The sequence below is a fragment of the Streptomyces sp. P17 genome (assembly GCF_032436805.1).
Taxonomy (GTDB): domain Bacteria; phylum Actinomycetota; class Actinomycetes; order Streptomycetales; family Streptomycetaceae; genus Streptomyces.
The window spans coordinates 1-115,343 of sequence record NZ_JAVRBF010000022.1; the positions used below are offsets into that span (position 1 = coordinate 1).

91 protein-coding genes, 10 tRNA genes, 1 other RNA gene and 1 riboswitch (1 of these 103 running past the window's edge) are annotated in these 115,343 nt (G+C 70.0%); of the genes, 51 read left to right on the top strand and 51 right to left on the bottom strand.

Features of this window, described 5'->3' with window-relative positions:
- The first annotated feature begins 13 nt into the window (after nucleotides 1-13).
- A complete protein-coding gene (locus tag RMT89_RS16165) occupies nucleotides 14-283 on the top strand; it encodes a type II toxin-antitoxin system RelE/ParE family toxin (protein WP_315884532.1) in 270 nt (89 codons plus the stop codon).
- Between the two features lie 552 nt (nucleotides 284-835).
- Here RMT89_RS16165 and RMT89_RS16170 read toward each other — a convergent pair.
- The 4 genes from RMT89_RS16170 to RMT89_RS16185 are packed head-to-tail and all read right to left on the bottom strand — an operon-like array spanning nucleotide 836 to nucleotide 8,394.
- A complete protein-coding gene (locus RMT89_RS16170) occupies nucleotides 836-1,876 on the bottom strand; it encodes a hypothetical protein (protein ID WP_315884452.1) in 1,041 nt (346 codons plus the stop codon).
- On the bottom strand, nucleotides 1,873-6,258 hold the full coding sequence (locus RMT89_RS16175; protein ID WP_315884453.1) for a hypothetical protein: 4,386 nt from the start codon (nucleotides 6,256-6,258) through the stop codon (nucleotides 1,873-1,875). The genes RMT89_RS16170 and RMT89_RS16175 overlap by 4 nt, the downstream gene beginning before the upstream one ends.
- Complete coding sequence (locus tag RMT89_RS16180) at nucleotides 6,258-7,037, bottom strand: hypothetical protein (protein ID WP_315884454.1); 780 nt, start codon at nucleotides 7,035-7,037, stop codon at nucleotides 6,258-6,260. The genes RMT89_RS16175 and RMT89_RS16180 overlap by 1 nt, the downstream gene beginning before the upstream one ends.
- On the bottom strand, nucleotides 7,024-8,394 hold the full coding sequence (locus RMT89_RS16185) for a hypothetical protein (RefSeq protein ID WP_315884455.1): 1,371 nt from the start codon (nucleotides 8,392-8,394) through the stop codon (nucleotides 7,024-7,026). The genes RMT89_RS16180 and RMT89_RS16185 overlap by 14 nt, the downstream gene beginning before the upstream one ends.
- 354 nt (nucleotides 8,395-8,748) lie before the next feature.
- On the opposite strand from RMT89_RS16185, the gene RMT89_RS16190 reads away from it, so the two are divergent.
- On the top strand, nucleotides 8,749-9,708 hold the full coding sequence (locus RMT89_RS16190) for a hypothetical protein (RefSeq protein ID WP_315884456.1): 960 nt from the start codon (nucleotides 8,749-8,751) through the stop codon (nucleotides 9,706-9,708).
- Nucleotides 9,709-9,967: 259 nt separating this feature from the next.
- Here RMT89_RS16190 and RMT89_RS16195 read toward each other — a convergent pair whose 3' ends face one another.
- On the bottom strand, nucleotides 9,968-10,876 hold the full coding sequence (locus tag RMT89_RS16195) for a DUF559 domain-containing protein (protein WP_315884457.1): 909 nt from the start codon (nucleotides 10,874-10,876) through the stop codon (nucleotides 9,968-9,970).
- Between the two features lie 370 nt (nucleotides 10,877-11,246).
- Here RMT89_RS16195 and RMT89_RS16200 point away from each other — a divergent pair, with 370 nt between their 5' ends.
- Entirely contained in the window at nucleotides 11,247-12,083 is an 837-nt protein-coding gene (locus tag RMT89_RS16200) for a site-specific DNA-methyltransferase (RefSeq protein WP_315884458.1), read from the top strand.
- Nucleotides 12,010-14,517, top strand: coding sequence for a DEAD/DEAH box helicase family protein (locus RMT89_RS16205; protein ID WP_315884459.1), 2,508 nt, complete (start codon nucleotides 12,010-12,012; stop codon nucleotides 14,515-14,517). Before RMT89_RS16200 ends, RMT89_RS16205 begins: the two co-directional genes overlap by 74 nt.
- Nucleotides 14,518-14,582: 65 nt before the next feature.
- On the opposite strand, the gene RMT89_RS16210 is transcribed toward RMT89_RS16205, so the two are convergent.
- From RMT89_RS16210 to RMT89_RS16220, 3 genes are all read right to left on the bottom strand, one after another.
- Nucleotides 14,583-16,358: a site-specific integrase gene (locus RMT89_RS16210; RefSeq protein WP_315884460.1), complete on the bottom strand. Its 1,776-nt coding sequence runs from the start codon at nucleotides 16,356-16,358 to the stop codon at nucleotides 14,583-14,585.
- Between the two features lie 11 nt (nucleotides 16,359-16,369).
- Nucleotides 16,370-16,666: a helix-turn-helix domain-containing protein gene (locus RMT89_RS16215; RefSeq protein WP_315884461.1), complete on the bottom strand. Its 297-nt coding sequence runs from the start codon at nucleotides 16,664-16,666 to the stop codon at nucleotides 16,370-16,372.
- Between the two features lie 159 nt (nucleotides 16,667-16,825).
- The gene (locus tag RMT89_RS16220; protein WP_315884462.1) at nucleotides 16,826-17,365 is read right to left on the bottom strand and encodes a helix-turn-helix transcriptional regulator; all 540 of its coding nucleotides are present in this window, start codon (nucleotides 17,363-17,365) and stop codon (nucleotides 16,826-16,828) included.
- Between the two features lie 281 nt (nucleotides 17,366-17,646).
- Here RMT89_RS16220 and RMT89_RS16225 point away from each other — a divergent pair, with 281 nt between their 5' ends.
- From RMT89_RS16225 to RMT89_RS16245, 5 genes are all read left to right on the top strand, one after another.
- A complete protein-coding gene (locus tag RMT89_RS16225; protein WP_315884463.1) occupies nucleotides 17,647-19,167 on the top strand; it encodes a DnaB-like helicase N-terminal domain-containing protein in 1,521 nt (506 codons plus the stop codon).
- 374 nt (nucleotides 19,168-19,541) lie between these two features.
- Complete coding sequence (locus RMT89_RS16230; protein ID WP_315884464.1) at nucleotides 19,542-20,525, top strand: DUF2637 domain-containing protein; 984 nt, start codon at nucleotides 19,542-19,544, stop codon at nucleotides 20,523-20,525.
- 124 nt (nucleotides 20,526-20,649) lie between these two features.
- Nucleotides 20,650-21,294, top strand: coding sequence for a MobC family plasmid mobilization relaxosome protein (locus tag RMT89_RS16235; protein WP_315884465.1), 645 nt, complete (start codon nucleotides 20,650-20,652; stop codon nucleotides 21,292-21,294).
- Nucleotides 21,291-23,012: a relaxase/mobilization nuclease domain-containing protein gene (locus RMT89_RS16240; RefSeq protein WP_315884466.1), complete on the top strand. Its 1,722-nt coding sequence runs from the start codon at nucleotides 21,291-21,293 to the stop codon at nucleotides 23,010-23,012. The genes RMT89_RS16235 and RMT89_RS16240 overlap by 4 nt, the downstream gene beginning before the upstream one ends.
- A 68-nt stretch (nucleotides 23,013-23,080) precedes the next feature.
- On the top strand, nucleotides 23,081-24,082 hold the full coding sequence (locus tag RMT89_RS16245) for a ParB/RepB/Spo0J family partition protein (protein ID WP_315884467.1): 1,002 nt from the start codon (nucleotides 23,081-23,083) through the stop codon (nucleotides 24,080-24,082).
- A gap of 198 nt (nucleotides 24,083-24,280) precedes the next feature.
- On the opposite strand, the gene RMT89_RS16250 is transcribed toward RMT89_RS16245, so the two are convergent.
- The 3 genes from RMT89_RS16250 to RMT89_RS16260 all read right to left on the bottom strand — a co-directional run bounded on the left by RMT89_RS16250 (nucleotide 24,281) and on the right by RMT89_RS16260 (nucleotide 26,399).
- On the bottom strand, nucleotides 24,281-24,988 hold the full coding sequence (locus RMT89_RS16250) for a hypothetical protein (protein ID WP_315884468.1): 708 nt from the start codon (nucleotides 24,986-24,988) through the stop codon (nucleotides 24,281-24,283).
- 93 nt (nucleotides 24,989-25,081) lie between these two features.
- The gene (locus RMT89_RS16255; protein ID WP_315884469.1) at nucleotides 25,082-25,528 is read right to left on the bottom strand and encodes a hypothetical protein; all 447 of its coding nucleotides are present in this window, start codon (nucleotides 25,526-25,528) and stop codon (nucleotides 25,082-25,084) included.
- Nucleotides 25,529-25,649: 121 nt separating this feature from the next.
- Nucleotides 25,650-26,399, bottom strand: coding sequence for a DUF317 domain-containing protein (locus RMT89_RS16260; protein ID WP_315884470.1), 750 nt, complete (start codon nucleotides 26,397-26,399; stop codon nucleotides 25,650-25,652).
- Nucleotides 26,400-26,929: 530 nt separating this feature from the next.
- On the opposite strand from RMT89_RS16260, the gene haaT reads away from it, so the two are divergent.
- The 4 genes from haaT to haaN all read left to right on the top strand — a co-directional run bounded on the left by haaT (nucleotide 26,930) and on the right by haaN (nucleotide 31,773).
- Complete coding sequence (gene haaT / locus RMT89_RS16265; protein ID WP_315884471.1) at nucleotides 26,930-29,695, top strand: cyclophane-containing RiPP biosynthesis TPR protein HaaT; 2,766 nt, start codon at nucleotides 26,930-26,932, stop codon at nucleotides 29,693-29,695.
- Nucleotides 29,696-29,823: 128 nt separating this feature from the next.
- Nucleotides 29,824-30,027 carry a HaaA family cyclophane-containing RiPP peptide gene (haaA, locus tag RMT89_RS16270; protein ID WP_315884472.1) on the top strand — a complete coding sequence of 68 codons (204 nt, stop codon included), beginning with the start codon at nucleotides 29,824-29,826 and terminating at the stop codon, nucleotides 30,025-30,027.
- Nucleotides 30,028-30,040: 13 nt separating this feature from the next.
- Nucleotides 30,041-31,201: an FxsB family cyclophane-forming radical SAM/SPASM peptide maturase gene (locus RMT89_RS16275; protein ID WP_315884473.1), complete on the top strand. Its 1,161-nt coding sequence runs from the start codon at nucleotides 30,041-30,043 to the stop codon at nucleotides 31,199-31,201.
- A 92-nt stretch (nucleotides 31,202-31,293) separates the two neighbouring features.
- Entirely contained in the window at nucleotides 31,294-31,773 is a 480-nt protein-coding gene (gene haaN, locus RMT89_RS16280) for a cyclophane-containing RiPP N-acetyltransferase HaaN (protein WP_315884474.1), read from the top strand.
- A gap of 460 nt (nucleotides 31,774-32,233) precedes the next feature.
- On the opposite strand, the gene fxlM is transcribed toward haaN, so the two are convergent.
- From fxlM to RMT89_RS16310, 6 genes are all read right to left on the bottom strand, one after another.
- Complete coding sequence (gene fxlM, locus RMT89_RS16285; protein ID WP_315884475.1) at nucleotides 32,234-33,463, bottom strand: methyltransferase, FxLD system; 1,230 nt, start codon at nucleotides 33,461-33,463, stop codon at nucleotides 32,234-32,236.
- An 87-nt stretch (nucleotides 33,464-33,550) separates the two neighbouring features.
- Nucleotides 33,551-34,726 carry a lanthionine synthetase C family protein gene (locus RMT89_RS16290; RefSeq protein WP_315884476.1) on the bottom strand — a complete coding sequence of 392 codons (1,176 nt, stop codon included), beginning with the start codon at nucleotides 34,724-34,726 and terminating at the stop codon, nucleotides 33,551-33,553.
- The gene (locus tag RMT89_RS16295) at nucleotides 34,726-37,785 is read right to left on the bottom strand and encodes a lantibiotic dehydratase (RefSeq protein ID WP_315884477.1); all 3,060 of its coding nucleotides are present in this window, start codon (nucleotides 37,783-37,785) and stop codon (nucleotides 34,726-34,728) included. The genes RMT89_RS16290 and RMT89_RS16295 overlap by 1 nt, the downstream gene beginning before the upstream one ends.
- A 78-nt stretch (nucleotides 37,786-37,863) precedes the next feature.
- Nucleotides 37,864-38,067: an FxLD family lanthipeptide gene (gene fxlA, locus RMT89_RS16300; RefSeq protein ID WP_315884478.1), complete on the bottom strand. Its 204-nt coding sequence runs from the start codon at nucleotides 38,065-38,067 to the stop codon at nucleotides 37,864-37,866.
- Nucleotides 38,068-38,251: 184 nt separating this feature from the next.
- Nucleotides 38,252-38,419 (bottom strand): hypothetical protein, encoded by a 168-nt coding sequence (locus tag RMT89_RS16305; RefSeq protein WP_315884479.1) that lies wholly within the window; start codon nucleotides 38,417-38,419, stop codon nucleotides 38,252-38,254.
- An 8-nt stretch (nucleotides 38,420-38,427) separates the two neighbouring features.
- Nucleotides 38,428-38,835 (bottom strand): hypothetical protein, encoded by a 408-nt coding sequence (locus tag RMT89_RS16310; protein ID WP_315884480.1) that lies wholly within the window; start codon nucleotides 38,833-38,835, stop codon nucleotides 38,428-38,430.
- Between the two features lie 212 nt (nucleotides 38,836-39,047).
- Here RMT89_RS16310 and RMT89_RS45955 point away from each other — a divergent pair, with 212 nt between their 5' ends.
- Complete coding sequence (locus tag RMT89_RS45955; RefSeq protein ID WP_399498248.1) at nucleotides 39,048-39,593, top strand: ATP-binding protein; 546 nt, start codon at nucleotides 39,048-39,050, stop codon at nucleotides 39,591-39,593.
- Here RMT89_RS45955 and RMT89_RS16315 read toward each other — a convergent pair.
- The gene (locus RMT89_RS16315) at nucleotides 39,489-40,193 is read right to left on the bottom strand and encodes a 2'-5' RNA ligase family protein (protein ID WP_315884481.1); all 705 of its coding nucleotides are present in this window, start codon (nucleotides 40,191-40,193) and stop codon (nucleotides 39,489-39,491) included. The two genes, RMT89_RS45955 and RMT89_RS16315, sit on opposite strands and share 105 nt — an antisense overlap.
- Nucleotides 40,194-40,248: 55 nt before the next feature.
- Nucleotides 40,249-41,586: a hypothetical protein gene (locus RMT89_RS16320; protein WP_315884482.1), complete on the bottom strand. Its 1,338-nt coding sequence runs from the start codon at nucleotides 41,584-41,586 to the stop codon at nucleotides 40,249-40,251.
- Between the two features lie 220 nt (nucleotides 41,587-41,806).
- Between RMT89_RS16320 and RMT89_RS16325 the strand changes: the two genes are divergently transcribed.
- Nucleotides 41,807-42,688 (top strand): Scr1 family TA system antitoxin-like transcriptional regulator, encoded by an 882-nt coding sequence (locus RMT89_RS16325; protein ID WP_315884483.1) that lies wholly within the window; start codon nucleotides 41,807-41,809, stop codon nucleotides 42,686-42,688.
- A complete protein-coding gene (locus RMT89_RS16330) occupies nucleotides 42,685-42,942 on the top strand; it encodes a DUF397 domain-containing protein (protein WP_315884484.1) in 258 nt (85 codons plus the stop codon). Before RMT89_RS16325 ends, RMT89_RS16330 begins: the two co-directional genes overlap by 4 nt.
- A gap of 141 nt (nucleotides 42,943-43,083) precedes the next feature.
- Here RMT89_RS16330 and RMT89_RS16335 read toward each other — a convergent pair whose 3' ends face one another.
- A complete protein-coding gene (locus tag RMT89_RS16335) occupies nucleotides 43,084-43,785 on the bottom strand; it encodes a restriction endonuclease (RefSeq protein ID WP_234312104.1) in 702 nt (233 codons plus the stop codon).
- A 255-nt stretch (nucleotides 43,786-44,040) separates the two neighbouring features.
- Between RMT89_RS16335 and RMT89_RS16340 the strand changes: the two genes are divergently transcribed.
- From RMT89_RS16340 to RMT89_RS16350, 3 genes are all read left to right on the top strand, one after another.
- Entirely contained in the window at nucleotides 44,041-45,336 is a 1,296-nt protein-coding gene (locus tag RMT89_RS16340) for a hypothetical protein (protein ID WP_399498252.1), read from the top strand.
- Nucleotides 45,337-45,473: 137 nt separating this feature from the next.
- The gene (locus tag RMT89_RS16345) at nucleotides 45,474-46,295 is read left to right on the top strand and encodes a hypothetical protein (protein WP_158973327.1); all 822 of its coding nucleotides are present in this window, start codon (nucleotides 45,474-45,476) and stop codon (nucleotides 46,293-46,295) included.
- A 370-nt stretch (nucleotides 46,296-46,665) separates the two neighbouring features.
- Nucleotides 46,666-46,827, top strand: coding sequence for a hypothetical protein (locus RMT89_RS16350; protein WP_315884486.1), 162 nt, complete (start codon nucleotides 46,666-46,668; stop codon nucleotides 46,825-46,827).
- 91 nt (nucleotides 46,828-46,918) lie between these two features.
- Here the strand turns inward: RMT89_RS16350 and RMT89_RS16355 are convergent.
- Nucleotides 46,919-47,003 (bottom strand) — tRNA-Ser (locus RMT89_RS16355).
- Between the two features lie 72 nt (nucleotides 47,004-47,075).
- On the opposite strand from RMT89_RS16355, the gene ffs reads away from it, so the two are divergent.
- From ffs to RMT89_RS16385, 6 genes are all read left to right on the top strand, one after another.
- Nucleotides 47,076-47,174, top strand: an RNA gene (gene ffs, locus RMT89_RS16360) — signal recognition particle sRNA small type.
- Between the two features lie 59 nt (nucleotides 47,175-47,233).
- Entirely contained in the window at nucleotides 47,234-49,450 is a 2,217-nt protein-coding gene (locus RMT89_RS16365) for a DNA polymerase III subunit gamma and tau (protein ID WP_315884487.1), read from the top strand.
- A 109-nt stretch (nucleotides 49,451-49,559) separates the two neighbouring features.
- Entirely contained in the window at nucleotides 49,560-50,810 is a 1,251-nt protein-coding gene (gene purD, locus RMT89_RS16370; RefSeq protein WP_315884488.1) for a phosphoribosylamine--glycine ligase, read from the top strand.
- Between the two features lie 314 nt (nucleotides 50,811-51,124).
- The gene (locus RMT89_RS16375; protein ID WP_315884533.1) at nucleotides 51,125-52,882 is read left to right on the top strand and encodes a hypothetical protein; all 1,758 of its coding nucleotides are present in this window, start codon (nucleotides 51,125-51,127) and stop codon (nucleotides 52,880-52,882) included.
- A gap of 233 nt (nucleotides 52,883-53,115) precedes the next feature.
- Nucleotides 53,116-54,630 (top strand): N,N-dimethylformamidase beta subunit family domain-containing protein, encoded by a 1,515-nt coding sequence (locus tag RMT89_RS16380; protein WP_315884489.1) that lies wholly within the window; start codon nucleotides 53,116-53,118, stop codon nucleotides 54,628-54,630.
- Between the two features lie 153 nt (nucleotides 54,631-54,783).
- On the top strand, nucleotides 54,784-55,683 hold the full coding sequence (locus RMT89_RS16385) for a phosphoribosylaminoimidazolesuccinocarboxamide synthase (RefSeq protein WP_315884490.1): 900 nt from the start codon (nucleotides 54,784-54,786) through the stop codon (nucleotides 55,681-55,683).
- Between the two features lie 42 nt (nucleotides 55,684-55,725).
- Here the strand turns inward: RMT89_RS16385 and RMT89_RS16390 are convergent.
- From RMT89_RS16390 to RMT89_RS16425, 8 genes are all read right to left on the bottom strand, one after another.
- Nucleotides 55,726-55,798, bottom strand: a tRNA-Gly gene (locus RMT89_RS16390).
- Nucleotides 55,799-55,821: 23 nt separating this feature from the next.
- Nucleotides 55,822-56,430, bottom strand: coding sequence for a response regulator transcription factor (locus RMT89_RS16395; RefSeq protein ID WP_315884491.1), 609 nt, complete (start codon nucleotides 56,428-56,430; stop codon nucleotides 55,822-55,824).
- Complete coding sequence (locus RMT89_RS16400; protein WP_315884492.1) at nucleotides 56,427-57,626, bottom strand: histidine kinase; 1,200 nt, start codon at nucleotides 57,624-57,626, stop codon at nucleotides 56,427-56,429. The genes RMT89_RS16395 and RMT89_RS16400 overlap by 4 nt, the downstream gene beginning before the upstream one ends.
- A 256-nt stretch (nucleotides 57,627-57,882) precedes the next feature.
- Complete coding sequence (locus RMT89_RS16405; RefSeq protein ID WP_315884493.1) at nucleotides 57,883-58,656, bottom strand: ABC transporter permease; 774 nt, start codon at nucleotides 58,654-58,656, stop codon at nucleotides 57,883-57,885.
- Complete coding sequence (locus RMT89_RS16410) at nucleotides 58,653-59,591, bottom strand: ABC transporter ATP-binding protein (RefSeq protein ID WP_315884494.1); 939 nt, start codon at nucleotides 59,589-59,591, stop codon at nucleotides 58,653-58,655. Before RMT89_RS16410 ends, RMT89_RS16405 begins: the two co-directional genes overlap by 4 nt.
- 138 nt (nucleotides 59,592-59,729) lie before the next feature.
- Nucleotides 59,730-59,802 (bottom strand) — tRNA-Gly (locus tag RMT89_RS16415).
- 80 nt (nucleotides 59,803-59,882) lie between these two features.
- A tRNA-Gly gene (locus RMT89_RS16420) sits at nucleotides 59,883-59,954 on the bottom strand.
- A gap of 134 nt (nucleotides 59,955-60,088) precedes the next feature.
- On the bottom strand, nucleotides 60,089-60,406 hold the full coding sequence (locus RMT89_RS16425) for an Lsr2 family protein (protein ID WP_315884495.1): 318 nt from the start codon (nucleotides 60,404-60,406) through the stop codon (nucleotides 60,089-60,091).
- Nucleotides 60,407-60,672: 266 nt separating this feature from the next.
- On the opposite strand from RMT89_RS16425, the gene purS reads away from it, so the two are divergent.
- The 3 genes from purS to purL are packed head-to-tail and all read left to right on the top strand — an operon-like array spanning nucleotide 60,673 to nucleotide 63,868.
- Nucleotides 60,673-60,936 carry a phosphoribosylformylglycinamidine synthase subunit PurS gene (gene purS, locus RMT89_RS16430; protein WP_003999970.1) on the top strand — a complete coding sequence of 88 codons (264 nt, stop codon included), beginning with the start codon at nucleotides 60,673-60,675 and terminating at the stop codon, nucleotides 60,934-60,936.
- Nucleotides 60,933-61,613: a phosphoribosylformylglycinamidine synthase subunit PurQ gene (purQ, locus tag RMT89_RS16435; protein WP_315884496.1), complete on the top strand. Its 681-nt coding sequence runs from the start codon at nucleotides 60,933-60,935 to the stop codon at nucleotides 61,611-61,613. Before purS ends, purQ begins: the two co-directional genes overlap by 4 nt.
- Nucleotides 61,610-63,868, top strand: a complete 2,259-nt coding sequence (gene purL, locus RMT89_RS16440; protein WP_315884497.1) for a phosphoribosylformylglycinamidine synthase subunit PurL — start codon at nucleotides 61,610-61,612, stop codon at nucleotides 63,866-63,868. The genes purQ and purL overlap by 4 nt, the downstream gene beginning before the upstream one ends.
- A 52-nt stretch (nucleotides 63,869-63,920) precedes the next feature.
- Here purL and RMT89_RS16445 read toward each other — a convergent pair whose 3' ends face one another.
- Nucleotides 63,921-64,505 (bottom strand): Uma2 family endonuclease, encoded by a 585-nt coding sequence (locus RMT89_RS16445; protein WP_315884534.1) that lies wholly within the window; start codon nucleotides 64,503-64,505, stop codon nucleotides 63,921-63,923.
- Between the two features lie 108 nt (nucleotides 64,506-64,613).
- Here RMT89_RS16445 and RMT89_RS16450 point away from each other — a divergent pair, with 108 nt between their 5' ends.
- The 4 genes from RMT89_RS16450 to purM are packed head-to-tail and all read left to right on the top strand — an operon-like array spanning nucleotide 64,614 to nucleotide 69,048.
- On the top strand, nucleotides 64,614-65,411 hold the full coding sequence (locus RMT89_RS16450; protein WP_315884498.1) for a sterol carrier family protein: 798 nt from the start codon (nucleotides 64,614-64,616) through the stop codon (nucleotides 65,409-65,411).
- Between the two features lie 59 nt (nucleotides 65,412-65,470).
- Nucleotides 65,471-66,367, top strand: coding sequence for an META domain-containing protein (locus RMT89_RS16455; protein WP_315884499.1), 897 nt, complete (start codon nucleotides 65,471-65,473; stop codon nucleotides 66,365-66,367).
- A 57-nt stretch (nucleotides 66,368-66,424) separates the two neighbouring features.
- Nucleotides 66,425-67,951 carry an amidophosphoribosyltransferase gene (gene purF, locus RMT89_RS16460; protein ID WP_315884500.1) on the top strand — a complete coding sequence of 509 codons (1,527 nt, stop codon included), beginning with the start codon at nucleotides 66,425-66,427 and terminating at the stop codon, nucleotides 67,949-67,951.
- Nucleotides 67,952-67,983: 32 nt separating this feature from the next.
- Nucleotides 67,984-69,048, top strand: coding sequence for a phosphoribosylformylglycinamidine cyclo-ligase (purM, locus tag RMT89_RS16465; protein ID WP_315884501.1), 1,065 nt, complete (start codon nucleotides 67,984-67,986; stop codon nucleotides 69,046-69,048).
- 83 nt (nucleotides 69,049-69,131) lie between these two features.
- On the opposite strand, the gene RMT89_RS16470 is transcribed toward purM, so the two are convergent.
- Nucleotides 69,132-69,386 (bottom strand): DUF3073 domain-containing protein, encoded by a 255-nt coding sequence (locus RMT89_RS16470; protein WP_186286507.1) that lies wholly within the window; start codon nucleotides 69,384-69,386, stop codon nucleotides 69,132-69,134.
- 299 nt (nucleotides 69,387-69,685) lie between these two features.
- On the bottom strand, nucleotides 69,686-70,789 hold the full coding sequence (locus RMT89_RS16475) for a Glu/Leu/Phe/Val dehydrogenase dimerization domain-containing protein (RefSeq protein ID WP_315884502.1): 1,104 nt from the start codon (nucleotides 70,787-70,789) through the stop codon (nucleotides 69,686-69,688).
- Between the two features lie 222 nt (nucleotides 70,790-71,011).
- On the opposite strand from RMT89_RS16475, the gene RMT89_RS16480 reads away from it, so the two are divergent.
- Entirely contained in the window at nucleotides 71,012-71,854 is an 843-nt protein-coding gene (locus tag RMT89_RS16480; RefSeq protein WP_315884503.1) for a hypothetical protein, read from the top strand.
- A 543-nt stretch (nucleotides 71,855-72,397) separates the two neighbouring features.
- On the top strand, nucleotides 72,398-72,604 hold the full coding sequence (gene bldC, locus RMT89_RS16485) for a developmental transcriptional regulator BldC (RefSeq protein WP_003949541.1): 207 nt from the start codon (nucleotides 72,398-72,400) through the stop codon (nucleotides 72,602-72,604).
- A 451-nt stretch (nucleotides 72,605-73,055) separates the two neighbouring features.
- Here the strand turns inward: bldC and RMT89_RS16490 are convergent, their stop codons facing one another.
- The 3 genes from RMT89_RS16490 to hrpA form a co-directional block, all read right to left on the bottom strand.
- Nucleotides 73,056-73,271 (bottom strand): DUF6274 family protein, encoded by a 216-nt coding sequence (locus tag RMT89_RS16490; protein ID WP_315884504.1) that lies wholly within the window; start codon nucleotides 73,269-73,271, stop codon nucleotides 73,056-73,058.
- A gap of 292 nt (nucleotides 73,272-73,563) precedes the next feature.
- A tRNA-Asp gene (locus RMT89_RS16495) sits at nucleotides 73,564-73,638 on the bottom strand.
- Between the two features lie 95 nt (nucleotides 73,639-73,733).
- Entirely contained in the window at nucleotides 73,734-77,678 is a 3,945-nt protein-coding gene (hrpA, locus tag RMT89_RS16500) for an ATP-dependent RNA helicase HrpA (protein WP_315884505.1), read from the bottom strand.
- A 155-nt stretch (nucleotides 77,679-77,833) separates the two neighbouring features.
- On the opposite strand from hrpA, the gene RMT89_RS16505 reads away from it, so the two are divergent.
- The gene (locus RMT89_RS16505) at nucleotides 77,834-78,145 is read left to right on the top strand and encodes an amphi-Trp domain-containing protein (RefSeq protein WP_315884506.1); all 312 of its coding nucleotides are present in this window, start codon (nucleotides 77,834-77,836) and stop codon (nucleotides 78,143-78,145) included.
- Nucleotides 78,146-78,190: 45 nt separating this feature from the next.
- Here RMT89_RS16505 and RMT89_RS16510 read toward each other — a convergent pair.
- From RMT89_RS16510 to RMT89_RS16525, 4 genes are all read right to left on the bottom strand, one after another.
- Nucleotides 78,191-78,264 (bottom strand) — tRNA-Phe (locus RMT89_RS16510).
- 24 nt (nucleotides 78,265-78,288) lie between these two features.
- Nucleotides 78,289-78,363: transfer RNA gene (locus RMT89_RS16515), tRNA-Asp, on the bottom strand.
- Nucleotides 78,364-78,401: 38 nt separating this feature from the next.
- Nucleotides 78,402-78,474: transfer RNA gene (locus RMT89_RS16520), tRNA-Glu, on the bottom strand.
- An 80-nt stretch (nucleotides 78,475-78,554) separates the two neighbouring features.
- A complete protein-coding gene (locus RMT89_RS16525) occupies nucleotides 78,555-80,105 on the bottom strand; it encodes a metallophosphoesterase (protein WP_315884507.1) in 1,551 nt (516 codons plus the stop codon).
- Between the two features lie 84 nt (nucleotides 80,106-80,189).
- On the opposite strand from RMT89_RS16525, the gene RMT89_RS16530 reads away from it, so the two are divergent.
- The 5 genes from RMT89_RS16530 to RMT89_RS16550 all read left to right on the top strand — a co-directional run bounded on the left by RMT89_RS16530 (nucleotide 80,190) and on the right by RMT89_RS16550 (nucleotide 85,326).
- On the top strand, nucleotides 80,190-80,540 hold the full coding sequence (locus tag RMT89_RS16530; protein ID WP_041819691.1) for a metallopeptidase family protein: 351 nt from the start codon (nucleotides 80,190-80,192) through the stop codon (nucleotides 80,538-80,540).
- A gap of 89 nt (nucleotides 80,541-80,629) precedes the next feature.
- On the top strand, nucleotides 80,630-81,175 hold the full coding sequence (locus RMT89_RS16535; protein ID WP_315884508.1) for a hypothetical protein: 546 nt from the start codon (nucleotides 80,630-80,632) through the stop codon (nucleotides 81,173-81,175).
- Nucleotides 81,176-81,384: 209 nt separating this feature from the next.
- Nucleotides 81,385-83,511: a DEAD/DEAH box helicase gene (locus RMT89_RS16540; protein ID WP_315884509.1), complete on the top strand. Its 2,127-nt coding sequence runs from the start codon at nucleotides 81,385-81,387 to the stop codon at nucleotides 83,509-83,511.
- Between the two features lie 103 nt (nucleotides 83,512-83,614).
- On the top strand, nucleotides 83,615-85,165 hold the full coding sequence (locus RMT89_RS16545; RefSeq protein WP_315884510.1) for an amino acid permease: 1,551 nt from the start codon (nucleotides 83,615-83,617) through the stop codon (nucleotides 85,163-85,165).
- An 88-nt stretch (nucleotides 85,166-85,253) separates the two neighbouring features.
- A tRNA-Lys gene (locus tag RMT89_RS16550) sits at nucleotides 85,254-85,326 on the top strand.
- A gap of 772 nt (nucleotides 85,327-86,098) precedes the next feature.
- Here RMT89_RS16550 and RMT89_RS16555 read toward each other — a convergent pair.
- The gene (locus RMT89_RS16555; RefSeq protein WP_315884511.1) at nucleotides 86,099-86,344 is read right to left on the bottom strand and encodes a hypothetical protein; all 246 of its coding nucleotides are present in this window, start codon (nucleotides 86,342-86,344) and stop codon (nucleotides 86,099-86,101) included.
- Nucleotides 86,345-86,974: 630 nt separating this feature from the next.
- Nucleotides 86,975-87,451: a DUF5994 family protein gene (locus tag RMT89_RS16560; protein WP_315884512.1), complete on the bottom strand. Its 477-nt coding sequence runs from the start codon at nucleotides 87,449-87,451 to the stop codon at nucleotides 86,975-86,977.
- Between the two features lie 144 nt (nucleotides 87,452-87,595).
- Between RMT89_RS16560 and RMT89_RS16565 the strand changes: the two genes are divergently transcribed.
- Nucleotides 87,596-87,847, top strand: coding sequence for a hypothetical protein (locus tag RMT89_RS16565; protein ID WP_315884513.1), 252 nt, complete (start codon nucleotides 87,596-87,598; stop codon nucleotides 87,845-87,847).
- A 19-nt stretch (nucleotides 87,848-87,866) separates the two neighbouring features.
- On the opposite strand, the gene RMT89_RS16570 is transcribed toward RMT89_RS16565, so the two are convergent.
- On the bottom strand, nucleotides 87,867-88,265 hold the full coding sequence (locus RMT89_RS16570; protein ID WP_315884514.1) for a DUF5994 family protein: 399 nt from the start codon (nucleotides 88,263-88,265) through the stop codon (nucleotides 87,867-87,869).
- 237 nt (nucleotides 88,266-88,502) lie between these two features.
- Here RMT89_RS16570 and RMT89_RS16575 point away from each other — a divergent pair, with 237 nt between their 5' ends.
- Nucleotides 88,503-88,847 (top strand): hypothetical protein, encoded by a 345-nt coding sequence (locus RMT89_RS16575; RefSeq protein WP_315884515.1) that lies wholly within the window; start codon nucleotides 88,503-88,505, stop codon nucleotides 88,845-88,847.
- An 11-nt stretch (nucleotides 88,848-88,858) separates the two neighbouring features.
- Here RMT89_RS16575 and RMT89_RS16580 read toward each other — a convergent pair whose 3' ends face one another.
- The 3 genes from RMT89_RS16580 to RMT89_RS16590 form a co-directional block, all read right to left on the bottom strand.
- Entirely contained in the window at nucleotides 88,859-90,586 is a 1,728-nt protein-coding gene (locus RMT89_RS16580; protein ID WP_315884516.1) for a hypothetical protein, read from the bottom strand.
- A gap of 88 nt (nucleotides 90,587-90,674) precedes the next feature.
- Complete coding sequence (ribA, locus tag RMT89_RS16585; RefSeq protein WP_315884517.1) at nucleotides 90,675-91,310, bottom strand: GTP cyclohydrolase II; 636 nt, start codon at nucleotides 91,308-91,310, stop codon at nucleotides 90,675-90,677.
- 109 nt (nucleotides 91,311-91,419) lie between these two features.
- Nucleotides 91,420-91,941, bottom strand: coding sequence for a MarR family transcriptional regulator (locus tag RMT89_RS16590; RefSeq protein WP_315884518.1), 522 nt, complete (start codon nucleotides 91,939-91,941; stop codon nucleotides 91,420-91,422).
- A 290-nt stretch (nucleotides 91,942-92,231) separates the two neighbouring features.
- Between RMT89_RS16590 and RMT89_RS16595 the strand changes: the two genes are divergently transcribed.
- The 5 genes from RMT89_RS16595 (at nucleotide 92,232) to RMT89_RS16615 (ending at nucleotide 97,570) form a co-directional block, all read left to right on the top strand.
- Nucleotides 92,232-93,359, top strand: coding sequence for a dihydrofolate reductase family protein (locus RMT89_RS16595; RefSeq protein ID WP_315884519.1), 1,128 nt, complete (start codon nucleotides 92,232-92,234; stop codon nucleotides 93,357-93,359).
- A gap of 199 nt (nucleotides 93,360-93,558) precedes the next feature.
- On the top strand, nucleotides 93,559-94,764 hold the full coding sequence (locus RMT89_RS16600; RefSeq protein WP_315884520.1) for an alginate lyase family protein: 1,206 nt from the start codon (nucleotides 93,559-93,561) through the stop codon (nucleotides 94,762-94,764).
- Nucleotides 94,765-94,815: 51 nt separating this feature from the next.
- Nucleotides 94,816-94,889, top strand: a tRNA-Met gene (locus RMT89_RS16605).
- 155 nt (nucleotides 94,890-95,044) lie between these two features.
- Entirely contained in the window at nucleotides 95,045-96,127 is a 1,083-nt protein-coding gene (locus RMT89_RS16610; RefSeq protein ID WP_315884521.1) for a PP2C family protein-serine/threonine phosphatase, read from the top strand.
- A 246-nt stretch (nucleotides 96,128-96,373) separates the two neighbouring features.
- Nucleotides 96,374-96,530, top strand: a riboswitch (cyclic di-AMP (ydaO/yuaA leader).
- Between the two features lie 11 nt (nucleotides 96,531-96,541).
- On the top strand, nucleotides 96,542-97,570 hold the full coding sequence (locus RMT89_RS16615; protein ID WP_315884522.1) for a M23 family metallopeptidase: 1,029 nt from the start codon (nucleotides 96,542-96,544) through the stop codon (nucleotides 97,568-97,570).
- A gap of 84 nt (nucleotides 97,571-97,654) precedes the next feature.
- On the opposite strand, the gene RMT89_RS16620 is transcribed toward RMT89_RS16615, so the two are convergent.
- The 4 genes from RMT89_RS16620 to RMT89_RS16635 all read right to left on the bottom strand — a co-directional run bounded on the left by RMT89_RS16620 (nucleotide 97,655) and on the right by RMT89_RS16635 (nucleotide 102,716).
- Nucleotides 97,655-99,019, bottom strand: a complete 1,365-nt coding sequence (locus tag RMT89_RS16620; RefSeq protein ID WP_315884523.1) for a PrsW family glutamic-type intramembrane protease — start codon at nucleotides 99,017-99,019, stop codon at nucleotides 97,655-97,657.
- A 52-nt stretch (nucleotides 99,020-99,071) separates the two neighbouring features.
- On the bottom strand, nucleotides 99,072-99,938 hold the full coding sequence (trmB, locus tag RMT89_RS16625) for a tRNA (guanosine(46)-N7)-methyltransferase TrmB (RefSeq protein WP_315884524.1): 867 nt from the start codon (nucleotides 99,936-99,938) through the stop codon (nucleotides 99,072-99,074).
- Nucleotides 99,939-100,005: 67 nt separating this feature from the next.
- Nucleotides 100,006-101,217, bottom strand: a complete 1,212-nt coding sequence (gene lhgO, locus RMT89_RS16630; protein WP_315884535.1) for an L-2-hydroxyglutarate oxidase — start codon at nucleotides 101,215-101,217, stop codon at nucleotides 100,006-100,008.
- A 74-nt stretch (nucleotides 101,218-101,291) separates the two neighbouring features.
- Nucleotides 101,292-102,716 carry an MFS transporter gene (locus tag RMT89_RS16635; protein WP_315884525.1) on the bottom strand — a complete coding sequence of 475 codons (1,425 nt, stop codon included), beginning with the start codon at nucleotides 102,714-102,716 and terminating at the stop codon, nucleotides 101,292-101,294.
- 692 nt (nucleotides 102,717-103,408) lie between these two features.
- On the opposite strand from RMT89_RS16635, the gene RMT89_RS16640 reads away from it, so the two are divergent.
- Together RMT89_RS16640 and RMT89_RS16645 are read left to right on the top strand one after the other, a co-directional pair.
- A complete protein-coding gene (locus tag RMT89_RS16640) occupies nucleotides 103,409-105,508 on the top strand; it encodes an asparagine synthase-related protein (protein WP_315884526.1) in 2,100 nt (699 codons plus the stop codon).
- A gap of 493 nt (nucleotides 105,509-106,001) precedes the next feature.
- The gene (locus tag RMT89_RS16645; RefSeq protein ID WP_315884527.1) at nucleotides 106,002-109,379 is read left to right on the top strand and encodes a BTAD domain-containing putative transcriptional regulator; all 3,378 of its coding nucleotides are present in this window, start codon (nucleotides 106,002-106,004) and stop codon (nucleotides 109,377-109,379) included.
- Here RMT89_RS16645 and RMT89_RS16650 read toward each other — a convergent pair.
- Nucleotides 109,366-111,303: a sigma-70 family RNA polymerase sigma factor gene (locus RMT89_RS16650; RefSeq protein ID WP_315884528.1), complete on the bottom strand. Its 1,938-nt coding sequence runs from the start codon at nucleotides 111,301-111,303 to the stop codon at nucleotides 109,366-109,368. The two genes, RMT89_RS16645 and RMT89_RS16650, sit on opposite strands and share 14 nt — an antisense overlap.
- Nucleotides 111,304-111,594: 291 nt before the next feature.
- On the bottom strand, nucleotides 111,595-112,392 hold the full coding sequence (locus RMT89_RS16655) for a helix-turn-helix domain-containing protein (RefSeq protein WP_315884529.1): 798 nt from the start codon (nucleotides 112,390-112,392) through the stop codon (nucleotides 111,595-111,597).
- 385 nt (nucleotides 112,393-112,777) lie between these two features.
- Between RMT89_RS16655 and RMT89_RS16660 the strand changes: the two genes are divergently transcribed.
- Both RMT89_RS16660 and RMT89_RS16665 read left to right on the top strand, forming a co-directional pair.
- Entirely contained in the window at nucleotides 112,778-114,157 is a 1,380-nt protein-coding gene (locus RMT89_RS16660) for an NAD(P)/FAD-dependent oxidoreductase (RefSeq protein WP_315884530.1), read from the top strand.
- A 211-nt stretch (nucleotides 114,158-114,368) separates the two neighbouring features.
- A protein-coding gene (locus RMT89_RS16665) for a SpoIIE family protein phosphatase (RefSeq protein WP_315884531.1) crosses the window boundary here: on the top strand, nucleotides 114,369-115,343 show its 5' portion. Its footprint extends 669 nt past the window's final position; 975 of the gene's 1,644 nt are visible here — the first part of the coding sequence; its start codon is at nucleotides 114,369-114,371; its stop codon lies beyond the right edge, outside the window.

Sequence of the window (115,343 nt, forward strand, 5' to 3'; positions counted from 1 at the left end):
GGGGGTGGTTCTCCTGTCGTGCCCTCTCAGGCTAACCCGACGAAGCGGGGCGTCTCACCCAAGGCTGACAGAGAGGGTTCTGCACCGCCTCACCGAACTCCAGAAGGCGATCGACGCAGGAGACGCCGCGTCGTTCGACATCAAGGCCCTCCAGGGGCACAGTGCCCGCTGGCGGCTCAGGGTCGGCGACTATCGCGTCGTCTACACCGTCGAGGAGGGTCAGTTGATCGTGTGGGTCCTGGCCGTTGGCAACCGTCGCGACAGCTACCGCCAAGTTCCGTAGGCCGGGGTGCAGATTGGTGCCGACTGTCCGCCGGGAGTTGCGGAGGCGTACGCCTGCCCGTTTGTCGAGATGTCCTGAATGTCGCCCATAAACGCAACCAAAACTGCAACCCACGCACACCGAAGAGCCGAGCCACAATTGCGGCTCGGCTCTTCGTTTCGCCTGGTCAGGCGGCTGCGGAGGATACGAGATTCGAACTCGTGAGGGGTTGCCCCCAACACGCTTTCCAAATGTACGTCCGGGGGTTCGGGGAGGGACGGGGGCGTTCTGACCTGCGACGGAGCGGTTCGCTGGACGGGCGGCGGACGGCGCTGGACGGGGGTGAATGCAACCAAAACTGCAACCAGAGGTGCACTTGTTCTGCCTGGCCAGAAGGGTTTGGTGTCGTGGGGATGCGGGTTGGCAGACCGGCTGCCCGCGTCCGTCTGTATCGGCCTGGCCTGGGAAAGACGGGGCAGGGAAGCCTGGGCGTGGCCGCGGGCAGCGGTGGTGAGGAGACGAGGCTACGCCACGCTCGACCGGGGCCACGGGCCAGAATCTCCGAGCCCCGGATCAATGTGCCAGCGGCACGTCACTGAGCACGTCGAAGCGAAGGGCCTCCTGCGGAATCGCTTGGCCGGTGACCAACAGGGCGCGAGCCTGATCGCGGACTGAGGCTGGGAGCCATGCGACCAGCTCCCGGGCCTTGGCCTCCGATGTGGGACGAGCCGGGCGCGGTGGCTGGATGACGAGCATGGCCCAGAGGCGTTCGGCCGGCCCTGCCGGGATACCGGCCCTCTCGGCCGTGGCGCAGGCCGTGGTGGCGATCTGGAGACCGGCGGCATCCAGGTCGCCGAGGTAGTCCAGACGTGTGACCGGGAAGGGCAACGCCGCAAGGGACTCCAGGGGCGCGGTGTTGCGGCCCTGGACCCAGGCGACGGCGGCCCAGGGTGGGACAGGGCGGGCACGCAGGACGCGGAGGAGCGTGCGGAAGGTGGCGTGGTTCTCGACGCAGACGACGGCGCTAGATTGGCCGATCTCCGAGGTGACCGGCTCCCAGACGAGAGGAGTCGGCAGCCGCTCGCAGCGCAACAGGTCGAAAGTCAGTCGGTCGGGCGCCCATAGGGTGCTTCCCCCGCGCGGAGGGTTGGCATCGAACGCCTTCTCGTCGAGGAGGAGTTCGTAGGCGCGTTCAGCGACGGAGACGACCGGGACCTTTCCGCCGTCGGTACGCCGCAGCCAGTCGTTGACGGCCAGGAGGAGCTGTCGCTGTGTCGCGGAGAGACGAAGCGTGGCTGCCCAGCCGGCGAGTTCACTGCGCAGGGGTACGCCGACCGGCAGCAGCTTGTCGGCGGGGCGGGTCGCCCCCAGCAGGGTTATGGCTTTGGGTAGGACCGTTCGTCCCCGGCGTACGGTCGTGGTCCGGCTCGCTGACCACAGTCCTTCCCGCTCCCCGCGCCTGATCGTGTCGTGGACGACTTCGGGCAGCGCGGACGCTTCGATCCCGGGGTTCTGCGCTCCAATAGCGGCGGCAAGGTCGTCGGCGTGGCGACGGCCCCCGCGCCCGTCAGGGTCAAGTGCGGCGATCAGATCGGTCAGGTTGACGGAACTCATTCTCCGAGCACCGCCCTGACGTCACGTTGTACGAGGACCAGGTCGGTCAACTCGTGGGATCCGTCGTCCACGACCACGACCTTCTCACCCGAGGACGGGCGGGAGCGCCGGCCGAGCATGATGGTGCGGTCGAACATCGACAGTGCCCCTTTGTCTTTGGGCGCCGCGGTGAACAGCAACTGCAGGCCGAGCTGGTCGGCGGCTCGTCGCATCGTCCGGACGAACTGGTCTGCGGATGCCTGGCCGAACGGGTTGTCCAGCCACAGCCAGCCGACCGAGGTGGTGTCCGAGAGAGCCCGGACTTTCGTCATCGTCGCGTACAGGAGGACGCCTGCGGTTACCCGTTGCCCACCGGAGAAGTTCTTCAGTTCGGCGACGTCGACGCGGTCGAGGGAGAGGTCGATGTGCGGTTTGAGCAGACGCACCCTGAAGGGCGCGTCGACCAGCGCCCGGGCGGCGGCGAACAGCAGCGACCGTGCGTCCGACCGGCCGGCGCCGGGTGTCAGGAGGGAGTGGACGACGCGAGCGACCCGGTCGATGGCGACGGATTCGTCGGCTGGAATCTTTTCGTGCTCGATGACGACGAAGCGTCGCTGGGACCACTCGCCCAGTCCGTCCGGGAGCCGTGACTGGTTCTGGTAGGCGCGTAGCCGGTCGAGCGCCCGCGACGCCTGCACGTGCAGCATGACCGCGCAGGTGTGGACGTCGCGGTCATGTCGGTCCAGGTCGTCCCGCAGCGAAACAGCTCGCTGTTCGAGCTCGCCCGCGATGCGTTCCGACTCCGCGGGAAGCTGCTCGTCGCCGCGCAACCGTGAGATCAGGTCGATGACGCGGGAATCCTCCGCGGCCTCGACCTTGCGCGCCTGTGAGCTGTTGGCGTGTGCGCGGACTGTGCTGGCCTCCCTCTGCCGGGCCTGCTCGCTGTCCGTCAGGTGCTTCCGTGACTCGCGGACGCGTTCGGAGACGGCCGAGATCCGGGTGGTGAGGGCGGCGATGTCATCCGCACGGCGACCGGTCAGTGCCGGGTCGGCGAGATAGCGCAGCCCGCTCACGCTTGCCTCGACCAGCTGGGCTGACTGGCGCGCCGCCGTCACAGCGGTCTCCGCGTTTCGGGCGAGTTGTTCCTCGGAGCGCTGGGTGAGCAGCGACTGGGACGCCAGTTCGTCGAGCTGGTCGGCGAACCCATCGGCTTCGTCCCCCTCGGCGACCAGATCCGCCGACGGAAACCCCTCGATGTCAGGGGAGGATCGGTCTGCCCGGTCCTCGGCCTGCCGCTGGAATTCCCGCTTGGCCGTATCAGCGGCCTGCCATGCCTTCGCGTACTCCTCGCGCGCTTCCGCCTCGCGAGCCTCGGCCTGACGGGTGGCGGTGCCGAGCGCGACAGGATGCCGCGCGTCATCGGTGCCGGCGAACCGCTCGGCCAGACGCCGCAGGTCGATGTCGGCGTCCAGTTTCGCGTCCAGGTCCGCGAGGTGTTGCCTGGTGTCAGTGATCCGCTGGCGCAGTTCAGGGTCGACCGCGGCATCTTCCAGGGCCGATGTGACGCTCTTCAGCCGCGCTCGGATGGTGGGCGCGTCATCGGTGGGGACAGGGCCGTCGATGGTGGCGGACAGCCCTGCGCTGCGTAGTTCGTCGGCCGCGTCGTCCCGGCGGCCTGCGAGGGTGCGTACAAGGTCGCGTGCCCGGTCGACAGCGACGGCGAGGGCAGGCATCTCCTCGCCGAGCTGGTTGACGCGGCGGCGGTGCTCGGCCTCGGCCGTGCGCAGCCCCGGCAGCTTCTCACGGGCGCTGGAGAGGGCGTCTGCAGCGCTGATCACAGGGATGAGGAGCCGCCGCATCTCGGTCGCGCGGTCGATGACTTCTTGCGCGGCAGCTCGCGCGGCCTCGTGCTCCTGCTTGAGCCGGGCGAGGTCCTGGAGCGCGTCCGCCGCGGCTTGTTCATCGCTACGGGCTGCTTCCACCCGTTCCTGAGCGGACCGGATCTTCTCCTGGACATCGGTACGCGGATCCCCAGGGAAGTCCTTCCAGAACTGGGTCAGGGCCGCGAGGGCGCCGCGGGCGTCGGTGGCACGCTGACCAGCTTCCTGGAGGCGAAGAGTCGCTGAGGTCAGCGCGCTCTCGGCGGCGGTGAGCATGTCACCCGCCGCCTCCCGGTCGTAGGTACCCGGGTGGGGGAGCAGGACTCGGGCGAGTGTTCCGTCGGAGTGGTCGGCCGCACTCGGTGATATGGCGGTCTCTGGGTCAAGGACGGCACCGACCCAGACCGCCGTGTCGGTGTCGAGATCACCGATGGCGTCGAGGGCACGATGGAAGTGGTTGGGGTGGGAGACCACCACGCCGGACGCGATGTCGGGACGTGCCGTCGCGAAGGATCGGGCGGCTTGAGAGGTCATCGTGTCTGCCAGCCACCGCCATCCCGGCCAGGCCGGCACATCGGCGTCCTGGCAGCGCCGGACGGCCTCTTCGACCAGCACGGATGCCGGAAGCAGACCGTCGGCGCCGACCGCGTCGAGGGTACGCCGGGCCTCAGCGGCCACGGTACGTGCCTCGTCGGCGTCCCGGTCAGCCGTCTCGGCGCGTTGGCTCAGCGCATCCGTGAGTGCTGTGCGGGCGGTCCACAGCTCGATGCCGCTGTCACCGACGGCGTCTCGTATACGTTCGTCATCCTCCAGCGCGCGGACCCTGTGGTTCACCTGCCGTAGCTGCCGCTCTGCGCTCTCCACGTCGTGCCGGGCGGCGACGATCGCGTTCTGGGCCTTCGACACGGCCTTCCGCTGGGCATCAGCCTGTTTGTCGACGGATTTGAGCGCTCCGCCAGCAGCCTCGCGGCCCCTCAGCGCCGAAGCGGCTTTCTCCGCCCACTCGGCTTCCACTGCTGCCGGATCGGCACCCTCACGGAGCAGGTCGACGGTGACCGCCTCGGAGAGGATCCTTTCGGACTCGGTGATCTGATCACTGACGTGCCGGATCTGCTCGGCGGCGGTCGCGTGTGCCGCCACGGCCTTCTGGCGTTGGTCCTGGGCTGTCGCCAGGGAAGTGAGGGCCTGTTCCCGTCGCTCCTCGGCGGCACGGAGGTCGGCGGCGGCACGGTCGCGTTGGTCGGTGAGGAGCCGGGCGAGGGCATGCAGGTGCTGCTGTTCCTCCTTACGAAGGTCCGCGGTCTGCTTCTCGGCAGCCTCAAGGCGGGCCGTGAGCCCGGCCAGCTGAGTCTTGGCCGTGCTGGCGTCGAGTACATCCTGGACGAGTCGCCAGGCGGCCAGTTCGCGAACTGCCCGGTCGCGGACCGCGCGGCGCTTGTCGGCGAGGGCTGCGGCGGCGTTGGCCCTGAGTTCGGCCCCTCTCAGCCGCATCCGCAACCGGTGCGCCTGCGCCCTGCGTGCGGTCGCGCCCGCCTCCCGGCGCAGGCGTTCGTGCTCCTCATGTTTCTCGCCGGCACTGGCGTCCTCGGCGGCCAGTTCGGCGAGCGTCGCCTCGGAGTCGGCCACAACAGTTGCGGCGTTCGCCTCGGCGGTGGCCACCGCCCGTCGGTGAGTAGCGACCTGATCATGGGCGATGGCGAGGCGGAGCAACGGTTCGGTGAGGCTCTCCCACAGGGCGAGTTCGTCGGACCATCGGGGGCGGGCGGTGGCGTTCGCCCGCAGGACTTCGATGCTCTTGCTGATCTGCTCGACGGTCGTGGTCGGGGTGGTCGCGCCGATGAGCCAACGTACGCAGGCGTCGGAGTCAGGAAACCGCATCACATGGTCGACGCCGCCTTCGGAGGCGTTCATCTCGGACTGGAACCGCAACTGCTCCACATCGACTCCAGCGGCGGCCAGCCAGTCACCCCAGGCCCGTTGGTGGTCCGAGGGGCGATGCGGCGGTAGCGCGCCGCCGTTGGGCAGCATCCCGCGCACCGCCTCCACGAACTGCGCATGGGTCGCGCGTCGGCCGACGCTGGTACGGAACGGCAGGTCTTCGATGGTCGGCCCCGAGCCGTAGGTCACCCATCCGTAGAAGTCGCGCTGCAGTTTGCGTGGGTTGTCGAGGTCCTGAGTGCCGCCGTCTGCCCAGTCGGCGACCATGCCCATGACGATGCGCTGGAGTTCGCCGTCCACGACTCGGGTGGCCTGCTCGACCACGTGACAGACATCGCCCGAGCGCACCAGCTTCGCCAGGGACCGGTCGGATTCACCCCGGATGAAGTCCCGCGTGTGCGGCAGGTACAGCCCGAAACGCAGAGCTGTGATCGTCGTCTTTCCCGTGCCGTTGTCGGCCCACAGCGCGGCGTGTCCGGTGGGCTCAAAGGGATCGGACCAGTTGATGCTGAGCCCCTCCAGCCGTGACTCGGGGAAGCCCGCGCCTACCAGGTAGGTGCGCTCGAGGCGCCAGCCCGTCTGCATCACTCCTCCCTCTCGCCGAAGGGTGTGTGGGCGGACTGACCCTGGCTGTCCCGTCGGTGCCCTTCCGGCACCTGCGAACCGGTGATCGTCTGCCACACGAGAGGGCCGCCGGCGGTCGCGACATGAGCGCGGAACCGGTCCGTGGACCGCCACACCTTCAGCTCAGCTCGGGGCGGCGGAACCGTCCTGTCGACCAAGACCAGTCCGAAGGACGCCAGCATCACCAGCACGTCCTCGCACATCCGCACCGTGCAGTCCCGCTTCAAGCGGCCACTCGATGTCAGAGCGACCTGTTTACGGTTGGTGGCGTACTCGCGCCACGCCTCGCCGAGCCCGCCGTCGAGCGTGATTTCCTCCGCCTCGATGGCCGTCGCGTGTTCCCGTACAAGACGGTCGACATCCAGGGCCGTGACGCGCCGCGTACCCGGCTCACGCACCGCACGTGCAGTCGGATAGCACCAGGCCGTCGCTCCGCCGAGGGCCAGCCCGTACACCAGGCGATCAGCCGTTCCCCGGATACGAAGCCAGGTGCTGACGTCCGTGACCGCCAGCGGCGAGGTGGGTTCGGCGATCAGCACGAGCCCTGCTGAGCGATCAGCGGTCAGTACCCGCAGGCCGAGGCCGTCGGCTGTTTCGTCGAAGGCGGTGCGCAGGTCAGGGTCGGTGTGGAAGCGGTCCAGCAGTCGGCTGTAGCCGTCATGGCGGGCTGGGGACACGGTGGGGTCGAGGCCGTACCTGAGGAGGAGGCCGACATCCCGCGCGTCGTCACGTGCCGTCATCTTCGTCCCCTTTCCGACAGACGAGCAGATCGGGAACGTCCAGGTCGGAGAGCACTCCCCGTATCCCGTCGTCCAGCGCCCACCACTCGTCCGAAGTATCGGGTCGGCCGTCGGGCCGCCAGAGCATCATCGCGTCGAGCGCGAGCAGCAGCCGCATTCTGCGACGGGCGGTCTCACGTGAACCCCCGACGACGGCGACCAACCCGTCGACGACGGCGGACGGCTCGTCGGCGGCGAACAGCCTGTCGGCGTCGGCCAGCAAGTCGGTCAGCCGCGCCTTGGCTCCTGGCATGACCCTGTGGGCACGCAGCACGTGGGCCACATCGTGGAACTGCTCCGGGAACTGCTCGTACACCCCATCAGCGTCTTCGAGCGGTTCCTCCGCAATGGGCGCAGCTTCCGGGGTCGGCACTTGCTGCGGCGGCACGGCAAGTCGGTTCGCGAGCGTCGCGACATCCAACAGCACCCGTGGAGCCGGCGGAGACAGCTCAGCGCCGCGGGGCAACGGCAGGCCGCCCAGAAGCGCCGTCAGCACGTCCGCAGTCGGGTCGATCTCGCTCACGGGCACAGCACTGAACGCCTGCGCGGCCTGGGCCTCACGCCAGCGCGGAGCGGCCCCGATCACATCGGTCTGCAGCGCGGCCAGGGTCTCCACCGCGTCACCGAGCCGCGACGCGGCCACGGACAACTGCCGGACCGCCACTGGGTCTTGTTCCTCGGAGGCGTCCGCCCGCAAGTTCTCCAGGTGCCGCAACAACGTCCCGTCGACGTTGATGCGCCGCTCCAGATGCGCAGCCGCGGCTATGAGCTCAGGCCGCAGGACCCGCAGGTAGTCGACACGGGTCACATCACGTTCTGCCTCGGCGATCATGCGCCGGACGTTCGCCGCGTAGGTTCGCGACAGCGTCAGGGCGTCCTCCGCCGAGTCGATCGCCGCGTCCAGACGCCCGCTCTCGGCCTGCGCCCGCATGACCGCGATCACCGCCTCGTGCTCGTCCTCCAGCGACCGGTTGGTCGCGATGAGCAGCAGGGTCACGGCGGTGTTGTCAGCGTTGACGTCCAGGGTGCGCCCGTCGGCGGCCAGCGTCTCGTACAGCACACGTACCTGAAGGGGAACCGGCTGCCAGCTGGAGTCGGGATCCGCGTACTCAACGGTGAAGTACGGGGTCGGCTCGTCGTGGCGCAGGAGGTGGTCGAGGAGGTGCCGGGCGACGTGTTCGTGTTCCTCAGCAGGGCGGCGCGGGGCCATGCTCCCGGCCACGCGGGCCATGTCGGCGAGCACCTCGTCACGGGGGGCGCCGAGAGTGCCCTCCAGCCCTGAGGACAGCGCGATCGTGTCCACGCACGACTGGATCAAGGCGACGAAATCGTACGCCTGCCACCGCACACTCGATGGGTTCCTCGCCCGGTTCAGGTGCACCTCGAAAATCGGCGAGAGATGCGCAAGTGTTCGACGGCGGCGCGCGGCAGTGCTCGTCAGCGGAGAACCGGTGCTCTTCACGCGCACCTCCTCAGCCGGTCGGGCTACGCCGTCGACTCCCTGATGCCAATGAGTATGTCCAGCCGCCGACACCACGACTCCTCCAGCGTGCAGGACTCCCAGCCTGGCAGGTGCAGAGCAAACGAAAAGAGCTTTTCCGACTATATGCAGCACCGTGCGCCTTACCGCCGAAGACTGGCTTTACCCAGTTTTCCGGCGAAAGGAAGCATCGTGGAAGCCAAATCGGATCGCGCGGTCACGAACAGCGCCCGAGTCTGCAAGGAACAGTCCGGTACCGGTGCGCCGAAGGCGTTGACCCCGGCGCCAGAGCGGGCCGCGTCCATGCTGCGGGCGCATGACGCATGGGCTCTGCCGGTCGAGGTCCTGGGAGAGGCGCTGGGCGCGACGTTCTTCCAGAAGGAGTTGATCGACGACCAGCAGGCATGGCTCATCGCCCTACGCGGCCGGATCGTGGTCGCCACGGTCCCCGGACTGTCTGAGGAAGCGAAGAAGCACCACATCCGGCGGCTCTTCTCCGAGTACATCAGTCATGGCTGGGCCGCCATCACGGTGGACGCCGAGGAAGAGGTGACCTTCGCCGAGACTTTCCTGGAGGAGGTCGACCCGGCCGAGACCTTCTTGGGTGAGGTCGACCCGGAGCACGGTCCTGCAGACGATCCGCCCGACGTGGGCGCGAAGCAGAACATGGACGTGCGCGACCTCTACGAAGGATCCGCCTACGCGCCACTGCATGGCTGGCGCAGCGACGAGGAGGTGATCACGGCACTGCGCACGCTGATCACCGATGCACTCGCCGGCACGGCCGAGGACATGCCGGAGGAGGTCTACCCGCTTCCCGAGGGCGTCGGAGCCATGGTCGCGATCGGCTACGACGAGCAGGGAGCGCTGCATCCTCTGGTCTGGGTCCGCACTGACATCCCCAGCGGGTTGCGAGCGGACCTGTGGGGGTACTGCGCCGCGCTGTCCGCCAGCCTCGACCGCGTGGATGTTGAACCCGACGAGAACGGGATCTTCTACGTGGGAATGGAACGCTCGCCGGTGACCGGCCCGGGCGTAGCGCTGCTCGCGGCGGCCATGGTGCAGCGGATGGGCCGGCGCCCTGAGGACTGCGCCTTCCCCCTCCTCGATCCCCCCGCTCAGGCAGAGGAGGCACCGCCGCTGGCTGCGTGAGGGGGGAGAACCGCCGCCCCGACGGCCAGAGGGCGGTCCGCCTTCCAGGCCGTCTGGGGCCGGAAGCTTCCTGCTGCCGGGAAGCTTGGTTGCGGACTCGTTGGGCGTGCCGTTTGGCGAGGCCGACGGCTCGTGCGGCGGCGAACTCCTCGCGCTGCTGCCTCTTCGCCGCCCGCGTGCCCGAGGCGGTCATGCGGGCGGCGACCTGCCGGGGCCTGGTTTGGACAGGCCCCGGTCGGCGTGCTTGTCAGGGGCGGCGTCAGGAGTGCCCGTCGTGCTTGACGCGGGCTGCGAGTGCGGCAGCCTGCTGCACGCATTCTTTGGCGTCTCTGGCGACCTCGGATCCGCTGAAACGGACGATGCGCCAACCGTCGAGTTCGAGTTCGCGCTGTCTGGCCCTGTCGCGGGTGAAAGCTTCCGGGCTGGAGTGCCAGGAGTAGCCGTCGAGTTCGATGCCGATCTTCTGGTCGGGTAGGGCGAAGTCGATCCGGTACCGGCCGCCGAAGACGGGATGCTGCGACTTCAGGCCGCTCAACTCTGGGGGAGTCATGCGCAGGTAGGCGCGCCAGAACGCTTCCTCGATGGGCGACTCGAGACTGGGAAAGAGGTCCACGACCTGCTTGAGGGCTGCTTGGGGTGTCGCGGCAGTGATTGTGCTGGTGGCGCAGGAGAATGCGAACCAGAGATCGTTGGTGGGGCCGTCAGGGATACCCAAGCCGTGACCGGACAGGTCTTCGTAGGTGTGTGGCAGTTCGGGGGCCGCGACAACGACGGGCTTGCCGCGGCCTTTGGCGTAACCGATCTCGACGAGCGTGCCGTAGGCGGTGGGGTCGTCGAGCCAGGCAAAGATGATGTCGGCGACATCGATGGCCGCAAGGCAGAGTTCCCGGATCTTGGGTCGCTGCGGAAGGTTGCCGTAGGTGTAGCAAGCCAAGCAGCCGTCCATGCCGCAACCGTGCGTGCTGGGACCATGGCCGCACCTGTGGTCGTCGCCGATGAAGTAGGGGCCGACGTAGTCGAAGGTGTCGAGGACACCTCGCTTCATAACGGGCCACGGCTCGGAGGGGTTGTCGTCGGTGACTTCCCAGGCGTAGCGGAGTTCCCAGCCGAGCAGTTCATGGCGCCAGTCATGGGGGCCGATCTTTCCTGCGAGGTAAATGGACGGCACTGGGCCTCCGGGTGGTTTCAGATGATCTGGTGTGATGACGGTACGACCGGGATGGTTCGCCCGTCTGGAGGTTTGATCAGAAGGGCGGTTCGTCGGTGGCTGCGTCAAGGCCCCTTGGATCGGTCCCCCGGGTCCGGGGCACCGGCGTTTGGCCCGCAGCCCGGTGCTGCGATGTCGCCGACGGCTCGTCTCAAGCAAGCCCGACCTTGAGGAGCAGAGGAGACGTCGAGGCGTGGTGCACTCTGGCAGGCGGCCCTATACGGCGTGCGTGATGCAGGTGGTAGGACCTGTCCAGAGAGGATTCGCATGCCGGTGCGGTAGGAGTGCGACAAAATAGGCTGGTCACCTTCAACCTGCAAGGGAACGCTGCATGACCTCGAACTCGACGTCCCGACACCAGGGGCGCCTCGAACTCACCTGGACCGACAAAGACAAGACGCTGCTGTCGACCGGAGACGGCAGGTACGACTACACGTTCGTCGACCCGTCGGACTACCGGGTCTCCGAGGTCCGGCTCCTCCACGAGGTTGATCGAGTCGAGGCACCGACACCCGAAGGCCGTCCGGCAGACTTGCCGGCGCCGACCCACGACAACCTCCTCATCACCGGCGATGCGATGCACGTACTCGACGCGCTCGCCAAGATTCCGGCATACGCCGAGAAGTACCTAGGTCGGGTCAAGCTGGTCTATATCGACCCGCCCTTCAATACTGGTCAGGCGTTCACGCACTACGAAGACAACATCGAGCACTCAATCTGGCTTACCCTCCTGCGGGACCGGATCCGCCAGATCAGGCCATTGCTGGCCGACGATGGGTCGGTGTGGGTGCACCTCGACCACGTCGAGTCGCATAGGTGCCGCGTTGTTCTGGACGAAGAGCTGGGAGAGCGAAACTTCGTCGCCGAGGTCGCCTGGCAGAAGGCGGACTCGCCCCGGAACGACTCCAAACTGCTTTCGACTTCCCAGGACACGATCCTGGTCTATCGGAAGTCCGAGTCCTGGGCCCCAAACAGAATGCCCAGGCTCGCCGCGTCGAACACGAGCCGCTACCAGTCGCGTGACGGGGATCCCGTGCCGTGGCGCGACGGAGACGCAACTGCAGCCAACGCTGCTACGCACCAATCGATGGTGTATGCCGAACCGCAAGGCCATCGAGTCGGTGATTCTCCGCACGTCCGACCACTACGACGTGCAGGAGAAGAGTGAGCCATACGAGTGCATCGTGGACTCGGCCACCGGCGTGGGAAAGACCTACGTCATGGCCGGACTGATGGAGTACCTGGCCGGAGCTGCGACCCCGGTACGCAACTTCCTGCTGTTGGCGCCCGGACGGACAATTCGGGACAAGTCGATCCTCAACTTCACCGCCGGCAACCCGAAGTCGCTGCGGCATATGCTGCGATCCGCCCCGTACGTCGTCACGGCCGACAACTTCAACGCGCAGTCCACCCGAGTCGCGATCGATGATCCGACGGTCACGAAGCTGTACATTTTTACGGTTCAGGCCCTGACGTCAGCTACAGGCGAGGGGCGTACTACACACGTGCCCCTGGAAAACTTGGGCATGTCCTTCTTCGACCACCTCGCGCGGCTCGATGACCTCGTCATTCTGGCGGACGAGCACCACTGCTACCGAGGACCGGCGTTCTCTCGAACCATCCGGGACTTGAAGCCCGAACTCGTAGTCGGTATGACTGCCACGCCCGTGAGAGCGGACGAGTCCCTCGTTGCATTCCGTTACCCGCTGGCCGCCGCTATCGCGGACAAGCTCGTGAAGACCCCCGTGATGGTGGCTCGCCGTGACGACCGCTCTGACGTCGAGACGAAGCTGCTCGACGGCGTTAATCTGCTGCGTTACAAGGGCCAAGCCGTCGACGCCTACTGTGACGAGAATGGTCTGCCCCGGGTGAACCCGGTAATGCTGGTCATCGCCCGGAACATTGAGGAGGCCGAAGAATTCCAGGCTGTCCTCGACTCGGGAAGCTTTGATGGGGGTGCGTGGGTTGGAAAGACGCTCCTGATTCACTCGAAGTTGACCGGCGATACAAAAGAGCAGGCTCTGGCCGATCTCCAAGCCGTCGAGAACCCTGACTCGCCGGTCCGCATCATCATCAGCGTCGGAATGCTGAAGGAAGGCTGGGACGTCAAGAGCGTCTACGTGATCGCCTCCATGCGGGCATCGGTCTCGGAAGTCATGACCGAACAGACCCTCGGCCGCGGGATGCGGCTTCCATTCAGCAAGTACGCGGATGTCGAGATCCTCGACACGCTCGAAATCCTGGCCCACGAGAAGTACAGCGAGCTACTGGAGAAGCGGAAGGTCCTCAACGAGGCTTTCATCGACTACGCCACATACGCAGAAGTACGGCGACTGGCCGATGGCAGCTCCGTGGTCCGCCAGAAGACGGTCGAGAGTGACGGGGAGGTCATCGGCCTTCCCGGAGGTGGTCTCCCTCAGGCCGGCGATACCAGCCGGCCTGAGGGAGACAACATCAGCCAGAGCGGTGCGTCGGCTACTGGGCAGGGATTGACCTCGGGAGTCACTCCAGGAGTCCCCGCGCCGGCTGCCCCCGATGGGCGCGGGGTTGTGGACGTGGAAACCCGTACGCGCGAGGCAGCGGAGGCCGCCAAGAAGACCTCCACAGTGGTCCACTACGACCCACTGCCTGATCGAGAACCTATCCTGATCCCTAAGCTGATCTCGGTGCCGCAGTTCGTCCAGGTCAGCCTCAACGAAATCGTCGAGTACGGCCCGTTTGAGCGGCTCGGCCGCACCCTCACCGCCGACTATTCCGATGAGTTGAAGCGGACGAAGATCGTCGCCAGTCACGACGGCCGCAAGGTCACGACGGCGACCGAGACAGCCAACGACAAAATAGTCTCCGCGTTGCCGCTCGACATCCCACTCTCGGTTACGCGGGAGGCGCTCGTCCGCCGAGTCATGGCCGTCAAGGGCGTGCCGAACCGTGCATTGGAGCTTGGAGCTGCCCAACGCATCGTCGATCGCCTCATTGAGGCGATGGGGGAAAAGGCAGCCGACCATCTCTCTGCCTTCGTCGACCGGTGTGGCCAGCGTCTCGCCACTGAGGTAGCCAAAACCCTCCGAGACGTAACCCAGGCCCAGGTCACCTATGACGACGACGTGCAGCTCGTCGCACTCACCAAGACTCGCGAGACGCGCAAGCGCCAGGTGGCCGGCCACGCCGATGGTTCGTTCGACAAGGCGATCGCCTTCAATGGCTGGAGCAAGAACCTCTACAGCCACGCCTGGTTTGACACCTCGCCGGAGTTCAAGGCGGCCAACGCTATCGACAGCGGCAAGAACGTGGTCGTGTGGGCGCGTCTGCACATCAACGATGTGCCCATCAAATGGACCTCGGAGGGGCGAGAGTACAACCCTGACTTCGTCGTCATCGAAAAGGTGGACGGTCAGCGCATCGGCTGGCTGGTTGAGACGAAGGCAGACAAAGACATGACCTCTGCCGAGGTGGTTGCCAAGCGCAAGGCAGCCCGGAGGTGGGCCAACACCGCAAACTCCTCACCAGACGTCGACATCACCTGGAAGTACCTCCTTGTGGGCGAGCAGGACGTCGAGGACGCTCAAGGGTCCTGGGAGTTCCTGAAGGGCTTCGGCCAGTAGGTTGAACGCCGTGAAGCCGGGCGACGGACACTCGTCGCCCGGCTTCGTAACGCCACGGCTCCCCACTACGCGTAGTCGTCCCCGTACTTTCCGGGATTCCTGGCCCTATCCACAGCCTGTGCACGAGCATCGGCGAACGCCGTGATCACAGCCTCGCGGTCCGTGCCGCGGACCTGGGCCTCGACCTCCTGGCCAGATCGGCGGGTGGTGTGCCAGCGCACCGGTAGATCCGTGTAGAGATCGGTTTCGAACTCCCAGGCTGGCGTGGACCATTGCTCGTCGCGGCCGATGTTGAGCCGTTCGCCGCCGGGCAGGAACACGGCGTGGGCATGGTGGACAACCCGGCGGTCCGGCATGCGGTCGCGGATAGCTTGCACGCCGCCAGGGCCCTCGTGCTCCCACTGCGGCCGGTCCCACTTCTCCACATGCGCAGGCTTGCCAGGATGATCGGCGCCCCACTGGGAGACCACGGCCTGGGCATGCTCGTTGTGCAGGAACGGAACATACCGCTCGCCGAGACAGGCCACGTACACATCCGGCCCTGCTGGTACGGGGCCCTGACTCAAACCCGGCACGGGACCTCCAGGTGTCGCCGGGAACTGGTGCGGTGTTGAGCCCCAGATCAGGGCGCCGACCTTCGCTGCCGTCTGCTGGAGCACCTTGCCGGTGAGGTGCTGGTAGCGGCGACGCATCCGGGCGGACTTGCCGGGCTCCCAGCCCATGATCCTGTCGACGACCGCTTCGGGGACGCCGAGGATGAGCAGCACCGTGGCGGCGGTGTGCCGGGCGTCGTGGAGGCGCCCGTCGCGAACGTTCGCCGCCTTCAACAGGTCCTTCCACCGGTGGAAGTCGGTGTTGGGGTTGAGCGGCTCGCCGATCGGAGAGGTGAACACGTACCCCTTCTCCACCCACAGGTCCCGGGCGAGAGTGCGCTCGCGGTCCTGTTCCTCCTTGTGCTGCCGCAGCAGCTTGAGCAACTCTTCGGGCATGCCGATCGGGCGCTTGCCGGCGCGGGTCTTGGTGTCCTTCGTCTCGCGACGGATGCTGATCTTCTGCGGACAATAGCCGGGCTTGCGCCCGCACTTGTCGCCGCAGCCGTGCTTGTAGCGGGGCCGCAGGCGCCCTCGGCGTACGAGGATCACGCCGTTCTCGAAGTCGACGTCCCCCCACTGCAACCCGAGGGCCTCGCCCTGGCGCAGGCCGAGGGCGAGGGCGATGACCCAGCGGGCGGTGTTGCGGTGCTTGCCCGCTTCGAGGAGGAGGCGCTGGACCTCCTCGATCGTGTACGGCTCGACCTCCTCCTCTTCGAGCTTGGGGGCCTTGGCGATGGAGGCCGGGTTGATGGCGAGATGGCGGCGGCGTACGGCCTCGTTTAGTGCCGTGCGGACCGTGCGGTGCGCCTGGTGGGCGGTGCCGGCGGAGCTGCCGTTCGCCTGCATCTTCCGGTAGAAGCGCTCCAGGTGTTCCGGCTCCAGCTTCTCCAGGCGGTGGGCGCCCAGGCCGGGGATGAGGTGGTGGTAGACCGCCACGCGGTAGCCGTCGATGGTGTTCTCGCCGACGCTGGGCGCGGCGATGTTCTCCACCCAGTGGGTCAGCCACGTCGCGACGGTCCAGGTCTGGCCCGCCTTGGCGACACCGGTGGAGTCGCGCTGCTTCTCCAGTTCGCGCACGAGTTTGGTGACCTCGGGGCGCGTCTTGCGGCTGACGTGGCGCCGGTCCGGGGTGCCGTCGTCCTTGACGCCGACGGTGACATAGCCGTGCCAGCGACCGTCCTTCCCGAGGAAGATCGAGGAGGCGCCGTTGGGCTGGCGGGACGTGCTGGGCTTCTTGGCCTTTGCCATGCGCGCCCGCCTCAGGCCGCAGCGTCGAAGTCCGAGGCCCGAAAGCGTCGGGCTAGGAACTCACCGACCGCCTCAGCAGGTATGCGGCGCAGGCTGCCGATCTTGACGGAGGCGATCTCGCCGGAGGAGACGTACTCGTACAGCTTGGTGCGGCCGATGCCGATCCGGCGGGCGGCCTCGGCGACAGTGAGGGCGACCAGGGTTGCGTCGCCGGCGGATCGCCGCTCGGCCATCAGGGCGCGCAGGGCGTCTTCGGGGACGTCCAGGAGCTGGGCTATCTGGGAAATGGGCAGGGCGGGCTGCGACAAGGGATACTCCTCCCCCGGCATCGCGGCGTCGCGGGAGCGGCAACTCCCGTCGGCCTGGCCGGTGGCGTCGTTCAGGGATGGATGGGTGATCGTCGGCGACAGGGGCCGCCGCGCTTATGGGGTTCTCGGCGTTCGTAGCGCCGGTGGGGCAACGGCCGGCTACTCGTCGGCGGGCGGCTGCTCCTGGTTTCGCAGGTGTGCCTTGGAAGGGTGCAGGCTTCTCATCGCGGCTCGTTCTTCGAGCCGGAGGAGTTCGTCGACCTGTCCTCTCTGCTCGGGGCCCTTGTCCCCGTAGGCGTCGAGTTCGATCTGGATCTCGTGCAGGTGCATCTGGTTCCGGTCGATCGCCGCTCGCAGTTGGCGGTACTCCAGCGTCATCTGGACGTACGTCTGGGCGAGCTGGCGGATGCGGGGCGTGGCGAGCTCTCCTGGCGGTCCAGTCAGGTCCTGCATGGTGATGTCGAAGACCTTGCAGAAGCCGAGTGCCTCGTCGAGGTTGACCCTGCGACGGGGTTTGCCGCTCTCGATGCGCCAGATCGCCGACTGGTTGATCGGATGGCCGGCAGCGGCCATCTCCTCGGCGAGCTTCACCGTGCTCCAACCGCGGACCTCGCGCTCCAGCTTGATGCGTGCGGCGGCGTGATCCTCCGGCATCGGACGACCCGGGCCGGCGCGCTCCACACCTTCCTCACCGCTCATTCGCACCTCCCTTCACACGACATCCGGGTCCACTGGGGCGAGCGTCCACAACTAAACATCATTGCGGAATGAAATGCAAGGCGTTGCGCTTCCGAAAATTTCAGCTATGGTCGTAGTCCGCCGTACAGCGGTGGACGCATCCGCACACGCAAGCGGCCCCGGTGCTACGAACACCGGGGCCGAGGTAGAGGCTCCACCGCACAACCATCCATCCCTGAACGATCGAAACCGGCACCGGCCGGGGTTGCCGCCCCATAGTGGCCTGCCGGGTGAGGAGCTCTATGCCTCAGGGTACGACCCTGCCGCCCGAGATGCCATCCCGCTTCGACGAGGCCCCCGCGCCGATGGAGCCTCCGTACAACGTGGACGCCGAGCGCGCGGTCCTCGGCGCCTGCATGCACAAATCCGACATCATCGACGCGGTCCGGCCCATCCTGGGCGAGGACGCCTTCTATCGCCCCGCGCACGAGACGATCTGGCGCGCGCTCCTCGCCCAGCGCCGCGAGGACAGGCCGACCGATCCGATCGTCCTCACCGAACTGCTCCAGCAGCAAGGGGACCTGCAGCGCGTCGGTGGCCGTCCTTACCTGCACCAACTCGCCGACGTGCACTACGGCACCGGCGGCGCGGAGCAGCATGCGGAGATCATCCGAGAGAAGGCCAACCTCCGCCGCCTGCTCGCCTCCGCGATCCGCACTGTCCAGCGCGCCCAGGAGCCGGGCGCCGACCCCGAGGCGATCCGCAGCGAGGTCGAAGCGGAGATGCGGGCCGAGCGCGAGCGCGCCCTCGCCTCGGGCCAGGGCCGGCTGAACCGCTTCGCCACCGACGGGTGGTCCTTCGTCAAAGAGTCCGGCGCGGACGCTGAGCCCCTGTGGGGCACCCGTGAGAAGACCGTCTGGGCGCCGGGCGAGAGCCTGATGATCGTGGGTGCACCCGGTGTCGGCAAGACCACCCTGGCCCACCAGGTGATCTTCGCCCGCCTCGGCCTGTCGGAGACGGTCCTGGAGATGCCGGTCGCTCCCAGCAGGCGGGTGCTCTACCTGGCCATGGACCGGCCCAAGCAGATCGCCAAGGCCATGGCCCGCCGCGTCTTCGACACCGACGAGGCGATCCTTCGTGACCGGCTCGTCGTCTGGGAAGGGCCACTGCCCGCCACCCTCGACAGGGAGCCCGACCTCCTCGCCGACCTCGCCGCCGCACACCAGGCCGACACCATCGTGATCGACAGCCTCAAGGACGCGGTGAGCACGATGGTCGACGACAGCCTCGCCGTCGCCTTCCACAACGCCCGCATGCGCGCCCTGCGAGGCGGCGTGGAGATCCTGGAGCTGCACCACCAGCGCAAGGCCACCGCCGACGCCCCGCGCGGCCAGCGCCCAAGCCTGGACCAGGTCTACGGCTCCACCTGGATCACCGCCGGCGCGGGCAGCGTCCTGTTCGTCACCGGCCGGGCGGGCGACCCGGCGGTCACCCTGCACCACCTCAAGACCCCCACCGGCGAGGTCGGCCCGCTGGACGTCACCCACGACCACAAGCGCGGCACCACCACGGTCGACCCGACCAAGGACCCCGCCGTCCTGCTGCGCAACGCCCCTGGCGGCCTGACCGCCCGCGACCTGGCGACCGTCCTCATCGGCGGCGGCGAACCCGAACGGGCCGACGTCGAAAAGGCGCGGCGCCACCTGTCTCGCCTCGTCGACAGCGGCCTGGCCACCAGGGCCGACGGCGTCGCCGGAGGAGCCGGAGGCGGGCAGCAGACCCGCTACTACGCCTCCTCCCGCCACCTCACCGCCGTCGGCTGAGCCCGCCACCGGCCAACGCGGAGCGATCACGCGACCGTACACGCGGACCCCGTGCGAACACCCCGCCGTGAACCGCTCACGGCGTCCACGCTCACAGTAAAACCGCAGGTAGAGCGATCACGCGAGCGTCCACGCCGTACACGCGCCCAGGCGATCACGCGCGGGGCCCCCTTTAGAAGGGGGCCCGCGTGAACGCCCCCTCCGTGAACGCCGCTCACTCCCACCCCGCAAGCCCCACTTCCCGCCCCGGAGCCCACGCCCTTGCACCCCCCTGCCCCGAGCGCCCCGGCAGCCGTACGCGGCAGCCGCGTCGGCATCACCCTGCTCCCACTCGCCCCGGCCGCCGAGCACTCGCACCCGCTGGAGGTCGTCGCGTGAACCGCAACGGACGCATCACCCTCGTCGTCGGCCTGGTGGCCGTCGTCCTCATGGCCTTCCGGGTCTCGTGGAACGCGCTGTCCGACGTGGCCCGCGCCATCGGCGCCGACCCCACCGCCGCCCTGCTCTACCCGATCGTCATCGACGGGCTGATGGCCCTCGCGCTGGTCGCCACGCTCGTGCTGACCGGTACCGACCGGAGGTTCGCGCTGCGGGTCCTGGCGACTTACACGATCGCCAGCCTCCTGCTGAATTACGTGCACGGCCTCATTCCGGCCCTGCACACCGAGTCGGTCCAGTGGGGCCGACTGGCCGACTGGGACCCGGCGAACTGGGCCCTTGTGTTGCTGGCGACCTCGCTCCCGGTCGGGTCGATCTACTTCGGGTCAGACCTCGTGGCAAAGGTGCTGCACCACACCCCCGAGTCGGCCGACTCGGCCGAAGCAGCCTATGCCCAGTCGCAGGGTCCGCAAGCTCAGGAGCAGGCCACGCGGTCGAGGTCTGACCAGGCCGCCTCTGCCCCCGAGCAGCCGACCGAGTCGACCCCCGTGAAGGTCGCCGAGGCGCCCGTGACGAGGCCGACCGAAGCCGACGAGTCGGCACCCGCTACCCGACCGCCCCGGTCGGCCGCCGTGGTTGAACCGACCCAGGCTTCCTCGCGTCGGGCGACCGGTCGGGTCCGCACCACCGCCAAGTCGGCCGCCGACCGCACCCGCACCGACGCCGAAATCCTCGACGAGGCCCGGCTCCTGACCGCCGACTGGAGCGACGACCGGCTGACCGCCGAGCGTCTGCGCGGCGAACTACGGATCGGCCAGAAACGCGCCCGCTCCCTGCGCGACCAGCTGCAGGCCGAGCGCACCATCCAGGCCGAGCCCACCGCATACGACGACTTCGAGACCGCGCCTCTCGACGGGCTCGACGAAGCCGTCTCCCAGCGGCAGAGGGAACTCGGCACTGCCCCCGTCGGCTCCGCCTGACCCCGCAAAACGCACCTTCGCCCCACCTTTCCGGCTCACCCGTGCCCCATGCCAGACAAGCGCGGGGGCACGAGGCCGCGCAAAGCGATGCACCCGACACCGGCACCCCACGGAGAACCGTTCCATGCCCGATCCGCACCGCGAACTCGCCACCCCCCAGCAGGAGATGACCATCGGCCTGAACAGCGCAGCAAGCAATAGCGATGGACCGTCCATAGGCCGGTCCATCGCGAATACCTCCGCCTCGGGGGTGGCGGAGGATCAGCTCTGGCACGAGGGCGTGCCAGAGCAGGAGCGGGCGAGCGCCGGCGAGCAGCCGACCGGTCTCGTCGCGGGGGCCAAGCAGCGTACGCCGCACCGCCGCGCGAACCTCGACGCGCAGCGTTCCGAGCACGTCACCGCCCGCTTCGCTCCGCATGAGAAGCACGACATCCAGTCAGCGGCGAAAGCCGAGCACGTGACCATGGCTCGATACATCGCCGACGCCACCATGGCCCGCGTCCGCGGTGAGATCACCGTCGCCGCCCCTCGCACGGTCTACGACGATGCGGTCGACGAGCTCGCCACCCAGCGGGCGCAGATAGCCCGGATCGGCAACAACGTCAACCAGATCGCCCGCCGCCTCAACTCGGGCGGCGATCCACACCCTGTGGACGCCGCGATCCTTCACCGGGCCGAGCGCCTGCTCGCCACCGCCCACGACACGGTCCGGGCGATCGACGACGCGGCTTTCCGGGCAGCCGGGCAGAAGGCGGGGGGCCTGAGTTGATCGCGAACATCGTCAAGCCGGGCAACAACACCTACGGCGTCCTGGCGTACCTCTTCGACAAGGGCCGCGCCAACGAACACACCGACCAGCACATCGTCGCTTCCTGGGATGACTTCGTTCTGGACCCCGGCCCGTATGACAGCCCCGGGCACAAGCAGCGGCTCGGCCAGCTCACCAAGGCCCTGGATCTGCGGGTCGAGCAGGCTGGCGACAAGGCACCTGAGGGACACGTGTGGCACTGCTCGGTGCGCGCCGCGCCCGAGGACCGCCTCCTGACCGACGCCGAGTGGGCGACGATCGCCAAGCGCATGGTCCATGCGACCGGCATCGCACCGGAGGGCGATCCGGACGGCTGCCGGTGGGTGGCCGTGCGCCACGCGGACGACCACATCCACATCGTCGCCACCAAAGTCCGCGGCGACCTGCGCCCGCCGCGGAACTGGAACGACTACCACCGCGCCATGACCGAACTCGCCAGGATCGAGAAGGACTTCGGCCTCACCCAGGTTCCGCGGGGCCCCGAAGCCGCCACCGGCACTCCGGCGGCGAAGCGCCCCACCCGCGCCGAGCAGGAGAAGGCCAAACGGCTGGGCCACCACAAGACGGCTCGCGAGCGGCTGCGGCACACCGTGCGGATCGCGCTCTCCCACGCGAAGGACCTGGACGAGTTCTTCAACCTGCTCGCCGACGCCGGCCTTCAGGTCGAAACACGCACCCTGCCCTCTGGTGACCTCGGCGGCTACAAGGTCGCCCTGCCTGACGACGGCACACCCATCTGGTACTCCGGCTCCAGCCTCGCCACCGATCTGTCCCTCCCGCAGATCCAGCAGCGTCTGGCCGCCGCCGAAGCGCACTCCGCCACGGCGGCCTCACCAGCCGGCCACTACCGCCCAAGCCCTTGGCACCAGGCCACCGCCGCCGCAGAACGTATCCCCCACCACCTTGATCACGCCGACGACAGCGCCGCACAAGCCCACCTGACCGTCTTCGGCGAAGTCCTCTACGCCTTGCCCGCCCACGCCCCCGTCCCTCTCAAGGCCGAACTCCACCGCGCCGCCGTCGCCTTCGAGCACGCCGCCCACACCCGTGCCCGCGCCGACCACCAGCACGCCCGCGCCCTGCGCGGCGCTCTGAAAGCCATGCGCTACCAGCCTGCGGACCACACCGGCCTGGCCATGCTCCTGGACGTCGCCATCCTCGTCGTCGTCGCAGCCCAGCGCCGCAGCGCGCTGCACCACCACGACCGGCAGGTGGCCGCCGCCCGCCAAACGCTCATCCATCTCCAGGCCGCCTACGACCAGATCGCCCCCGCCAGCCTCGCCGTACTCGCCGGGCGCCGGCCTTCCGAAAGCACTGTCCACCGGTACGCCCGCACCCTGCACGAGGTCCTGCCCTCCCACTCCGGGCAGATCCTCACCGAGGCTGCCTGGCCCGCACTCACCGCCGCCCTTGCCGCCGCCGAAGCCGCAGGCCACAACCCCGCAGCCGTCCTCCGGCAGGCAGCCCAGCAGCGCTCCTTGCGCGACGCCAAATCGGCATCCGAAGTTCTCGTCTGGCGTATCCAACGCCTCGGCGACCGGCACGCCCCCGGCCCAGGTGCACGAGCCGCGCAAGCCCGTAGCCCCCACATCCCCCGCGTCGGGTCCACAGCGCAGGCCACCGCCGCGACACCCCCCACATCCACGCAGATGCCATCCCGCACTCACCGTCCGCGGTGAGCACCAGCCCCCCTGACGCAGCGGCCGCGCACGCCTCGCACCCGCTACCGAGAGCCACCGAAGTCACGATGACAACCGATCAACGACAACAGTCCTGCCCCCGGTCTTACGACGCCGCAGGACATCTGCGGTGCGTCACCGGCACCCCATCCGACGAGGAGCCCATCATCCAGACCCACCCCACCGCCGACATGTTCCCGATGCTGAGCGCCGACGAGCTGCACGACCTGGCCGAGTCCATCAAGACCGAGGGCCAGCACGAGGCCATCGTCCTGTCCGCCGACGGTGTCCTCCTCGACGGGCGTAACCGTCTGGCCGCCTGCGAGATCGCCGGCGTCGAGCCGCGCTTCACCACCTACAGCGGCAGCGACCCCAAGGGGCTGATCCTCGCCCACAACCTGCGCCGTCGGCACATCAGCAAGGGTCAGCAGGCGATGATCGTCGCGATGGCCCGTTCCTTTTCGGAACACTCCCTGCGCCACCAGGCCAAGGTCCACAGCATCAGCCTGACCCGTCTCTCCAACGCGGCCACGGTCCTCAAGCACAACCCTCCCCTCGCCGAGCAGGTCCGCAGCGGCCAGCTCAGCCTCGATGCCGCCTACAGCACCGTGCGCGAACGCCAGGCTCGCGCCGCCGAGATCCAGGCCCAGCACGGCCGCCTGCGCGAGCATGCCCCCGACCTTGCCGAACAGGTCGTGGAGGGCCTCCGCACCCTTGACAACGCCGTAGCGGCACTCGACCAGCGGCAACACGAAGAACAGCTCCGGCAGTCCGTGCAGCACACGGATGCTCTCCGCCTCTCCGACGGCGACTCCGCCCCGCCCCTGGCCCAGCTCGTCGAGCGGGGAGACATCACCTGGGAGCAGGCCCACCAGCGCGCCGAAGAGTTCCTCGTCCACCGGCGGAATGCCGTCCAGCAAGCGCAGCAGGCTCTCCGGGTGGTTGCCGAGAACTGGGCCACGGTCCAAGACCTCGCTGCCCGACCCGACACCCCCTACAGGCGGGACATCCTTGACGGCCTCACGACCGAAGTCCGCTCCCTCGTCCAGAACTTGACCGCCCTGGCCTGACACAGCGGCGCCCCTGCGGCCGGCCTTGTTGGCTCCGGCCTCCAGGGGCGAGGACGGTGAAGCCCGCCCAGGTCACGGGGCTCACCACCGTGGGGAAACGACAGGCACCTCCATGACCACGGCGGGGATCTGGCGGTATAGGAACCGGCCTTGGTCTCGGGGCCTGCGGCGCTGTCCGTGCCTGCCGATCCCGCCCCATCACCCCGTGAGCGTGACCGCCGTGGCCTTGGCGACCGCCTCGTGCAAGTGGGCGTCGACCAGGCTGGGGCTACCGGAGATCACGACGACTACCGGCCCGGTGCGGACGGCCGTCTGCTTGATGAGACTGCTGCGCCCGTCAGCGGTGAAGGTGAGCAGCAGGCTCCACCGCTCGTCCCCCAGCCGGGGTGCGGGCAGGTTCCGGGGTGTGACGGTGATGGGGGTGCTGCCCGACACCACCTGGTACGTCGGACAAGAGACCATCGCATCGAAGATCTCCCCGATGTCCTTGGACAGCTTCGCCGCTGTATCGCTGTACAGCTCCTCGGTTAGCTCGGAGCTGTTGCCGCCGGCGTAGGTGAAGGACGCCTTCGCCTTGCGGGGGAAGACGAGGCTGACGCCGGTCCCCGCGTCGCCGCCGATCTTCTCCAGTGCCGGGCAGCCGATCACGCTCACGTTTTCATGGTGCGCGGAACGCTGCGGCATTCGGGCGTAGCCCTGGCCCAGGTCGCTCTCGTCCAGGAGCCGCTTGGCCAGCGCGGCCGATGACAGCGGAGCGGGCGCCGGGACGCTCTCGTCGTCCGGGTGCACCGGGACGATCGGGGAGGACATGGGGCCGGAGGAGACGGCGCTGCCATGGGAGCAGCCCGCCAGGGTCAGGACGGCAAGGGCGCTGAGGCTGAGGACGGTCGTGGTGTGAAGGCGCATAGGAAACCCCTTTGTGGCCTGCGAAGCGGACGGTCTGACCAGGCCGGCCCTCCGGGCGCCGGCAGTACGAAGGGGAGCGGGGGTTTCGAGAGGTCAATGGCCGAGGTGGCGCAGGCCCTCTTCGAGAGTGGGGTGGAACCGGTCGACAGGACCGGAGTGGCGGTTGAACCAGACCGCATCCAGGCCGGGCTCCCTCGTCTCGTGGCCCGCTCGGCAGCGCAGCCATATCGAGTCGTCGCGCATGCAGAAGACGATCCAATCCCGATACGCGCCGCACCCGGGGCACGTACGGACCTCGCCGTCGACGACGAGCGGCTGCAGCCAGCGCATCATCACCCCGGCCATCTCCTGGGCCGACGGCAGCCGCAACTCCGGCGGCAGGAAGTCGGGCACCGCCGCTTCCTCTGCGGCAGGGTCCTGCGGGGTCGGCTCGGGGCAGTCGGGCCATGGCTGGGTGGCCTGCAGTCGTAGGAGCAGCTCGTAGCCCGCACGCTGGACTTCACGGAATGCACGGTCCTCGCGGGCGCGTCGAAAGAACACGACTTTCTCCTTCTCTGTCATCGGGCAGGCGCGGAGAACACGCCTCATACGTCTGAGCTGTTGCCGCTCGGGGAGATCGGCGACGAGCCGCACAACAGCGGATCCTGTGGGGCAGGGGCTATCAGCTGCGGCGGACGACGGTGAGCCGCCCCTCAGCGCTCTCGGGCACAGTGTGGCGAGGCACCGGGACCGGGGAGGCGAGTGAGGACGCGAACGCGGCGACCAAGTCATGGGGGACGCTGGCGCTGAAGCTGGCACACCACAGGTACGGGGCGCCAGGAACGGGGTCCGCCCATGCCTGCCAGCCCACCAGGTCAGGACGCGGATCGCCGTCCTCGATGAGCGGCGGCAGCATCTCCAGGGAGACGCAGGAGGAGAACCCGGGGTCTACGGCAGTGGTGCGGGGGCGGTCCACATCGCGGATCCAGCCCCGGGCACTCAGCGCGTCGAGGACCGTCTCGGGCTCCTGGAAGCCGACATTGGTCGCCTCACGGCCGTCGAGCGCCATGAGGAGATCGGCGAGCGCCTCATAGGAGACGCCGGTGGTGAAGTACGCGTTCCACACCGGCATCGCGGAGGCGGCATGCGCGCGGACGCTCAGCTGCCAGGCGACGGGCAGACCGCCCAGCTCGAACGGGTAGGCCGCGAGGATCCATTCGGCGCCACGCAGCCCGTCCGGGCTTACGTATAGGAGCGTGTGACGGGATGTGGGCCACATGCGCCAGCCGAGGTCGGACAGGGTGTCGCCGATCCGGTCGGCGAGCACACCGTCGTCGCCGGCCAGATGACGCGGGGTGACCCAGTACACCGGGTCGGGCAAGTCGGGTTGGGAGCGGTCGCTGGAGTGGTGCGGGAGCAGGGGCGCCTCCATGAGTTCGTGGGGTAGAAGACTGGCCGTCCGGGATCATCGCGTCACTTCGCTGGCCAGGTCTTCCGGCAAGGTGTTGGAGGGTGGCATGGCTGTGCGGCTGTTCGCCAGTCGTTTCGAGATCTTTCCTGTCTGCCTGCGGCGAACTGGTTGAAAGGTGGACGGGATTGCTCAAAGAGGCGGGCCGCGCCCATCGCGGATCCGGCGTGTGATCGCCAGGGTCATACGTCGCGGTGGCCCTCGACGGGCGGCCGCCGATGGCGCGCAGCGCGGTCCACATCCCGCACTTGATCGACTAGCTTGGGAGTCCTAACCGTGCCGTTGTCGTAGCCGACAGGCGGCCTTGCGGAAGCTGGTGCGCCCCGTGGCTCAGACGCGCCCTTGACCAAGGTCTACGAGGACTGTTCCGTTAGGGAAGTTGGGGCGTTCTACTCGGGGGTTGCCTTCGTGACCAGGTCGGTTGGCGGTGCGTGGTGCGTCAATAGCGCCACCAGGCAGGAATCGGCCGTTCCCTCGGCTGATGGGGCCTCCGTATGAGACTCCGGCGCGGGATCGCGATCGCCGTCGTCGCCGGAGGCGGCGCTGTGACCACAATGCTGGTCGGGCTCGTCACGAACGCCGTGTCCGATGAGTCGCGGTGGCCCGGCTGGCTGGGGTGGTTACAGGAGCACGCCTGGTTCTCGTTCGTCGTGTTGGGCGTGACGATGGCGGGGCTGACGGCCCTGCTCGCCGGCCTCTCCGAGACGCGGCCTCCCACCCGTCCGGGCCGACCGGAGGACGGAGCAGGGCCAGGGGCCGCTCAGGTGCTGCGTTCGTTGCCGCGCGACACCGCCGCGTTCACCGACCGTGCCGCGGAGCTGGAACGGCTGGTGGGCTCGGTGCGGGCCTCACAGGAGCGTGGCGAGGGGCTGCCCGTTCACGTGATCGACGGCATGCCCGGTGTTGGGAAGACCACCTTCGCCGTGCACGCAGGCCACCTGCTCTCCGAGCGGTTCCCCGACGGACAGCTCTTCGTGAACCTCAACGGACACACGCCGGGGCGCACTCCGGTGCAGGCCGGCGAGGCGCTCGCCTCGCTTCTCGCGGCCGCCGGCGTGCCGACGCAGCAGATTCCCGTCGGTGACGACATCGGAGCGGTCACGGAGGCCCGGGCCGCCATGTGGCGGAGCAGGCTCGCGGACAAGAAGGCGCTGCTGATTCTCGACAACGCGGCCAGCTACCGACAGTTGGAGCCGCTGCTCCCCGGTGGGAGCGGGTGCTTGGTGTTGGTGACCAGTCGCAAGCGGCTGGTGGCGAACGAGGAGGTGGTCATGTCGGTGGACGCACTGCCGCCGGATCACGCGGTCGACCTCTTCGTGCGGCTCAGTGGGCGGCCAGCCGACGCTCTCGGCCGGGATGTGGTGGACGAGTTGGTGCGACTGTGCGGGTGTCTGCCGCTGGGGGTGTCGTTGCTCGCGGCACGGTTGCGGCACCATCCGTCCTGGGGCGCCGAGGACCTGCGCGGGCGGCTGGTGGCGGCGCGGGACCGGCTGGGGGAGCTGCGCGCCGGGGAACGCGCCGTCACCGCGACGTTCGATCTGTCCTATCGGGATCTCGCGCCGGAGCGGCAGCGCTTCTTCCGACAGCTCGGCTTCTTTCCGGGCACCGATCTCGACCCGCACGTCGGTGCGGCGCTTGATGAGGTCTCGGTCGTGGTGGCCCGTCGACATCTTGAGGCGCTCTACGACGACCATCTGATCGACGAACAACCGGGGAGTCGCTACCGGCTGCATGATCTCTTGCGCGACTACGCTCGCGGTCTCGCTGCCGAGGGAGACAGCATGGACCACGTACAGGCCGTCCAGCGTGTGTGCACCTACTACCTGGCCGCTCTCGTCGTTGCGAATGGGCACATCGTGCGCAGCGGCGCCGCGGTGCCACCGGCTCCGGACAGCGCATCGCGGGTGGAAACCCCAGCCTTGGAGTCGCGGGCGGATGCCCTGAGCTGGCTGGAGACCGAGCGGGCCAACATCCTGGCCTGCGTCCGGCGGGCGAACGGCCTCGCCCTGTATGACCTCGTGGTCCGGCTCGCCGCGGCTATGGCGCCCTTCCTGCGCCAGGCCGGTCCCTGGGACCAGGCTGTCGGGCTCCACCGGACCGCTGCCGAGGCCGCCCGCCACACCGGCGACCAGCGGGCACGGGGCGATGCTCTCGCCGAGCTGGGGGTCGTACGCCGCTTCATGGCCGCCTACCCACAGGCGATCGAGGCCCTGAACGACGCCGTGACGGCGTACGAAGCAGTCGACGACCGGCGCGGCAAGGCGGACGCACTCAACCAGCTCGGCATCGTCTGGTACCTGACTGCGGACAACGAGGACGCAGCCCGCGCCCAGACCGAGGCCCTCGCCCTCTACCGTGAGCTGGGCAACCGGCTCGGACAGGCGAACGCGCTTGCCGATCTCGGCATGACACACCGGCAGATGAGTCGGTTCGACGCCGCAGTGGAGGCGCAGAGCGAGGCCCTGGCGATCTACCGGGAACTCGGTGACCGGTACGGGGAGGCGAACTCCCTGCGGGACCTGGGTGTCGCGCACTGCCTCATGGGCACGTACGACCTGGCCACGCGGCATCATCAGGAAGCGTTCGACATCTACCTGGAGCTGGACGACCGTGTGCACCAGGCTTACGCGCTGAATGAGTTGGGCGTCGTCCGACGGCTGACCGGGGACACCGAGGGAGCGCGGACGGCACACAGCCAGGCCCTGACGCACTTTACCGAGCTCGGTGAACGGTTCGGCCGCGCGACCAGCGTCCGCCACCTTGGCGTCGTGGAGCGTGTGACCGGGGATGCGACAGAGGCGATCCGGCTTCTGGTGGAGGCCCTGGACGTTTACCGCGAACTCGGCAGCCGCGGAGGTGAGGCCGCCTCGCTGAGCGAGCTGGGCGTGGCGCGCGGCATCGTCGGTGAGCGCGACGGCGCGATCGAGGCGTTCCAACGCGGCTTGGAGGTCCTGCGGGACTTGGGCGACCGGTGCGGCGAGGCAGAGGTACTGAACCACTGGGGGATGCTGCTGCTCACCTCCGATGAACCGCCGGCCGCCCGTCGGCACTTCGATCAGGCGCTCACGCTCGCGCGGGACATCCGCTGCCCGCTGGAGGAGGCGCGGGCACTGGAAGGCATCGGCCGCTGCGACTGGACGATTGACGGGCCTGGTCACGGAGTGACCTCGCTTCGAGCCGCCGCGACCGTGTACCGGCGATTGGGCGTGAGCGCGGCCGCGGACGACATCGAACGGTTGCTGGTGCCGCGGTCCGGTTGACGCCGACCATGTGGCCGAATTTCCTGTGCCAGGTGGGTGGTTGAGGATGCTACGTTTCCGGCTGATCTGGTCGCTTCAGCCCCATCGCACCGTGCCACCTCCGGCACGTACCTCACGAGGAGCGTTGAATGCCGTCACCCGCGTCCGTCACCGAGCCACGCATCATCACGCCCGTCGGCCCGGCGTCCGCGGAGCCGACGGCGGCCGGCACCGCCGTCCTGGACCGCGTGGCCGCCCGTGTCCGGCAGCGGCTGGAGGCCGAGGAGGGCGCGACGAGCCGGGTCGGCGACGGCGCCCACGCGGCCTCGCTCATCTGGCCCTGGCCGCTGTGAGCACGTCCGCTCGATGACAGAACCCGAAGGCCCCGTTCCTTTCCGGACGTTCATCCTCAAGGTCGCCAACCGCTGCAATATCGACTGCGACTACTGTTTCGTCTTCAACTCCAAGGACCAGGCGGCGCGGCGCCTGCCCGCCCGAATGGACCTCGCCGTGGTACGGGCTGCGGCCCGGCAGATAGGTGAGCACGCTTCCGCGCACCGCCTTCGGGCCATCCACGTCGTCCTGCATGGCGGGGAGCCGCTTCTCGTCGGTGTCGGGCACATGGCCGATCTGTTGCAGGCCGTCCGGGACAGCGTGCCGGCCGGGACCCGGGTCCTCTTCGAGCTCCAGACCAACGGGACTCTTCTTTCCGGTGCGTGGCTGGACCTCTTCGAACAGTACGAGGTCGCGGTGGGCGTCAGCCTCGACGGACCGCCGCGTGCGAACGACCGGCACCGGCTGACGCACACCGGGCGGTCGAGCGCCGCCTCCGCCGTGCGCGGCATCGAACTCCTGCGGTCGCGGCCACATCTGTTCGCGGGGCTGCTCGCCGTCGTGGACCTGGCCAACGACCCCGTAGAGGTCCACGACTATCTGGCGGCGTTCGAACCGCCGGTGATCGACTTCGGCCTGCCGCACGCAACCCACGACGACCCGCCGCACCGCTCCGACCCGAGCGTGCCCGAATACGGGCTGTGGATGAGCAGGGTGTATGACGCCTGGCTCGCCCGGCCCGAGTACGGGCACAGCGTCCGGATGCTTGAGGACATCGTGGCTCTCACCTCTGGCGTGCGCGGCTCGGTGGAGACGCTCGGCCTGGCCCCGCCGACGAGCGTCGTGATCGAGTCCGACGGCTCCATCGAGGCCGTGGACACCCTGAGGTCGGTCGAGGAGGGTGCCACCTGGCTCGGTCTCGACGTCCTCCGCCACTCCTTCGACGAAGCGCTGTCGCATCCAAAGCTGCTGCACCGGCAGCACGGCAAGGAAGCGCTCGCCGAGCAGTGCCGCGCCTGCCCGCTCGTGGACGTGTGCGGCGGTGGCTACCTCCCACACCGCTTCAGCGAAGCCCAGGGTTACCGGAATCCGTCTGTCTACTGCGCGGACCTGGAGTACCTCATCCGACACGTCCAGGGCTCCCTGCGGCAGCACGGCTGGGACCCCTACGCGCAGGCCGCCTCGTCGCCGTAGACGCGTGTGCCGTACCGCCAGGAGGGGATCACGCGTTGGAACGAACGAGTGCAGCAGCGACCGAAGCAATCGAGGAAGGACAGGAGGCGCCGATGACCGTGACGATCCGTCCCGCGGAGAAGCGGGACGTCCCGGCCGTGGCCGAGCTGATCGAGGAGATCGAGCGGTTCTACGGGGCGACCGACACAGATATCCAGCCGATCGAGGAGCGCCGCCTCCAGGTGGAAGAAGCCCTCTTCGGCGTGCCACCGCTGGCTTCCGCCCTGCTCGTCGAGGACGAGACCGGGGGCATTGTGGGCCTCGCCGCGTATTCCTTCCTCTGGCCGGCCGCCGGTTCCTCGCACTCCCTGTTCCTGAAGGAGCTCTACGTCCGCGACACCCTGCGTCGGCAGGGCATCGGTGCTCGCCTCATGGACGAACTCCGCGCCCTGGCCGCCGCGCGCCCCGGCTGCAGCCGGGTGGAATGGATGGCCGACCGCGACAACCCAGGCGCACGGGCCTTCTACGAGTCGCGCGGGTTCACCGAGTCCGACGGGAAGATCGTCTACCGGGTCGACTCCAGCAGGGCGTGAGGGTGGTACGAGGCGAGTGGAAGTAGAGCGCTGCGGCGAGTGCGGCGGCAAGATCGTCATCGGGCTCGGATGCGAGTGTCCGCCGGGCTCGTCGGCGTCGGCGCCCGCGCGTTCCGTAGGCACGTTCGTGAAGAGGGAGTGGCGTACTCACCCGGATGACACGATCCTGATCTCCCCGAAGCAGGTCGCGCACAGGCCCGGATGGTGCGACCACATGACCGAGGACGACGTACGGCCCCCGCGGTGGGGGTGGATCCCGAATCCTCCACCTGGGCTCTGGGAGCGGTTGAGCAGTGCTTCTCCGGCGACCGCCACCGCGGGCAATCCGAGGCGACGGGCCGTGCGGCGGTGCACCGACTGTGAGGCGAACCTCGCGCAGGGCTGACCCCCGTGCTCCAACGCCGCTCTGTTCTCGTTCGGTGGGCGCGGCCGCACCTGCCAACGGCCACGCCCCCTGGCGTCAGGAGCAGTAGGCGATGACGAGCCGCACGGAGGGCCGGTCGATCAAGGCTCCGTCGGCGAGGTCGCCGTCCGGTGTGTCCGCGGGGTAGGCCGTGACCACGGGTTCGGCGGTCCGGGCCGGGCTCCAGGCGCGGATCTGCGCGCAGATCCGCTCGGCGAGATCGGCGCCGGCCGGGCCGTAGCCGACGGCTCCCAGCTGGAACCGGGGTTCTGTCTCGGGGGCTTCGGCGGTCCGTTCCAGGGTGAGGTACGCGATGGAGTCCCCCTCGACGAGGGCGGGGCTCAGGGCGGGTGACGCGGGGCGGTGGAGGCCGGCCTCCACCGCTGCGGGCTTCGCAGTGATGCGGCAGGTCGCTCGCTCGGTGGCGCTCAGCCGCAGCCAGACGCCGTCGAACGACTCGACGGGGCCGACCGTCACATCGGTCCAGACGACCGACTTCGTTCGTGTGAGCGCGTCGCGAAGGAGTTCCGGGGCGATGGACTGGTCCTCGTCCCAGTAGAGCCTGACGAGCCGGTCGTCGTCGATGTAATCGTTCCGCTCTCCGTCCTGGCCGATCACCGGGAGGAAGCCGCACATCTTGACGGAGTCGGACCGCATCCGACCCTCCTCGCGTTGGAAGGCCACGGCCCTGGAGAGCCCGCGCCACCGCAGTGGGACCACGAGGCGTCCGCCGACAGCGAGCTGGTCCCACCAGGCGCCGGGAAGGTCCCACATGCCGACCGTGGCGATCATTCGGTCGTACGGGCTGAACTCCGGGGCGCCGAGGGCGCCGTCCCTCGTGACGACGCGAACGTCTTCGTATCCGTTGGCGTCCAGCGTCCGGCGGGCGTAGGCGGTCACGTCGGGGGCGATGTCGCATGTGGTGACCTGTCCGGACTTCCCGGTGAGGTGCTTGAGAAGGGCGGCGTTGTAGCCGGTGCCGGCCCCGATCTCGAAGACGTTGTCGCCTTCGCGGACGGCGAGCTGGATCAGCATGAAGTGCACGACGTCGGGCTGGGAGGCGCAGCTCAGCGGGAGTGCGTCCTCGTCGGGGTTCTCCTTGATCGTCACGCTCTTGTTGGCGTACGCCTCCTCGATGGGTGCGTCGGGGAGGAAGGCGTGGCGGGGTACGGTCCGCATGGCGGTCTCGACGCGTGCGTCGCGGAGGCCGGAGAGGTCCTCTTTCAGGATGGCGTCGACCAGGCGGTTGCGCAGGTCCTCGGGGGAGGCTCCAGTGGTGGTGTTCATCGCGTCCTTTCGGAAGGTGCCCGGCTGTGCGTACGGCAGGGGTAGATCGTTCTCATTTGTTCTGGTGTGCGGATGCGGTTCGCGGCGTCACCCTGTCAGGAGCAGGCAGCGGTCCCAGGGGGCGGTGATCGCCGTGTTGACGGGGTCGGTGAGACGGACCAGGTGGATGCCTGCCGTGCCGTCCATCAGGCCGGCGCCGTCCGGCAGTCCGTTGTGGTCCAGGTGCTTGTTGAGCCGGACGTTCAGGCGGCGTAGATGCGACGCGAGTTCGTCGTCGAGGGCGTCGGTGGCGGCACGGGAGACGGTCTGTATGAGTCCCGCCCAGCCGTGGCAGAGGGAGGTGTCGGTGAGCTGGGCGAGCTGCTGGTCGTCGGCCAGGCATCCGGCCAGGGCCTGCTCGGCTTGCCGTTGCCGGTCACGGTCGCCGAGGGCGATGCCGGCGAGTTGTTGGGCGCGGGCGATGCCGGGGGTGCCGTAGCACCAGGACGGGCGTCTCGGTCCTGGGCGCTGGAGTTCGCCGCGTCGGTGTTCGGCTCGGGTGATCAGGTCCGGCCACCAGGCGTGCGAGCCGGTGCCGTTGCGCCACCGGTCGAGCCAGTCGCAGATTCGGGTGATGGCTTGCGTCTGTCCGGGCACCGTGTGGTCGTGTCGCAGGGCCGTGGCCAGCAGCGCCAGCGGTCCGGTGATGCCGTGGGCGAGGCCGAGGTTGCCGTGTCCGCCGGGCCATCGCGGTGTCGGTCGCAGATCGGGGCTGTCTCCCGTCCACCAGCCGGGCAGACGTTGCGCTTCGATGGTGATCGGTTCCGTCAGCCGCGCCAGGTAGACGAGGACGTCCCGAAGTTCCGTCTTGTGGCCGCGGTGCAGGTGGTAAACGCCCAGCCCGGTCAGTCCGCTGATGAGGTCGTACTCGCCCAGGGTGGGCAACGCGCCGCGATCGATGCGGCCGTGTGCACGCTGGAGTCGTTGGCCTGTGACGTCGGCGAGGTGTGTGTCCAGGGTCGCCAGGGCGCGAGCGGCGAAGTTCGTGTGCGTAAAGCTGAGGACGTACGCGACGGCCGGAGCGCCCTCGTACAAACCGCATGCCTCAGGGGCGGCCTGGATAGGGCCCTTGAGCATGGCGGCAGCCCACGGCCGGAGCGCGTCCCGGTCCTCTTCGCCGGTGTGGGCCCTGACGGCGTGCAGCAGCGCGACTCCCGCCGCGCCGGAGTACAGCGACTGCCCCCAGCCGGGCCCGGTGGGTGTGGGCGGCGCGTCGTAGTTCATCAGCGGCTCTCCCCCGGCCAGGCGGCCCATGCGACGGCGGACTGACGGGCAAGGCGGCGGCAGATCCCCTCGTCCTCCCGGTCCACGCCGCGCAGACGGTTGTGATGCATGTGCAGCAAGGATTCCAGGACGGAATCGAGGTCCATGCTCTCGGCGAGGCTCTCGCGATACAGCGCCAGGGCCACGGCGCGACGGTGCCACGCTTGGGCCAGCTCTTCGCCCCAGCCCCGGGCATGAGGCGTAGTGCGGCGAACGAGTTCGATGGCCTGGTCGCTGACGCCTCGCTCGACGCGAGCCGGAGGCGCGGGCCGGTTCGCCAGCCACCTCATACCCTCGTCGGGGCCGAGCAAGCCGCAGGCGATGTCCACCATGCCGACCGCGGCCAGCGCACGTCCGCCGACGCCGTCGACTCCGGGGCCCTGCAGGGCGGCGAGGGCGTAGGCCGAGTCGGCCGTGAACACCGCCTCGGCACAGCGCAGGGCGGCGCCTGGGCCGTAACGGCCGATCTCGGGGGTGTACGTGTCGAACACGAGCCTGCTGCTGAGCCCCTCGCGGCGCAGCCCGGCGGCCCATCCGGCGACGAGCTCAGTGCAGGCGGCGTACTGTCCGGGGCTGCGGGTGCGGGTGCGGATGCGCAGGCGCAGGTGGTCGAGGTCGTGCGGGGTGCGGTAGCGGACGAACCACCACTCGGGTGTACCTGGGAGTTGGGTCACGAGCCGCGCGAGGTGGGTGCCGATCAGCTCATCGAGTTGTTCGGGGTGGCTGTAGATCTTGGCGTTCAGCCAGGGTGCCTGCACCGCCCCCGGTACGGGCCCGAGGGTGCTGTTGGTGAGCACGGGGAGGAAGCCGGAGAGCGGGTCGGGTATCGGCGGGCAGGTGCTGGTCATCGGCAGGGCGATCTCGTGGGCGTGGCCGCCGATCCAGCCGTAGGTCTCCTCGGCCGGCGCCTCCGTGAGCACGGCATTTACTTCCCGGTCCAGGTGGGTGCGCAGGACGGTGGCGTGGGCGGGCACGTCGAGTTGGAGCCGCCGTGTCCGGTCGTCCTCCCGCAGCTCGACGGCACCGTGGCAGTGCCACCGCTTCCGCCACTGGCCGAGGGCGTCAGTCCACTCCCGCATGTCCGCGCCGCGGCTTGGAAGGTCGTCAGCGGTCAGGTTCCAGCGACTGGGAGAGAGGTTCACGCGCCCGTAGCGGACGCGCGGCAGGAACGGCAGCCGCGCGCCGTGCGGCCCCCAGTCGAAGCTGGTCCAGGCAGGGCCGAAGGAGCGGGTCAGGTGCGCCAGGAACCTGGCCAGGGGCGGGGGTTGCTTGTCCAGGGCCATGGCGTGGAAGACCTGCGGGTCCACCAAGCGACGGCGGGAGATGCTGACCAGGTACAGCCGGGTGTGCGTGGCTGTGACCGCGAGGTCGTCGACGTCGATGACCGTCGGCGCGGTGTTGTTGTCGAGGCTGCGGTGCTCGCCCAACGGAATCACGTGCGGAAGATAAGCGGGGATGCGGGCGACGTTCTCGGTGTGCGGATAGAGGGGCGGGAAGGAGAGCTGCGCGGTCAGCGCGTTCTCGACGCCCGTGGGAGCTTGGCGGTAGACCTCGTCGAGTCCCGTGCCGGAGGCGACCGGAGTGAACCGGGAGGTGAGCGTTCCCGCGGCGCGGGCCGGTGTCACCGTGAGTGTGAAGTCCCCGCGTTCCAGGGCGGACAGGCTGTCGGCGTGCAGACGCGCGCACATCTCCACGTGGGGCGGTGCCTCCTGCCCGGTCGGCGCATCGCCGGCCAGGCGGTCGATCAGGTCGTCGGTGAGGACGATCTCCCTGCTGCCGTCAGCCAGCGCCTGCCAGGCCAGGGCCAACAGCCGCTCGTCACGCTCGGAGACTGTTGGGGGCGGTGCGGTCATGCGGCTGCCCGGGTATTCGGCCGGGTAGCCGAGCCCGGACGCTGGGTCGACGACCTCCTTCACCGGTACGAGGGTGCCGGTGCCGTATCGTTCCCAGAACGCGACCTGGTACTCCTTCCACACACCTTGGCCCGTCGGTCGGTGGGTGAGCCGCAGCAGAGCATCGGCAGCTCTCTCCATCTCCTGCGCGACGCTCTCGGGGATCCGTACTTCGGCATCCAGCCTCAGGTCGACGGCCAAGGGGCTTCGGCCCGCGTCGGAGAGCCGACGTAGCCGCCCCGTGAGTTCCTCCCGAGCCAGCCCTTGCGTGCTCGCCGGGCGCCGGTTGTGCTCGTGTACGGCGCGTTGCACCGCTTCCAGCTCGTGCAGAACCGGCGCGACCTCCGGCATCGTGCCCGCGTCCGCGCCGTGCAGCCGGTCAATCAGGTGGGACAGCGGATCGGTGTTGGTCATCGGCGCGCGCAAATTGGTGATCAGGAATTTCTCGCGCACCAGCGCGCCGAGCAGTGTGCGGATGTTCCGCAGCTCGGTTTGAGGGAAGGAGGCGGCCAACTGCTCGGCGAGGGCGGCGAAGCGGACCGGCCCGCCCGCGAGGCGCTCGATCACGCGTACCGCACTGGTGCGCCGGACGGTGGCCCCCATCGGTCCGCCGTGCGGGACATGCAGCCGCCCGCCGCGGCGCGCCGCCAGGTTGTTGAGGACGACATCCAGGCGCTCCAGCAGGATCGGGCACGCCTCCAGGCGGACGATGACGTCGTCCAGCCACTCGGTATCCACCCGCGCCACGGCCTGATGTGCATCTCCCCACCTCACGTGTGGCGTCGAACCCACGCTGGCCGCGGTGACTCCCGCGAAGAGGCCGAACGGGGTCGGTCGCCCGGTGGCGCGCAACAAGTAGCGGACAGTGGCCATGGCGGCGCGCCGGACCTGCTTGGAGCGTGTCGGCTGCCCGGCGCAGATCGCGTCGACCCGCGTGGCGAGATCGCCGCTCGCCTGCCGGACTGCGTCGGCGAACCGAGCATCGGCCCACACATGCCTCAGCCACCTGCCGCACGCCTCCGTGTCGGACGGGTCAGGCCACCATGTCGGCAGACCCGTCAGCGGCATCGCGGCGGCCCGGAGCAGCGCCGCGCCCGCGTGCTGGTAGAGCTTTCCGTCGCTTCCCATCCCCATGCCTCCGCCATCAGTGCTGTGAACGAGCGGGGTCGGGGGCGGCTGCGCCCCCGACCCCGTGCGCGAGCCCCGTCAGACGGCGCTGGCGCAGGACGAGGCGCAGGAGGCCGCGCACCCGTCACCGGTGCCGCACGCCTTGGGGAGCAGGTCGGCGCCGATTTCCGTGATGATGGTCAGGTCGACGTCGAACGGGTCGGCGGGTGCCCCAGGGGCGGCCGTCGCAGCGGACGCCCCGGTGGTGGCCGTCGTGATCGGGCTGAGCATGGTTGCGGTCATCGCACTTCCTCTTCTGTCTGAAGGATCCGAACGGTTCGTCGTGCTGCCCGGCTTTCGTGTGGATTGCCGCGGGCCGGGTTTCTGCGTTCGCACCTTGGGTGCGGCCCCTCTCCGGTTGATCGGATTCCGTGGGGGACATGGATTCGGAGCATCCGGAGAGGGGGGTCGAGGACACGGGCCGGGGCTACCGGGACTGGCCCGCGTAGAGCGTGGTCAAGGTTGTGCCGGTCACCAGGACGGGCAGGAACAGCATCTGGAAGGTGCCGAAGCCGAACCGACCGACATACGTAGCCGGATGCCGCAGCACCCATCCGACCTGGCCGAGCATCTGCCGGAGCGACCGTTGCCGCATCCGGGCCATCACGCCGCCGACCGCCGTGCGACCGTGGCGCCTGCGGCATCGACGACCGCCCACGGGGTCGTGATCAGCGCTCCGGTGCGAGCCTGCCAGGCAGCGAGGTTCGCCCTGTCCTCCTCCAGATGCCCCAGCATCACGAGCAGAGGGGTGACGATCCCGGCCGCCTTCCCCTGCTCGACCGCGGCCAAAGCGTTGTGCCAGCCCTCGCACAGGGCGCGGCTCTCGAACGGTGCCGCCCGGTCGACGAACGTCTCGACCGCCTCCCAGCCGGCATCGGCCACGTACCGCCGTGCGCTGGCCACGCTGTGGTCGGCGGCCTCCCTGAGTGACGCGGGCAGACAGGCGTACAACACCAGGCGCGTGCCCGGGGGCACCTCGTTTGGTGCGGTCTGCCTCGCACTGCCGCTCATTCCGCGTTACCTCCAGCCAGGTGAGCCGAGACGCCAAGGGTCCGGCGCCTCGACGAAGAGCCTCGCCGGGGTCAGTCGGCGGCGGTACGCCGTCAGCACGCCGTTCGTCCGCCGTCCGGCGGCGCGCGAAGAGGCGGAGCCGTGGCGTACCGCCGCGGCTCAGGCGTAGCGAGGCTGATCGGTCCAGTGCCAAGCGGAAACGAGAAGTGGCGATGGACGCGGTGGACGAAGAGCGCCTCTGCAGGCGAACGCCAGTACGGCGTCATTGGGTGAAGCTGGCCGATTGCACCGAGCCTTCGGGCCTCGCGCGCAGACACGTACGAGAGCTCCTCGAGGGCCATGCCGCGCCGGAGCGGGTCGACGATGCCGTTCTGATCGCCTCGGAGCTCGTGGGCAACGCGCTCAGGCACACAGTCGGCGGACCGGACTGCATGTGCGTGGAGGTCTACCGGAACGTGGCGGTACTGCGAGTCCATGACGCGGGACGGGATGTCTCCAGGGTCCGGGCACGCTCCGTGGAGGAGTCGGTAGAAAAGTTGACAGGCAGTGGTCTCGGACTGCTGCTCGTCGGGGAGTTGGCCTCCACGTGGTCCGTCCGGCCGACCGCGATCGGCAAGGAAGTGGTCGTGGTTCTCGCCTTGGGCGCCAGCGGGCTACCCGAGCGTGACGTTCCTCCGCACATCCCAGCGGTAGGTCCGCCCCTCACGGCGGAGCTCCACCAACTGGACGGCGGACACGGAGAGTTCGACAGCTGGTAGAGCGCGAAGTCCTGAGACCGTCTCCACAACGGGCGCGGCGGGGCGCCGGCGGTTGTTGTACGCGAGGCTCAGGTGCGGCCGGAAAGCGGACGTCGGCTTCTTCGGGGCCAGACTGACGCTGCTCCCCGCCTTGGCCAGCGCGTGGTGCAGCCGGAGCAGGGGCTCCCAGGGGCCGAGGGACAGGCGGACGGCGCCTCGGGAGCCGGCCAGCGGCATGGCGCGTACGGAGAACGCGGAGGGCAGCAGCGCCTCGGTGTCCCGCGCCAGGCTGTCCAGCTGGCCGGGGGTGACGACGCCGGGCGTTCCGACTCGGGCGAGGGTGATGTGCAGTCCGTCCGCCGGCACCGGGTCGAGGCCGAGGGGTGCCAGCTCCTCCTGGCAGTGCCCGGCGAGAGCGGCTAGCCGCTGATCATCCGGGAAGGTCAGCATCCAGTAGTACGCACGGCTGCCGTCCGACCAGCCGGGGCGTGCCCAGTGGTCGGTCATCTCGTCGAGTGCGCTGAACGCCGCCCAGTCGTGGGCCGCGGTGACCGCCGGATCGTGCGTGTCGGCGGGAGGCTCGGCGGGGAACGCGGCGGGGTCGGCGCTGAGCAGGGGCACCCGGCGTACTCCTTCGGCTTCACACTGCCCCGGAGCACGACGACATCAACAGCGCCTAAGACGCGGATGACGCCATGGCCAGGGCCGCTGGCTGCGAGCTCCAGGCACGGAACTCATCGCCATAATCGCGTACCGCCGAATGATCACGCCACGGCCCGGCCTGCTCGTGCAGGTCACGGGAGCGTTGGTAGACGGAGCTGATCGGTGTGCCTCCGCACAACCGCAGGGCCTCACGGCCCAGCGCCATCGCGTGGTCGATGTCGGGCGTGCGCTGCTGCAGCAGCGCGGTGGCGACGTCGAGGCGTACGAGCGAGCGGCTCCAGGAGGAGGCCGAGTGCTCCACCAGATCGTCGATGTGCTCGGCGTCGCGCAGTACCTGGGCCGTGTTGCGCAGCGCCACGTGTGACGTGACGGCGTTGGCCAGCGTCCTGGCCCGTCCGTACGGCTCGAAGGAGATGCAGGAGGTCAGCCCGACGGGTACCTCGTGGAGGTCGGAGAGGCGGAGTGCCTGTCCGATGGTCTGCTCGACGGCACGCTGGTCGCCGGTCTTGCCGAGGGCCCGGGCCCGGCCGTTGGCGAGCAGGCGGATGCACTGGGCGTGGCGTGGGGCTCGCTCGACGGCCGCGGTTGCGCAGGCGTCCGCCTCGTCGTACCGGCCGGCGTAGTAGAGGCTGAAGGAGAGGGTGCCGCACGCCCAGAGGTCGGTGTCCAGGTCGCCGATCTCACGGCTGAGCTCCCGGGCTTCGGTGCAGTACGCCTCCGAGAGCGCGAAGTCGCCCGTGTTCACCGCCATGTAGCCGAGCAGGCCGGAGGCGCGGGCGGCGAGGCGGAAGAGCTCCCGGCGCGTGCGTGGGGGCTGGCGGCCGTCGAGGAGGGTGTGGGCGAGCTGCCGTAGCTGGCGGGCCTGGGGGCGGAGGACGTACGGCCCGTCCTGTTCGTACCGGCTGGCGATGCCCTCCAGCGAGGAATCGAGGAAGGCGAGCGTCGCGTCGTCGGCGTTGCTGGCCGTGAGCTGCCGGGTCCGGGTGACGATGTCCAGTGGGTTCTCGTCGTCGGGTGGCGGAGGCGCACTCGTCGCCTGCCGGCCCGTGCTCGACTCCTCGTCGCGGTCGTGCGCGGAGTCGCCGTCGTACGCCGTGGAGAACAGCTCGGACACGGGTCTGCCCAGCATGTGCTCCAGAACCCGGCAGGCGTCAGGACGGGGCAGAGTCAGCAATTCCCCGCCGTACCAGCGGTCGAACTGACGTGGAGAGACCTGGAGGGACGCCAGGCGGGGGTCTCGGTCGAGCTCTGCCAGCCGGGCGGCGGCCCGCTCGTACTGCGCGGCGAAAGCCTCGTGCGTCGTCAGGTGCCGTTGCTGGAGCAGCTGCCTAAGCAGCGTTGTCCGTGGCATGGCCCACCCTCCTGGTACGGCGTAAGGACCGACGCGCAGGCGCGTGCCGGTAGCGAGGTCGTGGCCTGCTCGCCCATCGGTCGGCTGCGGCGCACGCCCGTACCAACGCGCGGCGCGACTCCTGACAGCATGCCGACGCAACCACCAACTAGGCAATATGTCTGGTGAAGTTGACCCGTATGGGTTGTAGAGGTGTCGCCGGTACGGAGAGACTTCCGGCATGGCCTTGAAGAGAAGCCTGGTCCCGCAGTCGGTGTACCGGCGACAGCTCGCGGCACGGCTGAAGGAACTGCGTGACGCGACCGGGCTCACCCTCACCGAGGTCGCCGACCAACTGGAGGTCAACCAGGGGTCGCTGAGCCGGATCGAGAACGGTGAACGTGGTACGACGCCGGTCCTCGTCCGGGCACTGCTGGACCTGTACGGCGTCGACGACGAGCATCGGCGCGCCGACGTGCTCGACCTCGTACGGGCGGACAAGGAGCAGCAGAAGCCCTGGTGGCGGAAGTACTCGACGGTGCTCACCCCGACGCGCTACGACGGGTACCTCGCGCTGGAGGCCGGCGCGACGCACCTCGCCAGCTATCAGCCGATGCTCGTGCCGGGGCTGCTCCAGACCGAGGACTACGCGCGTGCCGTGATCTCCCAGATGAGGAAGGACCTGTCCCCGCCACAGGTCGAGTCCCTGGTCAGGGTACGCATGGAGCGGCAGAACAGCCGCCTGGGCGGTGAGGCCCCTGCCAGGCTCTGGGCGATCCTCGACGAAGCCGTGCTGCGCAGGACGGTCGGCTCCCTTGACGTGATGCGCGACCAGATGCGGAAGCTGGTGGAGACGAGCGAGCGGCCGAACGTCACCGTGCAGCTCCTGCCGTTCTCGCTCGGCGCGCATCCCGGGCTGTACGGCCCGTTCGTCATCCTGACGTTCCCGCACCCCACGCCGGATCTGGTGTGGCTGGAGAACCCCAAGAACTCCGTGTATCTCGAGTCCCCGGAGGACGTGGACAACTACACGGAAATCTTCGATCAGTTGAGGGACAGCGCCCTCGACCCGTCGGAGACCCGCACCCATATCGCACGCATCAGCAAGGAGCTCGAAGAGTGAGCACGCCCCGCATGGCCGCCCCGCACGACGTCACCGCAGCCCGGCACGACGTCGACCTCGCACGCGCGCGTTGGCGGAAGAGTTCGTACAGCGGGGGTGCGAACGACTGCTTGGAAGTCGCTGTCCTGGGCAAACATGCCGCAGTGCGCGACTCAAAGGACATCAGCCGTGGACTGTTGCTCTTCCCGAAGACGGCGATGCGCGCGCTGGTTGGCGGAATCGCCAGCGGAGCAATCGGTGAGCACCTGGGCTGAGCAGAGAGCTGGGGCGTAGAGGAGAGAGACGTGTCGCCGTCGTAGGCGTAGGCGTCTCGGGTCTCACGACCGGCGTGGCGCTGACTGAGGCCGCGCTGCGAAACGTCCGACATGGCCGGTCTCGCGCACCCGCGAAGCCGGTCATCTCCCGTACGCGCGCTTCCAGCGCGCTCGGTGCCGGGAGTCTCCCTGGCCGCGGCCGTTCACCTCACTCAGGGAGAGCAGGGAGGCTCCGTTGTTCCACAGAGCGAGGTGGTCGCGGTGCACCGCGAGGATGCCGTGCTGCACGGCGAACCGCTCGGAGGGGCGGCTGAAGCGCGTGGTCGTCACGAACACCGCCAGGTCGGCCCCGAAGTGCACCTTGGCACCCAGCAGATCGCGTAGCTCGCGACTCGCGATCGTGCTGCTCGGCGCGTAGCGCTTGCACTGGATCACCATGCTCCGGCCGTCCGGAAGGCGGCCGACGACGTCGGCGCCGTTGTCGTTCGCACCGCCCACCCGCCGCACCTGCGTGCAGCCGTCCCGTCGGCACAGGCTTGCGACCAGGTCCTCGAACTCGGTGCCGGTCATCGCGTCCACCTCGGCGAGCGTCCGGTGACCGGCCTTCACCGCCTCTTCCTGCCGCCAGAGACGGTCCCGCCCGCGCACGAGCCGGTCCGTACGCCACAGCCACCAGGCCGCCGCTCCGGCGCCGCCGAGGACCAGTGCGCCCGTGATGTACGGCCACACGGCCGACCAGAACACCACCAGCAGGACCAGCACCAGACCACCGCCGGCCGCCACCGCCTTAAGCCGCGCCGCCCGCCGCCTGCGAGCAGCCGCACCCCGTCTACGCCCAGCCACGCTCGAAACTCCTCCTCCACAGGTCCGTGTACGGCAGTCTGATCAGCCCGAGGCAGCGCGAGAAGGGAGCGAGTTGGCCATGTCCGGATCCTGAAGGTCTCGCCGATTGCCGGTCGACGTCAGCTTGGTCGGCACCGAAGCCGATGACTCGCATCGACCCCATCCTTGGCATCATCACCATGGCTCGTTGCCGGCACTGAAACGGAGACGCTCGTGGGGGACAGATGGCGGCTGTTGCTGGGGGAGCGGCAGGTCATGTTCGGCAAGAACAAGTTTCCGTCGCGGCTCATGGCCATCTTCCAAGAAGAAGACAAGTACATGCAGGACGACTGGGCTCAAGCCGTCGACCAGCTCAACAGCGTTCCCTTGGGCGAAGAGATCCCGCCAGAGCTTCAGGAATTTGCAACGCTCATCGAGTTGGACGATGACGTCGACACGTTTGACCGTTTTGGCTACCGCACCACAGTCGCAACCGTCCTTGCCCGACTGAAGCTCATGGGCTTCACGCCCGAGGCCAGCAGGCGCTCGATGGCAGAGATCCGCAGATCGAACCTCAAAGAGAACGGGGAAGCAGAAGACATCCTCCTTGTATTTGGGAACCAGATCACCGAGCAAACACCTCATCAGATGTCTCCCGAGCAGGTCGTCGATAACGGACTCAAAGCCCATATCAAGGCTTGCACCCGCTACGGATTCAACGACAAGCATCTCGACCTGGTGGAGCTGAACTGCCTAGAGGCGTTGGCATACCATTTTGACGACGACTCGGATGATCCGAGGTTCCTCCTTGCAGCCATCCTGCATGGCCAGGATTCGCAGAACACAGTGACGATGGACCTGTCGGACCTTCTGGCGGCCGACTATTGCAACAGCTCTGAAGACCTGTCTGCCCAGGCCATCCGAGAGTTGAGCTCACTCACAGCGAACACAGGCCCCATCATCGTGATCACCGAAGGCAAGTTTGACGCCCAGGTCATACCTCGGGCGCTCAGACTCGTCCGTCCCGAAATCGCCGGATACTTCAAATTCTGGGACATCGAAACGATGAAGGCCGCTGGTGGCGTCGATCAGGTCGTCAAAAACATGAGAAGTTTCGCGGCGGCCGGCGTCATGAACCGGGTGATCGGGATCTTGGACGACGACACGGCAGGTCGGCAAGCTGAAAAGCTGCTTGCCAGCACTCCTCTGCCTGAACATTACGCAGTCTGTAGGCTGCCCGACCTCGACTATGCACATGCCTATCCGACCGAAGGCCCCTCAGGGGCTTCCGTCGACGACGTGGCAGGTCGTGCATGTTCCGTGGAGTTCTACTTCGGACAGAACTGCCTTCTTGGAACAGACGGGAAGCTGGTCCCGGTCCGATGGAGGGGCCGCAACGATGCGATGAACGATCGCCAAGGGGAGCTCGTCAACAAACCCCACGTCCAGAGGCGCATCAAGGAGATGCTCCGATCCGCCGAAGCTGGGGAGGACCCCCTTGGGAGTGACTGGGACCCGATGCGACGCCTTGCTGAGAGGCTCGTGAACCTGGCAGTGCCTGACCCCGAATGACCACCCGAGGCGGTGAGCGGGCACGGCTGACCGCGACCGAGGACGCAGGCCGCAGCCTCTCCATCTCCGACGAGCCCGAGCGCTGATCTCAGAAACCACAGGACGGAACGGTGGTCGGTCACCGAGGATGTCTCGCTGTGATGCAGACCCTCTCGAGTCCCACTCTGGCCGTCCTGATCAAGATCGCTGTCACGCGAACGGCGAAGGAGATCCACACGAGCTTGCTCGCCGCCAACCTGGACCGGTTCATCACCGAGGCATCCTCCAAAGAGAGGCTCGTCCAGACGGTCTTGATGGACGCCCGGCGAGCGGCGCAGAAGGGCGACAAGGACGCCCACCGCGGCCTGCTTGCGTTCGCCAAGGAGCAGACGAGCGGCTTCCGGCACCCCGACGAACTGGGTCCAGAGACTTTGCTGTTCCAGCTCAAGGACGCCCTTCTTGCAGACGGCTACGACCTCCAGTGGGACGACCCGAACATCCAGAAGGAGGCCGACCTCGACAGCTGGATCGAAATCCGCAAGGGGCCCGTCGTCTATCACATCCGTCCGACTGAAGCGCCGGGCGTCGAGATGGCCAAGGAGATCAGCGGTCTGGAGGCGCAACTCGGCGCCGCCGGCTTTGAGGTCGCCCTCAACCACTACAAGCAGGCTGTCGACAACCTCAACCATCACAACTACGAGGCCAGCAACGGCGCCCTCCGCCCGATGCTCGAAGACGTGACCTTTCGAGTCGCGCAGAAGTACGGCTACACGGGCACCTCGGGCGGCAACGCCATCAACTTCATGGTCGACCAGAAGAAGGTTGTACCCGCAAAGTGGGGCCGACTCCTGCAGGGGGCCTGGGACATCTCGCACCCCGATGGGCCCCACCCTGGCCGATCCAACGCAGACGAGGCGCGCTTCAGGATGCTGATCATCACCAGCATCGTCCGAAGGCTGCTTCAGCACGCTGGACTCTGATCCGACTGTCAATCTGTTGAAGCAGCCCCGGCCGACTGCGTCGCCGATGGCTGAGACGCGATAAAGAGCTATGCCCGGCCTACAGCTTCGCCTGCAGACGGTCAGTGGTCAGTTCCAAACAGCGCCCACAAGCCGGCGGACAACCGCACGCTGTGGGAGGAGATCGTCGGCGAACGGACGCCTCTTCCCCCAGCCTCGGCCGAGAGGACGACCACGTGATCACCTTCGCCGAGCAGCAGATCGACCGCACCTGCCGGGCAGGAGAAGAAGCCTGGTTCGTCAGCGACGCCCGGCCCATCCGCGACCACGGCTGGCCGACTGGTGGCATCACCGTTCCCGCGCACGCCCGTGCGGGGGCTCTGGTGGTCCGATGCGGATCACGCCAGTCGAGCGGGCCGCCGCCTCCGCCGCGCTGGGATGCCCGATGTGGGAGCTGGGGCCGTGTGCCAGGTGCGGCCAGCTGATGCGCAGGTACGGGCGGTACGCGGCGATGTACTGCCGCGTGTGCCGGGCGGTCCTCAACGGGCCGTAACCGGGAACTGCAACCAAAACTGCAACCACGGAACGACGAAGGCTCCGACCGAGATCCGGTCGGAGCCTTCGTTTGCCCAGGTGGGCGGCTGCGGAGGATACGAGATTCGAACTCGTGAGGGGTTGCCCCCAACACGCTTTCCAAGCGTGCGCCCTAGGCCTCTAGGCGAATCCTCCGCCGGAAACATTACATGACCGAGAAGGGTGCTCGCGAACTCGTTCCCACCTGCTGACGTCGGGTACTCTGTGCGGAGCCCCTCACGCGGCGCTATCTGACTGAACTCCCCCAGGGCCGGAAGGCAGCAAGGGTAGGTTGGCTCTGGCGGGTGCGTGGGGGGCGCTTGCGTTTCCGGGCGGAGGCCGTACGTGGGGCCGGGTTGTCAGTGGGCGCCTATAACCTCGTATGCGTGTCGTCTCTCGCGCTGTACCGCCGCTATCGCCCGGAGTCGTTCGCCGAGGTCATCGGGCAGGAGCATGTCACCGACCCGTTGCAGCAGGCGCTGCGGAACAACCGGGTCAATCACGCGTACCTGTTCAGCGGTCCGCGCGGGTGTGGCAAGACGACCAGCGCTCGGATTCTCGCGCGGTGCCTGAACTGTGAGCAGGGTCCTACGCCGACCCCGTGCGGGGAGTGCCAGTCCTGCCGGGACCTGGCGCGCAACGGCCCCGGTTCCATCGACGTCATCGAGATCGACGCCGCTTCGCACGGTGGTGTCGACGACGCCCGTGAGCTGCGGGAGAAGGCCTTCTTCGGGCCCGCCTCCAGCCGCTACAAGATCTACATCATCGACGAGGCCCACATGGTCACGTCGGCCGGCTTCAACGCCCTGCTCAAGGTCGTCGAGGAGCCCCCGGAGCATCTGAAGTTCATCTTCGCCACCACCGAGCCCGAGAAGGTCATCGGGACGATCCGGTCGCGGACCCATCACTACCCCTTCCGGCTCGTGCCGCCCGGGACCCTCAGGGAGTACCTCGCCGAGGTCTGCGGGCGCGAGAACATCCCCGTCGAGGACGGCGTACTCCCGCTCGTGGTGCGCGCCGGCGGCGGTTCCGTGCGTGACTCCATGTCCGTCATGGACCAGCTGCTCGCCGGTGCGCGGGAGGAGGGTGTGACGTATGCCATGGCCACCTCCCTGCTGGGGTACACCGACGGGTCGCTGCTCGACTCCGTCGTGGAGGCCTTCGCGACCGGTGACGGGGCCGCGGCCTTCGAGGTCGTCGACCGTGTCATCGAGGGCGGCAACGACCCCCGGCGCTTCGTCGCCGACCTGCTGGAGCGGCTGCGGGACCTCGTCATCCTCGCCGCCGTCCCGGACGCCGTGGACAAGGGGCTCATCGACGCCCCCGCGGATGTGCTGGAGCGTATGCAGGCCCAGGCCGGCACCTTCGGCGCCGCCGAGCTCAGCCGCGCCGCCGACCTCGTCAACGACGGCCTCACCGAGATGCGGGGCGCCACCTCGCCCCGGCTCCAGCTCGAACTGATCTGCGCGCGCGTGATGCTCCCCGCCGCGTACGGGGACGAGCGTTCGGTCATGGCCCGGCTGGACCGGCTGGAGCGCGGCGTGAACTTCTCCGGGGGCGGCGCGGCTCCCGCGATGGGCTACGTCCCCGGGCCCGAGGCCCACGCGCAGGCCCAGGGTCCCGTCCAGGGCGCCGCGGTTCCGCCGGGCGGCGGCCCGGCCGTGGCCCGTGCGGCGGTACGGGGTCCGGGCGCCCCGGACGGCCGGCCCGCCCCGGACGGCCGGCCCGCCCCGGACGGCCGGCCCGCCCCGGCACCGGAGCCGACCCCGGCTCCTCAGGCACCCGAGCCCTCGCCGGCACCACCCACGCCCGCCCCTGCGCCCACCCCCGCCCCCGGCGCCTGGCCCACCGCCACCACCGCCGGCAGCGGCCGCCGCCCGGGTGGCTGGCCCACCGCAACCCCCACCGGCACCGGAGCCCAGCCTGCTCCCGCACCGAGCCCCCCCGCTCAGGCGCCCGCTCCAGCCCCTGCTCCCACCCCTGCCCCGCAGCCCGCGGCCGCCCCCACCGGCGGCCTCGACCCCCGCATGCTCTGGCCGAACATCCTGGAGTCCGTCAAGAACCGCCGCCGCTTCACCTGGATCCTGCTCAGCCAGAACGCCCAGGTGACCGGCTTCGACGGCACCACCCTCCAACTCGGCTTCGTCAACGCCGGCGCCCGCGACAACTTCGCGAGCAGCGGCAGCGAGGACGTCCTGCGGCAGGCGCTCGCCGAGCAGTTCAACGTCCAGTGGAAGGTCGAGGCGATCGTCGACCCGTCGGGCGGCGGCGGCCCGGCCCCCGCGCAGGGCGGTTCTTCCGGTTACGGCGGAGGCGGCTACGGCGGCGGTGGCGCTACGGCGTCCCCCACGCGCCCGGCGCCTCCCCAGCCCGCCCCCGCCCCCGCCCCCGCGGCTCCGGCACAGGCGGCGCCCGCCCCAGCGCCCCGCACCCCGGCCCCCGTGGACCGGCCCCCGGCCCCGGAGCCCCCACCCCCCGTCGCCCCCGAGGACGACATCCCGGAGGACGACGATCCGGACCTCAACGAATCGGCCCTGTCCGGCTACGACCTGATCGTCCGGGAGCTCGGCGCGACGGTGGTCGAGGAGTTCACGAACGAGTAGCCGCCTCTCGAACCGAGCCTGGCCTCGTACGAACCCACAACCCCTGCCCACCGCCCCCTTCGGCAGCCCGCACAATCCCGCCATCCCCGCTCCGGTTAGGCTGACCCCCGTGAAGGTCCTCGTCATCGGCAGCGGCGCCCGCGAACACGCCCTGTGCCGCTCCCTGTCCCTCGACCCCGACGTCACCGCGCTGCACTGCGCCCCCGGCAACGCCGGCATCGCGGAGGTGGCCGAGCTGCACCAGGTCGACGCCCTGGACGGCGCCGCCGTGTCCGCGCTGGCCACTCGGCTCGGCGCCGACCTGGTTGTCGTAGGGCCGGAGGCGCCCCTCGTCGCGGGGGTCGCCGACGCCGTGCGCGACGCGGGCATCCCGGTCTTCGGTCCCTCGGGGGAGGCCGCGCAGATCGAGGGCTCCAAGGCCTTCGCCAAGGACGTGATGGCGGCGGCCGGGGTCCCGACGGCCCGGTCGTACGTCTGCACCACGCCCGAGGAGGTCGACGAGGCCCTCGACGCCTTCGGTGCCCCCTACGTCGTCAAGGACGACGGTCTCGCCGCAGGCAAGGGCGTCGTCGTGACCGCCGACCTGGAGGCCGCGCGGGCGCACGCCAACGCCTGCGAGCGGGTGGTCATCGAGGAGTTCCTCGACGGCCCCGAGGTCTCCCTCTTCGCCATCACCGACGGCGGGACGGTCCTGCCCCTGCAGCCCGCCCAGGACTTCAAGCGGGCCCTGGACGGGGACAAGGGGCCGAACACCGGCGGCATGGGCGCGTACTCCCCGCTGCCCTGGGCCGACCCCAAGCTGGTGGAGGAGGTCATGGAAACCGTCCTCCAGCCCACCGTCGACGAGATGCACCGCCGCGGCACCCCGTTCTCCGGGCTGCTGTACGCCGGTCTCGCCATCACCTCCCGGGGTGTGCGCGTGATCGAGTTCAACGCCCGTTTCGGTGACCCGGAGACCCAGGTCGTCCTCGCCCGTCTCAAGACGCCGCTGGCCGGTGTCCTGCTGGCCGCCGCCAAGGGCGAGCTCGCCGACCTGCCGCCGCTTCGCTGGAGCGCCGACGCCGCGGTCACCGTGGTCATCGCCTCGCACAACTACCCCGGCACCCCGCGCACCGGCGACCCGATCACCGGCCTCGACGAGGTCGCCGCCCAGGACGCCCCGCACGCGTACGTCCTGCACGCGGGCACCCAGACCGACGGCGACGCCGTGGTCAGCGCGGGTGGCCGCGTCCTGTCGGTCACGGCGACCGGCGAGGACCTGGCCCAGGCCCGCGAGCGCGCGTACCGGGCGGTGGCCCGGATCCGCCTCGACGGCTCCCAGCACCGTACGGACATCGCGGCGAAGGCGGCCGCCGAGTAGGCGGTCGTCACCCCTCCCGATGAACCCTCCGGGCCCCGGTTCCGTCTCAGGAACCGGGGCCCGATGCTTGCTGTCCGTCATCCACCTTTCCCCAGAGCCATTCCATCGAGTGACCGATGCCCCATCCGGCTGACGGAGGCCTGGCCCCCAACTAGGGTGCGGCGCAAGCGTTCCGGCACTTGGCCCACCGGCATTGCGATGTCAGTGACGGGTGCCACAGTGGGGGAGTGACCAACACCAGGACAGGTTGGACAGGCAGCGCAGCCTTGACGGCCCGCGCATCGGGGAGGGGGTGAGGTCCGGTCGTGACCGGTATGGGTGTGGAGGCGGGCGCGCAGACCGCGCGTTCCCGGGCGCTGGCCGTGCTGCGGATCCGTAGCCGGGCGCTGGCCGTCGCCCTGTTGCCCGCGGCGCTCGCCGTGGTGCTGCTGGCCGGCGGTTCCACCGGCCACCTCGTGGGTCCCGGCTGGCATGCCGCCCGCTGGGCCGTGAGCTGTGTCGCCGTGCTCGTGCTGCTGGCGGCGGGCGGAATCGCGCTGGTCGTGGCCCGCTCCCGGCCGGCCGTCAGTCCGACGGTCCCGATCGTGGAGGATTCGGCGCCGGATCTGTACCGGATGGTGCGTGACCTGGCCGACCGCCTGGACGTCCCCGCACCCTCCGCGATAGCGCTCACACCGGACTGCGACAGCTGGCTGGAGGACCGCACCCACCCGGCCCACGGCCCGCCCCCGCGCGAGGACCGGGACGAGCTCACGGGCGGCCTGCGCGGCCCGCACCGCCGGGCCACGGCGGCCCCGGTCCTGGTCATCGGCTCCCCGTTCCTGTGGTGGATGCGCGTGGGCGAACTCCGCGCCGTCCTCGCCCCGGTGGTCGCCGGCACGGGACCCTCGGCGCACCCCGACATAGCCGCGGCCCGCCGTTTCGTACGGGGCCTGGACGCGGCGGTGGCGGTGACCTCGGCGCCGAACCGGGGTCCGCTGTCCCGGGCCGCTCTGTCCGGCGTCGGCAGAGTTTCCCGCCTGCTGCTGCGCAGCTGCCGGGAACACGCGGCGGAGATGGAGCGCGGGGTGGCCGCGGCGGCGGCGGAGCGTGCACAGGCTGTGGATTACGGTCTGCGCATCGTCGCCCAGGAACAGGTCGGCCTGGCCTACGCGGGCTGGGACCGCCTCCTGACCCGAGTGGCACTCCCGGCCTGGCGGATGGGCCGCTGGCCGTCCCGCCTGGACGCGGGAGTGGTGGCGGCCCTGACAGAACTCTCCCGCCGGGACCGCCTGGCCGAGGGCTTCGCCTCCCGCCTGGGCGAACGCCCCGCCTGTGACCTCCTGGAGGAGCCGGGCGCGGTGGACGAGGCGGCCTCGCTGCTGGCCGCCCGCCTCTTCCACGGCGGCCCCGCGGAAGCGGGACCGGACTGGTCCCCGGTGGGCTGGCAGGAGTACCCGGAGGAGGTGGTGGACCGCAAATGGCGCACGGACGCAGCCCGCCTCCACAGAGTCCTCGACACCCTGGGCGTCCGCCGCCCCGGCCCCCACTCCGGCGGCCCAACCCTGTCCAGGGTCCTGGACCACCTGTCGACCCCGGACGGCCCGGCAACGCCCGAGCCCGCACCCGCCGAGGGCACCGTGACAGAGGCCGAAGACGGGAACACTCCGAGGGTGGAACGCGACGCCGACGAACCCGACAACGAACGCAGCGCCGCCCTCGCCGCAGGCCTCACCGCCGAACTCGCCCGTGAAGAGTCCGCCACCCCCACCCCCGAATCCACCCCCACCCCCGACACCCCCCTCTGGGACGACGGCACCCTCCCCCTCTTCCCCCTCCAGCCCCCCCGCTCCCCCCGAGAACTGCTCGCGGACCACGTCACCGCCATGGTCTGCTGCGCCGCCATGGACACCGCGGGCGCCGCCCCCGGCCTGGACTGGCTCGACGGCCCCACCCTCCTCGTCAACGGAGAACGCGCCGTCGACCTCACCCCCCGGGTCCTCAGCCTCATCGAGGAGGGCGACCCGGCCCCCCTGAAGGCCTGGCTGATCGAATCCGGCATACGCCCGGAAAAGCCGGTACGGCTCGTCTGACAGCCCCAGCACAAGCCCCAGAACAGCCCCGGAACGGCCCACAGCACCCCCGGCCGAGCCCCCACTTACCGGAACCTCGAATTCCACTTTCGGCCAATTCGCAACGAATAGTGACAGCATGCGTGCGCAATGTGATGTGCTGGGACCGATCGCGCACATGGCAAGGGCTTGCGACATACGACCGTCACGACAACGCCATAACGACCACGGGGGCAAGAGGGAGGGGAGCGACCATGGGGTCGGAGCAGATCCGCCGCTGGGAGTCGGGAGCACTCGCGCACGCCGTCACGGACCCCTTCGGCCAGGGCCCCGTCCCCTGGCTCCGTGGCACGGAGATGTACTTCGACGACACGGGCCAGGTGGTCCCCTGGTACGTCGACACCCCCAAGGACGCACCGACGCCCCCGGGCGCACACCGCGTACCCGGCCCCCGTAACGCCAAGAGCCCCCGCCGCACCGAAGGCCCCCGCTCCGCCGACGACGTGCACCGCCAGATCAAGGGCTTCACCTCCACCGGCGCGGTCGCCCCCGGCGAGGCCGTCGACTTCCACATCACCGTCGACCCGCCCCAGGAATTCGCCGTCGACATCTACCGCATCGGCCACTACGGCGGAGACGGCGCCGCGAAGATCACGACGAGCCCTCGCCTGTCCGGCATCGTCCAGCCGCCCCCGCTCACGGCCGACCGCACGGTCTCCTGCCACCACTGGTGGCTGTCCTGGCGGCTGCAGATCCCGTCGTTCTGGAGCATCGGCGCGTACGTCGCCGTCCTCACCACCGTCGACGGCTACCGCTCCCACATCCCGTTCACGATCCGCGACAACCACCCGGCGGATCTGCTGCTGCTCCTGCCGGACATCACCTGGCAGGCGTACAACCTCTACCCGGAGGACGGCCGCACCGGCGCCAGCCTCTACCACGCCTGGGACGAGAACGGCCGGCTGCTCGGCGAGGCCGACGCGGCGACGACCGTCTCCTTCGACCGCCCGTACGCCGGCGCGGGCCTCCCCCTGCACGTGGGCCACGCCTACGACTTCATCCGCTTCGCCGAGCGCTACGGCTATGACGTCGCCTACGCCGACGCCCGCGATCTGCACGCCGGCCATGTCGACCCCACCCGCTATCGCGGCCTGGTCTTCCCCGGCCATGACGAGTACTGGTCCCCGCACATGCGCCGCACGGCCGAGCTGGCCAGGGAACACGGCACCTCGCTGGTCTTCCTCTCCGCCAACACCATGTACTGGCAGGTGGAGTTGGGCCCGTCCCCGTCCGGCGTCCCCGACCGACTGCTGACCTGCCGCAAACGCAGGGGCCCGGGCAAGCCGGTCCTGTGGCGCGAGATCGACCGCCCCGAGCAGCAGCTGGTCGGCATCCAGTACGCGGGCCGGGTCCCCGAGCCCCACCCCCTGGTCGTCCGCAACGCTGAGCACTGGCTGTGGGATGCCACCGGCGCCCACGAGGGCGACGAAGTCGACGGCATGGTCGCGGGCGAGGCCGACCGCTACTTCCCGCGCACCGCGCTGCCCGAGCACGAGGAGCGCATCCTGCTGGCGCACTCCCCGTACACCGACGGCGAGGGAGCCCTCCGCCACCAGGAGACGTCCCTCTACCGTGCCCCCTCCGGCGCCCTGGTCTTCGCGTCCGGCACCTTCGCCTGGTCCCCCGCCCTGGACCGCCCGGGCCATGTGGACCCCCGCATCCAGCGCGCCACCGCCAACCTCCTGGACCGCATCTGCAAGCGTGACTGAGCTCACCCAGAGCACCCGCGGGCGCCCGAGGGCACCCCAAGTCCAAGGTCAGGGCCTCATACGGGACAATCGACCCGTCGGCCCGCCCGTCTCCCACCGCCACCCTATTCGAGCCCTGCGGGCCCCCCTCAATTCAAACCACGGGGAGGAACCGTGTCCGGATTCGTAGAAAAGCCCGAGCCGTTCGAGGTTCCGGGCCTGGTACACCTGCACACCGGCAAGGTGCGCGACCTGTACCAGAACGAGGCGGGCGACCTCGTGATGGTCGCCAGCGACCGTATGTCGGCGTACGACTGGGTGCTTCCGACCGAGATCCCCGACAAGGGCCGCGTCCTCACCCAGCTCTCCCTGTGGTGGTTCGACCAGCTCGCCGACCTGGTCCCCAACCATGTGCTGAGCACCGAGCTCCCGCCCGGCGCCCCCGCCGACTGGGCGGGCCGCACCCTGATCTGCAAGTCGCTGAAGATGGTCCCCGTGGAGTGCGTGGCCCGCGGCTATCTCACCGGCTCCGGGCTAATCGAGTACAACGACTCCCGTACGGTCTGCGGCCTCGCCCTCCCCGAGGGCCTGGTCGACGGCAGTGAACTGCCCGCCCCGATCTTCACCCCGGCCACCAAGGCGGAGGTCGGCGAGCACGACGAGAACGTCTCGTACGAGGAGGTCGCCCGCCAGGTCGGCGCCGACACCGCCGCCCAGCTGCGCCAGGCCACCCTCGCCGTCTACTCCCGGGGCCGGGACATCGCCCGTGACCGCGGGATCATCCTCGCGGACACCAAGTTCGAGTTCGGCTTCGAGGGCGACACCCTCGTCATCGCCGACGAGGTCCTCACCCCGGACTCCTCCCGCTTCTGGCCGGCCGACCGGTGGGAGCCGGGCCGCGCGCAGCCGTCGTACGACAAGCAGTACGTCCGCGACTGGCTGACCTCGGCGGAGTCCGGCTGGGACCGCAAGAGCGAGCAGCCCCCGCCGCCGCTGCCGCAGCACGTGGTGGACGCCACCCGCGCCAAGTACGTGGAGGCGTACGAGCGTCTGACGGGCACGAGCTGGACGTGACGGAAGAAGCCCCCGGTGAGAACCGGGGGCTTCTTCCAAGAGAGCGGACGACGAGGCTCGAACTCGCGACCTCAACCTTGGCAAGGTTGCGCTCTACCAACTGAGCTACGTCCGCAGTGCGCCGTGGCGCGAGAGCAACTATACCCAACCTCGCTCGCGGGCGAGACGCACCGCCGCGTGACGGTTCTCCGCCCCGAGCTTGGAGACGGCCGAGGAGAGATAGTTCCGCACGGTCCCCTGGGACAGCGCGGCCCGCTCGGCGATCTCCGCGACGGGAGCTCCGTCGGCGGCGAGTTCCAGTACCTCGGCCTCGCGCGCGGTCAGCGGTGAGTCCCCGGCGGAGATCGCGTCGGCGGCCAACTCGGGGTCCACATAACGGTTCCCGGCGCGGACCGTGCGGATGATCTCCGCGAGCCGCTGGGCGCTGACGGTCTTGGGGACGAACCCGCGCACACCCGCCGCAAGCGCCCGCTTGAGGTGTCCGGGGCGGCCATGGCTGGTCACGATCATGACCTGGCAGGACGGCAGTTCCGCCCGCAGGGATGTGGCGACCTTCACACCGTCCGCGCCGGGCATCTGGAGATCCAGGACGGCCACGTCGGGCCGGTGGGCCCGAGCCATGGCCAGCGCCTCGGGACCGGTGGCCGCCTCGGCGACGACCACCAGGTCGTCCTCCAGCGAGAGCAGCGCGGCGAGCGCACCCCGGATCAGATGCTCGTCGTCGGCAAGAAGAACCCGCACGCTCACGCCACAACTCCCGCCAACGGCACCTCGGCCACCACCCGGAACACGCCCCCCTCGGCCCCGGCCTCCAACGTCCCCGCCACGGCGGCGAGCCGCTCGCGCAGCCCGGTGAGCCCGGAGCCGCCCTTCCCGGGGGGACCCACGACCCCGTCGTTCTCCACCGTCAGCACCACGCATTCCTCCCGCACCCGCACGGACACCGCACAGCGCTCCGCGTTCCCGTGCCGCAGCACATTCGTCGTGGCCTCCCGGACCACCCACCCGAGCGCAGACTGCACCTCTGCAGGCAGCCCCGCCACCGGCCCGCTCACCTCGCAGGAGATCCCGGCCGCCGTCAACACACCCTGCGCCCCGGCGAGTTCGGCTCCCAGGTCGGCCTCGCGATATCCCCGTACGACATCCCGCACCTCCCGCTGCGACTCCCGCGCGATGCGCTGCACCTCGGTCATCTGGTCCACGGCCTCGGGCCGCCCGCGCCGGGCGAGCTGGACGGCCAGCTCGCTCTTCAGGGCGATGACGGCCAGATTGCGGCCCATGACGTCGTGCAGGTCCCGCCCGAACCGCAGCCGTTCCTCGGCGACGGCGAGCCGGGCGCGGGTCTCACGGGCCTCGTCGAGTTCGTAGACGGCGTTGAGCAGCCAGACGGAGAAGGCGGAGGTGAAGGCGACGAACCCGCCACCGAGCAGTACCACCAGCGCGGTGGCGAGCCCGGCACCGGCGGGCAGCCCCAGGGGCCAGGTGACGACCCAGGCCCCCACCGCGAAGCCCCCGACGACGGCGAGCACCCGTCGGCGCTCCCGGACGCCGAGCGCGATGGTGCCCGCCCCGAAGGCCGTCACACCCCCGAAGACGGCGCCCGCCGCGGCCTCGACATCCTTTCCCCCGGGCCCGTGCTGGGCGACCGCGAGCGCGGCCACGGCGATCACCGCCGTGGCGGCGGCGAGCGCCCACAGCAGTCGCACCGGCTGCTCCCGCCGCCCGCGCGTCCAGTCCAGGGCCCGCGAGGAGGTCAGCATGGTGAGCCCGGCGTGCACGCACACCACGACCAGCAACCAGACCCCGACCCCCGCCCCCGCCTGGCCCAGGGCGGCGAGCCCGATGGAGAAGACCTCGACCACCCCGAAGAAGTGGAACGACCAGCGCGTATACGTCTCGACCTTCGCGGGCGTGCTCTTGCCCCGCCACCATCCCCCGGCCACGCGCCACTCCCCACTCTTCCCGTACCTCAGAACCTGGATCACATCCCCGGCCGGGCGCGCGGCGTCTGGCACGCACTCCCCCAAAGGGGGGACCCCCAGCCGCGTTGCCGAACCGCCCACGTGGCTCAGCCACGAGGGCGCTCCGGCGCGCCTTGCGATCGCACGCTCCCGCACGCTCGAACGGCTTCGCCGACTCGCGCGGGGGCACCCCCATCGCCGCCGCGCGCTGATCCGACCAGGGATGTGACCCAGGTTCTCAGCGCCGCGGCTCCCACCGGAACCACCGCCCTACAGCAAACACCGCGAGCCCGGTCCAGGCCAGCGCGGTGAGCAGGGCGCCCAGTGCCTCGTACACCGACAGGTCGCCGGTCCAGCCGCCGCGCACCAGTGTGATCACGGGGCTGAGCGGCAGCAGCTCGAACACCGAGGCCAGCCGGTCGGGCAGCAGCTCCAGGGGTACGGCGACGCCCGAGCCGATCATCGAGACGATCACGAACGGCATGGTGGTGACCTGGGCGCTCTCCACGGTCCGGGTCACGGCCGCCGTCACGGCCGCGAGCGCCGCACACAGCACCAGGCCGAAGAGCAGCCCCAGCACGGCGAGATGGGGTGCCGCGGGCGCGGGCACGTCCAGTACGGCGGTGCTCCCGGCGACCAGCACCAGTGACTGCACCAGACCGGTGGCGCCGATCGGCAGCGCGGTTCCGCACAGGATCTCGATGTCCCGCAGCTCCCCGGTGCGCAGCCGCTTGAGCACCAGTTCCTCGCGTCGGGCGGTGAGGATACCGGTGAGGGCGCCGTACACCCCGAACAGCAGGGAGAACCCGATCGCGGCGGGCAGCAGCACCAGGCCGACGCTCAGCCCGGCGTCCTCGACGTCCATGTCCTCGACGACGGGCCGGAGGCTGAACGGCAGCGCGAGCGGCACGAGCACGGCCGCGACGAGCGTGGCCTTGCTCCGCCCGAGCAGGGTGAACTCGGCACGGGCGAGGGCGCCGAGCCGGCCGGCCGACGTGGTGACGGCGCTCATGCCGCGACCTGCTCACGCGCCGCGATCCCCAGGAACGCCTCCTCCAGCGAGGCCGAGCGCACATCCAGCCGCCGCAGTTCCACCCCGGCCCCCCCGGCCCACACCAGCAGCCCGGTGGCGGCCCGCTGCAGGTCATGGGTCCGCAGCCGTACGACCCGCCCGTGCACCTCGTGCCCGCTCACCCCGAGCCGGTCGAGCGGCGGCAGGTCGCCGAGGAAGTACCCCTCGGGCAGTTCGAAGGAGATCCGGGAGGGCTGGGCGGCCGTCACCTCGGCCGGTGTCCCGGCCGCCGCGATGCGCCCCTCGTGCAGGATCGCGAGACGGTCGGCGAGGCCCTCGGCCTCCTCCAGATAATGCGTGGTGAGCAGGACGGTCGTGCCCCGCTCGCGCAGGGCCCGCACCAGTTCCCAGGTGTCCCGGCGGCCCTCCGCGTCGAGCCCGGTCGTCGGCTCGTCGAGGAACAGCACCTCGGGATCCCCGATCAGCGCGAGCGCCAGATCCAGCCGCCGCCGCTCACCGCCGGACAGCTGCTTCACCCGCACCCCGGCCCGCCGATCGAGCCCGACCAGCGCCAGCACCTCGCCCTCGGGCCGAGCCCCGCTCACACACCCGGCCCACATACGGGCGGTCTCCGCGACGGTCAGCTCGGACGGAAAGCCGCCCTCCTGGAGCATGACCCCGGTCCGCGGCCGTACGACGGCCCGCTCGGCGTGGGGGTCGTGCCCGAGCACCCGGACGCGTCCCTCTGCCGGACGGGCGAGCCCTTCCAGCAGTTCGACGGTGGAGGTCTTGCCCGCGCCGTTCGTGCCGAGCAGCGCGAAGATCTCACCGCGGGCCACCGAGAAGGTGATTCCGCGCACCGCCTCGAACCCGCCCCCGTACACACGCCGCAGGTCGGTGACCTCAATCACGTGTTCGTGTTCGTTCCTGTCCATGACTTCAGCGTCCCGGCGCCCGGGGCCGCGGGGCAGTGCGTGCTGTCATCACCCGGCATGACAAATGTCAGAAGCAAGTCAGGCAGCCGCGGGAAACACGAAAAGACCCCGGTCCGATGGACCGGGGTCTGATTCCCGAGCGGACGACGAGGCTCGAACTCGCGACCTCAACCTTGGCAAGGTTGCGCTCTACCAACTGAGCTACGTCCGCATTGCCTCCGACCGGCTCTCACCGATCGGCGCGAGCACCAGCCTACCTGATCCAGAAGGATGCCCGGTACGGCGATGCAGAGCGGGTGACAGGAATTGCACACTGCGCCTTCCCCCTGGAAGGGGGATGTTCTACTACTGAACTACACCCGCATGTACTCCGTGAGCTGGGCATTTCCGGCCCCGCCCGGCGGCGTGCTCCAGACTCTAGCTGATCGGGAGGGGTGCGGCGCAAGTCGGTTGTCCTCAGGGCCCGCTGACGCACCCTGAGGACGAGGGCGACGACTTCACCGCGCCGCGGCGAACGCCTCGTAGACCTTCTTGGGGATCCGTCCGCGCGCCGGTACGTCCATCTTGTTGGCCTGGGCCCAGGCCCGGACGGCCGCCGGGTCCGGGGCGACCTCGGTCTGCCGGTAGGCCTTGCCGGAGCGTGACCGCTTACGGCCGGCCTCCACGTAAGGCTCAAGCGCCTTGCGTAGTTTCTCGGCGTTCGCTTGGTTCAGGTCGATCTCGTACGACTTGCCGTCGAGTCCGAAGGCGATCGTTTCCGCCGCTTCCGAGCCGTCGATGTCGTCAAAGAGGGTGACCACGACCTTCTGCGCCACGAAATTGGTCCCTTCGTACGGCACGGGTGACAATTCATTTGTACAGTGCCCGACAATGCATTGTGAAGCCTGACTAAATCCTCCCGCGTGTCCGAGCGCAATAGGTATCGGGTGACGATCTCGGATCTTTCCCGGAACTTTTCCGTGTACCCGCTCTTCCGTCGCTCGTGACAACGGTCACGTAGTTTCCTACAACTCTACTCGCGTAGAAATTTTGTGCGGGTAGTCTGAAGGAACCTGCTCAGCACCACACACCGGGAGTGCCAGTGGCACGCGTCGTAGTCGACGTCATGCTCAAGCCGGAGATCCTCGACCCCCAGGGCCAGGCGGTGCAGCGCGCACTGCCGCGGCTGGGATTCGAAGGCATCTCGGACGTCCGTCAGGGAAAGCGATTCGAACTGGAAGTTGACGGGCCGGTCGACGAGGCCGCGCTCGCCCGCATCCACGATCTTGCGGAATCCTTCCTCGCCAACACCGTGATCGAGGACTTCACCGTCAAGGTGGAGGAAGTCGCGGAGGCCGTGAAGTGACCGCTCGTATTGGCGTCGTCACTTTCCCGGGAAGTCTCGACGACCGGGACACCCAGCGCGCGATCCGTCTCGCGGGTGCCGAACCCGTCGCCCTCTGGCACAAGGACAAGGACCTTCACCAGGTCGACGCCGTGGTGCTGCCCGGCGGTTTCTCCTACGGAGACTATCTGCGCGCCGGGGCCATCTCCCGCTTCTCGCCGGTGATGGAGACCGTCATCGAGCAGGCGAAGGCCGGTATGCCGGTCCTCGGCATCTGCAACGGCTTCCAGATCCTCACCGAGGCCCACCTGCTCCCCGGCGGGATGCTCGGCAACGACCACCTCCACTTCATCTGCCGCGACCAGAAGCTGCGGGTGGAGAACGCGGACACCGCCTGGACCGTCGACTACGAGTCCGGCCAGGAGATCCACATCCCGCTGAAGAACATGGACGGCCGGTACGTCGCCGACCAGTACACGCTGGACAAGCTGGAGGCCGAGGGGCGGGTCGCCTTCCGGTACCTGGACTTCAACCCGAACGGCTCGCTCAACGACATCGCCGGCATCACCAACGAGGCCGGCAACGTCGTGGGCCTGATGCCGCACCCGGAGCACGCCGTGGAGCTGCTCATCGGCAGCGGCCGCACCGACGGTCTCCCCTTCTTCACCTCGATCCTCAAGAAGCTGGTCAACGCATGAGCCGGACGCCTCTGGACACGGTCGAGCACGCGGCCGCGACCCCCGACGTCGAGCTGCCCTGGGCCGAACTCGGCCTGAAGAAGGACGAGTACGAGCGCGTGGTCGAGATCCTCGGCCGCCGGCCCACCGGTGCCGAGCTCGCCATGTACTCGGTCATGTGGTCCGAGCACTGCTCGTACAAGTCGTCGAAGGTGCACCTCCGCCAGTTCGGCGAGAAGGCCCCGCAGTCGGACGCCCTGCTCGTGGGCATCGGCGAGAACGCGGGTGTCGTGGACGTCGGTCAGGGTTACGCCGTCACCTTCAAGGTCGAGTCGCACAACCACCCCTCGTACGTCGAGCCCTACCAGGGCGCGGCCACGGGCGTCGGCGGCATCGTGCGCGACATCATCGCGATGGGTGCGCGGCCGGTGGCGGTCGTGGACCCGCTGCGCTTCGGGGCGGCGGACCACCCCGACACCAAGCGCGTCCTGCCGGGTGTCGTCGCCGGTATCGGCGGCTACGGCAACTGCCTCGGGCTCCCCAACATCGGCGGCGAGGTCGTCTTCGACTCCTGCTACCAGGGCAACCCGCTGGTCAACGCCGGTGCCATCGGCGTGATGCGGCACGAGGACATCCACCTCGCGAAGGCGTCCGGCGCGGGCAACAAGGTCATCCTGTACGGCGCCCGCACGGGCGGTGACGGCATCGGCGGTGCGTCGATCCTCGCCTCGGAGACCTTCGACGACGCCAAGCCGTCGAAGCGTCCGGCCGTCCAGGTCGGCGACCCCTTCCAGGAGAAGCTCCTCATCGAGTGCACCCTGGAGGCGTTCAAGGAGAAGCTGGTCGTCGGCATCCAGGACCTGGGCGCGGCGGGCCTGTCCTGCGCCACCAGCGAGCTGGCGTCGAACGGCTCCGGCGGCATGCGTGTCACCCTGGACGACGTACCCCTGCGTGACTCGACCCTGTCTCCCGAGGAAATCCTCATGAGCGAGTCGCAGGAGCGCATGTGCGCGGTCGTGGAGCCGGAGAAGGTCGACCGGTTCCTGGAGATCTGCGAGAAGTGGGACGTCATCGCCACGGTGATCGGTGAGGTCACCGACGGCGACCGCCTGGAGATCTACTGGCACGGCGGCAAGATCGTCGACGTCGACCCGCGCACGGTCGCGCACGACGGGCCGGTCTACGAGCGCCCGTACGCCCGCCCGTCCTGGCAGGACGAGCTCCAGGCGGACGACGCCAACAAGCTGCCGCGGCCCGCGACTTCGCAGGAGCTGAAGGACCAGGTCCGCAAGCTGGTCGGCTCGCCCAACCAGGCCTCCAAGAAGTGGATCACCTCGCAGTACGACCACTTCGTGCAGGGCAACACCGTCCTCGCCCAGCCCGAGGACTCCGGCATGATCCGCATCGACGAGGAGTCCGGCCTCGGCGTCGCCATCGCGACGGACGGCAACGGCCGCTACGCCAAGCTCGACCCGTACGCGGGCGCGCAGTTGGCGCTGGCGGAGGCGTACCGCAATGTCGCGACGACCGGCGCCAAGCCGCTCGCCGTCTCCGACTGCCTGAACTTCGGCTCGCCCGAGGACCCGGCGGTGATGTGGCAGTTCGCGGAGGCCATCCGTGGTCTGGCGGACGCCTGCCAGCAGCTCGGCACCCCGGTGACCGGCGGCAATGTCTCCCTGTACAACCAGACCGGCGAGGTGGCCATCCACCCGACCCCGGTCGTGGCGGTCCTCGGTGTCATCGACGATGTCGCCCGCCGTACGCCGGTCGCCTTCCAGGAGGAGGGGCAGCTGCTCTACCTCCTCGGCGACACGCGTGAGGAGTTCGGCGGCTCGGCCTGGTCGCAGGTCATCCACGACCACCTCGGTGGGCTGCCCCCGCAGGTCGACCTGGAGCGCGAGCGGCTGCTCGCCGGGATCCTGATCTCCGCCTCCCGCGACGGCATGATCGACGCCGCGCACGACCTGTCCGACGGCGGTCTGATCCAGGCGGTCGTGGAGTCGGCGCTGCTCGGCGGCAAGGGCGCCCGTCTGATCGTCCCGGACGGTCTGGACGCCTTCACCTTCCTCTTCTCGGAGTCGGCTGGCCGCGCGGTCGTGGCCGTACCCCGCTCGGAGGAGGTCCGCTTCAACGACATGTGCGGCGCCCGGGGCCTCCCGGTCACCCGCATCGGCGTGGTCGACGGCGACGCGGTGGACGTCCAGGGCGAGTTCGCGCTCTCCCTGACGGAACTCCGCGAGATCCACGAGGCGACGATCCCGGCGCTGCTGGCGTAGTCGTCGTACAGCCCGAAGGTCCCGTCCGGTCAACGGACGGGACCTTCTTGGCTCAGCGCACGTAGTTCTTGAGGACTTCCGTGTCGAGCTCGATGCCGATCGGGGCAGGGAGGAGCACCTTCTCGCCGAACTTCGCGGTGTGGACGTCTCGGTAGCCGCCGACCTGCCGGTCCGGGGAGCTGTGCACCGCAATGGTGCGGGAGTCCCGGTCGATCAGCAGGTACAGCGGGATTCCGGCCTCGCCGTACGCGGTCGGCTTCTCGTGCCGGCCCCGCCGGTCGGTGTCCGAGTCGTACGACGTGACCTCGACGACCATGAGCGCCCCTTCCGGGTCGGCCCATTCGCCGTACCCCGCGAATTGAGCCTCGGGCGCGAGCACGGCGTCAGGCTTCGCCCTGCCCTGCCGATACCCGGCTACCCGGAGGCCTCGACCGTGGTACACGTCCAGGGCGGGTCGGGCTTGAATACAGCGTTTGGTCAGCCAGGACACGATGGTGTCGTGGTCTCCGTCCGTCACCTTCTTGACCCCGATCCGTCCGTCAATGAACTCCAACGTGACGGTCTCGGGAGCGGCGGCGGCGATCGTTTCGAACTCCTCCACCGACATCTGAGACGTGTGCTCGGCCATAAGCGTCAGGTTGCACCCCCTTCCAGGCACAGACCAGTGTTGTCGGGTTCCGGCGTAACGGGGTGGTTTTCACGGCCGTACACACGTACGAGTGACCCTCTGCCTACGCTTGATCGCATGCCTCCGGCCAAGAAGCGCACCCGCAGCTACGACCACGCCAAGATCCGCGCCGCGGTCCTCGCCCAGCTCCGGCACGTCCAGGACGCGGCGCGCGGACTCACGCCCGAGCAGCTCGCCTTGCCCACGCGGCTCGGGGAGTGGACCGTGCGGGAGCTGGTCGCGCACATCGGGATGGCGGTGACGGCCATCGGGCGCTCCCTCGGGCTGCCGGAGCCGCCGAAGCAGGACGCCGTACTGCTGGACTGGCCCTTCGCGACCTCCGCCAGCTCCTCGGCCATCGACGAGTTCACCAAGAAGCTGGTCAAGGAACACCCCGACCTCGACGCCTACCTCGCCGGCATCACGCGCGGCCTCGAAGAGCAGCTCGACACCCACCCGGGCACCCGGCTGCTGCAGACCAACGCCGGTGCCCTGCCGCTCGCCGACTACCTCGTCACCCGCACCGTCGAACTCGTCGTCCACACCGACGACCTGACCGCCGCGGTGCCGGGTCTTGAGGTGCCGTACGACCGTCAGGCTCTCGCCGCCTGCACCCGGCTGCTCGCCGACGCGCTCGCCGCCAAGGCGCCCGGCGGTTCGACCGAGGTGCGGATCCCGCCGTACGCCGTCGTGCAGTGCGTCGAGGGACCCCGGCACACCCGCGGCACCCCGCCCAACGTCGTCGAGACCGACCCGCTGACCTGGATCCGGCTCGCGACCGGGCGCCTGGAGTGGCGGGACGCGCTCGACAAGGCGAAGGTCAGCGCCAGCGGGGAGCGCGCCGATCTCGGTGGTCTGCTGCCCCTGATGAGCTGACGACACAACGGACCGGTAACGACACCGAACCCAACACCCGCCTCGTACGTCGAAGAGACATGAAGCGGACGACAAGTGTGAAGTACGCCGCCGCGGCCCTGGCCGGCACCGCCGTGCTGGCCGCCTGCGGCACGGAATCCGGCAGTGGCAGTGGCACGGTCGGGGACGGCGGGAAGACCACCAGGGCCACCGACGTCATGGCGGACATCCGCTGGGTGCCGCGGTCGGTGACGGTCGACGGCAAGGAGTACAAGCTGCCGACCGGGGAGAAGAACTTCCGGGTCGACGAGGCGCAGATCACCTTCAAGCCCGGCGCCGCCGAGCCGGACGTCGGCGGCGGGAAGTCCGGCGGCACCGTGGGCTGCAACGACTTCGGCGCCGATGTCGAGGTCGACGGCGACACCGTGAAGATCACCGACCTCGCCTCCACCGCGATGGGCTGCCCCGGCCCGGTCCAGGAGTTCGAGGAGAAGTTCCAGAGTGTCTTCACCGGCACCCTGAAGGCCGCGGTCGAGGAGCGCGACGGCGCCCGGACCCTCACGCTGACCAGGGCCGACGGCGACAGCATCACCCTGGCCGAGGGACCGGCCGAGGAGCCCGCCCCGCCCCTGAAGGACACCAAGTGGACCATCGACACCCTGGTCTCGGGCAAGGGCGACGACGCCACCGCCCAGTCCCTGCCCAAGGGCGCCGAGGCCCACCTCACGCTGGCCGAGGACGGCAGCGCGAGCGGCAGCCTCGGCTGCAACAACTTCCGCGGCAAGGCGACCGTCAAGGACGGCACCATCGAGTTCGGGCCGCTGTCGACCACGCGCAAGCTGTGCGAGGGCCCGGTCATGAAGGCGGAGCAGGAGCTGACCGACATCCTCTCCGGCAAGGTGTCCTACCAGCAGAAAGACCAGGAACTGACCCTCACGGCGGCCTCCGGAGCAGGTCTCGTCGCCCGTGCGAAGTAAGAAAGCCCACTCCCAGCGAATTCGGACCAGTGGTCGATCTCGCCTACACTCGGAACCGTGCCACGTGGTGACGGTCGACTCAATCATGATCTGCTCCCCGGTGAGAAGGGCCCCCAGGACGCTTGCGGCGTCTTCGGTGTCTGGGCTCCGGGCGAAGAGGTCGCCAAGCTCACTTACTTCGGGCTCTACGCCCTCCAGCATCGGGGCCAGGAATCCGCGGGAATCGCGGTCAGCAACGGCTCCCAGATCCTCGTCTTCAAGGACATGGGCCTGGTGTCCCAGGTCTTCGACGAGACCTCGCTCGGTTCGCTCCAGGGTCATATCGCGGTCGGTCACGCCCGCTACTCGACCACCGGCGCCTCCGTGTGGGAGAACGCCCAGCCGACGTTCCGTGCCACCGCGCACGGCTCGATCGCGCTCGGGCACAACGGCAACCTCGTCAACACCGCCCAGCTCGCCGAGATGGTCGCCGACCTGCCCAAGCAGGAGGGCCGCACCCCGCGTGTGGCGGCGACCAACGACACCGACCTGCTCACCGCGCTGCTCGCGGCCCAGGCCGACGAGGACGGCAAGCCGCTGACCATCGAAGAGGCCGCCCACCAGATCCTCCCGCAGGTCAAGGGCGCCTTCTCCCTCGTCTTCATGGACGAGCACACCCTCTACGCCGCCCGCGACCCGCAGGGCATCCGCCCGCTGGTCCTCGGCCGCCTGGAGCGCGGCTGGGTCGTCGCCTCGGAGTCCGCCGCCCTCGACATCTGCGGCGCCTCCTACGTCCGCGAGATCGAGCCCGGCGAGTTCATCGCCATCGACGAGAACGGTCTGCGCACCTCGCGCTTCGCGGAAGCGAAGCCCAAGGGCTGTGTCTTCGAGTACGTGTACCTGGCCCGCCCGGACACCGACATCGCCGGCCGGAATGTGTACCTCTCCCGTGTGGAGATGGGCCGCCGCCTGGCGAAGGAGGCCCCGGTCGAGGCCGACCTGGTCATAGCGACCCCGGAATCCGGCACCCCGGCCGCCATCGGCTACGCGGAGGCCTCCGGCATACCCTTCGGCGCGGGCCTGGTGAAGAACGCCTACGTCGGCCGTACGTTCATCCAGCCCTCCCAGACCATCCGGCAGCTCGGCATCCGTCTGAAGCTGAACCCGCTGAAGGAAGTCATCAAGGGCAAGCGCCTGGTCGTCGTCGACGACTCGATCGTGCGCGGCAACACCCAGCGGGCCCTGGTCCGTATGCTCCGCGAGGCCGGCGCCGCCGAGGTCCACATCCGGATCTCCTCGCCGCCCGTGAAGTGGCCCTGCTTCTTCGGCATCGACTTCGCCACTCGCGCCGAGCTCATCGCCAACGGCATGACCATCGACGAGATCGGCACCTCTCTCGGCGCCGACTCCCTGGCGTACATCTCCATCGACGGCATGATCGAGGCGACCACCATCGCCAAACCGAACCTCTGCCGCGCCTGCTTCGACGGCGAGTACCCGATGGAGCTCCCGGACCCCGAGCTGCTCGGCAAGCAGCTCCTGGAGACCGAGCTGGCCGCAGGGCCCGCCGCCACGGCTGCCGCGGACGCGATCCGCCGCCCGTAAGTCCTGCCGTACGACACGAAAGTTCTCACCACATGTCTGAGACAACTGGTGCCAGCTACGCAGCCGCGGGCGTCGACATCGAAGCCGGTGACCGCGCCGTGGAGCTCATGAAGGAGTGGGTGAAGAAGACGCAGCGCCCCGAGGTCCTCGGCGGCCTCGGCGGTTTCGCCGGCCTCTTCGACGCCTCCGCCCTCAAGCGCTACGAGCGCCCGCTGCTCGCCTCCGCCACGGACGGCGTCGGCACCAAGGTCGACATCGCGCGCCGGCTGGGCGTCTACGACACCATCGGCCACGACCTGGTCGCGATGGTCATGGACGACATCGTGGTGTGCGGCGCCGAGCCGCTGTTCATGACCGACTACATCTGCGTCGGCAAGGTCCACCCCGAGCGGGTCGCCGCCATCGTGAAGGGCATCGCCGAGGGCTGTGTCCTCGCGGGCTGCGCCCTGGTCGGCGGCGAGACCGCCGAGCACCCCGGACTGCTCGGCCCGGACGACTTCGATGTCGCCGGCGCCGGTACGGGCGTGGTGGAGGCCGACCGGCTGCTCGGCCCGGATCGCATCCGTAAGGGTGACGCCGTGATCGCCATGGCGGCGTCCGGTCTTCACTCGAACGGGTACTCGCTGGTCCGGCACGTCCTGCTGAACCAGGCCGGGCTCGCCCTGGACGCGCGGATCGAGGAGTTCGGCCGCACCCTCGGCGAGGAGCTGCTGGAGCCGACCAAGATCTACTCGCTGGACTGTCTGGCGCTGACCCGGACCGCCGAGGTGCACGCCTTCTCGCACATCACGGGTGGTGGCCTCGCCGCCAACCTGGCCCGTGTCATCCCGGACGAGCTGCACGCGATCGTCGACCGCTCCACCTGGACCCCCGCCCCGGTGTTCGACCTCGTCGGCAAGACCGGCGGTGTCGAGCGTCTTGAGCTGGAGAAGACGCTGAACATGGGCGTCGGCATGATCGCGATCGTGCCGGAGGAATCGGCGGACGTGGCTCTGGCGACGCTGGCCGACCGTGGGGTCGAGGCCTGGGTCGCGGGCGAGATCACGGACCGGGGCGAGCACACCGACGGTGCCGCACTGGTGGGTGACTACGCCTGATCGGCAGCACGAAACCCGGTCCAGTGCCAAGGCCCCGGACCGGGTGAAGTGCAGTTGTGACGGAAACTGCGAAGCGTGCTACGTCAAGCGCCGCGACGCTGCGACGTGGGACCGGACTCGCCGTCCTCGTCCTCGTCGTCGTCGTTGTAGAGATCCGCGTACTGGGCGTACGGGTCGTCTTCGTCCTCGTCGTCCTCGAACGGCTCGCCGTTCGGCGGTTGGCTCGAAGTCGAAGCGCCCAGCTCGCTGGCCAGACGCGACAGGTCAGTCCCGCCGCTGTTGTACTTCAGCTGGCGGGCGACCTTCGTCTGCTTGGCCTTGGCCCGGCCGCGCCCCATGGCTCGACCCCCTCGGTGACGGGGCTCGACGGCCCCAGAGTCTCGACACGCGTTCATGATCTGGAACGGGCTCTCCGCAGAGAGACCGGTCCGTAGGGCTTCCACGGTACCTGAGCCCGCGCCCATACGGTACGTCGCCCGCAGGAAGCGCGTGTGCGCAGGACCTTCGAGGTGCCCCGTCCTCGCTGGTCAACGGCGATTTTAACCACTTATCGCCGGTCGACCCGCCGGTAGAAGTGAGAGTTCTCTCCAAGTGCCCACCGGCGGGTACCGGTCAAACCTGTGCGCCCGTCCGCGGATCAGCGCGCCCGGCGGGCCGCGGCGGCCTCGTGCATCCGCTGCTCGGCGATCCGGTCGGCCGCGGCGGCCGGAGGGATCCCGTCCGCCTTCGCACGTGCGAATATGGCCAGCGTGGTGTCGTAGATCCCGGCCGCCTTGGCCTTGCACCGCTCGAAGTCGAAGCCGTGCAGCTCGTCGGCGACCTGGATGACACCGCCCGCGTTCACCACGTAGTCCGGCGCGTAGAGGATCCCGCGGTCGGCGAGGTCCTTCTCCACGCCCGGGTGGGCGAGCTGGTTGTTGGCGGCGCCGCAGACGACCTTGGCGGTGAGCACCGGCACGGAGTCGTCGTTGAGCGCTCCGCCGAGCGCGCAGGGCGCGTAGACCTCGAGGCCCTCGACCCGGATCAGCGCCTCGGTGTCGGCCACGGCCGTCACGCTCGCGTGCCGCTCGGTGATCCGGCGTACGGCGTCCTCGCGCACGTCGGTCACGAAGATCTCGGCGCCCTCCGCGACCAGGTGCTCGACCAGGTGGTGGCCGACCTTCCCGACGCCCGCGACGCCGACGCGCCTGCCGCGCAGCGAGGGGTCGCCCCACAGGTGCTGGGCCGAGGCCCGCATGCCCTGGTAGACGCCGAACGCGGTGAGCACGGAGGAGTCGCCGGCGCCGCCGTTCTCGGGGGAACGTCCGGTGGTCCAGCGGCACTCGCGGGCCACGACGTCCATGTCGGCGACGTAGGTGCCGACGTCGCAGGCGGTGACGTAGCGCCCGCCGAGCGAGGCCACGAACCGGCCGTAGGCCAGCAGCAGCTCCTCGGTCTTGTCGCGCTCGGGGTCACCGATGATCACGGCCTTGCCGCCGCCGTGGTCCAGACCGGCCATGGCGTTCTTGTACGACATCCCGCGCGCGAGGTTCAGGGCGTCGGCGACGGCCTCCGCCTCGGTCGCGTAGGGGTAGAAGCGCGTACCGCCGAGGGCGGGGCCCAGCGCGGTGTTGTGGAGGGCGATGACGGCCTTGAGGCCGCTGGCGCGGTCCTGGCAGAGCACGACTTGCTCATGACCCCCCTGCTCCGAGTGGAACAGGGTGTGCAGTACATCAGCAGATGCGCCGGTCACGTCGGTCACTGTGGTGACTCCTGGTGTCAGTAGCGGCGGTTCGGAGCAGCTCCCGTGCGGGTGGCGGGAGCTGTGAGCATGAGATTAGAGCCTGGGGCGCCCCGCCACCTCGACGTGCTCAGGATCACCTGCTCCCGGAGTACCCCCGTGCGACGATTTGCATAGTTTTCCCGCGTCTTTGTGAGCGGGTTTCGCAGGTTTTCCTGGCAGACGGCGGGGGAGGGAGCAGGCGTGCCCAAGGTGTCCTCGGTGATCGTTCCGTACGCGGCCTATCTGCGCGTGTACGAGCCGCTGGCCGCCTTCCCCGAGCCCGAGCGCGGCCACTGGGAGCGCTACGCCCGGCGCACCGACCGACCCTCGTACCAGGACGAACTGCGCCGCGCCCTCGCCGACTTGCTGCCCACCCCGCCGATCCCGGTGCCGGTGCACGAGAGCAGCGACGCGTTCGTGCTGGACGTGGACGGTGTGGTCTGCGTGTGCCCGTGGCGGACCCGGCTGCGCGGCTGGCAGGCGCTCGGCGAGCTGGCCGAGGAGCTGCCGCGGCCGGTCCTGGAAGCGGTCCTGCCGGAGGTCGTACGGCGCCAGGCGGCCCAGGACTACGAACGCTGGCTGACGCGCAACCCGGACGCCCGGCCCTGGATCCGCACGTCGACCTGGCAGGTGCCGTTGCACTGGTTCGTGCTGGTCTCGGACGAGGAGCGGCGCTACGACAAGGGCACCGGCGAGATCCCGCCGATGCTGCGCTACCGGACGCCGATGGTGCAGGCGCGGCGCCGGGTGGCGCGGGCGCTCAGGACGCTGAGGGGCACCATCGACGAAGGGCCGCTCGTGGACGGCCTGGTGGACGTGGGGCGCTGGCTGGAGGAGTTCCATCCGCGGTCCCTGGTCGAACTCGACTACGGGGGCCTGGTGCATGTGCTGCCGGCCGGTGAGCTGGAGGACGACCACTCCGCCGCGGACGTGGCCGAGGGCATCGCGGCGCTGCGGGAGGGCGACGGGGCGGCGGCGGGGGTGGCGTACGGGCGGCTGGTGGAGCGGTGGCGGTCGGTACGGGACCGGCGGTCGGCCAACTGACTGTGGGCCAGGTCACTGTGGGCCAGGTCACGAACTGACGTTTGACCAGACGCCTGTTTTGGGGTTTCGTCCTCCTTCTGATGCGCCTGGCGTTGCTGAAGTTTCGTCAACATGGGACGTAGGTCCCGATCCGGGCGTTCGCCACAAGGTGTGTCAAGCGTGATGGACCGCACTTACGCGGCTCTTGCGTCTCTTGCCCTCCCTCATGCCAAAATAGGACAAGGAGTCCGGGGAGGACTCCGCTCGCATTGCACGCTTTGGGGGGTCTGGTGACTCCTGATCGCCCTGTGACTGATCGTCACAGTGGCGTGACTGTCCGCTATGGCATGGTCCATCGGCTTCCGTCGCTGATGAACACCTGGAGGGGCAATTCCATCGGTTTGGCCGACGCGGCTGGACAGATGGTGTAGTTGTAGTGCCGAGGACAAGCCGTTCGTCCTATAACCGACTCGACTCGCGTCCGCCATTTCGGGCAACGCGGGTCAAGGTGCAGAATTTAGAGGAAAGAACCGAGAAGGTTCGGTTCTCCCGAGGAGGCCGCTCATGACCGCTCGCACCCCTGATGCCGAGCCGCTGCTGACCCCGGCTGAGGTCGCCACCATGTTCCGTGTGGACCCGAAGACGGTCACGCGGTGGGCGAAGGCCGGAAAGCTTACGTCCATCCGTACGCTCGGCGGGCACCGCCGTTACCGCGAGGCTGAGGTCCGCGCTCTGCTCGCGGGCATCCCGCAGCAGCGCAGCGAGGCCTGAACAACTTCATAACCGGGCAAATCGGCAGGTCCCCCAACATGCCGACGCGTCCGGAACCTACAGCTCCAAGCGACGCGGGTACTGCCCCAACAGGACCCACGCCCAAGGCTTCAGGCAACTGACAGGGTGCGTCGTAGATCGCGCTGGACTCCGCCGGGTCCAGCGCGATCTTTTTTGTGTGCGGAACCCAGGCTTGCGGGGGGCACTGTGTGGGGCCTTGTCGGAGCCTGGGGAGGGGTGTCGGATCTCCTGTGGACGCACCCTCCGGGGTGGTGCAATTGCACATATTAAATTGACCAGTTGTAGGTGGGGTGTAAGTACCGCGGTTTCGGAAACTCATGCGGTGACACCCGTCACATGCCAGGGAGCTTGTTGCCCTTGGCGTATGTGCGCTAGAGGAAGCACGCGCTCCAGCGCCCCACGGTGGCGGGGGTGTTGGGGCCCGCGAGGGTCACGCGGGGGTGGGGCTCTCGTCCTCGACGGGCTCGACGGGCTCGTCGGGTACGCGGTCGGGTATGCGGTCCGCGGCCGCCGGCGCGGAGTCCATCGCGAGCCGCAGCAGCTGATGGCAGATCGGACAGTGCCGGGTGAGATGCCGGTAGGAGGTGGCGGCCGCCAGATGCGCACGGAGCAACGCCCGCGTCTCGTGCCTGGCCGAAGCCGCCATACGCCACCTCCAGGGCCGTACGGAGAAGGAGCCCTGGTTTCTGGGTACCGAGCGAATGTGACGCCGTCAAGACGGCGCGGGGCGCCTTGAGGCCGCCGAGGGCTCCTTGAGGGCAAACGCAGAAGTGCCCGGGTCGTATGACCCGGGCACTTTCTTCGATGCGGTCCTGACGGGATTTGCTGTACCCGAGGGCGGCTGCGCCGCGGGCGCGGCCTCCCCCTTGACAGGGTGGCGACGGTGTTGACATGAGCAGAGCCCGTTCCCTGGTGGGACGGGCTCTGCTTCGTAGATGCGGTCCTGACGGGATTTGAACCCGCGGCCTCCACCTTGACAGGGTGGCGAGCACTCCAAACTGCTCCACAGGACCAGGTTTCGCGGCGCTCATTGCTGCGTTGCGCTGCGAGAAGAGACTGTACAGGAGGGTGGGTGTCCTGGTCGAACTCACCCTCTGTGCAGGTGCCGTTACGGTGCCAGCGTGTCGATCGTCTTCACGATCCGCTTGTCCGAGACCGGGTACGCCGTGCCGAGCGCGTGGGCGAAATAGCTGACCCGGAGTTCCTCGATCATCCAGCGGACGTCGAGCACCTGCTGCGGGACCGGGCGGCCCTGCGGCATCTGTTCCAGCAGCCAGGCGTACTCGTCCTGCATCTCATGGACCTTCTCCATACGGGTCGTGTCCCGCTGGACGTTGGTCGGCATCTGCTGCAGGCGCCGGTCCGCGGCCACCAGGTACCGCATCAGGTCCGGCAGCCGCCGAATCCCCGCTGCCGTGACGAACCCCGGCTTCACCAGCGCGTTGAGCTGCTTACGGACGTCGGTGAGGTTCGCCAGCAGCGCCGGGCTCTGTACGGCCTTCAGACGGCGCTCACAGGCCTGCCAGGCGGCAAGTACCTGCTGCACCTGCCCGACCGTACGCACGGTCGTGTCCACGATCTCGGCGCGGACCTTCTCGTACAGCTTCCGGTACGACTCCTCGTCCCACGCCGGCCCCCCGAAGTCGCCGATCAGCTTGTCCGCCGCCGCCATCGCGCAGTCGTCGAACAGGGCCTGGACCGAACCGTGCGGATTCGCCGACAGCGCCAGCTTCTGGGCGTTCGTCAGGTGATCGCTCGCGAACTTCGCAGGGTTGACGGGGATGTTGCGCAGGATCAGACGTCGCGTGCCCTGCCACATCGCCTGCGCCTGCTCCGCCTCCGTGTCGAAGAGGCGTACGGAGACCGTGTCGCCGTCGTCCACCAGCGCCGGGTACGCCTTGACCGGCTGGCCGGCGCGGCGGGTCTCGAAGACCCGGGTCAGCGTGCCGATCGTCCAGTCCGTGAGGCCCTTGCGCTCCAGCGACTCGCCGCCCTCCCGGGACGCCGTCGCCGCGGCCGCCTGGGACAGCGCCTGGCGCGCCTTCGGCTTCAGCCGGAGCTTCAGCGCCTCCAGATCCTTGTCCTCCGCCAGCTTGCGACGGCGCTCGTCGACGATCCGGAAGGTGATCCGGAGGTGATCGGGCACCTTGGACCAGTCGAAGTCGTCCGCCTCGAAGGGCACGCCGACCATGCGCTTCAGTTCGCGCGCCATCGTGACCGTCAAAGGCTCCTGGAGCGGGACGGCCGTATCGAGGAACCGCTTCGCGAAGTTCGGCGCGGGCACGTAGTTACGGCGGATCGGCTTCGGCAGTGAGCGGATCAGCTCGGTGACGACCTCTTCCCTGAGGCCCGGGATCTGCCAGTCGAAGCCCTCGTCCGTGACCTGGTTGAGCACCTGGAGCGGGATGTGGACCGTCACACCGTCCGCGTCCGCGCCCGGCTCGAACTGGTACGTCACCCGGAACTTCAGTTGCCCCTGCCGCCAGGAGTCCGGATAGTCGGCCTTGGTGACCGCTTCCGCCGACTCCCGGATGAGCATCTCCCGCTCGAAGTCCAGGAAGTCCGGCTGCTCATGCCGCTTCCGCTTCCACCAGGAGTCGAAGTGGGCGCCGGACACGACGTGTTCGGGCACCCGCTGGTCGTAGAAGTCGAAGAGGGTCTCGTCGTCGACGACGATGTCCCGCCGCCGGGCGCGGTGTTCGAGCTCCTCGACCTCGCTCAGCAGCTTGCGGTTGTCGGCGAAGAACTTGTGGTGCGTGCGCCAGTCGCCCTCGACGAGCGCGTTGCGGATGAACAGCTCGCGACTTGTCTCCGGGGCGATCCGGCCGTAGTTCACCTTGCGCTGGGCGACGATCGGGACGCCGTACAGCGTGACCTTCTCGTACGCCATCACCGCCGCCTGGTCCTTCTCCCAGTGCGGTTCGCTGTACGTCCGTTTGAGGAGGTGCTCGGCGAGCGGCTCGACCCACTCCGGCTCGATCTTGGCGTTGACACGGGCCCAGAGGCGGGAGGTCTCCACCAGCTCGGCGGACATCACGAAACGCGGCTGCTTCTTGAAGAGGGCCGAGCCCGGGAAGATCGCGAACTTGGCGCTGCGGGCGCCCAGGTACTCGTTCTTGTTGCCGTCCTTCACGTCCTTCATGCCGATGTGCGAGAGCAGACCGGCGAGGAGGGAGACATGGACGCTCTGGTCGGCCGCGTCCTCCTCGTTGAGATGGATGCCCATCTGCTTGGCGACCGTGCGCAGTTGGCTGTAGATGTCCTGCCACTCACGGATCCGCAGGAAGTTGAGGTACTCCCGCTTGCACATGCGCCGGAAGGAGGAGGAGCCCCGCTCCCTCTGCTGCTCGCGGATGTAACGCCACAGGTTGAGACAGGCGAGGAAGTCGCTGGTCTCGTCCTTGAAGCGGGCATGCTGCTGGTCGGCCTGGGCCTGCTTGTCGGCGGGGCGCTCGCGCGGGTCCTGGATGGACAGCGCGGCGGCTATCACCATGACTTCGCGGACACAGCCGTTCTTGTCGGCCTCCAGCACCATGCGGGCGAGGCGCGGGTCGACCGGCAGCTGGGCCAGCTTGCGGCCGGTGTCGGTGAGCCGCTTGCGTACGTCCTTCTGCGCCGGGTCCAACGCGCCCAGTTCCTGGAGGAGTTGGACGCCGTCACGGATGTTGCGGTGGTCCGGCGGATCGATGAAGGGGAACTTCTCGATGTCACCGAGACCAGCCGCGGTCATCTGCAGGATGACGGACGCGAGGTTCGTACGGAGGATCTCGGCGTCGGTGAACTCGGGCCGGGCGAGGAAGTCGTCCTCGGAGTACAGGCGGATACAGACACCGTCGCTGGTCCGTCCGCACCGGCCCTTGCGCTGGTTGGCGCTGGCCTGCGAGATCGGCTCGATGGGGAGCCGCTGGACCTTGGTGCGGTGGCTGTAGCGGCTGATGCGGGCGAAGCCCGGGTCGATGACGTACTTGATCCCGGGGACCGTCAGCGAGGTCTCGGCGACGTTGGTCGCCAGAACGATCCTGCGCCCGGTGTGCGGCTGGAACACGCGGTGCTGCTCGGCATGCGAGAGCCGGGCGTACAGCGGCAGTACTTCCGTGAACCGGTACTTCTTCTTCTCCAGCGCGTCGGCGGTGTCCCGGATCTCCCGCTCACCGGAGAGAAAGACGAGGATGTCGCCCTTGCCCTCGGCCTGGAGCTCCTCGACGGCATCGCAGATGGCGGTGATCTGATCCCGGTCGGCGTCGTCGGAGTCCTCTTCGAGGAGCGGGCGATAGCGCACCTCGACGGGATACGTCCGCCCGCTGACCTCGATGATCGGGGCGTCCCCGAAATGCCGCGAGAACCGCTCGGGATCGATGGTCGCGGAAGTGATCACGACCTTCAGATCCGGCCGCTTCGGCAGCAACTGCGCGAGATAGCCGAGCAGGAAGTCGATGTTGAGGGACCGCTCGTGGGCCTCGTCGATGATGATCGTGTCGTAGGCGCGCAGCTCGCGGTCGGTCTGGATCTCCGCGAGCAGGATGCCGTCCGTCATCAGCTTGATGAAGGTGGCGTCCGGGTTCACCTGGTCGGTGAACCGCACCTTCCAGCCGACGGCCTCACCGAGCGGGGTGTTCATCTCCTCGGCCACGCGCTCGGCGACGGTACGGGCGGCGATACGGCGGGGCTGGGTGTGCCCGATCATGCCGCGGACACCACGCCCGAGCTCCAAGCAGATCTTCGGGATCTGGGTGGTCTTGCCGGACCCGGTCTCACCGGCGACGATGACGACCTGGTGATCGCGGATGGCGGCCGCGATCATGTCCTTCTTCTGGCTGACGGGCAGCTGCTCGGGATACGTGACGGCCGGCACCTGGGCACGCCGCTCACCCATCCGCTCCTCGGCCTTGGCGACGTCGGCCTCGATCTCGGCGAGCACGGCGGCCCGGGCCTCCGGCTTGCGGATCTTGCGCGCACCTTCGAGCCGCCGACCGATCCGATGCGCATCGCGCAGGGAGAGCTCGGTCAGGCGGGGGGCGAGGGCGCCGAGGGCGGGGGCAGGGTGCGTAGACATACGCGGTCCAGGATCTCATCCCGGCCAAAGAAGGGGCGAACGCTTTTGGGGGTGGGCCTCGCGGTGATCACCACACGTCACCGCGAAGATGTCCGACTCGGCACACGGCCCGAGAATGGCGGTGTCAGCACTTCGCGCGCTGGATCGGAGACGCCATGAGTGACCTCAGGATTGAGCAGAAGCGCTCGCTGTCACGCCTTGAGGCGGCAGATCAGCTCGCGGCGCTCGCCTCCGCGCTGAGGCAGGGCGAGGACGCCGAGCTGGAACTGGAGCCCTGGACATTGAGCCTGCGGATCCCGTCCGAGCTGCACAGCGAGATCGAGCTTGAGGTCGGGGACGGGGAGATCGAGCTGGAGATCGAACTCAAGTGGCCGACGACGACGCCGACGCCGCCGACGACGCCCGAAGCCGGAGCCGCGAAGCGGACCACGGCAAAGCGGACCACAGCGAAGAAGGCCCGAGCCTGAGAAAGATCAAGGGCCCCGACCGTTTGGTCGGGGCCCTTGGGGTTGTGGCTGGGGCCGGGGTCGAACCGGCGACCTTCCGCTTTTCAGGCGGACGCTCGTACCAACTGAGCTACCCAGCCACGAGGCTTCCGAGGAAACCTCAGCGGTCCTGACGGGATTTGAACCCGCGGCCTCCACCTTGACAGGGTGGCGAGCACTCCAAACTGCTCCACAGGACCAAGCTGTTGCGTACGACAGTGTCGCACACGGTACTGCGTGCCCCCAACGGGATTCGAACCCGTGCTACCGCCTTGAAAGGGCGGCGTCCTAGGCCGCTAGACGATGAGGGCTATCGGCCCGCCTGGGCGCTTCTCAGCGCGTCGGGGACGTGAGAAGCATATGGGATGGCGGGAGGGATCGCCAAAACGGTTTACGGGGAGGGTGAGGGGGTCGGGGTGTTGCCCGGCTGGTTTTCCTCCGGGAGGTGTCGGCTGACCTCGGCTGTCGTCAGGCCCAGACCGCCCAGTTCGATCTCGTCCCAGGCCTGGAGGCGCTTGGTGTCCCGGTCGAAGTAGAGGATCGAGGCCTCGATCGGGTCGGGATACTTGCCCTCGACCGCTCGTAGACCGCTGCCGCCCGTCGAGCCCTCGTTGCGCAGGCGGGTGCCCTGCTCCAGGATCTCCATCCCGTTGCGGTGGAGGTGGCCCGCCAGGGCCAGCGGCACCACGCCGTCCACCTCGCGCGCCGCCGACGGTTCGTGGGCGATGGCCACGTCCACCGGGGTGCCGGCGGCCTGCTGGTCGCGCAGGGCCGAGGCGAGGCGGGCGCCGGTCAGTTCCTGGGAGGCCTCGGCGCCCGGTTTGTTCGTGCGGTCGGGGGTGAACTGGGGGTCGCCGATGCCGGCGAAGCGCAGGCCCGCGACGGTCCGGGCCCTGCCGTCGTCCAGGACGCGCACGTTCTTGAGATCTTCCAGGTACTGCTGAGTGATCATCGAGTCGTGGTTGCCCCGGACCCACACATACGGCGCGCCGAGGTCCTCGATGGGGTCCAGGAAGCCGTTCTCGGCCGCCGAGCCGTGGTCCATGGTGTCACCGGAGTCGACGATCACATTGACCTGGTACTGCTCCACCAGCGAGGCGATGATCTTCCAGCTCGCCGGGTTGAGGTGGATGTCCGACACGTGCAGCACGCGGATCGTGGTGGGGTCGGGCTGATAGGTGGGGAGGGTGGAGGTGGCGTCGTACAGCTTGGTCACGTTCGTCACCAGGCGGGCCAACTCCTTCTGGTAGACGTCGAATTCGGTGACGATGCTGCGGGCGTCGCCGACCAGGGAGGGCGCGGAGGACAGGAGTCCGGAGAACTTGGGTTCCAGGACCGAGTTCGGGTTCCAGGTGGCGGCCGCGGTGCCGCCGGAGGCGGCGAGCAGGGCGAGGGCGAGCCCGCCTGCGGCGAGGGCGCGCCGGGGGCGGCGGTAGACGGCGAGGCCCAGTGCGGTGGCGCCGGTGACGACGGCGACACAGGAGCGGATGGCCAGGTCGCGGGTGCCGCGGGCGACGTCCTGGGCGATTTCGTCCTGGAGGCCGGAGAGGCGTTCGGGGTAGTCGACCAGGGCCTGGGCGCGCTCGGGGTCGAGCTGGTCGACGTTGACGTCGAGGCGGACGGGGGCGACGTGGCTGTCCAGCTGGAGGGCACCGAGCGGAGAGACGTTGATCTTCGTGCCGCCGCTGACGGACGGGCGCAGGGTCATCGTGGTGTTCATGGGGCCGACGGACACGCGCACGTTGCCGACGATCAGCAGGCCGAGCCAGGCGCCGAGCAGCACGACGGTGACCAGGCCGAGGGCGCGGCCCCAGGGGTGGGGCTGCGGGACGAGCTGGATCGTGCTGGGTGCCTGGCGGGCGCGGTAGTGGCGGGTCAGGGCGCGCGGGACCCTTCGTATCCGGTTGGCGGCGGTCAGGACTGCGGCGGGGACGCGGGCCATTGGTCCCGTATGCCCAAGTGCGCGGGTGGATATGCCGGGCACCGGCGGCTCTCGTACGGACGTCTCGTACCGGACAATGGGCCTGTGCTGGAGATGACGCGCGAGGAGTTCGAGGAACTGGTCGCCGAGGCGCTGGACCGGATCCCGCCGGAGCTGACGCGGCTGATGGACAACGTCGCGGTGTTCGTCGAGGACGAACCGCCCGCCGACGATCCCGAGCTGCTCGGGCTGTACGAGGGGACGCCGCTGACGGACCGGGGGGAGTGGTACGCGGGTGTGCTGCCGGACCGGATCACGATCTACCGGGGGCCGACGCTGCGGATGTGCGATTCGCGGGAGGACGTGGTCGCGGAGACCGAGGTGACGGTCGTGCACGAGATCGCGCATCACTTCGGGATCGACGACGCCCGGTTGCACGCACTCGGGTACGGGTGAGCGCCCGCTGATACGGGTCGCGTGTCCTCTTGTGGGCGGGGGGAGTTGGGGAGGTTGACTCCTTCATCCTCCACCGGAGGTGGCTGCCCGTGCGCCCCTTGTACGTACCCGTCCGTCTGGCCGCCACGGTGATGGCCGTCGCCGCTGCCGCCGGCTGTATGAGCGTGGGCGACGACGGCGCCGGCGGGGGCGCGAAGCCCTCGCAGTCCGCCGGGCAGCGTGGCGGGAAGGCGCCCGATGGAGGGACGGCGGTGTCCGGCGGCGGTGCCGGGTACGGGGCCGCGGCGGCGGACGGCAAGCCGGGCAGGAGGGACGGCAAGGGGAAGGGCGACAAGGACGGCGGGGAGTCGGCGTCGCCCTCGGCGTCCGCGTCCGCCGAGCCGAGCGGGGGTGCCCCCAAGCCGGGCAAGCCGGGCGGGACGGCGAAGCCGGGGGAGCCGCCCGAGCCGCCCGAGCCGACCAAGGCGCCGCCGACGCCCACCCGCCCGGCGGAACCGACGCCGACGCCCACGCCGCCGGAGCCGACGGTCACGCCCACGCCGACGGTCGCCGAGCCGTCGTCCTCGGCGCACGGGGAGGCGGGGCCGCAGATGGTGCAGCGGGAGCCGGCTCCTCGGGCCGGGGAGCCGGTGTGACCCACGTCTAGCGGGCTCGGTTTGCCTTCGGGGGTGGGGGGTGCGTATGGTTATAGATCGTTTGATTCATTTGCCCGGCGCCATAGAAGAGCGCGCCGTGTGGCGCGTTCTCTCCCTTGCCGTGGCTGACCGCATAGAGGCGGTCGTATTGCGAAATCACGGAGTTGACGGGCGCGTGCCGACGAGACTCCGGAAGGTTTCGCATACGCATGTCCATTTCCAGTTCTGATCACATCGTCCTGCCCGAGAACGGCGAGGACGTACTCGTCGAGAACGAGACCGTCGAGGAGACCCCCGAGGTCACCTTCGCGGACCTCGGTCTCCCCGAGGGCGTCGTGCGCAAGCTCGCGCAGAACGGCGTGACCACCCCCTTCCCGATCCAGGCCGCCACCATCCCGGACGCCCTGGCCGGCAAGGACATCCTCGGCCGTGGCCGCACCGGCTCCGGCAAGACCCTCTCCTTCGGTCTGCCGACCCTGACCCGGCTGTCCGGCGGCCGTACCGAGAAGCACCGCCCGCGCGCGGTCATCCTCACCCCGACCCGTGAGCTCGCGATGCAGGTCGCGGACGCGCTCCAGCCCTACGGCGACGTCCTCGGCCTGAAGATGAAGGTCGTCTGCGGCGGTACGTCGATGGGCAACCAGATCTACGCCTTGGAGCGCGGCGTCGACATCCTCGTCGCCACCCCGGGCCGTCTGCGCGACATCATCAACCGCGGTGCCTGCTCCCTGGAGAACGTCGAGGTCGCCGTCCTCGACGAGGCCGACCAGATGTCCGACCTGGGCTTCCTGCCCGAGGTTACCGAGCTGCTCGACCAGATCCCGGCCGGCGGCCAGCGGATGCTGTTCTCGGCCACGATGGAGAACGAGATCTCCACGCTGGTCAAGCGCTACCTGACCAACCCGGTCACGCACGAGGTCGACAGTGCCCAGGGCAACGTCACGACCATGTCGCACCACATCCTGATCGTGAAGCCCAAGGACAAGGCGCCGGTCACCGCCGCGATCGCCTCCCGCAAGGGCCGCACCATCATCTTCGTCCGCACCCAGCTGGGCGCCGACCGTATCGCCGAGCAGCTGTGCGACGCCGGTGTGAAGGCCGACGCGCTGCACGGCGGTATGACGCAGGGCGCGCGCACCCGTGTGCTGGAGGACTTCAAGAAGGGCTACGTCAACGCGCTCGTCGCCACCGACGTCGCCGCCCGCGGTATCCACGTCGACGGCATCGACCTGGTGCTGAACGTGGACCCGGCCGGTGACCACAAGGACTACCTGCACCGTGCGGGCCGTACGGCCCGTGCCGGCCGCACCGGCACCGTCGTGTCGCTGTCGCTGCCGCACCAGCGCCGTCAGATCTTCCGTCTGATGGAGGACGCGGGCGTCGACGCCGGTCGCCACATCATCCAGGGCGGCGCCGCCTTCGACCCGGAGGTCGCCGAGATCACCGGCGCCCGTTCGATGACCGAGGTGCAGGCGGAGTCCGCGGGCAACGCCGCGCAGCAGGCCGAGCGCGAGGTCGCCCACCTGACCAAGCAGCTGGAGCGTGCGCAGCGGCGCGCGTCCGAGCTGCGCGAGGAGGCCGACCGCCTCGTCGCCCGGGTCGCCCGTGAGCGCGGCGAGGACCCGGAGGCCGCGGTGGCCGAGGCGCAGGCGGCGCTGGCCGCGGCGGAGATCGCCGTGCCGGAGCAGCCGGTGGCCCAGGACGTGGAGCGCGTCGAGCGTACGGAGTCCTCGGCGCCGTACGAGCGTCGTGAGCGCCGTGACAACGACCGTGGTGGCTTCCGCCGGGACGACCGTCGGGACAACGACCGTGGCGGCTTCCGCCGTGACGACCGCCGTGACGACCGTCGCGACGACCGTGGTGGCCGTTCCTTCGAGCGCCGGGACAACGACCGTGGTGGTCGCTCCTTCGAGCGTCGTGACGACAACCGTGGTGGCGGTCGTTCGTTCGAGCGTCGCGATGACAACCGTGGTGGCGGCTTCCGCCGTGACGACCGTGGTGACCGTCGTGACGACCGTGGTGGTCGCTCCTTCGAGCGTCGTGACGACAACCGTGGTGGCGGTCGTTCGTTCGAGCGCCGCGATGACAACCGCGGCGGCGGCTTCCGCCGTGACGACCGTCCGGGCCGTTCCTTCGACCGCCGTGACGAGCGCGGCGGTCACCGTGGCAGCGACCGTCCGTTCAACCGCGACCGCCAGGGCGACCGTCCGGGCTTCCGCACCGGCGGCCACGACCGCCCCAGCCACGAGCGTCCGTACGGCCGCCGTGACGACCACCGCGGCACCGGCTCCTTCGGCCGCCGCGAGGACAAGCCGCGCTGGAAGCGCAACGGCTGATCCTGAGCCGTAGACAGAAAGGCCCGCACGATTTCGGTCGTGCGGGCCTTTTTTAGCCAACCGTGACGCATGTCACAGGCCCCGCGAGGGAATCGCTGGGGACATGACAGATGACGCCATAGTGAGCGGGCCGTCGGAGGGAAAGCTCTCCGACGAAGAGCGGCTGGCCCAGCTCGGCTACACGCAGGTTCTTGCCCGCCGCATGTCGGCGTTCTCCAACTACGCGGTCTCCTTCACGATCATCTCGGTGCTGTCGGGATGTCTGACGCTGTACCTGTTCGGCATGAACACCGGCGGCCCGGCGGTGATCACCTGGGGCTGGGTGGCCGTCGGGCTGATGACGCTGTTCGTCGGGCTCGCGATGGCCGAGATCTGCTCGGCGTATCCGACCTCCGCCGGTCTGTACTTCTGGGCCCACCGGCTCGCCCCGCCCCGGACCGCGGCCGCCTGGGCCTGGTTCACGGGCTGGTTCAACGTGCTGGGCCAGGTCGCGGTGACCGCCGGTATCGACTTCGGCGCCGCGTCCTTCCTCGGCGCGTATCTGAATCTCCAGTTCGACTTCGAGGTCACTCCCTGCCGCACGATCCTGCTGTTCGCCGGGATCCTGGTCCTGCACGGTCTGCTGAACACCTTCGGCGTGCGGATCGTCGCGCTGCTGAACAGCGTGAGCGTGTGGTGGCACGTCATCGGGGTCGCGGTCATCGTCGGCGCCCTGACCTTCGCACCGGACGAGCACCAGTCCGCGTCCTTCGTCTTCGGCGAGTTCGTGAACAACACGGGCTGGGGGAGCAGCTTCTACGTCGTCCTGATCGGCCTGCTGATGGCCCAGTACACCTTCACCGGCTACGACGCCTCCGCCCATATGACCGAGGAGACCCACGACGCGTCGACGGCGGGTCCGAAGGGCATCGTGCAGTCCATCTGGACGTCGTGGATCGCGGGCTTCGTGCTCCTCCTCGGCTTCACCTTCGCGATCCAGTCGTACGAGGGAGCCCTCACCTCCCCGACCGGCGCGCCGCCCGCCCAGATCCTGCTCGACGCGCTCGGCGCGACCGCGGGCAAGCTGCTGCTTCTGGTCGTGATCGGAGCGCAGCTGTTCTGCGGGATGGCGTCGGTGACGGCCAACAGTCGCATGATCTACGCCTTCTCGCGCGACGGCGCGCTGCCGTTCTCGCGGGTGTGGCACACGGTCAGCCCGCGCACCCGCACGCCGGTTGCGGCGGTCTGGCTGGCGGCCGGCGGGGCCCTGCTGCTGGGTCTGCCGTATCTGATCAATGTCACGGCGTACGCGGCGGTGACCTCGATCGCGGTGATCGGCCTCTACATCGCCTACGTCATCCCGACGTTGCTGCGGCTGCGCAAGGGCGAGGCCTTCGAGCGGGGGCCCTGGCATCTGGGGCGCTGGTCGAGGGCGATCGGCGTGGTGGCGGTGGCGTGGGTCGCCGTGATCACGGTCCTGTTCATGCTGCCGCAGGTCTCCCCGGTCACCGCGGAGACCTTCAACTACGCCCCGGTCGCCGTCCTGGTCGTCCTCGGCTTCGCCGCCACCTGGTGGCTGGCCTCGGCCCGGCACTGGTTCCTCAACCCCGAGCACGAGCGCACGATCGCCCGCGAGGCGGCCCGCGCCGGCGCACCCGAACCGGTCGATCCGTAACCCTTCACCCACCGGACGCGGCCGTGTCCCCGATACCCGATCGGAGACACGGCCACGTCCGGCTATGCTCGTGGAGGCAACATCGCCTGGGCCCTTAGCTCAATTGGCAGAGCAGTGGACTTTTAATCCATTGGTTGTGGGTTCGAGTCCCACAGGGCCTACCGAGGCCAGGGCCGTTCTGTGGCTCTGACCAGCGGTTTCGTGGCCCCGACCAGTCCTCCTGGCCGGGGCCACGCCATGTGTGGATCCGTCTGCGTGAGCGGGTGTGCCAACAGGCAGCGTGGCTTCTTCAGCCACCGCGTCCTTGCTTGGGGTTCGCCGCCGTAGGCGTGGTCCCCTTTGTGGCGGTGATGCGCACCGCAGCATAGGTCTCATGGCCGTCGTCGGCGCGTACGAGGATGCCGAGGCGGAAAGCGGGAAAGTCGGCGGCGTGCTCATGTCCGTCGTGCAGTGATCCACGAGCCAGCTCCCGGACAGCCGCAGCGAGATCGCGGACGAGCCGGGCACCGGCCTCGAGTTGGTAGCGATCACGGTCGTTCTGGTGTCGGGGAGGAGACGCCCGACGTACGGTGTGGTGCTCAGGGGCTGGCGGTTGTTGGCGTTGTAGTGGGCTCGTGCGGCCCTCGCGGTCGTCTCCAGGGCTGAGTAGAAGTCGTCTGGTGAACCATCCTCGCGCCGCCCCGCAGCGATCAGCCAGGGCAGATCCTCGTCGGTCCAGAACGCTCCGCGCCAGCGTTGGACCTTGACCTTGAAGAGCACCTCGTCATCGATCGATCGGATGCGCTCGTGCCCGGCCCCGTCGTCGGCGAAGTGTTCCCGGGCCTTGGCCAAGATCGGATGATCCAGCTCGTCGAGCGATTCCCGGGCTGACGGTAGCGGTAGTTTCAAGTCCTCGCGGAGCGCGCGGAGGGTAGGTCGAGCGGGCCGCACGGATCAGTCGTCCTCGCCTACTCCGCCGAGTTCCTTGATCCGCTCCGGTGACAGTCCGGTGAGCAGCGAGACGCTAGATTCCACGGATCCGTCCAGCTTGCGCATCTTCTCCAACATGCTGGCCCGAACCTCCTCACGGCGGATCTCCAAGTAGGTTCGGACGGCCTCGGCGACCAGGTCCTTCTTCGTCATCCCCAGAAAATGGGCGCCGTCCGCGATCAGCTCGTCTATGGCTGCATCGACCTTCAACGGAGCGGTTGTACGGGTTGTCCGACCGCGGGCTTCCTCTGTGATTCTCATGCTCGCACCCTCTCTGATACCAAAAGGTACTCCTATTCTTCTCTACTCGCGCGCTGGGCTGGGTCGCGTCCCGCGAGGTGGTGTAAGCGATCATGCGCTTCGCCTTCCGGTACCTGGCTCGCGATGATCTCTCCGTTGGCGCGGCACGCGAAGTGGCCCGGTCAGGCGCGGGGAGTGCCTCAGCCGGTCGAAGTACCCGGCGTGACCTGCGAGTTCCGGTCCGTTGATCGGCTACACCACCCGGCGGGACGCCATCCTGGGCTGACCACGATGCGCTGCTGTGTGAGCAGCTAGGCCGCCATCGCATGTTTGCTGCCCCCAAGTGCCACAAGACGCGCTCGGTGAGGCGGCCGCCCCGAGCGCCGCCGTCGTTGCCCTGCAGTCGGCGTTCGACGCGTTCTTCTCCGCTGGCTGACCTCGGCAATGCTCAGCAGGCCGTCGTGCGTGAGCGATGCGTGAGCGGATGATGTGGCAGAGACCATCACGGCGTGGACCAAGTGCGAGGCGGCACCTACTTGACCAGGTGGTTCCGGACCCCGAAACAGAGTGGATCTGGACTGGGGCTCGTGGCGCGTGCGGCTATCCCGCTCGGTCGGTGCCCGTGTCGACGAGGATCTGTTCGGCCTGCGTAGCACTGTCCGCGCGGACGGCCTCGGCCATGGCGGCGCGCGCGGCGTCGGGCGTCGCGTGCGGCGGGATCACGAGGAGCGAGAAGAGATCCTGCTCGCCCCGGGTGATGAGGACGGTGTCGTCGCCGACCGGCGAGGAGTCGATGTGGACGACACGGTCGTCGATGGTCATCCGCGTCGGCAGCTCTTCCCAGGCGTCGGCGTCCAGGCCGACACGCGTGATCGGCCCGAGGTACTGGGTCAACGCGGTGATCAGGCTGGGAAGCTCGGCGGCGATGTCGCGGGACCGCGGCCACCACGCCCCGTCGAGCACTCCCCGCCGCTCGTGTGTCGTCTCCAGCCGTACGACGGCTGTCCCGGGGCGCACGGCCTGGTGGACGGCGTCCGGCAGGAGCCTGGTCACCCGCGGGGAGTCGGAGTCGGACATCGCCTCACCTGCCTGCCGGGCATGAGGAAACCGAGTGGCTCCCTCGTTTCACGGTACTCCGCGTCCGACGGCTGCCGGGGGCACCCGGAGTAGAGTGAAAGATCCCGCCCGTCTCATACCGGGACATCGAACTCCGAGGTCGCCATGGAGTCCACGGAAACACCTTCGGACGGGCACGCCGCGGTCCGTATCGTCGCCGCCTCCCCCGAGGTCGCCCGTCGCGTCGCGGAGGTTCTCCGCCATTGCTTCGCCGCCACCGAGCAGCGCAGCTATCCCCTGGGTGCCGAGGGAGGAACCCGCCTCGACCTCACCGTGGACACCACTCGTGCGGCAGAAGCGGCACGGTCCTGGCTGGAGACCAGCCGGTCCGAGGAGGACGGCCGCCGTACGAACTGAGGCGGCGTCCGGGGGCGCGTCACGCGGGACCGTCCGCCGCGGCCACCATGAGCGGTTCCGCGGCCTCCTCGGTCAGATCGGGCGCCACGACGACCAGGTCCCAGCGCCCCAGGCCGGGCGAGAGCAGGACGATGGTGGGCGCGGCGGATGCGGCGAGGGTCCTGTGCAGTCGTACGACCTGGTTGGAGACGAGCATCCGGCCCGGCACCACGGACCAGGTCGCCCCGTTGACGGTGACGCTGGTGATGTGGCCCCAGGCGCGCGGCAACCCGGCGAGCAGCCGGGGGAGTTCGGCGAGCAGGTCGTACGAACGGGGCCACCACGCTCCGTCGATGGGACGGGGCATGCCGCCGTGGGGTGCCAGGCGCAGCCGCAGGAGGGGATGGGAGGGAAGCGGGGGTTGCAGGGCGGTGGTCACGAGAAGCTCCTGTCGGTCGCCGTGCGGCGGAGGAACATGGCTCCTCGGCCCGTATCCCGAGTTCCGGCATACGAAAGGCCTCCGTCTTCTGCACCGTACTCCTGCCTGTGTAACAACCGCGTCCGCTCATGAGCGGCAACGCGTTGACATGGGCCGGTACCGGACGTTGACTGGCGACACGGCTCAGAGCCATGCCGCTCCGGACATCCGGCACGACGCACAGGAAAGCGGCACTTGATGATGTACGACCAGACACGCGCCCAACAGCCCGCGGGCCAGTCCCACGGCGCCGCACGCCGCGCCCCGGGCCCGGAACCGTTGGTCCCGCCGGACGAGCGGGAAAGGATCGTCCAGCGCCTCGGACGGGCCCTCAACACGTTCCCCGACACTCCGCGTGAGTCACTGGAGGAAGCCGAGGGCGCCTTCGACGATGCGATCGCCCAGCTCATGGAGGCCCTCGCCGAGCAGCGGCGTACCCTCCGCGAGGGCTGGCAGGACCAGGATCCCGAAACGCACTCCGCCGAACTCCACCTCGCGCTGAGGCAGTACCGGGAGATCACCCAGCGGCTGCTGCGCCTCTGAGTTCGCGGGGATCAGAGCGACGGGATCGCCTGGGCCAGCGCCGCCACCGCCGCCGCCAGCGGGGCGACCGGTTCGGCGAAGGCTGTCAGGCGGTCCAGGGCCCGGCGGACCACCCCGGGCTCGGGGGCGCTCTCGTCCAGTTCCTCGCGGAGCCTGCGCAGCTCCGCCCGCGGGGAGTCCTGGTCGGGGAGGCCGGCGCGGTGCTCGTCCAGGAGGCGTTCGATCAGCGCCAGGCGGTCGTGGATCTGGGTGCCGCTGACGAACACCCGGTCCTCGACCTCCAGCGCGGCGAGGCTCGGGCCGCCGTCGACGGGCGGCTCGGCGGTGGCGTGCCGTACGGCGGCCTCGCGCAGCCGGGCGCGCAGCCGTTGCACCACGTCCCAGGTGTCGAAGTCGGTGAGGGGGGTGCCGGGCCGTTCGGGCAGCAGCGGCAGCGACAGGGACCACTGCGACTGCCGTACGCCCTGGCCCACGAAGGGGGAGAACCCGCTGTAGACGGTGACATTGCCGGACTGCGCCTTGGCCACGGCCTGCACTCCGGCGATCGCCCACGACTCCCCGGGCTCGGGACCGGCCTTGGGGGAGAAGTTCTCGCGCCGCAGTGACTCGCGCAGCCGCTTGTCGACGTCCAGCTCCTCCTGGGCCATCGTCCAGTACGCCCACACCCCGCCGCCGATCACCGCCAGCAGCGGCGGAATGCCGAGGGCGTAGGAGCCGGCGAGCCAGCTCCACGGCCCCGGCAGCGGCAGCGCCGAGAGGAACAGGCCGAACAGGATCCCGGCGAGCAGCAGCCCGGCGATGGTTCCGACGAGCCACCGTGCGGCCGCCGCCGTGTCCACCGGTTCCCGTCCGCGCACGACACGCCGCGGCGCCCGGGAGGCCTTGGCCAGCGCCTTGAAGGCGAGGTTGCCGAAGACCAGCCACAGCGGGCCGAAGGCCGCGATCAGCAGGTAGATCGCGGCCAGCCGGTGGTTACGTGCCCGGTGCAGCCGGCGGGCCGCCAGGCTGTGCCGGACGACGGGCACCAGATCGACGCCGGGCGAGGGCGCGACCGCGCCGAGGTCGTCGCGCAGCACGTCCTCGACGACCCGGCGGGTGAAGGCGGGGTCGGTGTAGGCGGCCGCGCACAGGTGGCGGGTGGTGTCGCCGGGCGCGGTGGAGCCCACGACTCCGCCAGGGGCATCGGGCGAGGAAGGGGCCATGGTGCTGCTCCGTTCACGGATACGGGACATGGCTGCGCGGGCTCCGGTCCCGCCGAACACGGCTGCCAGGGCCACGCCCAGCAGCAGCCCGAAGACGAGGCCGTCCACCAGGAAGTTGATGATCACCGCGTCCGTGGGGGAGCCGAAGAACATCAGGGACTCTTCGCCGTCGGCCTTGACGACGGCCCAGGACGCCACCGTGGCGACGAGCGAGAGGATCATGCCCGCGCCGAACGCGGCGAGCCACCGGATCCCCTGGGAGGCCGGGCCGCGGGCCAGCAGCCGGGGCGCCAGTACGGCGCCGGCGAGCAGGACGGTCAGGGCGGTGTCGCCCGCGAGGTAGAGCGGCTCGCTGATCCCCTCCGAGCTGGGGGAGAGGTCCCAGGCCGGGACGTACAGCGAGCGGTGCACCAGGCTCATCAGGGGCGTGTCCGGACGCGCCTCGGTCAGGGGATCCCGCAGCCAGGGGCTGCCGAGCAGCACAAGTCCCCCGCACAGCAGGGCGGTTCTTCGCCCCGAACGCATTGATCGTCCCACGGCACCCCCCCGTCACACCCCCGGCCGCAGCACTGTACGTAGTCGAACGGCTGCGCACCAGCGGTCCGCGAGACATTCCGGGGGAGTGTCAGCCCGCCGTGAGCTCCGCCAACTCGCCCAGCGGCAGCGTGTGTTGGGTCTGGAGTACCTTGGCGCGCAGGTAGCGGACGTTGTGGGCGGTGGTGAAGACACCGGTCGGGACCCGGTCGCGGACGGCGATGCCGAGGTCTCGCAACTGCGCTGCCTTGTCGGGGTTGTTGGAGAGCAGGTCGAGTTCGCCGATGCCGAGGGCCTTGAGCATCTGGGCGGCCGCCGTGTAGTCGCGGGCGTCCTCGGGCAGGCCGAGGGCGGCGTTCGCGGCGTAGGTGTCGAGGCCCTGGTCCTGGAGGGCGTACGCGTCGAGCTTGTTGTAGAGGCCGATGCCGCGGCCCTCCTGGCGGAGGTAGAGCAGCACGCCCCCGCGCTCCGCGATGCGCTCGACCGCCTCGCGCAGCTGGGGGCCGCAGTCGCAGCGGGCCGAGCCGAAGACATCGCCGGTCAGGCACTCGGAGTGGAGCCGGACGAGCGGGACGGGGCCGGGGTCGCCGAGGACGACGGCCACGTGCTCCTGTTCGTCGGTGAGGCCGTGGAAGGTGACGAGGTCGGCGTCGACGCTGTAGCCGTCGTGGAAGCGCAGCGGGACGCGGACACGGGAGCGCGGGGTGGCGGCGGGGAGGTCGGACATGCGGGTCTCCGGTCGTCCTGGACTGATCTGCTTCATATTTGAAGCAGATCCTCGGACGTGACCCTAACCCGTGCTTGAAGTTTGAAGCAACCTGTTTGTGTGGTGCGGCTCATGCAGGGGTGTCGTCACCGGACGCGCACGGCGCCGAGCGGCGCAGCCACGGCACGTCGGCCGGCTCCCCGCCCTGCAGTGCGTGGGTGACGCCGTTGAAGATCTCCTCCAGCTGGCCCACCTGTTCCGGGGTGAGGTGATCGAACAGGGCGGCCCGGACGGTCGCGACATGACCGGGCGCCGTCCGCTCCAGCACGGTCATCCCCTCGTCCGTCAGCGCCGCGACGCTGCCCCGCTTGTCCCAGCGGCACTCCTCACGCCGTACGAGCCCGTCCTTCTCCAGCCTGGCCACGGCGTACGTCAGCCGGCTTCTGGTGATCTTCAGGCTCTCCGCGAGGTCGGTCATCCGCAGCCGGTGCTCGGGGGACTCCGAGAGATTGGCGAGGATGGAGTAATACATGTGCGGCATGCCGGCGTCATGCTGGAGCTGCCGGTCCAGGGTGTCCTCCAGGAGGAGGGTCGCACCGATGTACGCGCGCCAGGCGCGCTGCTCCTCGGGGGTGAGCCAGCGGGTCGTCATGGGTCCAGTGTAGATTTGCTTAAAACTTGAACCAAGCCCCGCCTTGAACCAAGCCCCGCCTTGAACCAAGCCCCGCCTTGAACCAAGCCCCGCCTTGAACCAAGCACCGCCTGAAACCACGTCAACCCGCCCTGACCTGCTAGTCAGCCACTCCCGCGCAGCGGGGGAACCTCAAACCAAGCCCCGCCTACCAAGCCCCGCCTACCAAGCCCCGCCTACCAAGCCCCGCCTACCAAGCCCCGCCTACCAAGCCCCGCCTACCAAGCCCCGCCGGCCCCGCTGGAGCGTCGATGCCTCTCCCCTACGTCCTGCTGTCGGCCGCCGTCTCCCTCGACGGCTACCTGGACGACACCGGCCCCGAGCGGCTGCTGCTCTCCAGCCCGGCCGACTTCGACCGGGTCGACGAGGTACGGGCCTCGGTCGACGGGATCCTCGTCGGCGCGGGCACGATCCGTGCCGACAACCCACGGCTCCTGGTCAACTCCCCGGCGCGGCGCGCGGCGCGGGTCGCGGCGGGGCGGCCGGAGTATCCGCTGAAGGTCACGGTCAGCGGCAGCGGGGAGCTGGATCCCGGGGCGAACTTCTGGCACACGGGCGGCGAGAAGGTCGTCTATACGACGGAGAAGGGCGCGGAGCGGGCCCGGGCCGTGGGCCTGGCCGCGGACGTGGTGTCCCTGGGCCCCGACCTGGACTGGCGGCTGCTGCTGGAGGACCTGGACGCCCGGGGCGTCAGGCGGCTGATGGTGGAGGGCGGCGGACGGATCCACACCCAACTCCTCCAGGAGGGCCTGGCCGACGAGCTCCACCTCGTGCTCGCCCCCCTGTTCGTCGGCGACCCGTCCGCGCCGCGCCTCTTCGGGCCCGGCGGGTACCAGCAGGGCCGACTGCGGCTGATCGAGTCCCGCCGTATCGAGGACGTGGTCCTGATGCGCTACGAACCGACGGCCCCCGGCGCCGGCACGCGGTCCACGGCCGCCGACCACCACTGGCTCCGCCTCGCCTGCGAACTGGCCGAACTGTGCCCGCCCTCGCGGACGGCGTTCAGCGTCGGCGCGGTGGTCGTGGCGTCCGACGGTACGGAACTCGCGCGCGGGCACTCCCGGGAGGGCGACGACCCGGTGGTCCACGCGGAGGAGGCGGCGCTGGCGAAGATCGACCCGGCGGACCCGCGTCTTGCCTCGGCGACGGTGTACAGCAGCCTCGAGCCCTGCGCCCACCGCGCCTCCCGCCCGGCGCCCTGTGCCCGGCTGATCCTGGAGGCGGGGGTACGCAGGGTGGTCACGGCCTGGCGTGAGCCGGACACGTTCGTGGTGGACGCCGACGGGAGCGGGCTGCTGGCGTCGGCGGGGGTGGATGTGGTGGTGCTGCCGGAGTTCGAGGACCGGGCGAAGGCACCGAACGCGCACCTGCTGGGCTGAGGCGCCGGGGTGTTTCGCCCCCCCCCGCCGCCCCTACCCGTCCCGTCCCCGGGGGCTGCCGCCCCCCGCCCCCCGGACCCCCGCTTCGGGCCTGAGGGGGCCACGTCCTCACACGCCGGACGGGCTGGAAACGCCGTGCCCCAGTCCAATCGGCCCAACCCAGCCTGCGCCCCCGCCCCCGCGGCGCGACGCTGCCCCTATGAGGTCCGTCCGACTTGCCGCCGCTCTCCTGCTTGCCACCCTCCTCGCCGCCTGCGGAGCAACCGGTGCCGACTCCCGCACCATGGCCCGTGCCCTCCCGCCCGACGCCGAGTTCACCCACCCCGGCGTCCTGGTCAGCGCGTCGCAGCTGGCGGCCGTGCGCGAGAACGTGACCGCCGGGAAGCAGCCGTGGCTGAGGGCGTATCTGGATATGCGGGACAGCAAGTACGGGGCCTACAAGTACCGGGCCGAGCCGTACGAGGACGTTCACTGCCCCGGGGGGAAGAGGGCCGGCCGCGGTTGTGTGGAGGAGCGTGAGGACGCCATCGCCGCCTACACGCAGGCCCTGCTGTTCACCGTCACCGGCAAGCGGCAGCACGCCGTCAAGGCCAGGGAGATCATGGACGCCTGGTCGGCGAAGCTGCGGCGGCACACCGGGGCGAACGCCGGCCTCCAGGCCGGATGGGCGGGGTCGACATGGGCGCGGGCGGCCGAGATCGTCCGGAACAGCGACGGCGCGGGCTGGCCCGAGGACCGCGTACGCCGCTTCGAGAAGATGCTCCGCACCGCCCACCTCCCCCAGGTCACCAGGAAGGTCCCCGACGCCAACGGCAACCGGGACCTCGTCACCACCGACGCCGCCATCGGCATCGCAGTCTTCCTCGACGACCGCAAGACCTTCGACGACGCCCTGGCCCGCTTCCGCGACCGCGTCCCCGCCTACTTCTACCTGGAGAAGGACGGCCGCCTCCCGCTCACCCCGGCGGGGTCGAGCATGAACACCCCGCAGCGGCTGGCGAGGTACTGGTTCGGGCAGACGACGTACAAGAAGGGCGTCACCCAGGAGACCTGCCGTGACCTCCAGCACGTCGGCCAGTCGATCGCCGCCACCGCGCACATCGCCGAGACCGCCTGGCACCAGGGCGTCGACCTGTACGGCGAGGCCGAGGGCCGGCTCAGGGCCGCGCTCGACCTGCACGCCCGCCAGCAGCTGGGCGAGTCCACGCCGGGCTGGCTGTGCGGCGGCAAGGTGGAGCGGAACATGGGGCCCGATCTGGAGGTCGCCCTGAATCATCTGGAGGGCCGCCGCGGCGGCTCCGTCCCGGCGGCCCGCAGGCTCGCCGAACAGACCCGCCCGGCCGGTACCGACAACCTCTTCGTCGCCTGGGAGACGCTGACCCACGCGGGCAATCCCGCAGCGTGAAGAAACGTGTGTGCATCGGGTCCCACGGATGACGTACACTGGTTTCAACGACGCGGGGTGGAGCAGCTCGGTAGCTCGCTGGGCTCATAACCCAGAGGTCGCAGGTTCAAATCCTGTCCCCGCTACTGAAGGCCGAGGGCCGGAATCCGAAAGGGTTCCGGCCCTCGGTGTTTCCACGCCTCCTCCACTCGGCCCACACCGTTCGCCCCCCCCGCTCCCGCTCCGGGAAGCCTGGAGGGACGGCGGATGCGGCGGGAGGCGGGCAGTGCGGGCTTCAGGCATGGACGAGGCACGGCGCGTCCCGCCCGGCCGCACCCTCGTACTGCTGCTTCCGCCACTGCTGATCGCGGGTGGGGTCCTCTACGACCTCATCACCCCCCGCGGCTTCACCGCGATCCCCTTCTTCACCGCCGCACCGCTGGTCGCCGCGCCGTTCTACTCCCTGATGGGCACCGTCGTCACCGGAGCCGTCGCCCTGCTCGCCGCCTACGGCGTCCACCTCCGGCTGGGCTTCGGCATGGACGCGGACACGGTCACCGAGGTGGTGACGGTGGTCACCGTCGCCGTCCTGGCCGTCGGGCTCAACCGCGTCGTACGCCGCGGCGATGGGCGGCTCGCCTCCCAGCGCGAGATCGCCGTGGCGACCCAGCGCGCCGTCCTGCCCGACCCCCTGGAGCGGATCGGCGGCTACGCCATCGCCGCCCGCTACGAGGCGGCGCAGGCCGACGCCTTCATCGGCGGCGATCTGTACGCGGTGCAGGACAGCGCGTACGGCGTTGGGCTCGTCGTCGGCGATGTGCGCGGCAAGGGGACGGGAGCCGTCGCGGCCGTGGCCGTCGTCATCGGGGCCTTCCGGGAGGCCGCCGAGCAGGAGGCGAGCCTGGAGGCGGTCGCGCAGCGGCTGGAGCGGGCGCTGGCCCGGGAGGGCTCGCGGCGCGACGGGATCGAGGCCGTCGAGGGGGTCACGACCGCCGTGCTCGCCGAACTCCCGCACGGCGACGGGGTGGTTCGCGTCGTCAACCGCGGCCATCCGCCGCCGCTGCTGCTGTACCCCGACGGCACCGTGCGCCCGCTGCCTGCCCGGGAGCCCGCCCTCCCGCTCGGCATGAGCGGCCTCGGCAACTGGCCCGACCGCGCCGACGACGCCCCCTTCCCGCCCGGCACCACCCTGCTCCTGTACACCGACGGCCTCTCCGAGGCCCGCGACCCGCACGGCGTCTTCTACGACCCGCAAGCGCGGCTGGCGGGCCGCGGCTTCCGCGATCCCGGCACCCTGATCCGGACCCTCGCCGAGGAGGTGCGCCGGCACTGCGGGGGCGGGATGGCGGACGACATGGCCCTGCTCGCCGTGCGCAGACCCTGACCGCCGACCACGCTGATCGTCACCAGGGGTGATCGGATGGAAGCCCTCCGCATAACAACTGACGTACCGTCAATACCTGTGTGACACCTGGGGCTTGGTCAACTCGCCCGATTTAGCGCCCTAGTGACCTGAAAGTCCGGTCCAAAAACGTTAATGATCAAGTCGAACAGCTTGGAATCCGCGCCCCGAGTCTATTAACGTTCGATAACGCAGCGCGGTCGTCCCAGCCGTCACAAGAGTCGGCTCCGTGCGCACGCGCCGAATCCCGTAAGGGAACCGGGGAACCACCACTTGGGGTGAATCGGGCGTAATCCGCCGTGCGGAAACGGCAGATATACGCGCGTAGGAGACCTTCCTGCTCCGAACCCGTCAGCTAACCCGGTAGGCGAGAAGGAAGGAAAGGAGCACGCCCACGTGGCGTCAAACCGGCCTGCCCCCGAGGCCCCGTTCGTGCCGAGCCAGCGCAGTGAAGAGGCCTACGGCTACGGCAGTCACCGCACCGACGAGGGCCCCTGGGAGGAGTGGAACCCCACCGCGGAGTCCATTCGCCCGGTACGCGGCCGGCACCGCGTCGCCAAGCAGCGTGGCGGCGGACTCGCCCGCAGCTCCACCGTTCTCGGCGTCGGTGTCATAGCCGCCGTCGGCGCGGGCGGCATGGCCAGCGCACAGTCCGGCAAGCCGCCGGTCGCGATCACCATGCCCGACCTGCCGCTGATCTCCGACGACACCGCGGACGAGGCGCCCGAGACCTCGTCCACCCCGCTCAGCAGCGTCGGTGTGACCACCGCCGACGCCGGGCAGGGCACCTCGGACGCCGGTGAGGTGCTGCGCGCCAGGATCATGGCCCAGGCCGAGCAGCAGCAGGACCAGGTCGACACCAAGGCCGCCGAGGCCGCCGCCGCTGCCGCCGAGAAGGCCGCCGCGGAAGCCGCCGCCAAGGCCGAGAAGGAGGCCAAGGCCAAGGCCGCCGCCGCCAAGGAGAAGGCGGAGCGGGAGGCCCGCGCCAAGGCCGAGGCCGAGCGCCTGGCCGCGCTGGCCAAGCAGTTCGCGCTGCCGACCTCCTCGTACACCATCACCTCGACCTTCGGTGAGTCCGGCTCGATGTGGTCCTCCGGCTACCACACCGGCCTGGACTTCGCCGCTCCCACGGGCACGCTGATCAAGGCGGTTCACTCCGGCACGATCACCTCCGCCGGCTGGGACGGCTCCTACGGCTACAAGACCGTGCTCACCCTGGAGGACGGCACCGAGATCTGGTACGCCCACCAGTCCTCGATCAGCGTCAGCGTCGGGCAGAAGGTCACCACCGGGGACGTCATCGGCCGCGTGGGCGCGACCGGCAATGTCACCGGCGCCCATCTGCACATGGAGGTCCACCCCGGCGGCTCCTCCTCCGGCATCGACCCGCTCGCGTGGCTGCGCGGCAAGGGCCTCACCCCCTGACCTCAGCCCCCGTGTGAACCCCGGCGGTCCTGACGACGACCCCCCGACGTCAGGGCTGCCGGTTTTCGGTGTCCGGGACTCCTCTCACGACCGGTACGGGTTGTGCGCGGGGTACGGACCCGCCGGGTACGCCGGATAGGGCTGGTACGTCGGCTGCGACGGGTACCCGTACACGCCGTACATCGGCCATGGCGCCGCCACCACCGGCACCGGCGGGGCCGTGGCGCGGGCCGCGTGGTCGAGGGCCGGACGGGCGACCTCCCTGCGGCGCCACAGCTCCTGCAGCAGCTCCTGTTCCCGTACGCCGAAGTCGGCGCCCGCGCGGCCCCGGCGCCCTCGGTGCCGCAGGAACGCGAGCGAGGTCGCGTAGGCCTCGTACTGCGCCACCTCCCGCGCCGCCCGCTTCCCGGCGTGGCGGCGGGCGTACTGCCGGGCCAGGCGCCGCGCCCGCATCGAGCTCAGGGCGAAGGGCTCGCCCGGGGTGAGCCAGCCGGCGACGGCGTAGGCGGGCAGCTCCTCCCGGACGGTGCGCAGCTCGCGCTGCCGGGTCCAGATCACCAGCCAGGTCAGCAGCCCGAACGCGGGCACCATGATCGCCGCGTACACGGCGAAGAAGCCGTACGGGCCGAAGGCCGACGAGCCGTTCCACATCGCGTGCATGCCCATCGCGAGCAGCAGCCCCGACAGCGGCAGCAGGACCCGGCGCCGGCGCTGACGGTCGCCGGAGAGCGCGGCGATGCCGAAGCCGATGCCGGAGAGGACGGTGAACAGGGGGTGCGCGAAGGGCGACATGACGATGCGCACGAAGAACGTCGCGGCGGTGACGGAGGCGATGCCGCTGTCGCCGGTGAGCTGGTCGGTGCCGAAGGCGGTGCCGAGGTAGAGGATGTTCTCGGTGAACGCGAAGCCGGTGGCGGTGACCCCCGCTATCACCACCCCGTCGACGAGCCCGGTGAAGTCCCGGCGCCGGAAGAGGAAGACGAGCAGTACGGCGGCCGCTTTCGCCGACTCCTCCACGACCGGGGCTATGACGGTTGCCCCCAGGGTGTCCGCACTGGACGGGTCCGCGGTGGCCGTGGCTATCCATCTGGTCGCGAAGCTGTTGGCGACGATGGCTATCAGCGTGGCCGCGCAGGCGCCCCAGGCGAAGGCGAACAGCAGATTCCGCCAGGGGCCCGGCTCGACCCGGTCCAGCCACCGGAATGCGGCTATGAGGAGGGGGACGGGCAGGACCGCGAGTCCGAGCCCGACCAGGAACCCCTGGGTGCCCGTCTGTTCGCGTACGAGCGCGAAGATGACGAGGCCGGAGAGCGCGAGCAGGGTGATCAGCGCGCCGTAACGCACCCTCCCCCAGAGGGGGTACCCCCACCGCTGCCACCAGTGCGCGTGCCGCAGTGCGCCGCCGGGGGGACCGGTGGGGTGCGTCGGATACGGGGGACAGGTGGCCACGGCATTGACCCTAACGAGGGAAGGGCGCAGCCCGCAGAGGAGCGCGGTGGGCTCAGGCGCCGGTGGGGGGTAGGTCTCGGTGCGGTGCGTGCTGCCGCACAGGCTGCTGTACGCGACGGAAGAGCAGGTCGTTCACGACATGTCCCTTGTCCAGTCCCTGGCCCTCGAAACGGGTCAGCGGCCGGAACTCGGGACGCGGCGCAAAACCGCCGTCGGCCTGCGTGTTCTCGAAGTCCGGGTGCGCCGTCAGTACGTCGAGCATCTGTTCGGCGTACGGCTCCCAGTCGGTCGCGCAGTGCAGGATCGCGCCGGGCCTGAGCCGGGTCGCGGCGAGGCTGAGGAACTCGGGCTGGATCAGCCGGCGCTTGTGGTGCCGCTTCTTGGGCCAGGGGTCCGGGAAGAAGACGCGGAGCCCGTCGAGCGAGTCCGGGGCGAGCATCTCCCTGAGCAGGATGATGGCGTCGCCGTTGCCGACCCGGATGTTGGTCAGGCCGTGGTGATCGGCGAGGTTGAGCAGATTGCCCTGACCGGGCGTGTGCACATCGACGGCCAGCACATTGGTCGCCGGGTCGGCGGCGGCCATCTGCGCGGTGGCCTCCCCCATCCCGAACCCGATCTCCAGCACGACGGGATTGTCATTTCCGAACAGCTGACCGAGATCGATGACCTGCTGCCCGTCGATGTCCAGCCCCCACTTGGGCCACAACCGCTGCAGCGCATCCGCCTGTCCGGCGGTCACCCGACTCCGCCGCGGCTGAAAACTCCGGATCCGCCGCTCGAAGTGCGACCCGGCGGGATCGGCCTTGGGCCCATCGGGAAACCGCGGCTCCCCCTTGGTCCGCGTATGCCGAACAGACGCACCGGGCTCATGGCCGGGGGCGCAGTGGGGGGCTTCGGGGGTGTGGAGGGAGTCAGACACAGTGGGATTGATTTTACGTGAGGAGAACCCACCAGCCGGTCCGGCGTTCGAGGACGAGGACATCCCCTCACACCGACCCCAGCACGGCCAGCGCCCGCCGAGCCACCTCCCGCCCGATCGGCAACGACGCCGTCGCCGCCGGAGACGGCGCGTTCAGGACATGCACCGCGCGCGCCCCCTCCTTGATCAGGAAGTCGTCCACCAGCGTCCCGTCCCGAAGAACCGCCTGCGCCCGCACCCCCGCCGCCGCAGGCACCAGATCCTCTTCGGCGACCGCGGGCAACAAGCGCCGCACAGCGGCAGCGAACGCTCTCTTGGACACGGACCGCCGCAGCTCCCCCGCCCCGTACCGCCAATGCCGCCGGGCTATGGCCCACGCCCCCGGCCACCCCAGCGTCGTGGCGATCTCAAGAGGCCTTACGACCCCCCACCCGTACCCCTCCCGAGCCAGCGCCGGCACCGCGTTGGGCCCGACATGCACACCCCCGTCGACGCCACGCGTCAGATGCACCCCGAGAAACGGAAACGCCGGATCCGGCACCGGATACACCAGCCCCCGCACCAGCTCGGGCCGCGCCAGCTCGTAGTACTCCCCCCGGAAGGGCACAATCCGCATCCCCGGCTCGTCCCCGGTGAGCCGCGCGACCTCGTCGCAGTACAGCCCCGCACAGTTCACCAGCACCCGCGCCCGCACGACGTCGCCCTCGCCCGTCCGCACGGCGACCCCGAGCTCCGGCCGCCGGTCGACCCGTACGACCTCCGCCCCGTACCGGATCTCCGCCCCCGATGCCTCGGCCAGCCGTCGCGCGACACCGACGAAGTCACAGATCCCCGTGGTCCCCACATGTATCGCCGCGAGCCCCCGCACCTCGGGCTCGTACTCGGCGATCTGCGCGGCCCCCAGCTCCCGCACCGGAATCCCGTTCTCCCGCCCCCGCTGCACCAGCGCGTGCAGCCGAGGCAGCTCCGCCCGCTCGGTGGCGACGATCAGCTTCCCGGTGACGGCATGATCGATGTCGTACTCGGCGCAGAACTTGACCATCTCGGCGGCACCCCGCACGGCATACCGCGCCTTGAGCGACCCGGGCCGGTAGTAGATCCCGCTGTGGATCACCCCGCTGTTCCGCCCGGTCTGGTGCCGGGCGGGCCCGGCCTCCTTCTCCAGCACGGTGACACGGGTGCCCGGCGCGGCCCGCGTGATCGCATACGCCGTGGACAGCCCGACGATCCCCCCGCCGACCACGAGCACATCACAGTCGTAAGCGACCGACCGCACCAGCACCACCTCCCGCCTCCGATAGTGCACTGCGCCACTGACAATGCCTTCAAACCAAGGGGGAGAGGCGAAGGAACCTACGCCGGAGTCATCAGCAAAGGACGCGCCCTCTCCCTCAGCTCCACCACACGCGGCTCGTCCCCGTACGGCTCAAGACGGTGCAGAAGATCCTTCACATACTCGGTGGTACGCGCCGAGGAGATCCGCCCCGCGACCTCCACCGCCCGCACGCCCTGCTCGCATGCCGCATCGAGATTGCCCGACTCCAGCTCGGCGACCGCGGACACCACCAGCCGCAGCCCGTGCGAGCGCACGAACTCCTCCGTCGGCTTCGACAGCGCCTGCTCCGTGAACCGCCGCACCTGACGCGGTGCCTTCAGATCGCGGTAGCACTCCGCGGCGTCCGCGCAGAAACGGTCGTAGGAGTAGAAGCCGAGCCAGGACGGGTCGTGGTCACCCTCCCGGGAGCGCTCCAGCCAGCCCTCCGCCGCCTTCAGCGCGGCGCCCGCCGCCTGCGCGTCACCCGCGCGCGCGTGCGCCCGTGCCTCGACGAGCCGGAAGAAACTCATGGTGCGCGCGGTGGCAAGACCCCGGTTGCGCTCCAGGGCGGCCTGCGCGAGGTCGACGCCCTCGTCGCCGAAGCCGCGGTAGGTCGCCTGGAGGGACATGGACGCGAGCACGTACCCGCCGAGCGGTACGTCCGCCGCCGCGCGGGCCAGCCGTAGCGCTTGTATGTAGTACCTCTGCGCGGCCTCCTGCTGCCCGGTGTCGAAGGCCATCCACCCGGCGAGCCGGGTCAGTTCGGCGCTCGCCCCGAACAGCGCCCGGCCCACCTCGTCGGAGTACGAGCCGAGCAGCAGCGGTGCCGCCTCCACCCGTAAACACTCGGGCACCATGGACGAACGCCAGTCGCCGCCTCCGTACTTGGAGTCCCAGCGCCTGGCGTCCTCGGCGGCCTCCCGCAGTTTCTGCACGTCGCTGTGGCCGACTTTGACCGGTGCGCCGGAGTCCTCGGCGGGACTCACCTCACGCGCTACCGAGCTGTCGGCCGGGGTTATCAGCCACCGTGAGGCGGGCGTTGCGTATGCGCTTACTGCGAACGATCCGGCCAGTGACTGCCAGATGCCGCCGGAGCCGGCGCGCCGCCCGGCGAGGTCGAGACGGTAGAGCTCCGTCGCCGACCTGACCGCCTGTCCGACGTCCCGGGGGAAGGCGAGGCCCACTTCGGGTGCGGGATCCGCGTCCGCCAGGCCGATCTCGTGGAGCGGGACCGGGCGGCCGAGCTTCTGGCCGATGGCGGCGGCGATGAGGTGCGGCGCCGCGCCTTGCGGCACCATTCCCTTCGACACCCAGCGCGCCACCGACGTCTTGTCGTAGCGAAGAGTCAACCCGCGTTGAGCGCCAAGGTCGTTGACGCGGCGCGCGAGGCCTGCGTTGCTGATTCCCGCGAGGGCGAGAACGGCGCCGAGTTTTTCGTTCGGCCCGCGTTGCTCCCTGGACATGCGCCACCCCTCGACACAGACGGCTGCCGCGCTGGCATAACCACGCGGCATTCGTAAACCCAGCGTAGTTCGCCGCATCCCAAGCGTTAAGGGGCATTCTTCCGGATGGCGGGATTGTGGTCCGTACTGAAGTGCGGTTCAGGTACGGACGGTTGCGCTGTGCTCCCGCTGTGTGGCCGTGCGCCCGGGTGTGCGCTCTTCTCCGGCCATCGGGGGAGCGATTCCATGGATCGTGCGTGGGTCGGCCCGCTGTACTGGATCCAGTGGGCTGGGGGACACCGCCGCCTCCATCCCCGCGGGCGGCGGAACGGTCCGGGGGGCGAGTCCCGCCTCCCGGACTGCGCACACGCCAAGTAGTGCGCAGGGCCTGCACGGAGTGTGGCCGAACCTGTCGTCGTCACGCCGATTTGGCCGAAAATCGACCCTGCCTTTCGTGGGCGATTACCGCTCCCACCATGGAACTTGAGGGCGCTAAGGGCGTTCTGGGGGAGTGAACCGGGGGCGCATTCGCGTCGCCGTGGCCGAGTGGTCTCCTTGGCCTGCATGGGTATGGATGCCCTATGGAGGCGCCTACGGGGCGCACTTCGCGGATCTCAAGCGGTGTCACCGCGTCTCCGGCGCGCGTCCTTCATGGCAGCATGGTGAACCGGTTCGTACGGTGCACTGGTTGTCCACAGCCTGTGGAGGCGTCGATGCGGTGGTTGGTGGGATGGAGCAGCACCGCCGCGGGAGCCGCCCAGATCGGTTCCGCGGGGGCCACCGGGCGCGACGGCGAGACGGTGCACCCGGTCGGGTCCCACCTCCTGTGGGGTGACCCGGATCCGCTGTGGGCGGTCGGCGACTGGCGCCCCGACGAGGTGCGCGTGGTGCAGGCCGACGCCCAGAACCGGATCGCCGTTCTCGGCGTCTGCGGGGCGAGCGACGAGCAGCTGCGGGTCGGTCTGTTCGCCGCGCGGGGCGGGGCACTTCGGCATCTGACGGCCTGGCCCGGCAGCTACACCGCCGTCGTCCAGGTCGGCCGCAGGGTCATGGTGTGCGGCGATCTCGCGGGCGCCCGGCCGGTGTTCTACACCCCCTGGGCCGGCGGTACGGCATACGCGACCGCCGCGCTGCCCCTCGCCGACCTCATCGAGGCCAACCTCGACTTCGGGCATCTGGCCGCCCTGCTCGCCGCCCCGGACGTCCCCGCCGCGCTCGACGACTCCACCCCCTATGACGGCGTTCGGCGCATTCCGCCGGGGCACGCGCTGATCCTGCGCGCCGGGGCGCGGGAGATCGCCGGGTACGAGCCGGTCGCCTCCCTCGCGGTGGCGGCGCCCCCGGCCGACCCGGACAGCGCGGTGGACGCCGTGCGCGACGCGCTCGTGGACGCCGTACGGGCCCGGCTGTCCGCGCCCCGGCACGTACCCGGCGCCGACATCGACCCCGGCCCCGTCCCGGGCATGGGTCCCGCGGAACGCCGTGCCGCGCGCGGGATGCCCGTTCCCGGTATCGGGGCGGACCTCTCCGGCGGCCCCGCCTCCGGCACCCTCGCCCTGCTCGCCGCCGGCCTGCCCGGCATGCCGGGCACGGTGCTGGGCCACGGCACGGGCGCGGGGGAGCGGCTGCTGGCGGTCACCTTCAACGACCTCGCCGTCGCCGGCCGGGAGTCCGAGCTGGAACGGGCGGGCACCCTCGCGGCCAACCCGCGCCTGCACCACGTGGTGGTGACCGGCGGCGAGGAGACACTCCCGTACGCCGATCTGGACGGCCCGCTCACCGACGAACCCGGGCCCTCCCTGGTGACGGCGGCCCGGCACCGGGCACGGCTCGCGGCGGGCAGCGCGGACCACTTCACCGGCTACGGCGCCCGTCAGGTGCTGGACGCCCATCCGGCCCGGCTGACGGACCTGTTGATGGACCGCCAGCGCCGGCACCTCGTCCGTCCCGTCGCCGCGCTCGCCAAGGCGGACGGCTCGGTGATGGTCCCCGCGCGCGTGTACGGCGCGGCGCGCAAGCTGGCGCGCACGCCGTATCGCACGGGACTTGAGGCGCTGGCCGAGCGGCTGCTCCACCGGCGCTTCGACGAACCCGGAGGTGCCGTAGGGGCGTCGCTGGCGGCGCTCACCTGGGCCAGACCGGGTCCGGCGGCGCGCTGGCTGACGGGGGAGGCGCTGGCTGAAGTATCGGTTCGCCTGCAGGGGGCGACGAGCCGCTCCGGGGTCGGCCCGGGACAGCGCCCGGGTGACTACCGCGCGCGTGCCGCGCTCGCCCGTCATGCGGCGGACCTGCGTGTGCTGGAGCAGGCCGCCGAGATCCGCTTCCAGCGCCTGCACGCGCCGTTCCTCGACAACCAGGTCGTCCGCGCCTGCCGTGCACTCCCCGAGGCCCTGCGCGTCCGGCCCGGCGCGCGTGCCGCGATCCTGCGTACGGTCCTGGAGGGCGCCGGCGTGGCCGACCTCCCGCCGGGCTGGGGCGCCCCGTCCCACGCACCGGCGGCGGTGGCGGCGCGCAAGGGGCTGAGGGTGGCTGCGAACGACCTGATGGCCCTGTTCGGCACACCTCTGCTGGCGCAGGCCGGCCTGGTGGAGGCCCGCGTGGTCCGCAAGGCCCTCCGAGCAGCGGCCGAGGGCGAACCCCTCCCCCTGGACGGCCTGGCGGACCTCGTCTCCCTGGAACTCTGGCTCATCCGACTGCTGGCCCGCAGGGGAACCTGCTGGACGGGAACCCCGGCACGCGCGCGTGCGGTACCCGCGGGGATCACGCCGCAGCGGGGGGCGTTGGGGGCCGGGGCGGGGGCGCGGCGGGGGTAGGGCAGGCGGTGTACGACCGCTGCACGGGGCGAGGCGCGGCGGGCGCCAGGTCAGGCCGTATGACCACTGCGCCGGGGCGGGGGCGGGGGCGGGGGCGCAAGCCAGGCCGCACGTCCAGTGCGCGAGGGCGCGGCGGGTGTTGGGTCCGGGGGTACGTCCACTTCGCCGGGGCGGGGCGCACGACGACCGCGTGGGAGGCGAGGGCGCGGCGGCTGTGAGTCAGGGCGTACAACCGCCCCGCCGGGGTGAGGGGCGCGGCGGGCGTTGGGTCCGGCCGTACGTCCACTCCGCCCGGGCGGAGGCAGGGCGGACGGGGGCGAGGGCGGGGGCGAGGGCGCGGCGGCTGTGAGTCAGGGCGTACAACCGCCCCGCCGGGGTGAGGGGCGCGGCGGGCGTAAGTCCGGGCGTACAACCGCCCCGCCATGGCACGGACGCGGGCGGCGTAAATCAGGCCGCACGACCGCCACCGTCGGCCCCCGGCGACAATGACCCCGTGCGGTACAGAATCCTGGGCGTCACCCAGGCCGAGGACGACAACGGGACCGAAGTCCCCGTCGGCGGCCCGCGGCTGCGTGCCCTGCTGACCGCCATGGCTCTGCGGCCCGGGCGGGTCATCGCTCCGGAGACCTTGATCGACGAGGTCTGGTCCGACGACCCGCCCCAGGACGCCCCGGCCGCGCTCCAGGCCCTCGTCGGCCGCCTCCGCCGCAGCCTCGGCAAGGAAGCGATCGTCTCCGGGAGCGGCGGCTACCGGCTGGCCGCGAGCCGGGAAGACGTGGACCTGCACGTCTTCGAACGGCTCGTCCGCGACGGCACATCGGCCCTGGACCGCGGCGACGCCCCCACCGCCGCCGACGCCCTGCGCGCCGCCCTCGCCCTGTGGCGCGGCCCCGCCCTCGCCGACCTCCCCGACCGCACCGCCGCGGCCCGACCCGACGCGCTGCGGCTCACCGCGATCAGAGCCCGAGCCGAGGCCGACCTGCGTCTCGGCCGCGCCCAGGACGCCGTACCGGAGCTGACCGAGCTCACCGCGGCCCATCCGTACGACGAACCGCTGCACGCCCTCCTCATCCGCGCCCTGCGCGACACCGGCCGCCGGGCCGACGCGCTCGCCGCCTACGAGACCGCCCGCCGAGCCCTCTCCGACGGCCTGGGCACCGATCCGGGCCCCGAACTCGGCGCCCTGCACACGGAACTCCTCGCCCCGGCCGACGGTCCCGGCATCGACCGGCGCCAGGAACTCCGCGCCCCGCACAGAAACCGGCTCGCCCCGCACCAGGAACTCCCCGCCCCGCACAGAAACCGGCTCGCCCCGCACCAGGAACTCCCCGCCCCGCACCGGGACCCCCTCGCCCCCTCAGCGCCTCCCCCCGGCCCCGAGCCGCACCTCTCCATGCCCCGCCCTCGCACCAACCTCCGCCCCCGCCTCACGACTTTCGTCGGCCGGGAACCCGAGATCGCGGCCATCCGTTCCGAATTGCACAGGGCCCGACTGGTCACGCTCACCGGACCGGGCGGCTCTGGCAAGACCCGCCTCGCCGAGGAAGCCGCCGCCGGGCTCCCGCAGGCGTGGCTGGTCGAGCTGGCCCCGCTCGACCGGCCGGAGGCGGTGCCGGGCGCGGTGGTCAGTGCCCTCGGTCTGCGCGAGACCGTGCTGATGACCAGCGAGCTGATGGCCCCGCAGGACGACCCCGTCGCCCTGCTCGTCGAGTACTGCGCTCCGCGCAGCCATCTCCTGATCCTTGACAACTGCGAACATGTCATCGAAGCGGCGGCCCACCTCGTCGAGATGCTGCTGACCCGCTGCCCGGGGCTCACGATCCTCGCCACCAGCCGTGAACCCCTGGGCGTGCCCGGCGAGTCGGTGCGCCCGGTCGAGCCCCTCCTCCCCGACCAGGCCCACCGCCTGTTCGCCGAGCGCGCGTCCGCCGCCCGCCCCGACGCGGACACCGTGCTCGCCGACAAGGAGGCCGTCGCCGAGATCTGCCGCCGCCTCGACGGCCTGCCCCTCGCCATCGAGCTGGCCGCCGCCCGGCTGCGGCTGCTCACGCCCCGGCAGCTCGCCGACCGCCTCGACGACCGCTTCCGCCTGCTCACCTCCGGCAGCCGTACGGCCCTGCCCCGGCAGCAGACCCTGCGCGCGGTCGTCGACTGGTCCTGGGAGTTGCTCGACGAGCGGGAGCGCACCGTCCTGCGCGAGGTGTCCGTGTTCGCGGGCGGCTGGGACCTGGCAGCCGCGGAGGCCGTGTGCACGGGACCCGCCGCGGAGCTGATGGGAGCCCTCGTCGACAAGTCCCTCGTCGTCGCCGCCCCGTGCGAGCGGGGCGTCCCCCAGGGCATGCGCTACCGGATGCTGGAGACCATCCACGAGTACGCGGTGGAGCGTGCCGCCGAGACCCCCGAGGTGCGCGCCGCGGCCGAGCGCCGGCACCGCGCATGGGTGCGCGCCCTCGTCGAGGAGGCGGATCCGCGCCTGCGTTCGGCCGGGCAACTGCCGTGGATCTCCCGCCTGGAGACCGAGCTGGACAACATCCGCGCGGCCCTGCACCGCTCCCTCACGGCCCTCGACGAGACAGAGGCCGGCGCACTGGCCCTGGCCATGGGCTGGTTCTGGTGGCTGCGCAACTACCGTCACGAGGGCGCGGACTGGGTCGCCCGCGTGCTGCGCCTGAGCAGCGGCCCCGACCCGGACGACGACCCGGGCCACCCCCTCCACACCCTGTGGATGCGCCTGCGCATGCTGCGCTTCTTCCTCCTGGCCGACGTGGAGCCGTGGAACGGACCGCTGGACGGGCGGCAGCGGCAACAACTCGACCGGGTGCGCGCCTTCTTCGCCGCGGGCGGCCCGGAGGCGGCGCGACTGCCGGGCCTCGCCTGGCCGCTGACGAGCCCCCTCCTGGGCGGCCCGGAGGACCGACGGCCCGACCTGGACGAGGCGCTCACCAACTGCCGTGCGTACGGCGGCGACTGGGAGACCTGCATGATCCTGATGTTCCGTACGCATCTGGCCGTCGACTCAGCGGGCGGCATGAAGGACGTGGACGACGGTCTCGCCGAGCTGCGGGTGCTCAGCCGCCGCGCGGGGGACCGCTGGATGCGGGCGCAGGTCTGCAGTGCGGCGGGCGAGACGGCGATGGCGCGCAGCCGTTTCGACGAGGCCAGGGGTGAGTACGAGGAGGCGCTGCGGCTCGCCCAGGAGGTCGGCGCGCATGCCGAGACGCCGTTCCTGATCGCCCGGCTCGCGGAGATCGCCTACCGCTCGGGCGACCGTACGGCGGCGCTCGCGGCCCTCGGCGAGGCGGATGCCGCCGCCGACCGCCACGGCGTGCCGGACTCCCGGGCGTTCGTCCTGCTCCAGCGGGCGCTGATCGCGCTGGACGGCAAGGACATCGCCGGTGCGCGCGAGCAGTACGAGGCGGCACGGGCGGCATGCGAACGCGGTACGCCACCGCCGCAGTTCCTCGCGGGCCTCGACCTGATCCACGGCCTCGTCACGGCCGAGGAGTCCGGTCCGCAACACGGGCTGCCGATCCTGGCCCGTGCGCTGCGCGAGGCCGTGGACCAACGGTGTGCGGAGGCGGTCAGGGCGGCGTTCGCGGACAGCGCGGCGATGCTGCTCGCCCGACTCGGCGACCTGCCGCGCGCGCTCCGTCTGCTCGCCGCCTCCGACCACTGGCGCGCGGGCCTGCCACGCCCCGCGCCGGAGTGCGCGGAGGCCGAGCGCATCGAGGCCCTTGCCGAAGCCGCCCTGCCCGCCGACCGGCTGGCCGCGGAGCGGGCCCGGGGCGCCGCCCTGACCGTGGACGACGTCCTGGGCGAACTCGCCGAGGCGGTCGGTGACCACCCCGCCGGGGCAGCTACGAGCAGGTGAACTTCGACTCCGCCCAGTCCGCGAGAAGGACCTTGTCGAAGTGGCTCTGCGGTTCCACCACCAGCCGTACGGTCTCGCGCCCCGCGATGTTGACCGAGACGGGGACCGCCGGGTCACCGCCCTTGATCATCCCGGACCTCCACAGCCGTACCCCGTCGGCGTACACGGAGAAGTAGAACTTGCCCAGCATCAGATTCATGTCGTCGACGCCGACCAGGGCCCGGTAGGAGGTGCAGTCCCGGTTGAGGTCGATGGTGACGGAGGACTCGCCCTGCACCGTCACACCGTGGGCGTACGGCGTGCCGGCGATCGACACGCCGTAGCGCTGCCAGACCCAACTGCTCTCGCCGAGGCGCATCTCGGGCTCCGTGCCGTCGCCGTTGACGTTGTACGACAGCTCGCTCCACCGATACTCGGCCGGAGCGGGCGGAGGCGTCGGTGTCGGGGTCGGGGTGGGAGTCGGCGTGGGTGTCGGGGTCGGCGTAGGAGTGGGCGTCGGCGTCGGCGTCGGCGTGGGGGTCGGGCTGGGTGTGGGGGTCGGCGTGGGCGTCGGGGCCGGCTCTGCGGCGAAGACGGGCGGGGCCGGCTGCGGCTGCTTCGGAGGCCGGGGGGTCGGGGACTCCTCGACCACGGGGGCCGGGGAGGACACCGGCGGCTTGGCGTCCGGCTTCGGTGCCGGATCGTCGTCGCCGACCAGCGCGAGCGCCAGCGCGGCCGCGGCCACGGCGACCACACCGGCGGCGATGCCGGCCTTCACCGGCGCGCCGAGGCCCTCGGAGGCGGCCGCGCCACCACCGGCACCCGCCCCGCCGGAGGAGGAACCGCCCGCCGCGGCGGCCGCGCCCGCCGCACCCGCGGCGCCCGCTCCGGTGCCGCCGGCGATGAGCGCGGCGACCTTGGCGTACCCGGCGGCGCCGAACCAGCCGATGACGGCGACCGGCACCACCGCCGGGATACCGCTGGCGACTTCCTTGATCTGGCCGGCGGCCAGCCGGCACTTCGCGCACTCCTCCAGGTGCTTGCGCAGACCGCGTTCGGCACGGGTACGCAGGCTGCCGCGGGCGTAGGCGCCGAGCCGGTCGGCGTAGCGGGCGCACTCCTCGTCGCTGGCGAGGGTGGCGCTGACATGGGCCTGGAGGTAGGCCTGCTTGAGTCCCTCACGGGCTCGGCTGGCCAGCACGCGCGTGCCGTTGGCGTCGAGCCCGAAGAGCGTGGCGACGTCGCTCGGCGACTCGTCCTCGACCTCGGTGTGCCAGAGCACGGCCTGCCAGCGTTCCGGCAGCGACCGGAAGGCCTGCATGGCCATCGACTGCTCGGCCTCGTGCATCGCGCGCACATCCGCGCCCAGGTCGAGCGTGTCGTCGTCGGACACCTCGGACACCCGTGCGGCCTGGGAGGCGAACACCGCGAAGTCGTCGACCAGTTGCTCCCGCTTCGCGGACTGCGTCCACGTGGCCGCCACGCGCCGGACCGAGGTGAGCAGATACGCGCGTACGGCATGCTCGGGCCCTGAGCCGCCGCGGACCGCCTGGAGCATCCGGGCGAAGACCTCTGCGGTGAGGTCGTCGGCGGTGTGGCCGTCACGGCAGCAGGTGCGGGCGTACCGGCGGACCGCGTCGGCGTGCCGTCGGTAGAGCTCCTCGTAGGCCGAGTCGTCGCCCGAGCGCATCCGCCCGATCAGTTCGGCGTCCGACGGCGGCATCTCCCTGGGCGGCGGCAGGACGCCGCCCTCGCGCCAGTCGCGCTGCGCGGGGACGCTGCCCTCCACGGGTTCGCCGCCCTGCGCCGGGATCCCGACCACCGCGGGCTCGCCGCCCTGCGGCACATCCGCCCACCCGCCCTGACTCGGCACGTGCGGGGAAGACGGGCCGCCGCCCTCCGCGTCACCGTCACCGAGTGACCCGTCCCGCCCGTCAACGCTCATCGCGGAAAGCCCCCGCCGCCAGCCCAACCAGTCCCGAACACCGGGTCAGAGTGCCATATCGAATTTTGGTCAGCAGCCGGCAGTAGGGGCCATCCACTCATCCGTGGGGACTTCACGTGCAGCAGTACTAGCCATCACCCATACGGGGAAGGTTCAAATGACGTTCCCAGGGCGACAGTTGAGCCGCCGTCCGGAATTCCCGAAATGTTCTCCGAGGGTTCCCGAAGCGGGAGCGCCCGGGGCGCCCACGCCTCCTCGTCACCATTTCGGGTCACACGTCACCCTGCCGCGTCACGACGGCCGTGAGCGCAGCCCCTCCAGCAGGATGTCCAGCAGCCGTGCCGAGGCCGCCGCCTGCTGTGCCGCGTCCGGCAGCGAGGGCGCCGCCGTCGCGATCACCAACAGGACGTCCGCCACCGACACATCGGCCCGCAGCTCACCGGCCTCCCGCGCCCGCTCGACGAGCTGCCCCACGACCTCCAGCAGCGCCGAGGCCCCGGCGTCGTCCTCGGCGGACACGGCCGGAACCGCCGGAGTCTCCCCCGGCACCAGTCGCAGCTCGCCCGAGCCCGGCTGCATCCGCTGCTGCGGCACCCGCGCCTCGTCGAACCCCACGCCGTCCGCGCGCTCCTCCGCGACCCCGACGCGCAGCACCTGCGGCGGCAGCAGCCGCCCGGCGCCGGACGCCACCGAGGTGCGCAGGAAGCGCGAGAGCGCCGACCACGGCTCGTCCTCCTCCCCGAGCGCCGCCCGGGCCTGCTCGGTCAGCCGGGAGGTCTCCTCCTCGGCTATCCGGCGCACCAGGACGTCCTTGCTCGGGAAGCGCCGGTACACCGTCCCGACGCCGACCCGCGCGCGCCGCGCCACGTCCTCCATCGGCGCGCCGTATCCCAGCTCGCCGAAGACCTCGCGCGCCGCACGCAGTACGTGCTCCAGATTGCGCTGTGCGTCCACCCGCAGCGGTGTCGTCCGCGAACTGTCGCGTCCGTTGCCCGCCGCATTCATGGCTCCACCCATCGTCCCGCCCATCGCTCCGCCACCGGGTGCGATGGCGGACGTGGACGACCAATGAGAGTCCTGAACATGCATAAGCGTTCCCCCGGTAATGACGTCTCCCCCCGGAGACTCTCCCCGCCATTCGACAGCCGGAGCGTCGGGAACATGCCCGGACCCGAGCCCGCCCGTCGCGAACCCGTTCAGCCCGACGAGCGCATCCCCCTACACCCCGTCGACACACGAACATAGTTGAGAGGGAGTCAATTCAGAAGGGGCACGTTCCGCACGGAGCGCCCCCCGATCGGCGTACGGGTCGTATACATCCCGATTGCACCCCCTGCGACCCCCCGGCGCACACCCATTGACCTGCGGACCTTCCCCGCACTCCGGTAATTCGGCCAACCCGGCGGCCCGATGACTTGTGGTCACACAAATTGCTGAGGCTGTGGACAAACTCAAGCGCCCGGTGCGTCATGGGATGGTGAAGGAACGTGCGCGCATTCTCGTTGTCGGCGGCGGCTACGTCGGGATGTACACGGCCCTGCGACTCCAGCGAAAGTTGAAACCGGAACTCAAACGCGGAGAAGTCGAGGTCACGGTCGTCTCACCCGACCCGTACATGACCTATCAACCGTTCCTTCCCGAGGCGGCGGCCGGTTCGATCTCCCCCCGCCATGTCGTCGTACCGCTGCGCCGCGTTCTCGACCGCTGCCGGGTCGTCATCGGCGAGGTCCGCTCCATCGACCACGCCAGGCGCACCGCGAGCCTCACCACCCTCGCCACCGAGGAGGAAGGCGCCGGCACCGAGCAGATCTCCTACGACGAACTCGTGCTCGCCCCCGGCTCGGTCTCCCGCACGCTGCCCGTCCCCGGACTCGCCGACCACGGCATCGGATTCAAGACGGTCGAAGAGGCCATCGGACTGCGCAACCACGTCATCGAGCAGATGGACATCGCCTCCTCCACCCGCGACCCCGCGATCCGCGACGCGGCCCTCACCTTCGTCTTCGTCGGCGGCGGCTACGCGGGCGTCGAGGCGCTCGCCGAACTGGAGGACATGGCCCGCTACGCCGCGCGCTACTACCACAACGTCCGCCCCGAGGACATGAAGTGGATCCTCGTCGAGGCCTCGGACCGCATCCTCCCCGAGGTCGGCGAGGAGATGGGCCGCTACACGGTCACCGAACTGCGCCGGCGCAACATCGACGTACGCCTGAAGACCCGGCTGGAATCCTGCGTCGACCGGACGGCGGTGCTCAGTGACGGCGCCCGCTTCCCGACCCGTACGGTCGTGTGGACGGCCGGCGTCAAACCCCACCCCCTGGTCGCCGCCACCGACCTCCCGCGCACCGAGCGCGGACGGCTCGCATGCACCGCCGAGCTGACCATCGAGGGCACCACGCACGCGTGGGCCGCGGGAGACGCCGCCGCCGTCCCCGACGTCACCGCCGAGCGCCCCGGCACGGAGACCGCCCCCAACGCCCAGCACGCGCTGCGCCAGGCCAAGCTCCTCGGCGACAACATCGCGCACTCCCTGCGCGGAGAGCCGCTTGAGACGTACTCCCACAAGTACGTCGGCTCGGTGGCCTCCCTCGGGCTGCACAAAGGCGTCGCACACGTCTACGGGCGCAAGCTGAAGGGCTACCCTGCCTGGTTCATGCACCGCGTCTACCACCTCAGCAGGGTGCCCACCTTCAACCGAAAGGCCCGTGTCCTGGCCGAATGGACGCTGTCGGGGCTCTTCAAGAGGGAGATCGTCTCCCTCGGTTCGCTCGAACATCCCCGAGCGGAGTTCGAACTCGCGGCCGGGGGAAAGCCTCCTGTCGACACCGACAACGACCCGAAGGGGTCGTCCTGACCGGACCGAGGAACTCCACCGCCCGGGCGGGCGTCTGACGGATGTCGGCCCGGTCCGCCACACTGCCAGACTGACCCCCGACCCTGGACGGGCAGCCGCCCGCCCTACGACCCCCACGAACCGTCCCCGCAGTGCATCCCCGGGGAGCCACCCCCCAGACCCCCGGCCGGGTCCGGAGCTGGCCGAAGACGACGACACGAGGCAAGGATTCGTGAACTTCACGCGCTGGAGCGCCCGGCTCCCCGGAACGCAGCGCCGCGCCGCAGCGCGGACCGAACACGCGGTCCCCGCGGAGCGGCGCGGCGAGAGCGCGGGCTCCGTCCCCGCGGCCAGAGCCGAACAGCTCACCGACGAGGCCCCGCCCGTCCCCGCCCTCGACGAACTGCCGGTACGCGAAGTGCTCGACCGCGTGCCGGCCCTCGTCGCCCTGGTCCACGGCACCGACCACCGCCTCGCCTACGTCAACGACGCCTACGCCACGGCCTTCGGCGTCGGCCCGCTCGGCGAACCGGCCCGTGCTGCCCTGCCGGAACTGGACGAACTGGGCCTGCTCCCGCTCCTCGACCAGGTCCTGCGCAGCGGCAAGCCCCGTACGGTCAAGTCCCGCAAGGCCCCCGACGGCCGCTCCTACACCTTCACCTGCACCCCGGTCGCCGAAGGCGACGGAGGCGTACTGGTCTTCGCCACCGACGTCACCGACCACGCCGAGGCCGCCGAGCGGCTGCGCGCGAGCGAGCGCCGCCAGCGCGAGACGGCGGTCACTCTCCAGAGATCCCTGCTCCCGCAGGAACTCGAAGAGCCGGACGACCTGCGCATCGCGGCGACCTACCAGCCCGGCGGCACGGAAGCCGCGGTCGGCGGCGACTGGTACGACGTCATCACCCTGGGCGGCGGGCGTACGGCGCTGGTGATCGGGGACGTGATGGGGCGGGGGGTGCGGGCAGCCGCGGTGATGGGCCAACTCCGTACGGCGGTCCGCGCGTACGCCCGCCTGGACCTGCCCCCGCACGAGGTGCTGCAACTCCTGGACGGCCTCGCCACCGAGATCGACGCCAACCAGATCGCCACCTGTGTCTACGCCGTCCACGACCCGAACGAGGGCCGGCTGGTGTACGCCTCCGCCGGGCATCTGCCCATCCTGGTCCGCGACGAGACCGGCACAGTGCTGCGCGCCGACGAGCCGACG

Coding starts and splice junctions, on each gene's coding strand:
- RMT89_RS16170 (WP_315884452.1), bottom strand. CDS start 1,876: ATGAGTTCCGTCAACCTGACCGATCTGATCGCCGCACTTGACCCTGAC.
- RMT89_RS16175 (WP_315884453.1), bottom strand. CDS start 6,258: ATGCAGACGGGCTGGCGCCTCGAGCGCACCTACCTGGTAGGCGCGGGC.
- RMT89_RS16180 (WP_315884454.1), bottom strand. CDS start 7,037: ATGACGGCACGTGACGACGCGCGGGATGTCGGCCTCCTCCTCAGGTAC.
- RMT89_RS16200 (WP_315884458.1), top strand. CDS start 11,247: ATGACCTCGAACTCGACGTCCCGACACCAGGGGCGCCTCGAACTCACC.
- RMT89_RS16205 (WP_315884459.1), top strand. CDS start 12,010: ATGCCGAACCGCAAGGCCATCGAGTCGGTGATTCTCCGCACGTCCGAC.
- RMT89_RS16210 (WP_315884460.1), bottom strand. CDS start 16,358: ATGGCAAAGGCCAAGAAGCCCAGCACGTCCCGCCAGCCCAACGGCGCC.
- RMT89_RS16220 (WP_315884462.1), bottom strand. CDS start 17,365: ATGAGCGGTGAGGAAGGTGTGGAGCGCGCCGGCCCGGGTCGTCCGATG.
- RMT89_RS16225 (WP_315884463.1), top strand. CDS start 17,647: ATGCCTCAGGGTACGACCCTGCCGCCCGAGATGCCATCCCGCTTCGAC.
- RMT89_RS16235 (WP_315884465.1), top strand. CDS start 20,650: ATGCCCGATCCGCACCGCGAACTCGCCACCCCCCAGCAGGAGATGACC.
- RMT89_RS16245 (WP_315884467.1), top strand. CDS start 23,081: ATGACAACCGATCAACGACAACAGTCCTGCCCCCGGTCTTACGACGCC.
- RMT89_RS16250 (WP_315884468.1), bottom strand. CDS start 24,988: ATGCGCCTTCACACCACGACCGTCCTCAGCCTCAGCGCCCTTGCCGTC.
- RMT89_RS16260 (WP_315884470.1), bottom strand. CDS start 26,399: ATGGAGGCGCCCCTGCTCCCGCACCACTCCAGCGACCGCTCCCAACCC.
- haaT (WP_315884471.1), top strand. CDS start 26,930: ATGAGACTCCGGCGCGGGATCGCGATCGCCGTCGTCGCCGGAGGCGGC.
- haaA (WP_315884472.1), top strand. CDS start 29,824: ATGCCGTCACCCGCGTCCGTCACCGAGCCACGCATCATCACGCCCGTC.
- RMT89_RS16275 (WP_315884473.1), top strand. CDS start 30,041: ATGACAGAACCCGAAGGCCCCGTTCCTTTCCGGACGTTCATCCTCAAG.
- haaN (WP_315884474.1), top strand. CDS start 31,294: ATGACCGTGACGATCCGTCCCGCGGAGAAGCGGGACGTCCCGGCCGTG.
- fxlM (WP_315884475.1), bottom strand. CDS start 33,463: ATGAACACCACCACTGGAGCCTCCCCCGAGGACCTGCGCAACCGCCTG.
- RMT89_RS16290 (WP_315884476.1), bottom strand. CDS start 34,726: ATGAACTACGACGCGCCGCCCACACCCACCGGGCCCGGCTGGGGGCAG.
- RMT89_RS16295 (WP_315884477.1), bottom strand. CDS start 37,785: ATGGGAAGCGACGGAAAGCTCTACCAGCACGCGGGCGCGGCGCTGCTC.
- fxlA (WP_315884478.1), bottom strand. CDS start 38,067: ATGACCGCAACCATGCTCAGCCCGATCACGACGGCCACCACCGGGGCG.
- RMT89_RS16305 (WP_315884479.1), bottom strand. CDS start 38,419: ATGCGGCAACGGTCGCTCCGGCAGATGCTCGGCCAGGTCGGATGGGTG.
- RMT89_RS16310 (WP_315884480.1), bottom strand. CDS start 38,835: ATGAGCGGCAGTGCGAGGCAGACCGCACCAAACGAGGTGCCCCCGGGC.
- RMT89_RS45955 (WP_399498248.1), top strand. CDS start 39,048: ATGGACGCGGTGGACGAAGAGCGCCTCTGCAGGCGAACGCCAGTACGG.
- RMT89_RS16320 (WP_315884482.1), bottom strand. CDS start 41,586: ATGCCACGGACAACGCTGCTTAGGCAGCTGCTCCAGCAACGGCACCTG.
- RMT89_RS16325 (WP_315884483.1), top strand. CDS start 41,807: ATGGCCTTGAAGAGAAGCCTGGTCCCGCAGTCGGTGTACCGGCGACAG.
- RMT89_RS16340 (WP_399498252.1), top strand. CDS start 44,041: ATGTTCGGCAAGAACAAGTTTCCGTCGCGGCTCATGGCCATCTTCCAA.
- RMT89_RS16350 (WP_315884486.1), top strand. CDS start 46,666: ATGCGGATCACGCCAGTCGAGCGGGCCGCCGCCTCCGCCGCGCTGGGA.
- RMT89_RS16375 (WP_315884533.1), top strand. CDS start 51,125: ATGGGTGTGGAGGCGGGCGCGCAGACCGCGCGTTCCCGGGCGCTGGCC.
- RMT89_RS16380 (WP_315884489.1), top strand. CDS start 53,116: ATGGGGTCGGAGCAGATCCGCCGCTGGGAGTCGGGAGCACTCGCGCAC.
- RMT89_RS16405 (WP_315884493.1), bottom strand. CDS start 58,656: ATGAGCGCCGTCACCACGTCGGCCGGCCGGCTCGGCGCCCTCGCCCGT.
- RMT89_RS16410 (WP_315884494.1), bottom strand. CDS start 59,591: ATGGACAGGAACGAACACGAACACGTGATTGAGGTCACCGACCTGCGG.
- purL (WP_315884497.1), top strand. CDS start 61,610: ATGAGCCGGACGCCTCTGGACACGGTCGAGCACGCGGCCGCGACCCCC.
- RMT89_RS16450 (WP_315884498.1), top strand. CDS start 64,614: ATGCCTCCGGCCAAGAAGCGCACCCGCAGCTACGACCACGCCAAGATC.
- RMT89_RS16455 (WP_315884499.1), top strand. CDS start 65,471: ATGAAGCGGACGACAAGTGTGAAGTACGCCGCCGCGGCCCTGGCCGGC.
- purM (WP_315884501.1), top strand. CDS start 67,984: ATGTCTGAGACAACTGGTGCCAGCTACGCAGCCGCGGGCGTCGACATC.
- RMT89_RS16470 (WP_186286507.1), bottom strand. CDS start 69,386: ATGGGGCGCGGCCGGGCCAAGGCCAAGCAGACGAAGGTCGCCCGCCAG.
- bldC (WP_003949541.1), top strand. CDS start 72,398: ATGACCGCTCGCACCCCTGATGCCGAGCCGCTGCTGACCCCGGCTGAG.
- RMT89_RS16490 (WP_315884504.1), bottom strand. CDS start 73,271: ATGGCGGCTTCGGCCAGGCACGAGACGCGGGCGTTGCTCCGTGCGCAT.
- hrpA (WP_315884505.1), bottom strand. CDS start 77,678: ATGTCTACGCACCCTGCCCCCGCCCTCGGCGCCCTCGCCCCCCGCCTG.
- RMT89_RS16505 (WP_315884506.1), top strand. CDS start 77,834: ATGAGTGACCTCAGGATTGAGCAGAAGCGCTCGCTGTCACGCCTTGAG.
- RMT89_RS16525 (WP_315884507.1), bottom strand. CDS start 80,105: ATGGCCCGCGTCCCCGCCGCAGTCCTGACCGCCGCCAACCGGATACGA.
- RMT89_RS16540 (WP_315884509.1), top strand. CDS start 81,385: ATGTCCATTTCCAGTTCTGATCACATCGTCCTGCCCGAGAACGGCGAG.
- RMT89_RS16545 (WP_315884510.1), top strand. CDS start 83,615: ATGACAGATGACGCCATAGTGAGCGGGCCGTCGGAGGGAAAGCTCTCC.
- RMT89_RS16560 (WP_315884512.1), bottom strand. CDS start 87,451: ATGTCCGACTCCGACTCCCCGCGGGTGACCAGGCTCCTGCCGGACGCC.
- RMT89_RS16565 (WP_315884513.1), top strand. CDS start 87,596: ATGGAGTCCACGGAAACACCTTCGGACGGGCACGCCGCGGTCCGTATC.
- RMT89_RS16575 (WP_315884515.1), top strand. CDS start 88,503: ATGATGTACGACCAGACACGCGCCCAACAGCCCGCGGGCCAGTCCCAC.
- ribA (WP_315884517.1), bottom strand. CDS start 91,310: ATGTCCGACCTCCCCGCCGCCACCCCGCGCTCCCGTGTCCGCGTCCCG.
- RMT89_RS16590 (WP_315884518.1), bottom strand. CDS start 91,941: ATGACGACCCGCTGGCTCACCCCCGAGGAGCAGCGCGCCTGGCGCGCG.
- RMT89_RS16595 (WP_315884519.1), top strand. CDS start 92,232: ATGCCTCTCCCCTACGTCCTGCTGTCGGCCGCCGTCTCCCTCGACGGC.
- RMT89_RS16600 (WP_315884520.1), top strand. CDS start 93,559: ATGAGGTCCGTCCGACTTGCCGCCGCTCTCCTGCTTGCCACCCTCCTC.
- RMT89_RS16610 (WP_315884521.1), top strand. CDS start 95,045: ATGGACGAGGCACGGCGCGTCCCGCCCGGCCGCACCCTCGTACTGCTG.
- RMT89_RS16635 (WP_315884525.1), bottom strand. CDS start 102,716: ATGTCCAGGGAGCAACGCGGGCCGAACGAAAAACTCGGCGCCGTTCTC.
- RMT89_RS16640 (WP_315884526.1), top strand. CDS start 103,409: ATGCGGTGGTTGGTGGGATGGAGCAGCACCGCCGCGGGAGCCGCCCAG.
- RMT89_RS16650 (WP_315884528.1), bottom strand. CDS start 111,303: ATGAGCGTTGACGGGCGGGACGGGTCACTCGGTGACGGTGACGCGGAG.
- RMT89_RS16655 (WP_315884529.1), bottom strand. CDS start 112,392: ATGCATGTTCAGGACTCTCATTGGTCGTCCACGTCCGCCATCGCACCC.
- RMT89_RS16660 (WP_315884530.1), top strand. CDS start 112,778: ATGGTGAAGGAACGTGCGCGCATTCTCGTTGTCGGCGGCGGCTACGTC.